At 42.9% G+C, this 113661-nt stretch carries 124 protein-coding genes, 10 tRNA genes, 3 rRNA genes and 1 riboswitch (2 of these 138 running past the window's edge); of the genes, 109 read left to right on the forward strand and 28 right to left on the reverse strand.

Annotation, left to right across the window (positions count from 1 at the left end; genetic code table 11):
- The 26 genes from pbp2x to PW220_RS02110 all read left to right on the forward strand — a co-directional run.
- A protein-coding gene (gene pbp2x, locus PW220_RS01985) for a penicillin-binding protein PBP2X (RefSeq protein ID WP_248055917.1) crosses the window boundary here: on the forward strand, positions 1-760 show its 3' portion. The gene continues 1490 nt to the left of window position 1, outside the view; 760 of the gene's 2250 nt are visible here — the last part of the coding sequence; the start codon falls outside the window, past its left edge; it ends in the stop codon at positions 758-760.
- A gap of 1 nt (position 761) precedes the next feature.
- The gene (gene mraY / locus PW220_RS01990; protein WP_202105401.1) at positions 762-1760 is read left to right on the forward strand and encodes a phospho-N-acetylmuramoyl-pentapeptide-transferase; all 999 of its coding nucleotides are present in this window, start codon (positions 762-764) and stop codon (positions 1758-1760) included.
- Positions 1761-1875: 115 nt separating this feature from the next.
- On the forward strand, positions 1876-3219 hold the full coding sequence (locus tag PW220_RS01995) for a DEAD/DEAH box helicase (protein WP_024406634.1): 1344 nt from the start codon (positions 1876-1878) through the stop codon (positions 3217-3219).
- A 17-nt stretch (positions 3220-3236) separates the two neighbouring features.
- Positions 3237-3461, forward strand: a complete 225-nt coding sequence (locus PW220_RS02000; protein ID WP_105114041.1) for a DUF4059 family protein — start codon at positions 3237-3239, stop codon at positions 3459-3461.
- An 11-nt stretch (positions 3462-3472) separates the two neighbouring features.
- A complete protein-coding gene (gene trxB, locus PW220_RS02005) occupies positions 3473-4390 on the forward strand; it encodes a thioredoxin-disulfide reductase (protein ID WP_248055916.1) in 918 nt (305 codons plus the stop codon).
- A gap of 9 nt (positions 4391-4399) precedes the next feature.
- A complete protein-coding gene (locus PW220_RS02010) occupies positions 4400-4939 on the forward strand; it encodes a YceD family protein (RefSeq protein ID WP_248055915.1) in 540 nt (179 codons plus the stop codon).
- An 87-nt stretch (positions 4940-5026) separates the two neighbouring features.
- A complete protein-coding gene (gene gndA / locus PW220_RS02015) occupies positions 5027-6454 on the forward strand; it encodes an NADP-dependent phosphogluconate dehydrogenase (RefSeq protein WP_105114044.1) in 1428 nt (475 codons plus the stop codon).
- 79 nt (positions 6455-6533) lie between these two features.
- Positions 6534-7223, forward strand: a complete 690-nt coding sequence (locus tag PW220_RS02020; protein ID WP_248055914.1) for a response regulator transcription factor — start codon at positions 6534-6536, stop codon at positions 7221-7223.
- Between the two features lie 73 nt (positions 7224-7296).
- Entirely contained in the window at positions 7297-8421 is a 1125-nt protein-coding gene (locus PW220_RS02025; protein WP_248055913.1) for an AI-2E family transporter, read from the forward strand.
- A gap of 97 nt (positions 8422-8518) precedes the next feature.
- Positions 8519-9010 (forward strand): transcriptional regulator NrdR, encoded by a 492-nt coding sequence (nrdR, locus tag PW220_RS02030; protein WP_248055912.1) that lies wholly within the window; start codon positions 8519-8521, stop codon positions 9008-9010.
- On the forward strand, positions 8997-10148 hold the full coding sequence (locus PW220_RS02035) for a replication initiation and membrane attachment family protein (RefSeq protein WP_248055911.1): 1152 nt from the start codon (positions 8997-8999) through the stop codon (positions 10146-10148). Before nrdR ends, PW220_RS02035 begins: the two co-directional genes overlap by 14 nt.
- Entirely contained in the window at positions 10148-11047 is a 900-nt protein-coding gene (gene dnaI / locus PW220_RS02040) for a primosomal protein DnaI (RefSeq protein WP_248055910.1), read from the forward strand. The genes PW220_RS02035 and dnaI overlap by 1 nt, the downstream gene beginning before the upstream one ends.
- Entirely contained in the window at positions 11044-11697 is a 654-nt protein-coding gene (locus PW220_RS02045; RefSeq protein WP_248055909.1) for an NADPH-dependent oxidoreductase, read from the forward strand. The genes dnaI and PW220_RS02045 overlap by 4 nt, the downstream gene beginning before the upstream one ends.
- A gap of 242 nt (positions 11698-11939) precedes the next feature.
- Positions 11940-13250 (forward strand): ribosome biogenesis GTPase Der, encoded by a 1311-nt coding sequence (gene der, locus PW220_RS02050; protein WP_248055908.1) that lies wholly within the window; start codon positions 11940-11942, stop codon positions 13248-13250.
- 74 nt (positions 13251-13324) lie between these two features.
- Complete coding sequence (locus PW220_RS02055) at positions 13325-13663, forward strand: MFS transporter (RefSeq protein ID WP_248043891.1); 339 nt, start codon at positions 13325-13327, stop codon at positions 13661-13663.
- 1 nt (position 13664) lies between these two features.
- Positions 13665-13988: a hypothetical protein gene (locus PW220_RS02060; RefSeq protein ID WP_248055907.1), complete on the forward strand. Its 324-nt coding sequence runs from the start codon at positions 13665-13667 to the stop codon at positions 13986-13988.
- Between the two features lie 102 nt (positions 13989-14090).
- Complete coding sequence (locus PW220_RS02065) at positions 14091-17183, forward strand: pilus expression-regulating Snf2 family helicase (RefSeq protein ID WP_248055906.1); 3093 nt, start codon at positions 14091-14093, stop codon at positions 17181-17183.
- A gap of 192 nt (positions 17184-17375) precedes the next feature.
- Positions 17376-18311, forward strand: a complete 936-nt coding sequence (gene fmt, locus PW220_RS02070; RefSeq protein ID WP_248055905.1) for a methionyl-tRNA formyltransferase — start codon at positions 17376-17378, stop codon at positions 18309-18311.
- Complete coding sequence (rsmB, locus tag PW220_RS02075) at positions 18301-19614, forward strand: 16S rRNA (cytosine(967)-C(5))-methyltransferase RsmB (protein WP_248055904.1); 1314 nt, start codon at positions 18301-18303, stop codon at positions 19612-19614. The genes fmt and rsmB overlap by 11 nt, the downstream gene beginning before the upstream one ends.
- Positions 19615-19652: 38 nt before the next feature.
- Positions 19653-20390, forward strand: a complete 738-nt coding sequence (locus PW220_RS02080; RefSeq protein WP_105117725.1) for a Stp1/IreP family PP2C-type Ser/Thr phosphatase — start codon at positions 19653-19655, stop codon at positions 20388-20390.
- Positions 20390-22378: a Stk1 family PASTA domain-containing Ser/Thr kinase gene (pknB, locus tag PW220_RS02085; protein ID WP_105117726.1), complete on the forward strand. Its 1989-nt coding sequence runs from the start codon at positions 20390-20392 to the stop codon at positions 22376-22378. The genes PW220_RS02080 and pknB overlap by 1 nt, the downstream gene beginning before the upstream one ends.
- A 96-nt stretch (positions 22379-22474) precedes the next feature.
- Positions 22475-23170, forward strand: a complete 696-nt coding sequence (gene liaF, locus PW220_RS02090; protein ID WP_248055903.1) for a cell wall-active antibiotics response protein LiaF — start codon at positions 22475-22477, stop codon at positions 23168-23170.
- A complete protein-coding gene (locus tag PW220_RS02095) occupies positions 23167-24183 on the forward strand; it encodes an envelope stress sensor histidine kinase LiaS (protein ID WP_105124383.1) in 1017 nt (338 codons plus the stop codon). The genes liaF and PW220_RS02095 overlap by 4 nt, the downstream gene beginning before the upstream one ends.
- Positions 24155-24796, forward strand: coding sequence for a response regulator transcription factor (locus PW220_RS02100; RefSeq protein WP_105124382.1), 642 nt, complete (start codon positions 24155-24157; stop codon positions 24794-24796). The genes PW220_RS02095 and PW220_RS02100 overlap by 29 nt, the downstream gene beginning before the upstream one ends.
- Positions 24797-24841: 45 nt before the next feature.
- Positions 24842-26242 carry a bifunctional Cof-type HAD-IIB family hydrolase/peptidylprolyl isomerase gene (locus PW220_RS02105; RefSeq protein WP_248055902.1) on the forward strand — a complete coding sequence of 467 codons (1401 nt, stop codon included), beginning with the start codon at positions 24842-24844 and terminating at the stop codon, positions 26240-26242.
- 1 nt (position 26243) lies between these two features.
- The gene (locus tag PW220_RS02110) at positions 26244-26615 is read left to right on the forward strand and encodes a S1 RNA-binding domain-containing protein (RefSeq protein ID WP_105117730.1); all 372 of its coding nucleotides are present in this window, start codon (positions 26244-26246) and stop codon (positions 26613-26615) included.
- Positions 26616-26796: 181 nt separating this feature from the next.
- On the opposite strand, the gene cysK is transcribed toward PW220_RS02110, so the two are convergent.
- Positions 26797-27729, reverse strand: coding sequence for a cysteine synthase A (gene cysK, locus PW220_RS02115; RefSeq protein WP_248055901.1), 933 nt, complete (start codon positions 27727-27729; stop codon positions 26797-26799).
- Between the two features lie 228 nt (positions 27730-27957).
- A complete protein-coding gene (locus PW220_RS02120) occupies positions 27958-28629 on the reverse strand; it encodes a site-specific integrase (RefSeq protein WP_248055900.1) in 672 nt (223 codons plus the stop codon).
- Between the two features lie 88 nt (positions 28630-28717).
- Here PW220_RS02120 and PW220_RS02125 point away from each other — a divergent pair, with 88 nt between their 5' ends.
- From PW220_RS02125 to PW220_RS02260, 28 genes are all read left to right on the forward strand, one after another.
- Positions 28718-29221, forward strand: coding sequence for an ATP-binding protein (locus PW220_RS02125; protein WP_248055899.1), 504 nt, complete (start codon positions 28718-28720; stop codon positions 29219-29221).
- An 8-nt stretch (positions 29222-29229) separates the two neighbouring features.
- On the forward strand, positions 29230-29391 hold the full coding sequence (locus PW220_RS02130; RefSeq protein ID WP_153308479.1) for a hypothetical protein: 162 nt from the start codon (positions 29230-29232) through the stop codon (positions 29389-29391).
- Between the two features lie 191 nt (positions 29392-29582).
- The gene (locus PW220_RS02135; protein WP_248055898.1) at positions 29583-30590 is read left to right on the forward strand and encodes a recombinase RecT; all 1008 of its coding nucleotides are present in this window, start codon (positions 29583-29585) and stop codon (positions 30588-30590) included.
- The gene (locus PW220_RS02140) at positions 30479-31735 is read left to right on the forward strand and encodes a minor capsid protein (RefSeq protein ID WP_248055897.1); all 1257 of its coding nucleotides are present in this window, start codon (positions 30479-30481) and stop codon (positions 31733-31735) included. Before PW220_RS02135 ends, PW220_RS02140 begins: the two co-directional genes overlap by 112 nt.
- Positions 31726-31905 (forward strand): hypothetical protein, encoded by a 180-nt coding sequence (locus tag PW220_RS02145; RefSeq protein WP_024398001.1) that lies wholly within the window; start codon positions 31726-31728, stop codon positions 31903-31905. The genes PW220_RS02140 and PW220_RS02145 overlap by 10 nt, the downstream gene beginning before the upstream one ends.
- Before the next feature lie 64 nt (positions 31906-31969).
- Entirely contained in the window at positions 31970-32212 is a 243-nt protein-coding gene (locus PW220_RS02150) for a hypothetical protein (protein WP_172050229.1), read from the forward strand.
- 156 nt (positions 32213-32368) lie between these two features.
- Positions 32369-32950 carry a DUF4355 domain-containing protein gene (locus PW220_RS02155; RefSeq protein ID WP_248055896.1) on the forward strand — a complete coding sequence of 194 codons (582 nt, stop codon included), beginning with the start codon at positions 32369-32371 and terminating at the stop codon, positions 32948-32950.
- 6 nt (positions 32951-32956) lie between these two features.
- Entirely contained in the window at positions 32957-33805 is an 849-nt protein-coding gene (locus PW220_RS02160; RefSeq protein ID WP_004195070.1) for a N4-gp56 family major capsid protein, read from the forward strand.
- The gene (locus PW220_RS02165; RefSeq protein WP_079269425.1) at positions 33805-33963 is read left to right on the forward strand and encodes a Rho termination factor N-terminal domain-containing protein; all 159 of its coding nucleotides are present in this window, start codon (positions 33805-33807) and stop codon (positions 33961-33963) included. The genes PW220_RS02160 and PW220_RS02165 overlap by 1 nt, the downstream gene beginning before the upstream one ends.
- The gene (locus PW220_RS02170; protein WP_024390560.1) at positions 33953-34141 is read left to right on the forward strand and encodes a hypothetical protein; all 189 of its coding nucleotides are present in this window, start codon (positions 33953-33955) and stop codon (positions 34139-34141) included. Before PW220_RS02165 ends, PW220_RS02170 begins: the two co-directional genes overlap by 11 nt.
- Positions 34142-34150: 9 nt before the next feature.
- Positions 34151-34480 (forward strand): phage head-tail connector protein, encoded by a 330-nt coding sequence (locus PW220_RS02175; protein WP_248055894.1) that lies wholly within the window; start codon positions 34151-34153, stop codon positions 34478-34480.
- Positions 34481-34747: 267 nt separating this feature from the next.
- A complete protein-coding gene (locus PW220_RS02180) occupies positions 34748-35260 on the forward strand; it encodes an HK97-gp10 family putative phage morphogenesis protein (protein WP_248055892.1) in 513 nt (170 codons plus the stop codon).
- Positions 35257-35625, forward strand: a complete 369-nt coding sequence (locus PW220_RS02185) for a hypothetical protein (protein ID WP_002936856.1) — start codon at positions 35257-35259, stop codon at positions 35623-35625. The genes PW220_RS02180 and PW220_RS02185 overlap by 4 nt, the downstream gene beginning before the upstream one ends.
- Positions 35626-35628: 3 nt before the next feature.
- Positions 35629-36045: a phage tail tube protein gene (locus PW220_RS02190; protein ID WP_222366095.1), complete on the forward strand. Its 417-nt coding sequence runs from the start codon at positions 35629-35631 to the stop codon at positions 36043-36045.
- A 10-nt stretch (positions 36046-36055) separates the two neighbouring features.
- Positions 36056-36430, forward strand: coding sequence for a DUF6096 family protein (locus PW220_RS02195; RefSeq protein ID WP_248055891.1), 375 nt, complete (start codon positions 36056-36058; stop codon positions 36428-36430).
- 98 nt (positions 36431-36528) lie between these two features.
- Complete coding sequence (locus PW220_RS02200) at positions 36529-36816, forward strand: hypothetical protein (protein WP_225624613.1); 288 nt, start codon at positions 36529-36531, stop codon at positions 36814-36816.
- A gap of 18 nt (positions 36817-36834) precedes the next feature.
- A complete protein-coding gene (locus PW220_RS02205; RefSeq protein WP_248055890.1) occupies positions 36835-39993 on the forward strand; it encodes a hypothetical protein in 3159 nt (1052 codons plus the stop codon).
- A gap of 9 nt (positions 39994-40002) precedes the next feature.
- On the forward strand, positions 40003-40353 hold the full coding sequence (locus PW220_RS02210; protein WP_248043860.1) for a DUF6711 family protein: 351 nt from the start codon (positions 40003-40005) through the stop codon (positions 40351-40353).
- Positions 40354-40384: 31 nt separating this feature from the next.
- Positions 40385-44620: a gp58-like family protein gene (locus PW220_RS02215; protein WP_412766258.1), complete on the forward strand. Its 4236-nt coding sequence runs from the start codon at positions 40385-40387 to the stop codon at positions 44618-44620.
- A 9-nt stretch (positions 44621-44629) separates the two neighbouring features.
- Positions 44630-44839 carry a hypothetical protein gene (locus tag PW220_RS02220; protein ID WP_248055888.1) on the forward strand — a complete coding sequence of 70 codons (210 nt, stop codon included), beginning with the start codon at positions 44630-44632 and terminating at the stop codon, positions 44837-44839.
- Between the two features lie 2 nt (positions 44840-44841).
- Positions 44842-45090: a hypothetical protein gene (locus tag PW220_RS02225; RefSeq protein WP_248055887.1), complete on the forward strand. Its 249-nt coding sequence runs from the start codon at positions 44842-44844 to the stop codon at positions 45088-45090.
- Positions 45087-45503 carry a hypothetical protein gene (locus PW220_RS02230; protein ID WP_248055886.1) on the forward strand — a complete coding sequence of 139 codons (417 nt, stop codon included), beginning with the start codon at positions 45087-45089 and terminating at the stop codon, positions 45501-45503. The genes PW220_RS02225 and PW220_RS02230 overlap by 4 nt, the downstream gene beginning before the upstream one ends.
- Before the next feature lie 4 nt (positions 45504-45507).
- Positions 45508-45762: a phage holin gene (locus PW220_RS02235; protein WP_248043855.1), complete on the forward strand. Its 255-nt coding sequence runs from the start codon at positions 45508-45510 to the stop codon at positions 45760-45762.
- Positions 45763-45848: 86 nt separating this feature from the next.
- Positions 45849-46535, forward strand: a complete 687-nt coding sequence (locus PW220_RS02240; protein WP_248055885.1) for a CHAP domain-containing protein — start codon at positions 45849-45851, stop codon at positions 46533-46535.
- Positions 46536-46553: 18 nt separating this feature from the next.
- Complete coding sequence (locus tag PW220_RS02245) at positions 46554-46979, forward strand: hypothetical protein (RefSeq protein ID WP_248055884.1); 426 nt, start codon at positions 46554-46556, stop codon at positions 46977-46979.
- 8 nt (positions 46980-46987) lie between these two features.
- The gene (locus PW220_RS02250) at positions 46988-47308 is read left to right on the forward strand and encodes a hypothetical protein (RefSeq protein WP_248044537.1); all 321 of its coding nucleotides are present in this window, start codon (positions 46988-46990) and stop codon (positions 47306-47308) included.
- 9 nt (positions 47309-47317) lie between these two features.
- Positions 47318-47980 carry a hypothetical protein gene (locus tag PW220_RS02255; protein WP_248055883.1) on the forward strand — a complete coding sequence of 221 codons (663 nt, stop codon included), beginning with the start codon at positions 47318-47320 and terminating at the stop codon, positions 47978-47980.
- 317 nt (positions 47981-48297) lie between these two features.
- Positions 48298-48801: a PBECR4 domain-containing protein gene (locus PW220_RS02260; RefSeq protein ID WP_248055882.1), complete on the forward strand. Its 504-nt coding sequence runs from the start codon at positions 48298-48300 to the stop codon at positions 48799-48801.
- A gap of 336 nt (positions 48802-49137) precedes the next feature.
- Here the strand turns inward: PW220_RS02260 and PW220_RS02265 are convergent, their stop codons facing one another.
- Positions 49138-49770: a YigZ family protein gene (locus PW220_RS02265; protein ID WP_172082949.1), complete on the reverse strand. Its 633-nt coding sequence runs from the start codon at positions 49768-49770 to the stop codon at positions 49138-49140.
- 56 nt (positions 49771-49826) lie between these two features.
- Between PW220_RS02265 and PW220_RS02270 the strand changes: the two genes are divergently transcribed.
- The 23 genes from PW220_RS02270 to PW220_RS02380 all read left to right on the forward strand — a co-directional run bounded on the left by PW220_RS02270 (position 49827) and on the right by PW220_RS02380 (position 64470).
- Positions 49827-51119: an ATP-dependent helicase ComFA gene (locus PW220_RS02270; protein WP_248055881.1), complete on the forward strand. Its 1293-nt coding sequence runs from the start codon at positions 49827-49829 to the stop codon at positions 51117-51119.
- Positions 51112-51777, forward strand: a complete 666-nt coding sequence (locus PW220_RS02275) for a ComF family protein (RefSeq protein ID WP_248055880.1) — start codon at positions 51112-51114, stop codon at positions 51775-51777. The genes PW220_RS02270 and PW220_RS02275 overlap by 8 nt, the downstream gene beginning before the upstream one ends.
- Positions 51778-51853: 76 nt before the next feature.
- Positions 51854-52396 (forward strand): ribosome hibernation-promoting factor, HPF/YfiA family, encoded by a 543-nt coding sequence (gene hpf / locus PW220_RS02280; protein WP_105117239.1) that lies wholly within the window; start codon positions 51854-51856, stop codon positions 52394-52396.
- Between the two features lie 423 nt (positions 52397-52819).
- A 16S ribosomal RNA gene (locus PW220_RS02285) occupies positions 52820-54376 on the forward strand.
- Between the two features lie 52 nt (positions 54377-54428).
- Positions 54429-54501, forward strand: a tRNA-Ala gene (locus PW220_RS02290).
- Positions 54502-54667: 166 nt separating this feature from the next.
- Positions 54668-57570, forward strand: a 23S ribosomal RNA gene (locus PW220_RS02295).
- 92 nt (positions 57571-57662) lie between these two features.
- Positions 57663-57778 (forward strand): 5S ribosomal RNA (rrf, locus tag PW220_RS02300).
- Together the 16S, 23S and 5S rRNA genes with 10 tRNA genes alongside form the textbook arrangement of a ribosomal RNA operon.
- A 5-nt stretch (positions 57779-57783) precedes the next feature.
- Positions 57784-57856, forward strand: a tRNA-Val gene (locus tag PW220_RS02305).
- A 2-nt stretch (positions 57857-57858) separates the two neighbouring features.
- Positions 57859-57931, forward strand: a tRNA-Asp gene (locus tag PW220_RS02310).
- Positions 57932-57996: 65 nt separating this feature from the next.
- Positions 57997-58069: transfer RNA gene (locus tag PW220_RS02315), tRNA-Lys, on the forward strand.
- A 3-nt stretch (positions 58070-58072) separates the two neighbouring features.
- A tRNA-Leu gene (locus PW220_RS02320) sits at positions 58073-58154 on the forward strand.
- A 17-nt stretch (positions 58155-58171) separates the two neighbouring features.
- Positions 58172-58244 (forward strand) — tRNA-Thr (locus PW220_RS02325).
- A gap of 12 nt (positions 58245-58256) precedes the next feature.
- Positions 58257-58328, forward strand: a tRNA-Gly gene (locus PW220_RS02330).
- Between the two features lie 7 nt (positions 58329-58335).
- Positions 58336-58419: transfer RNA gene (locus PW220_RS02335), tRNA-Leu, on the forward strand.
- A gap of 14 nt (positions 58420-58433) precedes the next feature.
- A tRNA-Arg gene (locus PW220_RS02340) sits at positions 58434-58507 on the forward strand.
- A gap of 47 nt (positions 58508-58554) precedes the next feature.
- Positions 58555-58628 (forward strand) — tRNA-Pro (locus PW220_RS02345).
- A 152-nt stretch (positions 58629-58780) separates the two neighbouring features.
- Positions 58781-59623: a hypothetical protein gene (locus PW220_RS02350; RefSeq protein WP_248055994.1), complete on the forward strand. Its 843-nt coding sequence runs from the start codon at positions 58781-58783 to the stop codon at positions 59621-59623.
- A 228-nt stretch (positions 59624-59851) separates the two neighbouring features.
- Positions 59852-60001 (forward strand): hypothetical protein, encoded by a 150-nt coding sequence (locus PW220_RS02355; RefSeq protein ID WP_248049362.1) that lies wholly within the window; start codon positions 59852-59854, stop codon positions 59999-60001.
- Positions 60001-60660, forward strand: coding sequence for a hypothetical protein (locus PW220_RS02360; RefSeq protein WP_248055993.1), 660 nt, complete (start codon positions 60001-60003; stop codon positions 60658-60660). The genes PW220_RS02355 and PW220_RS02360 overlap by 1 nt, the downstream gene beginning before the upstream one ends.
- A 358-nt stretch (positions 60661-61018) precedes the next feature.
- Positions 61019-61807: a hypothetical protein gene (locus tag PW220_RS02365; protein ID WP_248055992.1), complete on the forward strand. Its 789-nt coding sequence runs from the start codon at positions 61019-61021 to the stop codon at positions 61805-61807.
- 433 nt (positions 61808-62240) lie between these two features.
- Positions 62241-62783 carry a tRNA (cytidine(34)-2'-O)-methyltransferase gene (locus PW220_RS02370; RefSeq protein WP_172050705.1) on the forward strand — a complete coding sequence of 181 codons (543 nt, stop codon included), beginning with the start codon at positions 62241-62243 and terminating at the stop codon, positions 62781-62783.
- A 452-nt stretch (positions 62784-63235) separates the two neighbouring features.
- A complete protein-coding gene (locus PW220_RS02375) occupies positions 63236-63793 on the forward strand; it encodes an ECF transporter S component (protein WP_248055991.1) in 558 nt (185 codons plus the stop codon).
- 23 nt (positions 63794-63816) lie between these two features.
- Entirely contained in the window at positions 63817-64470 is a 654-nt protein-coding gene (locus PW220_RS02380) for a phosphatase PAP2 family protein (protein ID WP_248055990.1), read from the forward strand.
- A gap of 193 nt (positions 64471-64663) precedes the next feature.
- Here PW220_RS02380 and PW220_RS02385 read toward each other — a convergent pair whose 3' ends face one another.
- The 3 genes from PW220_RS02385 to PW220_RS02395 form a co-directional block, all read right to left on the reverse strand.
- On the reverse strand, positions 64664-66463 hold the full coding sequence (locus PW220_RS02385) for an acyltransferase family protein (RefSeq protein WP_248055989.1): 1800 nt from the start codon (positions 66461-66463) through the stop codon (positions 64664-64666).
- Positions 66453-66875, reverse strand: a complete 423-nt coding sequence (locus PW220_RS02390) for an MORN repeat-containing protein (RefSeq protein WP_248055988.1) — start codon at positions 66873-66875, stop codon at positions 66453-66455. The genes PW220_RS02385 and PW220_RS02390 overlap by 11 nt, the downstream gene beginning before the upstream one ends.
- Positions 66876-67007: 132 nt before the next feature.
- The gene (locus PW220_RS02395) at positions 67008-67424 is read right to left on the reverse strand and encodes a low molecular weight protein-tyrosine-phosphatase (protein WP_248055987.1); all 417 of its coding nucleotides are present in this window, start codon (positions 67422-67424) and stop codon (positions 67008-67010) included.
- Positions 67425-67580: 156 nt separating this feature from the next.
- On the opposite strand from PW220_RS02395, the gene PW220_RS02400 reads away from it, so the two are divergent.
- Positions 67581-68096 carry a Dps family protein gene (locus PW220_RS02400; protein ID WP_248032587.1) on the forward strand — a complete coding sequence of 172 codons (516 nt, stop codon included), beginning with the start codon at positions 67581-67583 and terminating at the stop codon, positions 68094-68096.
- 275 nt (positions 68097-68371) lie between these two features.
- On the opposite strand, the gene PW220_RS02405 is transcribed toward PW220_RS02400, so the two are convergent.
- Positions 68372-68578 carry a CsbD family protein gene (locus PW220_RS02405; RefSeq protein ID WP_158456683.1) on the reverse strand — a complete coding sequence of 69 codons (207 nt, stop codon included), beginning with the start codon at positions 68576-68578 and terminating at the stop codon, positions 68372-68374.
- Positions 68579-69030: 452 nt separating this feature from the next.
- Here PW220_RS02405 and PW220_RS02410 point away from each other — a divergent pair, with 452 nt between their 5' ends.
- The 12 genes from PW220_RS02410 (at position 69031) to PW220_RS02465 (ending at position 77667) form a co-directional block, all read left to right on the forward strand.
- Positions 69031-69909, forward strand: coding sequence for an ABC transporter ATP-binding protein (locus PW220_RS02410; protein ID WP_248055986.1), 879 nt, complete (start codon positions 69031-69033; stop codon positions 69907-69909).
- Positions 69906-70637 (forward strand): ABC transporter permease, encoded by a 732-nt coding sequence (locus PW220_RS02415; protein WP_248055985.1) that lies wholly within the window; start codon positions 69906-69908, stop codon positions 70635-70637. Before PW220_RS02410 ends, PW220_RS02415 begins: the two co-directional genes overlap by 4 nt.
- 8 nt (positions 70638-70645) lie before the next feature.
- A complete protein-coding gene (locus tag PW220_RS02420; RefSeq protein WP_248055984.1) occupies positions 70646-71740 on the forward strand; it encodes a sensor histidine kinase in 1095 nt (364 codons plus the stop codon).
- A complete protein-coding gene (locus tag PW220_RS02425; protein WP_248055983.1) occupies positions 71737-72339 on the forward strand; it encodes a response regulator transcription factor in 603 nt (200 codons plus the stop codon). Before PW220_RS02420 ends, PW220_RS02425 begins: the two co-directional genes overlap by 4 nt.
- Positions 72340-72444: 105 nt before the next feature.
- Positions 72445-72663: a YqgQ family protein gene (locus PW220_RS02430; protein WP_105118437.1), complete on the forward strand. Its 219-nt coding sequence runs from the start codon at positions 72445-72447 to the stop codon at positions 72661-72663.
- Positions 72663-73049 carry a rhodanese-like domain-containing protein gene (locus PW220_RS02435; protein WP_248055982.1) on the forward strand — a complete coding sequence of 129 codons (387 nt, stop codon included), beginning with the start codon at positions 72663-72665 and terminating at the stop codon, positions 73047-73049. The genes PW220_RS02430 and PW220_RS02435 overlap by 1 nt, the downstream gene beginning before the upstream one ends.
- Before the next feature lie 135 nt (positions 73050-73184).
- Positions 73185-73724, forward strand: coding sequence for a 16S rRNA (guanine(966)-N(2))-methyltransferase RsmD (gene rsmD / locus PW220_RS02440; protein ID WP_248055981.1), 540 nt, complete (start codon positions 73185-73187; stop codon positions 73722-73724).
- The gene (gene coaD / locus PW220_RS02445) at positions 73714-74202 is read left to right on the forward strand and encodes a pantetheine-phosphate adenylyltransferase (protein WP_248055980.1); all 489 of its coding nucleotides are present in this window, start codon (positions 73714-73716) and stop codon (positions 74200-74202) included. Before rsmD ends, coaD begins: the two co-directional genes overlap by 11 nt.
- The gene (locus PW220_RS02450) at positions 74189-75238 is read left to right on the forward strand and encodes a SepM family pheromone-processing serine protease (protein ID WP_248032602.1); all 1050 of its coding nucleotides are present in this window, start codon (positions 74189-74191) and stop codon (positions 75236-75238) included. The genes coaD and PW220_RS02450 overlap by 14 nt, the downstream gene beginning before the upstream one ends.
- A gap of 142 nt (positions 75239-75380) precedes the next feature.
- The gene (locus PW220_RS02455) at positions 75381-76022 is read left to right on the forward strand and encodes a YutD family protein (protein WP_248055979.1); all 642 of its coding nucleotides are present in this window, start codon (positions 75381-75383) and stop codon (positions 76020-76022) included.
- Positions 76023-76030: 8 nt separating this feature from the next.
- Positions 76031-77143, forward strand: a complete 1113-nt coding sequence (gene rlmN, locus PW220_RS02460; RefSeq protein WP_105118431.1) for a dual-specificity RNA methyltransferase RlmN — start codon at positions 76031-76033, stop codon at positions 77141-77143.
- Complete coding sequence (locus tag PW220_RS02465) at positions 77140-77667, forward strand: VanZ family protein (RefSeq protein ID WP_105118430.1); 528 nt, start codon at positions 77140-77142, stop codon at positions 77665-77667. The genes rlmN and PW220_RS02465 overlap by 4 nt, the downstream gene beginning before the upstream one ends.
- 324 nt (positions 77668-77991) lie before the next feature.
- On the opposite strand, the gene nadE is transcribed toward PW220_RS02465, so the two are convergent.
- From nadE to PW220_RS02485, 4 genes are read right to left on the reverse strand one after another with little or no spacing between them, the layout of a single operon-like run.
- Positions 77992-78816 carry an NAD(+) synthase gene (gene nadE / locus PW220_RS02470; RefSeq protein ID WP_248055978.1) on the reverse strand — a complete coding sequence of 275 codons (825 nt, stop codon included), beginning with the start codon at positions 78814-78816 and terminating at the stop codon, positions 77992-77994.
- A gap of 12 nt (positions 78817-78828) precedes the next feature.
- Positions 78829-80289, reverse strand: a complete 1461-nt coding sequence (locus PW220_RS02475) for a nicotinate phosphoribosyltransferase (RefSeq protein WP_248055977.1) — start codon at positions 80287-80289, stop codon at positions 78829-78831.
- A gap of 53 nt (positions 80290-80342) precedes the next feature.
- A complete protein-coding gene (locus tag PW220_RS02480; protein ID WP_105133755.1) occupies positions 80343-80987 on the reverse strand; it encodes a prepilin peptidase in 645 nt (214 codons plus the stop codon).
- Between the two features lie 53 nt (positions 80988-81040).
- The gene (locus PW220_RS02485; protein WP_105113376.1) at positions 81041-81859 is read right to left on the reverse strand and encodes a cation diffusion facilitator family transporter; all 819 of its coding nucleotides are present in this window, start codon (positions 81857-81859) and stop codon (positions 81041-81043) included.
- A 121-nt stretch (positions 81860-81980) separates the two neighbouring features.
- On the opposite strand from PW220_RS02485, the gene PW220_RS02490 reads away from it, so the two are divergent.
- Entirely contained in the window at positions 81981-82499 is a 519-nt protein-coding gene (locus tag PW220_RS02490) for a TetR/AcrR family transcriptional regulator (RefSeq protein WP_024409521.1), read from the forward strand.
- Between the two features lie 9 nt (positions 82500-82508).
- Entirely contained in the window at positions 82509-83063 is a 555-nt protein-coding gene (mnmM, locus tag PW220_RS02495) for a tRNA 5-(aminomethyl)-2-thiouridylate-methyltransferase MnmM (protein WP_029177606.1), read from the forward strand.
- Between the two features lie 48 nt (positions 83064-83111).
- Here the strand turns inward: mnmM and PW220_RS02500 are convergent, their stop codons facing one another.
- A complete protein-coding gene (locus PW220_RS02500; RefSeq protein WP_192873108.1) occupies positions 83112-84368 on the reverse strand; it encodes an ISL3 family transposase in 1257 nt (418 codons plus the stop codon).
- Positions 84369-84501: 133 nt separating this feature from the next.
- Positions 84502-85281, reverse strand: a complete 780-nt coding sequence (locus tag PW220_RS02505; RefSeq protein ID WP_248054787.1) for an ABC transporter ATP-binding protein — start codon at positions 85279-85281, stop codon at positions 84502-84504.
- A 143-nt stretch (positions 85282-85424) separates the two neighbouring features.
- Between PW220_RS02505 and PW220_RS02510 the strand changes: the two genes are divergently transcribed.
- The 3 genes from PW220_RS02510 (at position 85425) to PW220_RS02520 (ending at position 88844) form a co-directional block, all read left to right on the forward strand.
- Entirely contained in the window at positions 85425-86759 is a 1335-nt protein-coding gene (locus tag PW220_RS02510; protein WP_248032181.1) for a hemolysin family protein, read from the forward strand.
- Between the two features lie 133 nt (positions 86760-86892).
- A complete protein-coding gene (gene pflA, locus PW220_RS02515; RefSeq protein WP_105118686.1) occupies positions 86893-87684 on the forward strand; it encodes a pyruvate formate-lyase-activating protein in 792 nt (263 codons plus the stop codon).
- Positions 87685-87824: 140 nt separating this feature from the next.
- On the forward strand, positions 87825-88844 hold the full coding sequence (locus PW220_RS02520; protein ID WP_316716462.1) for a glycoside hydrolase family 3 protein: 1020 nt from the start codon (positions 87825-87827) through the stop codon (positions 88842-88844).
- A 37-nt stretch (positions 88845-88881) separates the two neighbouring features.
- Here PW220_RS02520 and PW220_RS02525 read toward each other — a convergent pair whose 3' ends face one another.
- The 4 genes from PW220_RS02525 to PW220_RS02540 form a co-directional block, all read right to left on the reverse strand.
- Positions 88882-89724 (reverse strand): VOC family protein, encoded by an 843-nt coding sequence (locus tag PW220_RS02525; protein WP_248054783.1) that lies wholly within the window; start codon positions 89722-89724, stop codon positions 88882-88884.
- A gap of 101 nt (positions 89725-89825) precedes the next feature.
- Positions 89826-90227 (reverse strand): nuclear transport factor 2 family protein, encoded by a 402-nt coding sequence (locus tag PW220_RS02530; RefSeq protein ID WP_248054781.1) that lies wholly within the window; start codon positions 90225-90227, stop codon positions 89826-89828.
- Positions 90228-90241: 14 nt separating this feature from the next.
- Positions 90242-90862 carry a thioredoxin domain-containing protein gene (locus PW220_RS02535; RefSeq protein WP_248054779.1) on the reverse strand — a complete coding sequence of 207 codons (621 nt, stop codon included), beginning with the start codon at positions 90860-90862 and terminating at the stop codon, positions 90242-90244.
- Between the two features lie 167 nt (positions 90863-91029).
- Positions 91030-91569: an NADPH-dependent FMN reductase gene (locus tag PW220_RS02540; RefSeq protein ID WP_014638467.1), complete on the reverse strand. Its 540-nt coding sequence runs from the start codon at positions 91567-91569 to the stop codon at positions 91030-91032.
- A 155-nt stretch (positions 91570-91724) separates the two neighbouring features.
- Here PW220_RS02540 and PW220_RS02545 point away from each other — a divergent pair, with 155 nt between their 5' ends.
- A complete protein-coding gene (locus tag PW220_RS02545; RefSeq protein ID WP_248054778.1) occupies positions 91725-92072 on the forward strand; it encodes a winged helix-turn-helix transcriptional regulator in 348 nt (115 codons plus the stop codon).
- 29 nt (positions 92073-92101) lie between these two features.
- On the opposite strand, the gene PW220_RS02550 is transcribed toward PW220_RS02545, so the two are convergent.
- Positions 92102-93799: a M3 family oligoendopeptidase gene (locus PW220_RS02550; RefSeq protein ID WP_248054776.1), complete on the reverse strand. Its 1698-nt coding sequence runs from the start codon at positions 93797-93799 to the stop codon at positions 92102-92104.
- A gap of 138 nt (positions 93800-93937) precedes the next feature.
- On the opposite strand from PW220_RS02550, the gene PW220_RS02555 reads away from it, so the two are divergent.
- Both PW220_RS02555 and PW220_RS02560 read left to right on the forward strand, forming a co-directional pair.
- A complete protein-coding gene (locus PW220_RS02555) occupies positions 93938-94873 on the forward strand; it encodes a manganese-dependent inorganic pyrophosphatase (RefSeq protein WP_024387158.1) in 936 nt (311 codons plus the stop codon).
- A gap of 43 nt (positions 94874-94916) precedes the next feature.
- Positions 94917-95381 (forward strand): DUF8821 family protein, encoded by a 465-nt coding sequence (locus PW220_RS02560; RefSeq protein ID WP_172028206.1) that lies wholly within the window; start codon positions 94917-94919, stop codon positions 95379-95381.
- Between the two features lie 53 nt (positions 95382-95434).
- On the opposite strand, the gene PW220_RS02565 is transcribed toward PW220_RS02560, so the two are convergent.
- On the reverse strand, positions 95435-95737 hold the full coding sequence (locus PW220_RS02565; protein WP_172091044.1) for a DUF3270 domain-containing protein: 303 nt from the start codon (positions 95735-95737) through the stop codon (positions 95435-95437).
- A 157-nt stretch (positions 95738-95894) separates the two neighbouring features.
- Between PW220_RS02565 and PW220_RS02570 the strand changes: the two genes are divergently transcribed.
- Complete coding sequence (locus PW220_RS02570; protein ID WP_105118695.1) at positions 95895-96824, forward strand: peptidase U32 family protein; 930 nt, start codon at positions 95895-95897, stop codon at positions 96822-96824.
- A 175-nt stretch (positions 96825-96999) separates the two neighbouring features.
- Positions 97000-98286, forward strand: coding sequence for a peptidase U32 family protein (locus PW220_RS02575; protein WP_105113556.1), 1287 nt, complete (start codon positions 97000-97002; stop codon positions 98284-98286).
- 16 nt (positions 98287-98302) lie between these two features.
- Here the strand turns inward: PW220_RS02575 and PW220_RS02580 are convergent, their stop codons facing one another.
- On the reverse strand, positions 98303-98626 hold the full coding sequence (locus PW220_RS02580; RefSeq protein ID WP_105113557.1) for a hypothetical protein: 324 nt from the start codon (positions 98624-98626) through the stop codon (positions 98303-98305).
- Between the two features lie 92 nt (positions 98627-98718).
- Between PW220_RS02580 and PW220_RS02585 the strand changes: the two genes are divergently transcribed.
- On the forward strand, positions 98719-98934 hold the full coding sequence (locus PW220_RS02585; protein WP_004194749.1) for a YdbC family protein: 216 nt from the start codon (positions 98719-98721) through the stop codon (positions 98932-98934).
- A gap of 7 nt (positions 98935-98941) precedes the next feature.
- Here PW220_RS02585 and PW220_RS02590 read toward each other — a convergent pair whose 3' ends face one another.
- The gene (locus PW220_RS02590; protein WP_248054774.1) at positions 98942-99481 is read right to left on the reverse strand and encodes a biotin transporter BioY; all 540 of its coding nucleotides are present in this window, start codon (positions 99479-99481) and stop codon (positions 98942-98944) included.
- Positions 99482-99667: 186 nt separating this feature from the next.
- Here PW220_RS02590 and PW220_RS02595 point away from each other — a divergent pair, with 186 nt between their 5' ends.
- Complete coding sequence (locus PW220_RS02595; protein ID WP_248054772.1) at positions 99668-100405, forward strand: cyclase family protein; 738 nt, start codon at positions 99668-99670, stop codon at positions 100403-100405.
- A gap of 155 nt (positions 100406-100560) precedes the next feature.
- Here PW220_RS02595 and gorA read toward each other — a convergent pair whose 3' ends face one another.
- Positions 100561-101910, reverse strand: coding sequence for a glutathione-disulfide reductase (gene gorA / locus PW220_RS02600; protein ID WP_248054770.1), 1350 nt, complete (start codon positions 101908-101910; stop codon positions 100561-100563).
- A gap of 213 nt (positions 101911-102123) precedes the next feature.
- Between gorA and PW220_RS02605 the strand changes: the two genes are divergently transcribed.
- The 4 genes from PW220_RS02605 (at position 102124) to PW220_RS02620 (ending at position 106406) form a co-directional block, all read left to right on the forward strand.
- Positions 102124-103287, forward strand: a complete 1164-nt coding sequence (locus PW220_RS02605; protein ID WP_248054768.1) for an efflux RND transporter periplasmic adaptor subunit — start codon at positions 102124-102126, stop codon at positions 103285-103287.
- Entirely contained in the window at positions 103268-103963 is a 696-nt protein-coding gene (locus tag PW220_RS02610; RefSeq protein ID WP_172049648.1) for an ABC transporter ATP-binding protein, read from the forward strand. The genes PW220_RS02605 and PW220_RS02610 overlap by 20 nt, the downstream gene beginning before the upstream one ends.
- A complete protein-coding gene (locus PW220_RS02615; RefSeq protein WP_248054765.1) occupies positions 103964-105214 on the forward strand; it encodes an ABC transporter permease in 1251 nt (416 codons plus the stop codon).
- A 127-nt stretch (positions 105215-105341) separates the two neighbouring features.
- Entirely contained in the window at positions 105342-106406 is a 1065-nt protein-coding gene (locus PW220_RS02620; RefSeq protein WP_248054763.1) for an LLM class flavin-dependent oxidoreductase, read from the forward strand.
- 415 nt (positions 106407-106821) lie between these two features.
- Here the strand turns inward: PW220_RS02620 and lysS are convergent, their stop codons facing one another.
- From lysS to PW220_RS02650, 6 genes are all read right to left on the reverse strand, one after another.
- Entirely contained in the window at positions 106822-108312 is a 1491-nt protein-coding gene (lysS, locus tag PW220_RS02625) for a lysine--tRNA ligase (protein ID WP_248054761.1), read from the reverse strand.
- Between the two features lie 88 nt (positions 108313-108400).
- The gene (locus tag PW220_RS02630; protein WP_248054759.1) at positions 108401-109024 is read right to left on the reverse strand and encodes a histidine phosphatase family protein; all 624 of its coding nucleotides are present in this window, start codon (positions 109022-109024) and stop codon (positions 108401-108403) included.
- Positions 109025-109026: 2 nt separating this feature from the next.
- The gene (locus PW220_RS02635) at positions 109027-109509 is read right to left on the reverse strand and encodes a YbaK/EbsC family protein (protein WP_248054755.1); all 483 of its coding nucleotides are present in this window, start codon (positions 109507-109509) and stop codon (positions 109027-109029) included.
- Positions 109509-110351, reverse strand: coding sequence for a DUF368 domain-containing protein (locus tag PW220_RS02640; RefSeq protein WP_248054754.1), 843 nt, complete (start codon positions 110349-110351; stop codon positions 109509-109511). Before PW220_RS02640 ends, PW220_RS02635 begins: the two co-directional genes overlap by 1 nt.
- A 102-nt stretch (positions 110352-110453) precedes the next feature.
- Positions 110454-111002, reverse strand: coding sequence for an energy-coupled thiamine transporter ThiT (gene thiT, locus PW220_RS02645; RefSeq protein ID WP_248054753.1), 549 nt, complete (start codon positions 111000-111002; stop codon positions 110454-110456).
- Positions 111003-111057: 55 nt separating this feature from the next.
- A riboswitch (TPP riboswitch) is annotated at positions 111058-111153 on the reverse strand.
- Positions 111154-111179: 26 nt separating this feature from the next.
- Positions 111180-112025: a glycoside hydrolase family 25 protein gene (locus tag PW220_RS02650; RefSeq protein WP_105124675.1), complete on the reverse strand. Its 846-nt coding sequence runs from the start codon at positions 112023-112025 to the stop codon at positions 111180-111182.
- Between the two features lie 132 nt (positions 112026-112157).
- On the opposite strand from PW220_RS02650, the gene PW220_RS02655 reads away from it, so the two are divergent.
- The 3 genes from PW220_RS02655 to ftsW form a co-directional block, all read left to right on the forward strand.
- On the forward strand, positions 112158-112640 hold the full coding sequence (locus PW220_RS02655; protein ID WP_316716463.1) for a hypothetical protein: 483 nt from the start codon (positions 112158-112160) through the stop codon (positions 112638-112640).
- Entirely contained in the window at positions 112637-113002 is a 366-nt protein-coding gene (locus PW220_RS02660; RefSeq protein ID WP_172024324.1) for a DUF4430 domain-containing protein, read from the forward strand. Before PW220_RS02655 ends, PW220_RS02660 begins: the two co-directional genes overlap by 4 nt.
- A 139-nt stretch (positions 113003-113141) precedes the next feature.
- Positions 113142-113661, forward strand: partial view of a cell division peptidoglycan polymerase FtsW gene (gene ftsW / locus PW220_RS02665; RefSeq protein ID WP_248054746.1) — the beginning only. The gene runs 695 nt beyond the window's last position; 520 of the gene's 1215 nt are visible here — the first part of the coding sequence; its start codon is at positions 113142-113144; its stop codon lies off the right edge, out of view.

Below are 113661 nucleotides of genomic sequence, written 5' to 3' on the forward strand. Positions count from 1 at the left end.
AGAAGAGGTGGGCAATCCTGTTTCAGAAAAAGCGGCAGATGATACCCTTCGCTACATGATCAATGTCGGAGCAGATCCCATTTTCGGAACTCTCTATTCTCATGATATACAAGGCCCAGCCATCCAGGTGGAAGGGTATGATATTGCCATGAAATCAGGGTCTGCCGAAATTGCCAGTGAAGATGGCCAGGGTTATATTAAAGGAGCCTATATCAACTCGGTAGTGGCCATGATTCCTGCTGAGGACCCGGAATTTATTATGTATGTGACCATTCGTCAGCCAGAAGTGCTAAATGTTCTGTCTTGGGATAGTATTATTAGTCCGACCTTAAAAGAAGCGATGTTATTGAAGGATAGCTTGAACATAGATGCTCCAGCTCCGTCCCTAGCTTCTGTTGGAAAAGAAACGGACTACACATTGCCAGATCTAATTGGTAAGGCACCTGGTGAGTCGGCTGAGGAGCTTCGTCGCTATCTGGTTCAACCAGTTATTTTAGGCAAAGGTGCTGAGATTAAGAAGGTTTCTTTGGAAAAAGGTAGCTTAGTAGCCCCTAATCAACAGGTTCTCTTATTGACGAATAAATTGGAAGAAATGCCAGACTTGTATGCGGTGACCAAGGAGAATATGGATCTACTAGCTGAATGGACAGGTATTGAAGTGACCTATGAGGGGTCTGGTTCCAAGGTTGTGAAGCAGAGCGTAGAAGTGGGGACCAAGTTGAATAAAACCAAGAAATTAACAGTTACGTTAGGAGAATAATATGCAGTTTGCACTTATGTCGGGATTGGTTGCATTTTTAGCAACGGTAATCCTGATACCACGATTTATTACCTTTTATCAAGCCAAGCGCATCGAAGGGCAACAGATGCACGAAGATGTCAAGCAACACCAGTTCAAGGCCGGAACTCCTACCATGGGGGGTACAGTCTTCCTAGTTGTTGCTGTCCTTGTTAGTTTTATTTTTGCAGCTAGCCTGAAAATGCTGACAGGTGGTGTCTTGGCTATTCTTTTCATTTTGGCTCTCTATGGCTTGGTCGGATTTTTGGATGATTTCTTGAAAATCTTCCGCAAAATCAATGAAGGACTTAATCCTAAGCAAAAGCTAGCCCTACAAATCCTGGGTGGTCTTGTTTTCTATTTTGTCCATGTCAAAGGTGCTGGTGGTGGTGAGCTCAATGTCTTTGGCCACATTATCAATCTTGGGGTACTCTATTTACCATTTGTTCTATTCTGGTTGGTTGGTTTTTCAAACGCGGTCAATCTGACAGATGGGATTGATGGATTGGCTTCTATTTCTGTGACAATCAGTTTGCTGGCCTATTCTGTTATTGCTTACCAGGAGCAGAAGTTTGATATTCTCTTGGTCTGTGTGACCATGATCGGTGGCTTGCTTGGTTTCTTTGTCTACAACCGTAAACCAGCCAAGATCTTCATGGGAGATGTGGGAAGTCTGGCACTCGGTGGGATGTTGGCAACCATTTCCATTGCGCTTCGTCAAGAATGGACCCTCCTCCTAATCGGTTTGGTCTATGTTATCGAAACATCATCCGTTATGTTACAAGTTTCATATTTCAAATACACTAAAAAACGTTTTGGAGAAGGTCGTCGTATCTTCCGTATGACACCTTTCCATCATCATTTGGAATTAGGTGGTTTGACAGGTAAGTCTGAAAAATGGAGCGAGTGGCAGGTTGACTTCTTCCTTTGGTCAGTTGGTCTTGTCATGAGCCTGATTACCTTGGTCATTCTTTATCTATAGAATTTCAGAAACAGCAGGAATGCTGTTTTTGTGCTATAATAGAAGGCAGTATAATGAAGAACCTGTATTCGCAGTCGTTGATTTGCTTGTGCACCCAGGTTCCAAAGAGGAAACTATGAAATTTACAGATATGAAACTAAAGCCTTATATTCAAGAGGCTTTGAAAGAAATTAACTTTGTCCAGCCGACAGAGGTTCAGGAGAAATTGATTCCTGTTGTCTTGTCTGGTCGTGATTTGATTGGGGAATCAAAAACGGGCTCAGGGAAGACCCATACCTTTTTAATTCCCATTTTCCAGAAACTCAATGAGGAATTGGATCAGGTTCAGGCTGTCATTACAGCCCCATCTCGTGAACTGGCAACCCAGATTTACCAGGCGGCTCGTCAGTTGGCCAGTCATTCGGACATCGAAGTTCGTGTGACCAATTATGTTGGTGGTACGGATAAGAACCGTCAGATTGACAAGCTCCAAGCTGGTCAGCCCCACATTGTTGTTGGGACACCGGGTCGTATCTATGATTTGGTCAAATCAGGGGACTTGGCTATCCATAAGGCTAAGACATTTGTAGTGGATGAGGCCGATATGACCTTGGACATGGGCTTCTTGGAAACAGTAGATAAGATTGCTGGTAGCCTGCCAAAAGATTTGCAATTTATGGTCTTTTCAGCCACCATTCCGCAGAAACTGCAGCCGTTTTTGAAAAAGTATTTGTCTAATCCGGTCATGGAACAAATCAAGACCCATACGGTCATTTCAGATACCATTGAAAACTGGCTGATTTCAACCAAGGGCCGTGACCGCAATGCGCAGATCTTGGAAGTGACCAAGCTCATGCAGCCTTACTTGGCCATGATTTTCGTCAATACCAAGACTCGTGCAGATGAATTACACAGCTATTTGACGGCAAATGGTCTACGCGTTGCAAAGATTCATGGGGATATTCCACCACGTGAGCGCAAGCGGATCATGAACCAGGTGAAGAACTTGGACTATCAATACATAGTAGCAACAGACCTGGCAGCGCGTGGGATTGATATTGAAGGTGTCAGCCATGTTATCAATGATGCTATTCCGCAGGATCTCTCCTTCTTTGTTCACCGTGTGGGTCGGACGGGTCGGAATGGACTGTCAGGTATTGCCATTACCCTTTATCAGCCGAGCGATGATGCGGACATCCGCGAGTTAGAAAAGCTCAATATCAAGTTCTTGCCAAAAGAAATGAAAAATGGTGAGTTTGTCGATACCTACGATCGTGACCGCCGTGCCAACCGTGAAAAATCGCGTGAAAAACTGGACTTGGAAATGATTGGCTTGGTCAAGAAGAAAAAGAAAAAAGTCAAGCCAGGTTACAAGAAGAAAATTCAGTGGGCAGTTGATGAGAAACGCCGCAAGACCAAGCGTGTAGAAGCACGTGCCAAGGGTCGTGCAGAGCGTAAGGCCAAACGCCAAACCTTCTAAGAGGATTGGGGAAAACCATGTTACAAAATATTCTCAGTTTTTACTTGCAGGGGCTCCTAGTCGCTGCCTTGTTGGTTATCTTATCCAGTCTCATTTACTTTGTCTCAAGAGCGGGTAGAAGAGTGGATCAAACGCCGCAAGAGCGCCAGGATTTCTTATTTGATTTACTAATGATCAATGTCATGATTATCCCTATTCTTGCCTTTGGGGTCATGGGGATTTTGTTAATGTTTAAAGCATAGAAGGAAAAGATATGTACGATACAGTTGTAATTGGTGCAGGTCCTGCTGGGATGACTGCAGCCCTGTATGCAGGGCGAAGCAATCTAAAAGTGGCGCTTCTGGAGCGTGGCATTTACGGTGGTCAGATGAATAACACCGCTGAAATTGAAAACTATCCAGGCTATGACCATATTTCTGGTCCAGCCTTGGCAGAGAAAATGTTTGAACCCCTTGAAAAATTTGGAGTGGACCATATTTTTGGGACCTTGGTACGCATCGAAGAAGATGGTCCAATTAAGAAAATCATTACTGAAGATGACGTCTTGGAAACCAAGACAGTCATTCTGGCCATGGGAGCCAAACACCGCTTGCTTGGTGTGCCAGGTGAGGATACGTACAATAGCCGTGGTGTTTCCTACTGTGCGGTCTGTGATGGTGCCTTCTTCCGTGGGCAAAAACTCTTGGTTGTCGGAGGTGGTGATTCTGCAGTCGAAGAAGCCCTCTTCTTGACGCAATTTGCGGAATCTGTGACCATTGTTCACCGACGTGACCAACTACGCGCTCAAAAAGTCATCCAAGATCGCGCCTTTGCCAATGAAAAAATTAACTTCATCTGGGACAGTGTGGTAGAAGAAATCAAGGGAGATGACTTACGGGTTCAGAGCGTTCGTATTAAAAACGTGAAAACAGAGGAAGTCAGTGAATTGGACTTCGGTGGTGTCTTTGTTTACGTTGGTTTGGATCCGATGACGGATTCCGTTGCGGATTTGGGCATTACAGATGAAGCTGGTTGGATTATCACCAATGAAAAGATGGAAACCAGCAAATCTGGTATTTATGCCATTGGCGACATCCGCCAAAATCAACTCCGTCAGATTGCGACTGCTGTTGGAAATGGAGCAGTTGCTGGTCAGGAAGTCTACAACTACATCACAGAACTAGCTGAATAGGGGAAAATCATGTTTCATATTTACGATATTCAGAAAAATCCAGATGGAATTTCCTTTGAGAAGACCTTGGATTTACAGGAAGACTTGCAGGCTCGAAATAGTGACGTTTTAGGCTTGTCGCCTGTCCAAGTAAGTGGAAATGTCCGTTTTGAATCCGGTTTCTTTTTCTTGGACTACCAGATGACCTACGATATTACCTTGGCTTCCAGCCGTTCCTTGCAACCAGTCCTTCTGCATGAGGTTCAAGAAGTCAATGAACTTTTTGTAGCCAATGAAGCAGTTCTTAAGGAGCAGGACTTGATTGACGAGTATATGGTTTTGGTAGTAGAAGACGACTACATTGTCCTAGAGGAAAGCGTGGCGGATAATATTCTTTTAGCCATTCCGATTAAGGTCTTGACACCTGAAGAAGAAGCTGGCACTGACCTGCCTTCTGGTCAAGCTTGGGCTTTGATGACCGAGGAAGATTTCCAACAAAAAGCGCAAGAGAAAAAAGAAGCTAATAGTCCTTTTGCACAATTGCAAGGCTTGTTTGACAGTGAAGAATAGTTTGGATGGTTAAATTATCTGAAAATTCTTGTCAATTTCAGCCTTTCGGTGTATAATAAAAGAGATAGAAATTAGAGGAGTAAACAAATGACAAAAGCAAATTTTGGTGTTGTAGGGATGGCCGTAATGGGTCGCAACTTGGCACTTAACGTAGAATCACGTGGTTATTCAGTAGCCATTTACAACCGTTCTGCTGATAAGACAGAAGATGTTGTAGCAAGCAACCCAGGTAAAAACTTGGTCCCAAGCTACGATGTAGAAAGCTTTGTAGCTTCTATTGAAAAACCACGCCGCATCATGCTCATGGTGCAGGCTGGACCTGGTACAGATGCAACCATTCAAGCCCTCTTGCCACACTTGGATGAAGGGGACATCTTGATCGATGGTGGTAATACCTTCTATGAAGACACGATCCGTCGTTCCAAAGAATTGGCTAACTCAGGTATCAACTTCATCGGTACAGGTGTATCTGGTGGTGAAAAAGGTGCCCTTGAAGGTCCATCTATCATGCCTGGTGGTCAAAAAGAAGCTTATGAATTGGTGGCAGATGTCTTAGAAGAAATTTCAGCAAAAGCTCCAGAAGATGGCGCTCCATGTGTGACCTACATCGGTCCAGACGGTGCTGGTCACTATGTAAAAATGGTCCACAACGGTATCGAGTATGGCGATATGCAGTTGATTGCGGAGTCTTATGACCTCATGCAACACTTGCTTGGCTTGTCAGTTGATGAAATGGCTGACATCTTTACTGAGTGGAACCAAGGCGAATTGGATAGCTACTTGATTGAAATTACAGCTGACATTTTGAAACGCAAGGATGACCAAGCTCAAGATGGTCCAATCGTTGACTATATCATGGATGCTGCTGGTAACAAGGGTACAGGTAAATGGACAAGCCAATCATCACTTGACTTGGGTGTGCCTTTGTCATTGATTACAGAGTCTGTTTTTGCTCGTTACATCTCAACTTACAAGGATGAGCGCGTGGCAGCCAGCAAAGTTCTTCCAAAACCAGCTCCGTTTGCATACGAAGGTGACAAGGCTGAATTGGTAGAAAAGATCCGTCAAGCCCTTTACTTCTCAAAAATTATGTCTTATGCACAAGGGTTTGCCCAACTGCGTGTAGCTTCTAAAGAAAACAACTGGAACTTGCCATTTGGTGAAATTGCTAAAATCTGGCGTGCAGGTTGTATCATCCGTGCTCGTTTCTTGCAAAAAATTACAGATGCTTATGGACGTGATGAAGACTTGGCTAACTTGCTCTTGGATGAATACTTCCTTGATGTGACCGCTAAGTACCAACAGGCTGTTCGCGATGTTGTTGCCTTGGCAGTTCAGGCAGGTGTACCTGTTCCAACCTTCTCAGCAGCGATTACCTACTTTGATAGCTACCGTGCTGAAAACTTGCCAGCTAACCTAATCCAAGCACAACGTGACTACTTCGGTGCCCACACATACAATCGTAAAGACAAAGAAGGTGTCTTCCACTACGATTGGTATAGCGAAACAAAATAAAAGAATGGGCGTGTGAGCGCCCTTCTTTCTAATTTGTCGCTAGCTAATTTGATTGATAGAGAGAACAATGAAAGAGATAATGGCTAAGAAAATTTTGATTGCCGGAAGAGAGCGCAATCTTTCGCACTTTGTTTCCATGGAGCTGCAGAAGAAGGAGTATTTGGTAGATTATGCCTCAACAGGGAAAGAAGCCCTCTCCTTAGCTCATGAAACGGATTTTGATTTGATTTTGATGAGCTTTCAGCTTTCTGATATGTCTAGTAAGGAATTGTCAAGGGAATTGTTGGCCATCAAGCCTGCTAGTGTCTTGATTGTGGCCATTGATTCAGCTGATGTTGCCAAATATGGAGAAGAAGTGCTTTCATACGCAGTTTCTTATGTCGTCAAGCCCTTTGTCATCAGTGATTTGGTTGAGCAAATTGCAGCCATCTTCCGTGGGCGAGATTTTATTGATAAGAATTGTAAGCACGTTCCTTTGCAAGCAGCCTATCGTGACCTAAAGGTCGATTTTCAAAATCGAACCGTTACTCGTGGGGATGAGTTGATTAACCTGACCAGACGCGAATATGATTTGCTTGCAACTCTGATGAACAGCCCCGAACCTGTCAGCCGAGAACAATTGCTAGAGCGAGTTTGGAAATATGAAACGACATCGGAAACTAATGTAGTAGATGTATATATTCGTTATTTACGTGGAAAATTAGATGTTACCGGTAAACCATCTTACATCAAGACAGTTCGTGGCGTTGGTTATGCCATGCGAGATTAAGAAAGGGGAAACTCTTTCTTTTTTTTGCTTCCTATGATAAACTGAATGCTAATCATACAAAATTGGAGATATTATGAATTCGTCGTTTAAAGAAAAAGCTTTATTGATTTTGTTGGCTGGAGCTACCCTCTTAGCTGTATTGAATTGGGATACGATATACAAGGCAGTTCAGATTTTGTTGGGAAGCATGAATTCTCTCTTTATAGGGAGTATCATTGCCTTTATTTTAAATGTGCCTATGAAAAAAATAGAGGATCAGATAGAGAAGGTTTCTTTTTTGAATAAATCCAAACGTTCCTTGGCTATTGTTGGAGTGTTGATTGGTTTTGCTTTAATTGTTACTGGGTTGGTGTTGATTGTTCTTCCTACCTTGATGTCAACGGTGTCGCAATTAGTGACGGTGAGTAGCACAGCAATTCCTAAATCGGTCAATGCCCTTACAAGCTTCCTGGAAAAAAATGGACTTTTGGCTGGTCAGTTGGGTGAGCAAATTGCAGGTATGCTGGACCAATTGAAAAATCTAACCTTTATTTCCAATTTGGTAACGCCAGTCTTATCAGGTTTAGTATCAAATGTCACTGGTATTTTTTCCAATACCATGACGCTTGTGATGGCCTTCTTCTTTACCTTGGCAATACTTGGAAGCAAGGAACATCTGCAAGCTATGACAGGTAAATTCCTACAAGCGATACTGCCGACAAAAACTGTTCGAGTGATTAGTTATATTGGAGAAGTCATTGTTGATACTTATGATAAATTCCTAATGAGCCAAATCGTAGAAGCCTGTATTATCGGTACTCTCGTATTTGTGAGTTATTCTCTCTCAGGAATTCCTTATGCCAGCATGGCAGGAATTTTGGCAGGTGTTTTATCCTTTGTGCCTTACATTGGTCCCTTTACCGCCTGTCTGATTAGTGCCTTATTTGTGGCGGTGCAAAATCCCCTCTTGGCACTTTGGTCTATTGCTCTCTTCCAGATTATCCAGTTGATTGAGGGGAATGTTATCTATCCGCGTGTGGTTGGACAATCGGTAGGACTTCCGACTCTCTTTACCCTTGCTGCAGCCTTGATTGGTGGAAATTTGTTTGGCTTGCTTGGTATGGTCTTCTTTACACCTATCTTTGCGGTTATTTACCGTCTGGTTCGTGAATGGGTTGCCAGTCGCTTGAAGAAGCAAGGGGATATGAAACTCGGTTAACAATGGTTAAAAATAGAAAGTGGGTTTTCTCGCTTTCTTTTATTTTTGCTGTTTTTATGCTATACTGAAGTGATAAAGAAGTTGTAGGAGTGAGAGTATGCGTTGTCCAAAATGTCAAAGTTTGAAATCAAGTGTTATTGATAGTCGTCAGGCTGAAGATGGCAACACCATCCGTCGCCGTCGTTCTTGCGATCAATGTGGTCAACGTTTTACCACCTATGAACGTGTTGAAGAAAAAACCCTCGTCGTTGTGAAGAAGGACGGGACTAGGGAGCAATTTTCCCGTGAAAAGATTTTCAATGGTATCATTCGTTCAGCACAAAAACGTCCAGTTTCAACTAGTGATATAGACGAAGTTGTCAACCGGATTGAGCAGAAGGTTCGTTCTCAGAGTGATGGCGAGGTTGAAAGTGATGTCATTGGTAATTTTGTCATGGACGAATTGGTGGAGTTGGATGAAATCACCTATGTGCGTTTTGCCTCTGTCTATCGTTCCTTTAAGGATGTGGAAGAGTTGGAAAATCTGCTCAAGCAGATGATTTCTAAGGGTAGTAAAGTAAAGTCAGGTGCTGCTCATGAAGCCAAATGATTTATTTACCTACATAAAGACCAGTCCTTTTACACCAGACATTATCAGTTTAAGCCAGTGCTATCAACCCATCATCAGTTTTGATGCCCTAGCCCTTTACTACTACCTCTATAGTTTCTCGGATCAGGGGCAGGGGCGTTACAAGTGGGCGACAATCCTCAATCATATGGATTTCGGTATGAAGCGCTTGGAGCAGGCCTTGGATCTCTTATCTGCCATGGAATTGCTACAAGTCTATCGGGCAGATGAGTTGACAGGCTTGGTCTTGTTGCCACCACTGACGGTCAAACAATTTTTGGACAAGCCCCTATACAAACAGCTATTGGCACAACGAATAGGTGAAGCCAGTGTAGAAGGCTTACAGGGTTCCAGACCTCCTCAAGAAAAGAATGTATCCAAGACCTTCTCTCAGGTCTTTACGCTTACTGGTCAGATTGAGGGGAGGTTTGAACCCAAACATGATTTTGACTGGTCTGCCTTCAAGGCCTTGATGGCAAAAGACAAGCTTCTTTTTCAAGATGAAGCAGAGGACATTATTGCTCTTAGTCACATAGCAGAGCAGGCAGGGTGGACTTGGTTGGAAACCTATCGTCAGGCAAAGGCAACGGCGATTGGTTTTACCCTATCTACCAAGCGCTTGCAGCAGTCACGTCAGGCTAAACAGGTGCCTGCAGGTCATTTAAGTCCTCAGGAACAGGCCATTGTTCGAGAGGCAAAAGCTAAGTCAAGTTCGGCTTTGCTCGCTTTTATCAAGGAGCAACGTAAGGCGGTCCCGACTGATACAGAGAGAAAGTGCTTGAAAGATCTGGCAAACTTGGGCTTGCTTGACGAAGTTATCAATGTCTTGGTCCTCTATACTTTTAACAAGGTGGACTCGGCCAATCTAAATGAAAAATATGCCATGAAGCTGGGTAATGATTTTTCCTACAAGGGAATTGCTAGTGCTGAGGCCGCTATTCTTTATCTAAGAGAGTTGAAGACAGGTCAAGCACAGAGTAAACCCAAGCCAGAAACCAAAACCAATGTGCCTGACTGGAGTAAGGAAGAGGTTCAGCAAGAACAAACGCAAGAAGGTCAAGCCAAGCTGGCTGCCCTTTATCGTGAATTAGAAGAAATGGAAAACAAAGGAGGTAGCTGATGAAATCAGTACAAGACAGGCTGTCGCAGGCAACCAATCCAAGTCCAAAATCATATCAGCAACTCTATCAGGAGATTGTGAGTGATCCTGAAGTCGCTGCTTTTATCAAAAAAGAAGGCTTGACCCAGCAGGAAATTACTCTGTCCATTTCAAAGTTTTTGGAATATATCAGCCAGCGCGACCTCTTTGTCAAGCAAGACCAAGCCTATATTGCTAAGGGGTATCAACCAGTTTTGGTCATGAATGAGGGCTATGCGGATGTTTCCTATCTTGAGACAGAGGAATTGGTCGAATACCGTCGTTTGGAAGCTATCAAGAACCGCATCCAGCTCATCAATATGCCAGCAAGTTTGAAAAATGTAACCGTGGCGGATATTGATAAGAGCGATGAAAATCGTGTGGAAGTCATGCTAGCTATTGCGGATTTTGTCAAACGCTTTGAGGAAAAGCCAAAAGGTCTTTACATATATGGTAATTTCGGTATTGGAAAAAGTTATTTGATGGCTTATTTAGCCAATTTGTTATCCAAAACTCATCTTCAGTCAACCACCATGCTCCATTATCCAACCTTTGTGGTAGACATAAAAAATGCCATCAAAGATGGCTCTGTTAAGGAGCGGATTGATGAAATCAAGATAGCTCAGGTCTTGGTGCTAGATGACATCGGAGCGGAGCAACATAGTCCGTGGGTGCGTGACGATGTGCTGCAGGTCATTCTGCAATACCGCATGCAGGAAAATCTGCCGACCTTCTTTACCTCCAATTTCTCCTTTGATGATTTGGAGCGTCATTTCGCATCTGGTAAGTCTGGTGATGAAACCTGGCAGGCCAAACGGGTTATGGAGCGGATTCGCTATCTGGCTCGTGATTTACACTTGAAAGGAAAGAACCGCCGATGAATGAAACCATTGATTTGATGTTGAGTCACACTTCCGTCCGCCGTTTTACGGAAGAGCCCATTGAGGCGGAACATTTGCAAGCTATTATATCAGCTGGGCGAGCTGCGTCTAGCTGGAAGAATTTCCAGTCCTATTCCATTATTGTGGTGCAGTCGGAGGAGAAAAAACAGGCTCTCTATGATTTGGTGCCCCAGCCAGCTATTTTACAGGCTCAGGCCATTCTGGTTTTTGTGGGCGATCATAATCGTGCCAGCAAGGCAGCTCAACTCCACGGTTCAGACTTTGATGCCAAGGGACCTGAGAATCTCCTGATTTCTTCTGTTGATGCGAGCCTAGCAGGGCAAAATGCCCTTTTAGCAGCGGAAAGCTTGGGCTATGGTGGTGTCTTCATCGGTATGATTCGCCATAAGGCCTTGGCAATAGCAGAGCTGTTCAACTTGTCGGACTATACCTATCCGATTTTCTGCATAGCCCTAGGTCGACCAGCCCAAAACCATCCTGTTAAACCACGTTTGGCAAGAGAAGCCATAGTCTTCCAGGAAGAATATGTGGAGCAAGGCCTGGAAGTCATCCAAGCCTATGACCAAGTTCAGACAGACTATGCAGGTGCCCGTCAGACAGAAACCTGGTCGGAGCGTATGGTTGCCTAGTTTGGTCAGCCAGAGCAGCCTGAAACGAGGGCTGTATTAGAAAAACATAAATTATTGTAAGTTATAGTCTTTTTGTTTGCTTTTAGTACTAGGCAACGAGCTGCAGACAGTACTGGAGTACGGCAAAGCGAGTTCAAATAATGATGACATTATTTGAAGTTGGAAATAGGGAAACGAAGTTTCCTCATGCGTCGACGTAATAAAAGATAAACGAAAACGACTATATTAGAAGAGGAGGAGCAATGGCTCTACCAACTATCGCCATCGTTGGCCGTCCCAACGTTGGAAAATCAACACTATTTAACCGTATCGCTGGTGAACGTATTTCTATCGTAGAAGACGTGGAAGGTGTGACCCGCGACCGTATTTATGCTACTGGTGAGTGGCTCAATCGCAAGTTTTCCCTGATTGATACAGGTGGTATCGATGATGTGGATGCTCCTTTCATGGACCAAATCAAGCACCAGGCTGAGATTGCCATGGATGAAGCGGATGTTATCGTCTTTGTTGTATCAGGTAAGGAAGGTGTGACAGATGCTGACGAGTATGTATCACGCATCCTTTATAAGACCAACAAACCAGTTATTTTGGTTGTCAACAAGGTCGATAACCCTGAAATGCGGAATGACATCTACGATTTCTATTCGCTCGGTCTAGGGGATCCATACCCAGTATCATCTGTGCATGGTATCGGTACAGGGGATGTCTTGGACGCTATCATTGAAAATCTGCCAGTCCAAGAAGTAGAAGAAAATCCAGATATTATCAAGTTCAGCTTGATTGGTCGTCCAAACGTTGGTAAATCAAGTTTGATTAACGCTATTTTGGGGGAAGAGCGCGTGATTGCGTCGCCTGTTGCTGGAACGACTCGAGATGCCATTGATACGCACTTTACAGACTCAGAAGGTCAAGAATTTACCATGATTGACACCGCAGGGATGCGCAAGTCTGGTAAGGTCTATGAAAATACGGAGAAATACTCCGTTATGCGTGCCATGCGTGCCATTGAGCGTTCAGATGTTATACTCATGGTCATCAATGCAGAAGAAGGCATCCGCGAGTACGACAAACGCATCGCAGGCTTTGCCCATGAAGCTGGTAAGGGAATGATTATCGTGGTCAACAAGTGGGACACGCTTGAAAAAGATAACCACACCATGAAGAAATGGGAAGATGATATCCGTGACCAATTCCAGTATTTGTCTTACGCACCGATTATCTTCGTGTCAGCCTTGACCAAGCAACGCTTGCACAAGTTGCCTGAGATGATTAAGGCCATCAGTGAGAGCCAGAATACCCGTATTCCGTCGGCTGTCCTCAACGATGTTATCATGGATGCTATTGCTATCAACCCGACGCCGACCGACAAGGGTAAACGCTTGAAAATTTTCTACGCGACCCAGGTTGCGACCAAGCCACCGACATTTGTGGTCTTTGTCAACGAAGAAGAGCTCATGCACTTCTCCTATATGCGTTTCTTGGAAAATCAAATCCGCAAGGCCTTTGTCTTCGAAGGAACACCGATTCATCTGATTGCACGAAAACGGAAATAAGAAAGAGAGGTCAAACCTCTTTTTTCTTTGCAATTATTCGTAAATATGCTAGAATGGGACTAGGAGGTGTTGGTATGGTAGCGATTCCGATTTGGCGTTCTTTTTTGATATTGCTTTCTTTTTCATCATTTTTTCTTGTATTTTATGAAGACAGTCAGTATAAGCCTTTCGGCTTTCGGTATTGGCTGGGGCTGGTGGCTTGCATCTGGCTCAATTTGGTGACTTTGGCATCCTATTTTATCGCTTTTACAGGTGGTTCAACCATGGTCTATCATCGATTTGAACAGCCTACGGTTTTGCTTTTCATCTTCTTTTTGTTATGTGCTATAGCACTCAGCCTCCTATCCCTACATGCGATGAAAACCCTCATTCGACGAACCAAGTATTACCGACAGGTCAGAAAGGAAGTCTAGTATGGAATTTTTAGGTGAACTAGTATTTGAATTTTTGGCGGGTTTGGCAGATTTCGATGAAAGAAAGTATGCTCCTTTTGGACTTCGCTACTGGCTGGGCTGGTTGGGGCTTCTAATCAATTTCTTGATGCTTGGTCTGCTTACTTTTGTACCAATAGTATTTCTCCTAATGTTTCTGGATGGAAAGGGCTGGGTTAACCTCATTTTAGCAATCCTTTTCATACCAATTCTCCTATTTTGGCTCTTAAAGACACTTGGTTTTGTGAAGAAAATGTGGCAAGTGACAACATATTATAAAATGATTTCTAGGAACATCAGTGACTGACTGGTGTTTTTTTGATGCCTAGGCAAGGAATTATCTCTTGAAATATGCTATAATGAAAAGATAATATTTTAGAGATTGTGCTAGGTCAAAAGAGGTATTGCTATGGGTCGCATGATGCCGGGGCGGGTTCGCCAAGAAGGAATTGATTTGTATGAGGCTGGGAAACTGACTGTTCTTCAGAGCGAGAATGGGAAGTTGGAGCTGGATATTGCTGGGGAACGTTTTGTTTACAGTGATGAGGATAGTGATTTGCAGTGTAGTTGTCACTTGTTTCAAAGCAAGGGCTACTGTCAGCATTTGGCAGCCACGGAGTATTATTTAAAAAATGATGGGGCTGGTAAAAATCTGGAGCAGGAGCGGAAAGAAGAGGGAAATCAACACAAGGAAACGGTTCGTCGGACCTATTTTGGTGGCCTCTTTTTAGATGAGATTTTGCATCCCAAACCAGAAATGGGCATCAAGTATCGCCTCTCTGTTGAGGGGAGCTTGTTGCCTTATGATCGGCAGATAGACTGGACCTTGAAAATTAGCCGTTTACCAGACACGCGCGCCTATATTGTAAGGGACATTGGTGCTTTTTTGCGCTTACTCAAGACCAATGGGCATTATCAAATCGGGAAAAATTACTATGAGCAGCTAGCCTATGAAAACTTTGATGAAGCCAGTCAGGCTCTATTGGATTTTCTTTGGACCTTGATTCCAGAGAAGGTAGGATTAGATTCGGATATTCTCATCCATTTTGGGAGGCATTTCCGTTTGCCCCAAGCCTATTTTGAAGAAGGGCTTGATTTGTTGAACCAGCTGGATGAGTTTGTCTTTACCTATGAACAGCGTTCCTATTCGTCCTTGATGGTACTTCCTTTGACAGAGGAAACTGGACTTTATCACTTTGATGTGACAGTCCATACGCATATGATTGAGATGGTTATTCATGAAAAAGCTGTTCGTCCTCTATTTCAAGGTCGTTATCTCTTGCTTGATGGGGTCATTTATAGTGTCAATCGGATGCAGGAGCAACTGATTGGTCAGATTTCTAATCTAGTGCCTACTGAGTCTGGTGTGAGAAAGGTTCAGGTCGATTTTCAGGATCAGGATCGTTTGGCTTTGAGTTTGCTGGATTTGCAGACCATTGGAAGGGTCAAGGCACCCAAACGCTTTAAAATTCACGATTTCATCCCTCATTTCCATATGGAGATGGAGGAAAATGGAAGTCTGTCCTTGCAATTAGTTTTAGATTTTGATGGTCGCTTGGTCAGAAGTGAGGAAGAATTGAGCCTCCTTCCATTTGCCAGTCATTTTCAGCACCTAGAAGCTGTCTTTCAGGCAATCAGTTTGGCTGGTTTTCGGGGCAAATACCTGGCTCAAAGACCTGCCCTCAGTCAACAGGAAGTTTATTCCTTCTTCCGTCAACAGCTGCCCTTGCTAGAAAAAATGGGACCAGTTCATCTAACAGAAAATCTTCGGTCCCTCTTGGTTGAAGTCAAACCACAGCTGGAGATTGTTCGAAATGGCTCGCTTTTGGATATTTCATTCGATTTATCTGGAATTGATCAGTCTGAAATAGATCAGGCACTTGAAGCCTTGCTCAATCAAGAGGACCATTACACCAGCCCGACCGGGAAAGTCCTTGTTTTTGATGAGGAAACCCGAAAAATCAGTCAGACCCTTATTCAGCTCCGAGCAAAACATGGAAAGGGTGGACAGGTGCAGGTTCATGCTTTGGCAGGTTTTCAATTAGCCCAATCGCTTTCTAGCTATGATCAAGTTCGTTTTTCTAAGGATTTTCAAGAAATGGCTGGTTATCTTGCCAAGCCTGATAGCTTTCCCTTACCTGTTTTGGATGTGAAAATTGAATTGAGAGATTACCAACAGACTGGTATTAAATGGCTGTCGATGTTGGACCATTATGGTTTTGGTGGTATTTTGGCGGATGATATGGGACTTGGAAAGACCCTGCAAACCATCGCCTTTCTATCCAGTCGGATGACCGAGGATAGCCGGGTTTTGATTTTGGCTCCCTCAAGTTTGATTTATAACTGGTTAGATGAATGTCAGCGCTTTGCTCCGGATTTAGAAGTAGGGGTTGTTCACGGAAGTAAGGAGCAGCGAGTAGACTTGATTGCCCAGGGGCATCAAATTTTGGTGACTTCCTACCCATCTTTTAGGCAGGATAGTGATCTCTACAAACAAGAAAAGTTTGACTACCTGATTTTAGATGAGGCTCAGGTCATGAAAAATGCCCAGTCCAAAATCGCTCAGCTACTGAGAGAATTTGAGGTTGGGAATTGTTTCGCTCTTTCAGGTACACCGATTGAAAATCATTTGACGGAATTGTGGTCTATCTTCCAAATTGTACTTCCAGGTTTATTGCCCAGTAAGCAGGCCTTTAGCAAGTTAAGTGCCAAAGAGATTGCTCGAACCATCCAGCCCTTTGTTCTCAGACGGCATAAGGAAGATGTTCTGCAGGAGTTGCCTGATTTGACAGAGGTCAATGTACTCAATGAATTGACTGATGAGCAGAAAACCATCTATCTGGCCCAGCTCCAACAAATGCAGTCTAAAATTGCCGGCGCTGATGATGCCCAAATCAACCGAAGCAAGATTGAAATTCTGTCTGGGATTACGCGATTGCGCCAAATATGTGACACACCTAGTTTGTTCATGGATGATTTCAGGGGAGAGAGTGGCAAGCTCAATAGCCTGAAAGAACTGCTCCTGCAACTCAAAGAAGGAGAGCATAGGGTCCTGATTTTCTCCCAATTCAGACAGATGCTGGAGCAGATTGAAGAACAATTAAAAGAAATTGGTTTAACTTCTTATACCCTGACAGGCTCCACCCCTGCCAATCAACGCCAGGAAATGACCCAGGCCTTCAATGCGGGTAGTCGGGATGCCTTTCTCATTTCCTTGAAAGCAGGAGGGGTTGGTCTGAATTTGACAGGTGCAGACACGGTTATTCTGGTTGACCTCTGGTGGAATCCAGCTGTGGAAGCCCAGGCCATTAGTCGTGCCCATCGTATGGGGCAGACTGAAAAAGTAGAATGCTACCGCCTGATTACCAGAGGAACCATTGAAGAAAAAATCCAAGCCCTGCAAGAAAATAAGAAAAATCTAGTCAAAACGGTTCTTGACGGTAGTGAAAGCCGTGCAAACTTGACGGTTGAAGATATTCGTGCTATTTTGGGGATAGAATGAGACCAATTTGATACTAGTTACTTGAGTCTTATGGCCTGTTAGCAACGGCTAGGTGGTTAGAAGTTTCCAAAGTCCAAACATTGCAGTGTTAAAAGAACCTTTAGTTAAGGAAAAAATAAGCAAAAATGGTATAATGAAGGGATAATAGAATTAGTAGCAATGATTAAAGGAAAAGGAGATGAGAAAGCAAACATGACAAAGTTGATTTTTATGGGTACACCAGCATTTTCAGCGACAGTCTTAAAAGGTCTTTTGGCGGATGACCAGTATGAAATTTTGGCTGTTGTTACCCAGCCTGACCGAGCTGTTGGTCGTAAAAAAGTCATCCAAATGACACCTGTTAAGGAAGTGGCTTTGGAACACCATTTACCAGTCTATCAACCGGAAAAGTTATCAGGAAGTCAAGAAATGGCTGACCTGATGGCCTTGGGTGCAGACGGGATTGTGACAGCTGCATTTGGACAATTCCTACCGACTAAATTGTTGAACTCTGTTGACTTTGCGGTCAATGTCCATGCCTCTCTTCTTCCTAAATACCGGGGTGGGGCACCTATCCACTATGCTCTAATCAACGGTGATGAGCGAGCGGGTGTGACCATCATGGAAATGGTCAAGGAAATGGATGCAGGTGATATGATTTCCAGTGATAGCATTGCCATTGAAGAAACGGATAATGTTGGAACCTTGTTTGAAAAGTTGGCTGTTGTTGGACGGGATTTGCTATTGCAAACCTTGCCAGCCTATATTGCTGGGGATGTGAAACCAGTAGCTCAAGATCCAGAACAAGTGACTTTCTCGCCAAATATTCAGCCAGAAGAAGAAGTACTTGATTGGAACAAGTCAGCTCGTCAACTCTTCAATCAGATTCGCGGTATGTATCCATGGCCAGTTGCCCACACCTATTGGCAAGGGGAACGGTTTAAAATTCAAGAAGCTGTTGAAGTAGAAGGTTCAGGTCCAGTTGGTCAAGTCATTGCTCGAAGCAAGAAAGAATTGGTCATTGCGACAGGACAGGGAGCCCTTTCACTGAAAACAGTCCAGCCAGCTGGTAAGCCCAAAATGACCATTGCGGACTTTTTGAATGGAGCAGGTCGAGATATTGCAGTAGGAGAACAGTTTGGTGGTTAATAAACATGAAACAGCCAGAAGTCTAGCCTTATCTGTACTGGAAGATGTCTTTGAACAAGGTGCTTATTCCAACATTGCACTCAATAAAGCTTTGGGAGCTTCTGCCTTGTCGATGCAGGACAGGGGATTGGCGACGGAGCTGGTCTATGGGACTGTTTCTCGTAAAATCACGCTTGAGTGGTACTTGGCACATTTTATCGAAGATAGAGAAAAGTTGGACACTTGGGTCTACTATCTTCTTATGTTGAGCCTCTACCAGATGCTTTATTTGGATAAACTTCCAACTCATGCAGTTGTCAATGAGGCTGTTACTCTTGCCAAAAGAGGTCGTGGAGCAGACAAGTTTGTCAACGCCATTTTGCGAAAAATCAGTCAAACGAACTTGCCCAATCCTGCGGACATCAAACGAAAGAATAAACGCTTATCGGTCCAATATTCCGTACCTGTTTGGTTGGTCCAAACCTTGATTGCAGAATATGGGGATGAACGTGCTGAGAAAATTTTTCAAAGCTTACATATTCGGAACAAGGCCAGTATCCGTGTGACAAATAGTCAGCAAATAGATAGACTGGCAGAGGAACTAGATGCTCACCATTCTCCGTTATCACCCGTCGGTTTGGTTAAGCCCCATGGACATTTTGCGGCTACGGATTACTTTAAGCAAGGGTTGATTACCATTCAAGATGAAACCAGTCAATTGGTGGCACCGACATTAAAGATACAGGGTGAAGAACAAATCTTAGATGCCTGTGCGGCCCCTGGTGGCAAAACATGCCACATGGCTAGCTATCTGACAAGTGGTAAAATCATGGCCCTTGATTTGTATGAGCATAAACTGTCCTTGATTGAAGAAAATGCCAAACGATTAGGGCTAGCAGATAAGATTGAAACCAAACGTCTGGATGCCAGTCGTGTTCATGAGGAATTTGGTCCAGATACCTTTGATAAAATCCTAGTGGATGCCCCTTGTTCAGGTATTGGGCTCATTCGACGTAAGCCTGATATTCGTTACAACAAGGCGGCTATGGATTTTGAGAATTTAAAAACCATCCAATTGCAGATTTTGGACAGCGTTTGCCAAAGCCTGAAAATCGGTGGTATAATTACCTATAGCACCTGTACGATTATTGCTAAGGAAAATCAAGAGGTTATTGACGAGTTTTTACAAACCCATCCCAATTTTGAGCAGGTTCTGTTAGAACATCCGCGAGCAGATATTATGGTGGATGGCTGCCTGTTGATTACCCCTGAACAATACCAGACGGATGGATTTTTCATTGGTCAATTTAGAAGAAAATCCTAGAATAAGAGGAGGAAGTTGCTTAGCAACGAGAGAAAATTATGGAAATTGCATTACTTACTGATGTTGGACAAAAACGTTCGAACAACCAAGATTATATCAACTGTTATAAGAACCGTGCAGGTATCGACTTGGTGGTCTTGGCAGATGGCATGGGCGGTCACCGTGCAGGTCATATTGCCAGTGAGATGGCTGCAACTGATTTGGGCGCTGCTTGGGTCGATACACAATTGGTAACCTTGAATGATGTCCGTGAATGGTTGATAGCTATTATCGATGCAGAAAATCAAAAAATCCATGAACTTGGGCAAACGGAAGAATACCGTGGAATGGGAACGACGCTAGAAGCAGTTGTGGTGATTGACAATCAGATGATTTATGCCCACGTTGGCGATTCCCGAATTGGTCTAGTTCGTGATGGAGAATATACTCGATTAACCAATGATCATTCATTGGTAGGCGCCTTGGTTCGTGCAGGTCAATTGACAGAAGAAGAAGCCCTTCGTCATCCGCAGAAAAATATTGTGACCCAGTCCATTGGACAGGCAGAACCAATTGAGCCAGATATTGCCTTGAAAACTCTGGAAGTTGGGGATTACGTTCTGATTAACAGTGATGGACTGACCAATATGGTATCTGCAGAAGATATCCGCGATATTATAGTGAGCGGTGTATCACTGGAAAGTAAGGCAGAGACCTTGGTACGTTTCGCTAATAATGCAGGAGGTTTGGATAATATTACAGTAGGCTTGCTTCATATTACGGAGGAGGCTAGGTAATGATTCAAATCGGTAAGATTTTTGCTGGACGCTATCGGATTGTCCGGCAAATTGGTCGAGGCGGTATGGCGGATGTTTATCTGGCTAGGGATTTGATATTGGATGGGGAAGAAGTGGCTGTTAAGGTCCTCCGCACCAACTATCAGACTGACCAGATTGCCATCCAGCGTTTCCAACGGGAAGCGCGCGCTATGGCGGACCTGGATCACCCAAATATTGTTCGTATTTCGGACATTGGTGAGGAAGATGGTCAACAGTATCTAGCCATGGAATACATCAACGGCCTTGACTTGAAACGCTATATCAAGGAGAATGCTCCTCTTTCAAATGATGTGGCAGTTCGTATCATGGGACAAATTCTCCTAGCTATGCGAATGGCCCATACTCGTGGTATTGTCCATAGGGACTTGAAACCTCAGAATGTTATCTTGACATCTAGTGGTGTCGCTAAGGTAACGGACTTTGGTATTGCAGTTGCCTTTGCGGAAACCAGTTTGACCCAAACCAACTCCATGCTGGGCTCTGTCCACTATCTTTCTCCGGAGCAGGCGCGTGGTTCTAAAGCGACTATTCAAAGCGATATCTATGCAATGGGGATTATTCTCTTTGAGATGTTGACAGGACGGATTCCTTATGATGGTGATAGTGCGGTGACCATTGCTCTCCAGCATTTCCAAAAACCACTGCCGTCTGTCAGAGAAGAAAACGCAAATGTCCCTCAAGCACTTGAAAATGTAGTGTTGAAGGCGACTGCTAAAAAATTAAATGATCGCTATAAATCTGTAGCAGAAATGTACACAGATTTGGCTTCAGCTTTATCTTTCGATCGTAGAAATGAAGGAAAGGTATCATTAGAGGGCAATAAGGTTGATACAAAAACTTTACCAAAACTCTCTCAGGCAAATGTTGAAGCTAAGCCACTAGCCAGTACAGGAGCACCCAAAACAAATGTAGAAAATCGTCCAGCTGGAAAGGCTATGACACAAAAGGTGGCTGGAAAATCTGCAGCTAAACCGAGGAAAGGTATTAGGACTCGATTTAAAGTCTTGTTTGGAGCCCTTCTTTTGACCCTTATGGCGGTCGGTCTTATGTTTTTCAATTCACCAAAAACAGTAATTGTGCCTGATGTGACTGGTCAAACGATTGAAAAAGCACAGGAGATGATAGAAGTTGCTGGATTAGAAGTAGGGAATGTCACAAAAGAGGCAACCAATGAAGTTGAAGAAGGCTTAGTGATTCGTACTTCGCCAGGAGCTAAGACTTCAAAACGTCAAGGAAGTAAGGTAGATCTGGTAATTGCTACAGTTGCTATGGTTGTTATCCCAGAAGTGAGTGGTAAAGATGTTGAAACTGCTCGGAAAGAACTAGAAACACTGGGACTCCAAGTGACGATTACAGAGGAGTACAATACTACGGTTGCAAAAGGGATGGTTATCAAGACCAGTCCAGAGGTAAATGCTTCTGCAGAAAAAGGTAGCAGCATCACTCTCTATGTTTCTAAAGGTATTGTTGTACCTAATGTTATTGGTAAAACCCAGGAAGCGGCTAGTCAAATTTTACAAGATGCAGGTTTCTATATAGGAACTGTTACTCAGGTTTATAGTTCAACTGTTGAAGCAGGTCAGGTGATTAGTACTGATCCAATTGCTGATACAGAGCTTGAGAAAGGCTCGGTTATCAATATTGAAGTATCGAAAGGTAAGGAGCTTATTATGCCTGACTTGACTTCTGGTCATCTCACTTATTCTCAGGCAAGTAGTCAGTTGCAAGATTTAGGAGTCACTGTTGCAAATATTGAAAAACAAGAGGATAGGAGCTATTATTCAACGACAAGCGATATTGTCATAGGCCAATATCCAGCAGCAGGTGCCACGATTGAGGGTACTGTAACCCTCTATGTATCAGTAGCATCGGGTACTAGTACTGCAAATTCGACAAGCTCTTCTAGTACAAGTACTACCACTTCAACTTCTACTAGTGGACAATAATAGAAACTAGGGCAGGTTTATCCTACCCTTTTTTCCTACCCTGGTCGGAGTTCTTTTATCTAAAATTTGTTACAATAGTAAAGAAAGGATACGATTATGAGAAAAGTTCAATTTTTCCTGCTGATAGAAAGTATGCTTTTTACTATGGCAGCTTTTGATGTCGTTGCCAACGAGGCTAGTCGGACCTTGTTGCTCTTCTCAGCCTTGCTCTTACTGGCCTGGTATTTTCTAGGACGGCGTTTAAATAGTGTCTTATTAGTCAGCTCGCTGTCATTGTTATTTCTGGTCTTTGTCTTAAATCCCTATTTCATCATAGGGGTTATGCTCCTGGTTGTTTATATGTTTGTCAATTTCTTCTCACGTTATGAGAAACGCAACCAGTACACTCAGATAGTATTTACTGACTATGCCTTACAAGTGCAAAAAGAAAAAAATAGGTGGTTTGGCAATCATGACCATTCACAAGACCGTTTTGGTTTTGAAGATATCAATATTGTCCGTTTGTTTGGCAATGATGTAGTCGATTTGGATAAGACAGTCTTGGTGGGGCGAGATAATATTGTCGTCATTCGAAAAACTTTTGGCAGGACAAAAATTATCGTTCCAATCGATGTGGAGGTTTCTTTGACAGCCACCACTGTTTATGGAAAAGTAACCTTCCTTGAACATTCGACTTGGGATTTACGAAATGAGAGTATCGCTATCAATAGCCCCGACTATCAAGAATCTCATAAACGCGTTAAGGTTGTGACAAATAATATTTTCGGAGATGTGGAGGTAGTTCGCGTATGAGAAAACGTACCTATTTCCTCCTGGCTTGGTTTGCCAGTCTGATTGTATTTGTGGTCATTTCTTCTACCCTCCCCCTCCTCAACCATTCGCTCTTAGATGTTAATCTATGGACGTCTACAGAACAACTTGTTTTTACTCTTATTCTTTTAGTTATCGTACTGACTCTCTTTTTAGCGGTCATGGTTCAAACGGTTAGTCTGGCTTCGACTCAGGTTATGCGAGCAAAGTTACAGGCTATTTTGAAAAATAAAAGTATCCGAACAGATAGTGAAAATGATCAACTCTTACTTCAATTGTCGGACAAGGTGAGGACGTTGACCCGTCAAGTCCAGTTGGTAGATAATCAAGATTTAGTTAAGCGAGAGGAAATTGTTGAGGGCGAACGAAAACGGATTGCCAGAGATTTGCATGATACGGTCAGCCAAGAATTGTTTGCGACCAGTATGATTTTGTCTGGTCTGTCCTCTAGTTTACCTAATCTGCCCCAGGAAACCTTGCAGGAGCAGTTGGTTTTGGTCAAGGATATGATTGAGTCTGCCCAGAGGGATTTGCGGATTTTACTACTTCATCTCCGACCAAGTGAGCTAGAGAGCAAGACCTTGGTAGAAGGCTTCGAACTCATTTTACGAGAGGTCAGTGACAAGAGTAATATCATCGTCCATTTTCAACATGAAGTAGACGAGCTACCAAAGCTGATCGAGGAACACCTCTTTCGAATTGCTCAGGAAATTATCAGCAATACCCTGCGTCATGCCAAGGCCAAGCATCTGGATGTTTATCTTATCCAAAAAGAAACTGAGTTACAGCTAAAAATGACGGATGACGGAGTTGGTTTTCAGCAAGAGGAGGGCGGCGACCTTAGTTATGGTTTGCAAAATATTCGGGAACGGGTGGAAGATATGGCAGGAAGCATTCAGATCCGTTCAGCCTTGAATAAGGGTGTTGCCATTGATATCCGTATCCCATTATTGAAAGGAAAAGAAGATGAATACGATTCGAGTGATGCTAGTTGACGATCATGAAATGGTTCGTCTAGGTTTAAAAAGTTATTTAAATTTACAGGCAGATGTGGAAGTTGTAGCAGAAGCTAGCGATGGTGAAGAGGGTCTGAGAAAAGCCCTGGAAGTCAAGCCAGATGTGGTGGTCATGGACTTGGTTATGCCAAAGATGACAGGTGTAGAAGCTACCTTAGCTCTTCTTAAGGAATGGCCTCAAGCACAGATTGTCATTTTGACTTCCTACCTTGACAATGAGAAAATTTATCCAGTTCTAGAAGCAGGTGCTAAAGGATATATGTTAAAAACCTCTAGTGCTGATGAGATTTTAACAGCCATTCGCAAGGTGGCGCGTGGGGAATTTGCCATTGAAACCGAAGTGGAGAAAAAAGTAGAACACCATAAACGCCACCCAGACTTGCATGATGATTTGACAGCCCGTGAACGTGAAATATTAACCCTATTAGCCAAGGGATATGACAACCAACGAATTGCGGATGAGTCCTTTATTTCCTTAAAAACAGTTAAAACCCACGTTTCAAATATCCTATCTAAACTGGCTGTCAGCGATAGGACCCAAGCGGTTGTCTACGCTTTTCAACATGGCCTGGTAGCACAAGAGGAAGAATAATGGTATAATGGGAACAAGTTCGTTTCTAGAAAGGGTGTCGATATAGTGGATGCAAAATTAAAATACAAAGCAAAGAAAGTAAAGATTGTCTTTTTCGATATTGATGATACCTTGCGTGTCAAAAATACGGGTTATATTCCTGATTCTATTCAACAAGTTTTTAAATCCTTGAAAGAAAAGGGGATTTTAACCGGAATAGCATCTGGTCGGACACCCTATGGTTTGGTGCCAGAAATTAAGTCCCTCCAGCCAGATTTCTTTGCTATGATTAACGGTTCCTATGTTGAAGATGCCAAAGGAAAGCTTGTTCATCACCAACCGCTTCCTCAGGACCTAGTAGAAAAAGTGATTGCCTGGACCAAGGAAGTTGGTATTGAATATGGTTTACTGGGTAGCCAAAAAGGCACCTTGTCTGCTCGTACAGAACGAATTAGTCAGGTGATTGATTTAATTTACGAAGGCCTGGAAACAGACCCAGAATTTTATAAGGACAATGCCATTTATCAGATGTTGACCTTTGAGAAGGATGGACAGGAAGTTGAATTACCAGAAGACTTGCAGGCAGACTTACGTACGGTTCGTTGGGATGCTATCTCATCGGATATTGTCCTAAAAGACTCCTCCAAGGCTGCTGGTGTGGCTAAAGTAGTTGAAAAACTTGGTTTGAAACCTGAAAATGTCCTTGTTTTTGGTGATGGACTAAATGACATTGAATTATTTGACTATGCAGGTATTAGCATTGCTATGGGGCATTCCCATCCAGAACTGCAAAAGCGTGCAGATTATATTACAAAAAAAGTAGAAGAAGATGGCATTTTTGATGCCTTGGAGAAATTAGGTTTGGTAGAAAAAGAAAAATACTTCCCGCAACTAGATCTGGAGAAATTTGAAGGACCGGTAGCTCGTATTAAGACCAATCATGGTGAGTTAACCCTAAAACTCTTCCCAGAAATTGCTCCGAAGACAGTCGCTAACTTTATCGCTCTGTCTAAGGATGGTTATTATGACGGCATTATTTTCCACCGTATTATCAAGGATTTCATGATTCAAGGTGGTGACCCAACTGGTACAGGTATGGGTGGTGAGTCCATTTATGGCGCTTCATTTGAAGATGAGTTTTCAATGGAAGCCTTCAATCTTCGTGGCGCCTTGTCTATGGCCAATGCAGGACCGAACACCAATGGAAGCCAGTTCTTTATCGTTCAAAATCAAAACTTCCCCTACAATGCCAAAGAATTAGAGCGTGGAGGCTGGCCAAAAGAAATTGCAGCTGCCTATGTTGAAAATGGGGGGACTCCACATTTAGACCAACGTCATACCGTATTCGGTCATTTGGTAGATGAGGCATCATTTGCAGTACTTGATGCAATAGCTGAGGTTGATACAGATTCAGCAGACCGCCCACTTGAAGATGTGGTGATTGAAACCATCGAAATTGAGGATTAAGATGAGGATTGGTGATAAGATCAAAGGAACGGTATCGGGAATTCAACCCTACGGAGCCTTTGTAGATTTAGAAAATGGCACGACAGGTTTGATCCATATTTCCGAAATCAAGACAGGTTTTGTGGATAACATCTACGACCATGTCAAGATTGGTCAAGAGGTCTTGGTACAGGTGGTTGATTTTGATGAATACACAGAAAAAGCCAGCCTATCTATCCGAACGCTTGAAGAAGAACAGCAAAAAATTCCTCGACACCACAGATTTACCAATGAACGAAATAAAATCGGCTTTAGTCCGTTGGCTAAAAGTCTTCCGAGATGGATCCAGGAAGCTAAAGAATACCTCAAAGAACAAAAAGAAAAGAAGGTTTAGGGAAGAACTCCCAACCTTCTTTTTTCTAGTTATAGCCATTTAGTTTATCTTTGATTACTTCGTTAACTCGCTTTGCCGTACTCTGTAGGGGTGACTTGCTCCGCAAGTGCTATTTCCAACCTTATACAGCCATTAGACTGTATAAGCAACCTGCAGCTCGTTGCCTTGTACTAAAAGCAAACTAAACGACTATATCAAATTCGTAGAGGGCAGTAGACAAGTAACGTTCCCCGTTATCTGCCAAGATAGCCAATACTTTTTTACCAGCACCCAATTCTTTCGCAATTTCGATAGCTGCGTGGATAGCTGCACCAGATGAAATCCCAACTAGGAAACCTTCCTGTCCACCAATTGCACGGCCAGTAGCCAAAGCATCATCAGATTTGACACGGATAATACCGTCGTAGGCTGCCGTATCGAGTGTATCAGGGATGAAACCAGCTGAAATTCCTTGGATTTTGTGAGGTCCAGGAGCTTCACCAGACAGCACAGCGGACTCGTCAGCTTCTACGGCATAGATGGCAATGTTTGGGTTAGCCGCTTTCAATACATGTGAAACACCTGATACGGTACCACCTGTACCGACACCTGATACAAAGGCATCCAGACCAGTTGCACCAAAGTCTTCCAAAATTTCCTGTCCTGTTGTATCTTCATGAACTTTTGGATTGGATGGATTGGCAAACTGGAATGGAACCCAGCCATTTTTCTCTTCGGCAATTTCTTTTGCCTTGGCAATGGCACCTTTCATACCTTCACTACCAGGTGTCAAGACAAGCTCAGCACCATAAGCCTGAATGATTTTACGACGCTCAATACTCATGGTTTCAGGCATAACGATAATCACCTTGTAGCCCTTAGCTGCACCGACCCAAGCAAGTCCGATACCAGTATTCCCACTTGTCGGCTCAACGATAGTGTCGCCAGGTTTAATCGTACCAGCCTTTTCAGCATCTTCAATCATCGCCAAGGCGATACGGTCTTTGACAGAAGAACCAGGGTTAAAGGCTTCTAACTTAACATAGACATCCGCTGCTCCCTCAGGAACAATATGATTGAGCTTGATAATTGGCGTTTTTCCAACTAATTGCGTAATATTTTGATAAATAGCCATAAGGCACCTCCAAATCATGTTATCACTAGTATATAGTAGAATAGCTAAAAAGTATAATATAAAAAAACTATCTTAGCGTTAAGAAAAAGCTATATCCAGCCAATCATGGTATTTATGCAACAACTTGAAAATGTTGATACTACTAGCTTTTCGAAAAAATGTTTATTGTTGATATTGTCGTAACTCGGTGTAGTTGTCGGGGAATTGTCGGGAAGAAGTCGGGGAAAATTATAGAACTTTCTTGTCAAATAGATCGGTAACATTATGTGCTCGCTCTTCTTTGATGTGAGTATATTGTTTGGTTGTTTGAAGGCTTGCGTGTCCCAAGAAGTGCATGACATCTTCTGGTCTAGCTCCAGCAATGAGGGATTGAGTGGTAAAGAAGTGACGCATAATGTGTGGAGTGATATAGATGCCACATTCCTCACTTACTCGTTTAAAAATTTTGTTTAAAAAAGCAGGTCTTTCCAAATAGTATTTGTTATTCTTTATTCGGATGCTCAGGTAATCCTTTTCCTGCTCAACAATGACGTCTGCTTTCTTTTTGACTTGTTTTGCTGTTTCCATGATCCGTAACAACAGCTCACTGCCTCTGTCATTTAAAACGACGTAACGCACAGAACTTTCTGTTTTTGTTCTTCCAGCACCATCTTTTGTCCTGTTGGAACGAGAGTCTCTTATATTTAAGACTGCTCGATTATTCGAATCGAAAGTAACGTCCATGAACCTGATACCACAGACTTCCCCGCGTCTAAGTCCAAAAATAGTCAGGTAGACAAATGCAAAATGTGTGGTCGATAGTAATTCTTCTGCGGTTTTTATCCACGTTTGAAAATCATCGATTTTTAACTCTTTATTAAGAGGTTCTAACTCTGATTCCCCAAGATAAATACCAGACAATTTACCGAAAGAACTGAAAGATGCATCTTACAAGACCTATACGATTACAAACCGAATCGAGGGAGAAGCGAAACAGTTTGCTTTAAGGTTGAATGAGTTTTACTTTAAGCACCAAGGCAAAGGGAACGCTATTATCCAAGGTAAGCCTGGTATCGGCAAGAGCCATCTGTCTATCAGCATCGCCAGAAAACTGAATATGGATTGGCGGTCAATCTCTGAACCGAAGAGCGTGTTGTTCATCTCAGTGCCAAAAATGTTTCAACGTATCCAAGAGGGGTTTGGCTACAAAGACGGGACTAGTGCCCAACAGATGATTGACATGCTTACAAAAGCTGACTATCTCTTTTTGGACGATTTAGGAAAGGAATCGACATTTGGCAGACAAGCCAAGGAAGCGAACGACTGGAAGCAAAATATCCTCTATCAGATTTTAGACGAGCGTGACACAACCATCATCAACACCAATTTGACAGGGGAACAGATGCAGAAGGTGTATGACCGCTCACTCGTTAGCCGAATTATGAAAGGTGCGATGAACAATATCTTTAAGTATCCAGATAATGCGCAAAGCAGACGAGAATTACCGTTTTAGGAGGGACAATGCAAGAGAAATTAAAAATGATTGCTGACCACGAAGAAAAATACGGTCAGATAGGCGATGAGGTCAGAGGACTGTTATTGCAGCAGAAACACCACATTATCCAGAAGAAATTGGATGAGTGGGCCGGTTGGTCCGAGATTGGCGGAAAGGTGGAGTTTTGATGTTTGATTACGATACATGGTTAAGCACACCACCAGACCCACCAGTTAGCATCTGGGAGGTAGACGAAGACGAAGATAGCGCCTATGACGAATGGATAGATAATTTGTTGATGGGCTATAAGCAGTGAAAGAAAGACAAAAAATGATTGAATTAGTCAAACATTACGCTGACATCAACACGGAGGAATAATATGACAACAAATCAAGTAGTAACACACAAAAACTTTTTTAATGCCCCAAACGTTCAAAAATCATTTGATGACGTTTGGAAAGGTGCAGGGGTGCAATTCGCAACAAGTATCTTGTCTGTTATCCAAGGCAATTCATCGCTAAAATCTGCATCAAACGAATCGATCATGACATCAGCTATGAAAGCAGCGGTATTAAATTTGCCGATTGAACCAAGTTTAGGTCGTGCATACCTAGTTCCGTATAAAGGGCAGGTGCAATTCCAATTGGGTTATAAAGGTTTGATTGAATTGGCGCAACGCAGTGGCAAATACAAGAGTATCAATGCAGGACCGGTATACAAGAGCCAACTTGTATCTTATGACCCATTGTTTGAAGAGCTGACTCTTGACTTTACTCAACCACAAGATGAGGTTATCGGGTATTTTGCGAGCTTCAGCTTACTAAATGGTTTTAGAAAGTTGACTTATTGGACGAAAGCAGAAGTCGAGGCGCATGGCAAGAAGTTTTCTAAAACTTTCGGCAACGGACCTTGGAAAACAGATTTTGACGCCATGGCTCGCAAGACGGTGTTGAAACACATCTTGAGCATCTATGGTCCCTTGTCGGTGGAGATGCAAACAGGAATGCAGAGTGATGAAAGTGAGAATGACAATGCGCCACGAGACATCAAGACTGCTGAACCGGTCAATACAGACCAACAGTTGCTTGATGATTTGATGAATGTAGATATTGAAACAGGTGAAATCTTGGATGAACCAAGCGAGCTGAAAGATAATGGAGAGCTGGACTTGAAGTATGAAGACCCTAACGCAATGAGGCTTCTAGAACCTTCTATGATGAGTTCATTCCAGATGCTTACTACCATTCGATTTTTGATTTGCAGCAGCAGTCTGGTGTGGCGTTCGCATTTAACAGGATTGACCCAGAGGAAATCAGAGCTATCCAGCAAACTCCATGGCTGGGGGCGAACTACTCTGAAAGGATTTGGGGCAATACTCAAGCCTTAGCGAATGAACTACAAAAGCAATTAGCAGTCAGTCTGCTAACAGGTCGGTCAGCCCATGAGACGGCCGAGGTCATCAACGCCCAATTCGGAAAAGGTAGTTACAACTCACGCAGGTTGGTGCGGACAGAGGCCAGTCATTTCCATGCTGAGATGGAAGCTCTGGCGTATGAAGAAGCGGAAGTTGAGCGTTATAGACTTGTGGCTGTGTTGGACTTAAGGACATCTAGCGTCTGCAGGGAGCATGATGGAGAAGTCTACTTGGTCAGCGAAAGAGTTAAAGGGAAGAACTACCCGCCTTTACATCCTTGGTGTAGGACGGTCACTATAGCGCTAGATGATGATGAATGGTTAGCTAAAGCGACCAGAAGCGCCAGAGACCCAGTGACAGGCAAGACTATTCAAGTACCTGCCAATATGACGTATAAAGACTGGTATGAGAAATATGTGGATAAAACTACCGATTTGGTTGAAGACGGTTCGCAAAAGTTGTATAATCAGGATATGTTTACATTGGACTTGATGGCTAAGCAACGTTCTTTCACGGTAGGGGACGACATTAGAGTAAAAACAAAGAAATTGAATGGTACTGATTTTGATTTCTGGGCACAAGACAACACAAAGAAAATCAGGGATACTGTTTTCAATGTTCAGTCCAATCTTCAGGAGTTAAAGGATTATACGATACCAACCGTTGTTTTTCTTAAAAAGTCAAGGTTACCCGGTTTTGCAGGCTATGATTACAAGCAAGATATTTTGTTTGTGAGCGATACACTTCATTCGGAAAAGGAATTTGCTAAAGTCTTATCTGATAATTATTTTGCCGCTCAAAACATTAAAGGCACGATGATTCATGAGTTGACACACAAAAAGCACTGGGACTCTGCTAAAGCATTTTACAAAGCGCACAAAAAGCGTTATAATAGTGTTGAACGAGCAATGTCTGAATTAAATTCCCCTTTGGTGTCGTATGTCAAAGAACAATTGAAGCATGACTACAATTATCTTTATAACATCAGCGATAATGCAGCTATTGCATTTTACAACGATAACATCAATGAGTTGGTTGCTGAAGTTGGGGTATTGGGGGATAAAGTTGCAGACCCAAATCTGTTAAATAAAGTTAAGGAGGTACTATCATGGAAGTAATGGCTATGCCTAGCAAAGAAGTTTTGATTTTTACAAAACAAATCCGTCACTGGATCGTTGGCGATAAAACTATTTCAGGAAAGAAGCAGTTTATCTTCCGTGAAGATACTCCTCCTGAAATCTTAAAACTTTACCAAGATATAAAATCAAAACTAAACTTTGCTTACTAAACAATCAAGCGCCTAGAGAAATCTAAGTGCTTTTTTGTTGCAGAAAAACAGAAAGGAGGTCGCTATGAGCAAACGTATCAAGAAGAAACGCTGGTTCGAAATTAAGTTAGCTGAGTGTTTAGCTCGTGAGCATGTGCTTATGTCAGCTGTGACTGAGCAGAATGACAAGATTGTTGAGCAGGCAAAAGAAATCACTGAACTACGTTCCATTATCGAACGTAACGCCCAGGCTACTAATTCAAGGTTTGACAAAATCGAGAAGCAAGTGGCCAATAGTAATATTAAGAAACCGTTTTGGAAGCGGTAAGGAGGTGGCCACTCATCTTGACAGCAGGAAAGACTGCACTAATCACATAACTTAACCGTGTCGAATTCGATGCGGTTTTCTTTTGGTCCAAGCATTGAAGACGGTAAAAGCTATGGAAAAACAGTCGGGGACGACTTTAAAAATAGGAGGTTCGCAATGAACAAAGAAACACAAACAGTCGAAGCGGTCGAAGATGACAAACAGGTAGCAGCTGAACCTGAACAAGTCACAACAGACCCAAAAGACGAAAAGAAGTACACTGATGCCGATGTTGATGCTATCATCGACAAGAAATTCGCTAAATGGAAGGCAGAACAGGAAAAAGCTGAATCAGAAGCTAAGAAATTAGCCAAGATGAACGCCGAAGACAAGCAGAAGTACCAGCTTGATAAGCGTGAACAGGACCTTGCTGACCGTGAAGCAGAAATCACACGCCGAGAGCTAACCGCTGAAGCTAAGACGATTTTAAGCGAACGTGGCTTACCAATCGAGCTAGTAGACGTGGTTAATCTCGCAGACGCTGACAGTGTACGCGATTCCATCGATGCTATTCAAAAGACTTGGGAAGCAGCGGTCTTGAAAGGTGTTGCTGACAAGACCAAAGGAAGTGCACCGATGAAAAAAGCACCAGTGGAATCTGGCGAAATCACCAAAGAACAATTCAATCGCATGGGAGTACGGAGTCGAAATGAACTTTTTGAACGTGACCCAGAACTATATAGAAAGTTACGAGGATAATAAAATATGGCAACAGGAATGACAACAACCACACAGATGATTAACCCCGAAGTTATGGCAGATATGGTATCTTATAAGCTGCCTAAACTTATTAAATTTACACCACTTGCATATGTAGAAACAGCATTGGTGGGTGTTCCAGGGGATACTTTGACAGTACCTAAATGGACGTATTCTGGCGATGCTACCGAAATCACAGAGGGTCAGGCTATTCCAATCGACCAACTTGGCACAGATAAGACCACAATGACCATCAAGCAAGCCGGTAAAGCTATTGAAATTACAGATAAGGCAGCATTGGTAGGCCATGGCGATGTGTATAGCGAAGGTGCAAACCAAATCGCTCTTGCAATCGCAAACAAGGTAGATAACGACTTGGTTGCAGTCGCCAAAACAGCAACACAATACATTGCAGAAGCACCTACAACAGTAGACGCTATCGATAAAGCATTGACAATTTTTTCAGACGAAGAGGATTGTCGCTATGTTGCTCTTGTCAACCCTAAAGATGCAATCAAGTTGCGTGCAGATGCAGGCAAGACATGGTTAAAAGGTTCTGAGATTGGTGCAGATGTCGTTGTGTCTGGCACATTTGGCGAAGTTTCAGGAGTACAAATTGTCCGCACTAATAAGGTTGAAGAAGGGAAAGGCTTCCTTGTTAAAGTATCTCCGCTCCAAACGGATATGGACGATGATGCAAAATATGGAGCTTTTGTAATCAACCTTAAGCGAAACGTGCAAATCGAAAGTGACCGCGACATCTTGAAGAAAACAACAGTATATTCAGGAGATGAGTACTACGGTGTTTATCTGTACGACGACACTAAAGTCGTGAAATTCGGAGGGAATTCGTAATGGGGATGTTATTGCGCCGTCATTCGGAGGATAAACAAAACACAAATTTAGCCGACTTGACAACCAAAGAGCTGAAAGCCTTGGCTAAAGAGAAACACGTTGAAGGTTATTCCACAATGACCAAAGATGAATTGATGGAGGCCCTAAATGCGCTTTAAGGTATTAAAAGAGTTTACAGATGATGAGCTTGGTTTTGTTCATCGTGTTAACGATATCATCGAACTAACCAAGGAACGTCATGAGCAGATGAAGAAAAACGCTAAATTGCAAGATGTGAATTTGGCTGATTACATTGAAGAAATCAAGACCAAAGGAGCAGAAGCTCCTGCAAAATAGGGGGCGGATATGCTAGAAGATTTGAAAATATTGACAGGCGAGAGTGATTATAAAATCCTCTCGTCTTTGCTTTTGAGGGCGAAAAATATCATTTTGACTGAGACGAATCGAAGTCAGCTTACGCCAGCGCTTGAAGGAATGCAATTGGAAGTTGCGCTTGAGTTGTACAACCGTCAAGGTAGCGAGGGCGAAACATCACGAAGTGAAGGGGGCGTGTCTGTGTCTTATAAAGACGGGCTGTCAGATACTATTTTGAATGGTATTCGGAGCCATAGACTCGCAAGGGTGGCAGGTCGTGCGTTTGAAGCGAAACCGACTGAAACCATATATGATCCGTAAAGCTGTCATAGTGACGAGTGATGAGGGTATCAAGAAAGCTACTTATAGCGATGTTGCTACTGAGATACGGGCTGAGATATGGCCTGCTAGTGGTCGTTTACAAGCTGAGATATACGGTCAGAGATTGGCCTATATTTTGAATTGCTTGGTAGACCGTGAGACTCTTATTGATGAAGGCGATGGTTTTTGCATCGATAGCGATAAAGTAACCCATAAAGTCATATCTATAAAACGATATACAAACCATCAAGTCTTGGAGTTAGAACAATGTCGCGATTGATAGGTGCTGACAAGCTAATTGCAAAATTTAGACGATTATCAGGACAGCAGCAGACCGAAATCATGGCGAAAGCTGTACACAACACTGCCAAGAATGTTGTCCAAGCGGATGCAATTTTGCGGGCCCCTGCAAACAATGGTGATTTGCGAATAGGTATTGAAGTTCGGATGTCTAAGTCTGGGAATCCGAGAGCTGAAGTGGTCAGCACATCAGACCATGGCGGATTTGTTGAATTTGGTACAGGTCCCAAAGGTGCTGCAAACCACGCAGGTATTTCGCCAAATGTCAGCGTATCTTATCGCAGTACGCCTTGGTACGTCCATGAGTCTCAGATTGATGTTGGCCCTTATCGTTTTCAAAAGATTGGTGAGTTTTACAAGATGTTTGGTCAAGTTGCCCAACCTTATCTCTATCCAGCTCTCAAGGATAATGAAGAGCGAGTCACGAAGAACATCAATAGATTTGTCAAACGTAAGTTAATTGAAGAGGTCAGCAAATGATAAATATTAAGCCTATTATTTACAAGAAATTAAAAGAAGTTGCGGATAATGTGACAGATACTTACCCGCAAGATTGGGAGAATTTCCCGGTTATCATCTACTTGGAAGAGGAAAACAAGCCTTACGAGATTACAGATGATACAGAACAGATGTCCTATTTGCGGTATAAGGTCGATATTTTCCACAATGATAGTACCTCGGAATTAGCCGTAGCGATTGATGCGATTTTTGCATCTCTCGGGCTAAAACGTACATCCAGCGTGGATACACCCGACCCAACGCACTTACGACACAAAGTTATGCGATTTGAAGGGATTTTAGACTTAAATTCCCGAATCGTTTACCAATACAGAATGGAAGGATAAAACATGTTAGCAAACGGAATTAAATTGAAAATGAGCGAGACCAAGGGGTCTGGCTATACAGTTCTTGAAGGATTGAAAGAAGTACCAGAACTTGGTATTGACCCTGAAAAAGTCGAGAATACCACCCTTGCAGATACCATTAAGCAGTACGAATTTGGTATCGGTGACGCTGGTGAGTTGGAATACAAATTCAAGTATGAAAACTCCAAAACAACTTCTAGCTACCGCACTTTGCGCAAGTTGTCTGATTCAAAAGCTATCCGTCACTTTGAACAAGAGTACCCAGACGGGACTACTGTTCGTTTCTCAGCTCAGATTGCGGTCAAACTAGGTGGCGGCGGTGTCAACTCTGCCATTGAATTTACACTGAAATTGGCTCTGCAGTCAGATTTGGAATTCACTGACCCAGTAGCACTTTAAGGAGGTATAAATGTCAACACGTAAACCATATATCACTTGGACCGTCAAGGGAACAGACTATAAATTGCGTCTTAGCACTCGCCAAGCCTGTGAGGTTGAAGAAAAATTGGGTGTTAATTTGCTCAAGATTTTCATGCCCAAACCAGGCGAACAGTTCAATCTACCACCTTTGAAGGTCATGTTGTTGGTTGTTCAAGGTGCTTTGCAGAAGTTCCATCATGGCATCAAATTGGATGATGTCTATGACTTGTTCGATGATTACATTGACGAAGGCTATGGACAAACTGAATTGATGACCGATATCATCGTACCATTGTTTGAAGTATCGGGTTTTATTCCTCGGAACAAGGAGAAGGAAGAGCCGACGTTGACAGTAGTCGAGTAGGTTCTGGTCCTTGTTCGGTCGCAGAATTGATTAGCGGGTTTTATCCAACGGCATTAGATGCAGGGATAGACCCGTTTTCTTTTTGGGAATACACTCTTTTGGAATTGAAAGAGTTGGTTGAGAGTTACAACAGGCAACAATTCCAGAAGCAGAAGGAAATAGCTTCTCATCACTTTATTCAATCGCAGATGATAGCTCGCTTTGTTTCTCTGATGTTTCAGGAAAAAGGTGAGGCGCCAGACATTTGGGAGTTCTATCCTACTTTATTTGAAGAGGATAGGGCGCAGATTGAACAAGCTCGCATTGAGCGTGATTTGAAAATCCATCAGGAGCAGATGAGAGCTTACGCAGAGAGAATGAAAGGAAGGTTTACAACTTCCGAATAAGAAGGGAAGGAGGGAACTATGGCTGTTACATTAGAAGAGTTGAGAGTTATTGTTGAAGGTGAGATAGCACCGTTTCAGAAGAAGATGAAGCAGTTAGAATCTCAAATGAAACAGACTCAAAACAAAATTGAGAACAGCACAAAGGGGCTGAGAGCAGGCGTTACTAAGCAGGCGAACGGTATCGCTTCGGCTTTAGCTGGTCTAGGGAAAATCGCTGCTTTGGCTTATCTAGGACAAAAAATGGTCCAGCTAGGCATGTATTCTACCCAGATGGCTCTTGAAGTCAGTGCTTCAGTCAATCAAATCAAACGACAGATGGGCGAAAGTTCCCAAGCATTTTTAAAATGGATTGATAACAACGCCAACGCTATGAACATGAGCGTCGGTGAAGCTACTAAGTATGGAGCGGTCTATTCCAACCTGTTTTCCAACTTTATCAAGGATTCTAACAAGCTGAGCGCTTATACAGGTAAGATGTTACAGACATCCGCTGTGATTGCGCAAGGTAGCGGACGGACCATGACCGATGTTATGGAGCGTATTCGTTCGGGTTTGTTGGGGAATACAGAAGCGATTGAAGACCTCGGAATAAATGTAGGTGTTGCTATGATTGAGTCCACAAACGCATTCAAACGTTTTGCGAATGGACAGTCTTGGCAACAATTAGACTACAACACCCAGCAACAAATCCGCTTGATGGCGATTTTGGAGCAAGCGACAGCCAAGTACGGCGATACTCTTCAGCAGACTGTGAATGGGCGTATTAGCTTGTTTAAATCGTTATTGAGTGATGCAGCATTAAACATCGGTAATGCTATGTTGCCGATTATCAACGCTATGATGCCTGTACTTAATTCCTTTGCCATGGTTCTGAAAAACGTCACTGCCAAGCTCGCTGAGTTTATTGGTTTGATGTTCAACAAAAAGGCTAAGGTGAAAAACGGCAGTGCTTTGGGCAATGTCGCCCAAGGAGCGCAAAAAGCCAACGACGCCGTTGGTGATTTGGGTGACGCAATGGGTGGTGTCGATGATGCTTCCGGAGGCACCGCAGGCAATCTAGACGATACTGCCAAATCAGCTAAGAAGGCAGCAAAAGAGCTGATGGGCTTAGCTGGTTTTGATGAAATTACTACTCTGAATCTAAACAAAGACGATGGTTCGGATGGTTCTGGTTCTGGCTCTGGAAGCCCTGGTGGCGGCGGAGGCGGAGGAAGAGGCGGAAAAGGTGGTAAAGGTGGCGGAGGTCCTGCTGATATCTTGCCTGAAATCGCTCTTGAAGACATGGACACCCAATTCAAAAGTATTTTTGATGGGTGGGACAAAGTGTTAAAACCTCTTTTTGATTATTTGTCTAAATTATCCAATCTCTTTAAAGACGGCTTTAACATGTCGTTCAGAGCTGATAGTCTTGACCGCTTCAAAAATGCTTTGATCGGTATCTGGCAATCTCTAAAAGATATTTTTGCAGACGGAACCGTTTTACAAGCAGCCGCAAGATTCGGTGAGAAATTGGCATTTGCTTTAGGTCAAACAGCGGGCGCTGTGGCTAATATCATTATGGGCATTGCTGTTTTTATTGCAGAGAGTTTAAATAAATCACTAAACGACACCAAACTGGATATAAAAGGTTGGCTGATACGTCAGTTCGATATAGCAGGCGATGCAGTCGCAAGCATTGGAAATATCGCTCAAATGCTCGGTCAAACGTTTTATGACGTATTTACAAGTGCAGCTGCGACAAATATCGGTGCAGATATTCTTTCAGCGATAACCTATGGGACAATGGGGATTGTTGAACTTGGTTTGAAATTAGGGCGCGATATACTAAGCGGTATAGAACAAGCGCTAGTTGATAACCAAGATAAAATAACTACCGCTTTAAATGGATTGCTTTCTGCCTTTGAGCCTACTTTCGAATCTATCAAAAACCTATTCAAAAATACGTTTGAAGAATTAAACCAGACCTACGATGAGCATGTAAAACCGTTCTTTGATTCATTCAATGAAGGCTTTAACACTCTATTCGGAACCTTACTAGATAGCTGGAACAATGATGTTCAACCGGTGGTAGATGGTATCGGAGAGAAGTTTGCTGGATTATTTGACAATCATATCCAACCATTTGTTGATAACTTTTTATATGCATTCGGTCAGATTGTGGATGTTCTAAAACTGGTATGGGAAGCTATCTTAGTACCGCTATTCGATTGGATAGCTGCGAACATTTTGCCTGTCCTTGTCCCGACATTCCAGACATTAGCTGACTGGTTTGTCCAAGCCTGGACTGTGGTTTTCGATGTTTTGGGAGCTGTTTTGAAAATCCTTGGCGGAATCATCGAGTTCCTGGTCGGTGTATTCACTGGTGATTGGGAAAAAGCTTGGAATGGAATTGTTCAGATTGCTAAAGGAATCTGGGAAATGTTGTCTTCTATTTTCATGTTTGTTTGGGATGCAATAGTTTCCTTTTTGAAAGGTGTTTGGGATACCATTGTTGCCATTTTACAGGCTGGATGGGATGCTATTGTACGTATCTTCCAAGGTATAGGCCAATGGTTTACAGCAAGATGGAAAGAGGTGGAAAACATCTTCTCCAACGTCGGTAACTGGTTTGGCCAAAAGTTTTCCGAGGCTTGGAACGGCATTACAAATGCATTTAGCAATGTGGTAGGTTTCTTCCGTGGCATCTACGATAATATTGTAAGTTGGTTCAGCAACATCGGTGGTGCGGTAGCTACTGCTGTTTCGGGAGCCTTCCGCTATGCTATGAATGGTGTTTTCGCAACTATCGAGAATGCTGTCAATGGTTTTATAGGGATGATAAATGGCGTCATCGGCTTGATCAACAAAGTCCCTGGTGTTAGACTTGGCAGAATCGGAACGGTTTCTCTTCCTCGTCTTGCCCGTGGTGGCATCGTGGATAGCCCAACGGTTGCCATGATTGGTGAAGCAGGTAAAGAGGTGGTTATGCCATTGGAAAATACAGGCTTCTTACAAACCATGGGCCGTGTTGTCGGGGGTGCAGTCGTTAACGCTTTAGGCGGAGGTCTACCGCAATCATCCAGTTTGCCTGGCGGGGATATCGTCATCAATATCGGCAGCCGAGAATTCGGACGTTTTGCGATTGATGAGATAAATAAAGCGCAAGCACAAGCTGGCGAATTGCTGTTAAACATTTAGGAGGTAAACATGAGTCAATTGATTATCAATGGAGTTACAGTTGTACCTCCTAAAACTTTTCAAGTTTCTGTCAATGATGTAGACGGAGAAACCGGGCGAAACGCTAATGGCGACATGGTCAGGGACAGAATTACAACCAAGCGCAAATTGGAATGTGACTGGGGGATGTTGACACAGGCTGAGATGGCACAGATTCAAAACGCTGTTCAGCCTGTATTTTTTGAAGTGTCTTACCCAGACCCTATACTTGGGCAGACGTCCAAAACATTTTATGTTGGTGATAGGACTGCGCCTGCGTATTCATTTACTGAAAAATTCAAACCCTGGAGCGGTTTAAAATTTAGTTTAATAGAGAGGTAAGGTGGTTGGTACGGTAACATTTAATCAAGCCATGTTAGCTAAAGATAGGGTGTTTGCTATTCGTGCAGGCGCCTATACATCTAGCGACATCAAAGAAGCGAGTTTCAATTATGGCTATATCAGTGGTGACACGTTTAAGCCAGGTGGAACCGTTGCTGGCTCAGCGAAGTTGATATTTACATCTATCATTACTACTTTTAACAAGTTGGATAAGATTTATCCAGAAATTGGGCTCTTGGTAGGCGATAGTTATGAATGGGTCGCCATGGGTGAGTATTTTGTCAATGACATCAGCATTGACCGCAACAGGAATACCACGGAATTGGACTTGATGGACGGCATGTTCAAGCTGAATCAGCCCTATATTTCTGATTTGACTTATCCTGCGCAGATTCGGGATGTTATTCGTGAGATTTGTGTAAAGACAGGAATAGAGCTAGAGACGGATAATCTAGGTCTTAAAGCTATCCAGAGACACATCGAAGCGAAAGCAGATAAAAAAGACATTACTTTTCGAGAAGTGTTAAGCCAAGCGATTCAGTTACTTGGCTTTTCTGCTTTTTTCAACCGCAAAGGGAAGCTTGAAGTCCGTGGCCTGACAGAATCAAGAATCACTGTTACTGCTGATAATTACTTTTTGCATGGATTGACCAAGAGTGAAATCCAATATCAGATTGCTGGTATTACTTGTAAGAAAGACAAGGAAACGCTGACAGTAGGTTTACGAACTGGACGTTCATTGGAGCTTGAAAATAGCTTCATGAACCAGAATCTACTGGATGAATTGTATTATGAGCTGAAAGACATCAAGTATTACCCGTTTTCGCTTGATTGGCAAGGGCATTTGAAGCTAGATGTCGGTCAATGGGTAACGCTCAAGACAAACAAAAACGAGACCTACAAAGTCCTTGTTCTGAGTCAATCTTTCAGTTTCAAGGGCGGTCTTAAGTCTAAGATTAGCGCAGACAGTAAGGCTGGGAATGACACTCAGTATAGCTACAAAGGTTTTTTGACCAAGCAAATTGAGCAGATGTCTACCCAAATCGATGCTGAAATACAGCAACAGTTGGAGTATGCCAATGCGGAATTTGACCGAAAAACGGAAGAATACAAAAAGGAACTTGACGACGGCATTGAAAAATCAAAAGCAGAAGCGGAAGCCTATGCGGATACTATCAAGCAAGAAATTGCTGGCCGTGTAGAGGAGTTGGATAGGCAATTCCAGGCCAACCAACAAGAGCAGGATAGGCAAATCGAGGAGAGTTTGCGTAAAGCTGGCGCTTCAACGGATTTAGCTAATGCGGCAAAAACAATTGCAGAAAGCGCACAAGCGAATATTGAGCAAACCAGGGCTGCACTGACAAATTTGGTCAATCAGTCAACTACAAAAGTCAATCAGATGGAGCAGTCTGTAGACACACTTCGGACGGATGTTGCGTCGCAAGCTAGGACATTATTGGCACAGGCGCAGGCTCAGACGGATTTGAGCAATCGTGTGACCACAGTTGAAAATATGGCAGATGGGACGAGGTCAACAGTCTCAGAGCTGTCGCGCACCATGAATGAGGCTACTCAAAACATTGCTAGCGTGACCAATAGGACGCGGACGGTTGAAGATAGCCTAAGTCAAACGAGAACCCAATATGAGAACCTGACTCAGACCGTAAATAGTCAGATAGGGCAGATTGATAGTATCAGTCGTAAGACTGCTGACTTGCAAAGCGGTATAGATGGTGTGACAGAGCGGTTCGAGAGTTTGCAGGTTGGGGGACGAAACTATTTTAGAGGATATGAATTTAACGAGGAAATAGCATTGCCTGCTTACCAGAGTGTCGGTAGTTTTATTCAATTCTACAATAAGTTGACCTATCCTCTGCCAGAAGCTAATGAGAAAACATTTACAATCTCATTCGAAGCTATTTCTCCAAACGGTGACACTATTTTACAGGTTTACAATACAAATGGAAATCCTCAGTATTTTTATTTCAACGCATACACTATTGGAACGGCTACGAATGCTTGGAAGAAATTCAAAGTTACCGTTAACCCCACCACTCGAACTACGTATATCTCCTCAACTAACTCAAATAAGTTAGAAATTTATGCTCCATCTAAAACTGGAGTTAAGCTTAGAAATATCAAAGTTGAATTAGGCACAGTTGCTACTGACTGGACTGCTGCTGAAGAAGACCTCCGCTCCGAAATCGCAACATATAAGCGCACTGCCGAGGAATCCAGTGCGGAACTATCCCGGCAAATCCAACTGGTCGATGGCAAGGCAGTCGAAGCTAAGACCTACGCTCAGCAGACGGCTGATACAATCAAGACAAGGCTGGAGAGCCTGGAAACCTACAAAAATGAAGAAGGTACACGAGCTAGTCAATATCTGACGGCTAGTCGTACCGAAACTGCCAAGCAGATAACTGCTGAACGCACCACAATATCAGAAAATTATGTGGCTAAGTCCACCTTCGAGGAAAATGCCAGAGGTGTGACCCAGCGGTTCGATAGCCTACAATCTTACGCAGATACCAAAATCGCTGAATACAAGAACACAGTTGATGGTCAGTTCGTGAACCTACAAACTCAAGTAAATGGTAAGGCGAACCAGAGCGATTTCCAACGTGTTCAGACGACTTCGCAGCTCTATGAGCGTATTATCGGGTCTACTGAGGATATGGTCAAAGAAAAAGTGGCACGCATGGTTATGGCTGACAGCTTGTTTCAGACAGAAGTTGGTAAAGTGAATTCAAATGCCGAATTACTATCAAGAGTTGTAGATGGTTTAAGCATTACGACAAATCCTACATTTGATTCAGATACAAATGGAATCATTGTGTACAACAATGCCGGGAATGGTGCTGTTGTAGTAACTAAGCAATCAAATGTAGGGTCAAGTCAGCCGAACGGGAAACCGCATAGGCTCATGATTACACATACTGGCGCTGCTAGCCCTGACTTAGGCGGATTCTATAGCGTATCATGGTCGTACAGGGCCAACACCGAGTACGCGGTTGACTTTGTTGCTATGTTACCTGTTGGTTACAGGCTGGACCTTGCTAGCAACTATCTAGGGATTGGCGGTGAGAAGAAGTGGTTAACTCCAAACATTGGTACTGGAAAATGGGAAAGGTATGTAGGTTACTATAAACTTGGTCCTAATTTCGGCGCATCTCCGTTAGCGTTTATCTTTGTCAGCGGTCCACAACCAAGTGCAACAAGACCATTAACATGGTACGTTCAATCATTTGATATTTTAGATATATCAAACTCTGGGTCGCAAGCTCTCGCTACAAGAATGACTCAACTAGCTGGTTCCTGGGCTGTACAAAATCTAACCAGTGCAGGTACAATGCTCAACCAGTTCAATCTGCTTGCTGATGGTACCAACAGGATCGATGGACGATTGACTCATATCACTGGCCAGACATTGATTGATGACGCCGCAATTACAGATGCCAAAATCGCAAGCCTAGACGCTGGCAAGATTACTAGCGGCTATATTAGTGCAGAACGATTGGACGCAAAGAGTATTACCGCCGCAAAATTAAAAGTCGACCAAGCATTTTTTGATGCATTAGCAGCGAACAGGCTTCTTGTGAAAGATTTCTTTGCAAAAGATGCTGTTGTAAAAAGTATCCAAGCTGTAACCTTATCTGCTACGCAGATAGAGAGTGGTATTTTAAAAGCGTTTAACGAACGCACTACATTAGATTTGCTTACGGGTAAATTAACGTTTAATGATGGCAGTCCATCCATCGAATTCAATAGTGATGCATCCGCCATTCGTCGTGTGACAAACGGTCAGTCACAATTTATCAAATTTAAATCGTACTTATTAGGAACTCAAACAACGATAGGCGCAAACCGTAAGGCAAATGACGAGTCCATCGGTACTGCTGATTTTACAGGTATCCAAATTCAATCGCGGGCTGGCGGTGTGCTCAGCCTTATTGACAAAGTATATGTTTGTGCCGATGAATTTGTAGTGGATGGCGGTGGTACTCAATTTGATGGGTTTGAATTTAAAAACCGAGAGGCTATCTTCCCACAATCATCCGGCATGCTTAACCTTGGTCGATTAGGTAACAGATGGAAAAATGTCTATGCATTTGATTATTATGTTGGCCAGAACGCTGTCAGCTTAAAAGAATTTTTAGATGCTGTCCGAGCATGTTTCCAACAAATTGCATATGGTGGTATGACTCAGACAACGTACACACTTATACAGAGTAAACTTTCGAGCACATTCAACAAAATTCAATAGGAGAAGTATATGCAACAAGAATATATTGAAACTGCCTTGCGCATGTCTTTAGAAGACACTTCCAAACGTTTATCAGAGGAGATGACGGTGAAAAATATTTTATCTCTACAGCTTGCGACGGCTAGAGAATATATCACTGAATTGGAAACAAAAAACAAGGAACTAACCCAGCAACTGGACGAAGCTACTAAACCAGAAGAAATCATTGAAGGAGAATAACCATGACACTTGAAGTTAAAAAAATGACAACATTGGTCGGTAATTTAAAAATCGGTGAAGAAATCGCTAAAACATACAATGTGAACATTGATGAAAATGGCGTTTCTACCGTTTCTGAATGGGTACAAAACCCAACGCTCTATAGTGCAAATCGTCTAGAAATGCGCAAGCAGGAAGCAGCGTTTAGGGAAAAGCGCTACGAGCTCGAGGATGCCATTCTTGCTGAATTGGCAGAAACGGAAGTCAAATGACAGCACACGAACCAAATATCATCATCCAAATCATTACCGCTATCACGCCGATTGCTGGCCCATTTCTGACCACGGTCGGCGGTATTGTGATAGCCAAGATAGGGTCTAATGCAAAAAATGAATTGACCACCATCAATGCCCGCTTGACAACCTTGCAGAAGACGGCAGATGATAATCAGACAGATTTAAAAGATGTCAAAAATGAGATGGACAGTCTTAAAAGCAGCAGTCGTAGCAGTCGGCGCTATACGCTCTACAAGGATTTGTACACAGCCATTGAACGTGGTTGGACCACACTTGAGGAGCGTAGAGAGATTGCTAAGCTCTTTGAGTGTTACAAGATTTTGGGTGGTAATGGAGAGATTGAGGCCATGTACGGCATTTATTGCGAATTACCGCTAGAAAAGGAGTAGATACATGAATAAAATCAATTGGGGTGTACGATTGCGCAATGGGACATTTTGGTGGACCTTGGTGCCGTTGATGGTACTATTGGCGCAACAATTAGGTTTTAATTGGGTTCCAGAAAATTGGGAAGCTGTTTTTGGCACTGTCATGTCCATTCTAACAGTTGTTGGTATCATCAATGACCCGACAACTGACGGGATTGCGGATAGTGAGCAAGCCATGCATTACTATGAGCCTAAGGTGGACAGACATGGAAAAGCTTAAATTAGTCATCTGTGTATTTGCTTTGGTAGTGCTAGCGCCCATTGCTTTTGTACTCAGTCCATTTTTAGATAGAAAGGATGTAGAAAATGACAACAGCGAATGAAGCCGTCAAGTTTGTTACCGACCTGGCCAATCGTGGTGCAGGCGTGAACTTTGACGGAGCATATGGCATGCAATGTGTAGACTTGCCAAATTGGATTTGCGGAAAATTCTTTGGCAAACCCTTATGGGGCAATGCCATTGATTTGTTGGATTCGGCTGAACAAGTTGGCTTCGAGGTTCATCGGTTGCCGACGTCAGCCCGTCCACGACCTGGCGCGGTCTTTGTCAAAGATTATGTAGCAGGGGATGGGGTTAATTATGGTCATACTGGTGTTATTATCGGCGTGGATGGTGATATTGCCCAGACCGTAGAACAAAACTTAGCAGGCAATCTCTATGTTGGTAGTCCAGCCCAGTATGCTAGCCAACGAATTAGCCAATTGGTGGGTTGGTTTTATCCACCGTATGAAGCAGAAGTAGAACAACCAGAAGAAAAGAAAGTAGAGGAACAAGATATGTTTACAATTTCAGCACCAGGACGCGGAATCGCATTAGTAGCAGGCGGTACGTTTTACGCTTTGCTTGACGCAAAAGACCCTGTCGCATTTTGGGACAAGGGTGTGCCGCATATGCAAATCTCACAAGCGACGTTTGACAATTTCCAACACAAATCAAATCTAGACCGCTTAGACGATGAGACGGTAAATAAATTGATTAAAGGCTTGAAATAAGGCCTTTTTGGAGGTCCTATGGCTAATAAAACAACATTATCATGGGTCAATGGCTCAATTATCAAGCAAGGCGATACCTCGTCTGTCTTTAAGCTTAAGCTTAGGACGGATGATAAAAAGCGCCTGAATGGGCCTGCAAAGGTCCAACTCATCCACAGTTCTAAGGGCATGACTGAGTTTGAAGCAGAAGTGGTGGACAACATTGTTAGTTTCCGACTTGAAAAAGCTTTGCCTGTTGGGAGTTATGTGGTAGAGATTGAACATGCCGGCTATGTGTTTCCGTCTACTGATTCGGTCATTCTGACAGTCAATGAGAATCTGGGTGAGTATGCGTCGGGTGAAGCGATTGAGCTTTATGGCTTGAAAAATATTGTCAAAGAGTATGTAGAGCAGGAGCAGGATATTCCTGACCTGCTCATGTTTTATAATTTAGGAAAGATTTGAGGTAAGAAATGAGTACAAGTAAATTAACGGCATTTGCCCAAGCGGTCGGAACGGACATCAAAGAGCTCAAGCAGGCTTTGGGTGATAAAGTAACAAATGAGGTCTTGACACAAGCGATTGAACAAGCCAAAACGGCGCTAAAATCGGATATCTTGGGTGAGGGTGTGCCTGAGCAACTGGACACGCTCAAGGAGATTGCCCAAGCTATTTCTGCCATGAATGGCGAGGCTGAGCAGGCCGTTGTCCAGAAGATTGCCGAGCTTGGTCAGAAGGTGGATGCGATCGCCAATCTGGATTTGGTTGCCGTCTACACTGCTGCTAAAGCCTAGGAGTAGCTTATGGACAATTTTACTCAATTTGCCCAAGCAGTCGGGTCAGACATGAAGGTAATCAAGGCAGAGCTGAGAAAACCTACTGCCCGCTTTCTGGTTGGCCCTGGTCGTCCGGATAAGCCAGAAACGACGTCAGGGGTTATCACCGGTAGCGAAACAAGTGGCACGGTCTATATGTCCACGGATGGAGCTGATGTCGGTGCTTGGGAGTGGGTTAAGCGTGGCACGGTTTGGGTCGTTACTAATGCGGATACTGGTTGGCGTAAGATTACCACTCCTGGCTTGACAGCAGGCTATTTGACATTCCGGCGGATTAACAATCAGTGTATGGTCAATGCGACTGGCGGCCGCTGGGGGACTGTGACTTTGCTTCGTCCAGAAAACAATACAGACGGCTATCGATTTGCGAATGGTTCTTTGCGACTACTGAAAGTTGGAGAAGTGCCGGTAGGTTTCCGGAGTTCTGTATCACTCTTCCTGCCCATCGCCCATGATGGGAAGGTCCTAGACGGTACAATATACTTGGCAGGCACAGGCGACAACAACTGGCTTGGAATACACAATTATAAGGACATTATGCAGTCAGCTGGTGCAGCCATGCGCTTGCCAATGCTGACCTATATCAGTGATGAGCCTTGGCCAGAGGTTTTGCCAGGTGTTAAGATGTAAGAAGCCCCCAGCGTTTGCTGGGCTTTTTTGTTTGCGAAGATTTTTCTTGACAAAATATAGGGATGTGTGGAATAATTAAGGTGGTTAAAAGACAGATGAATTTCCATCTACCTCCTTTCTAACCGTCTCGGCTTTATCTGTGGTGACACAGACATATAGCGAAGCGCTCTATATGGCTTGGCAGAGCTTTAAAACTGTTCCCTGGTGATAAGCCTAAGAAGCACTAAGGGGAGTTAGTGATTTGCCACCACTAATCGGTAACCTGAGCAAGGGTTGAAACTTGCTCAGCGCTTTTTTATTTTATAATGGAGTCTTGTGTGGAATTAAAAGAGCTTGTAGAAGATTATCGTAAAAATTTTGTCGGAAAATCATGTCAAGTTTCCACTAATTATAGTGACTTAACAAACCTCATTGTACATTTTCAAGCGACAGATTTATACCATCTTTTCGGTTTGCACAAAATAACAAGCGACTATGCTAGTCAGACTTTGGCGCAAATTGAAAGTGGAAAATTTAATTTGTCCGATTTTAAGGGTTTGCCAAGTTATAGAGAAGTGACTCGCAGAATTGCCTTATACTCGTTTATTGCTGATATCTTTGTGAAGCAGGCAACGGAATTTTGCGTCATTAGAAAAGATTTGTCAAGGAATAGCATGAATCTTGACTTGGTTTTCTTTGAGGGAGATAATCGTAATGTAAAGGTTTTAGGTTTAAGAAGAGATAAGAGCGGAATTTATAGATTGGTTACACTCCATGAATCTTCAGCTAGAAAATATGCTAGAGTTAGAAAAACAAAAATAACAGGTATAGTTTGGTTGTAGCCCCTCAGCGATTGCTGGAGGCTTTTTTTCGCGCTTGAGATAATCTCAAGATAGTCTCAAGATAGCTCAAGATACAGTAGGAAACAGTAGGATACAGTAGATTTGCGGTAGATTTTCAACCGAATTTACTTGGAAAATAACTTCGGTGTATTATTGACAAAATCACAAATTGGCAATAATGGTTGCGAGATTTGATTTCTATTTTGACAAAACGGGCAAAATGACGTTTTTGCGGACATAAAAAAGACCTTGTCCAGAGGTCGGGGAATAGTCGGGGAGTTGTAACTATAAACACCTATATAATAAGTAAAAAAACTATCTTAGCGATAGTCTTTTTTAATAGACAGGCACCTCAACGATACGGCTGTCAGTCTTCTCCGCCTGAACTTTTCCATGGTAAAACTCCGTCAGGCTAGCCAAAGTTTCTTCCAAATGTTCCTTATCCACAAAAATCATGGTTGAAACTTCTGTTGTGAACTGGGTGTCAAACTCTTCTAGACCTCGATCCGCACGCCAATTGGCAAATTCTTGGTACTGGGCATAGGACATGGTGATGGAAATTCCTTCCTGTTCCTTGACTTCTACAACCCCAATTTCTTTGACAGCACTAGCAACTGCACCAGCGTAGGCGCGAATTAGACCGCCAGCACCTAACTTGATACCACCAAAATAGCGAGTAACCACCGTTGCGACATTGGTCAGTTGGTGATTTTCTAAAACAGTTAGCATGGGTACTCCAGCAGTTCCTGATGGTTCTCCGTCATCTGAGGAACGCTTGATTTCCATATTTTCTCCGAGGACAAAGGCAGAGCAGTTATGGGTGGCCTTGTAATGTTCTTTTTTGATCTTGTTGATAAAGTCGCGAGCCTCTTCCTCACTAGTCACTCGTTTCATAAAACAGATAAAACGAGATTTCTTAATTTCTTCTTCAACAATACCGTCTTCTTTAATCGTCTTAAATTCTTTCATAAGCAAATTGTACTAATTTTTTTCAAAACTGACAAGAAATTCCGAATAAATAAGTGATGAAAGAATTAGAACATTACTATGGAAGACTATTTACCAAATACCAATTGACCCCAGCAGAGCGAGAAAAAGCAGAGAAGCTATTCAGTGTCACAGACAAGAATGCCTGCTTTCGTTGTGGTACAACTTTCGAAGAAGAAAACAAACTGCCCAATGATGCAAACTACTGTCGAGCCTGTTTGCTCCTTGGCAGGGTGCGGTCAGATGAAGAACTCTATCATTTTCCTCAGAAAGACTTCCCTGTAAACTCTTGCTTAACATGGAAGGGGAAATTAACGGATTGGCAGCAAATGATTTCAGATGGATTGGTTGAGAATGTAGGGAAAAGACAGGCTACACTGGTTCATGCTGTAACAGGAGCAGGAAAAACAGAGATGATATATCATACGGTTGCTTCTGTGATTGATAAAGGAGGGGCAGTCTGTCTAGCCAGTCCTCGAATAGACGTCTGTATAGAACTCTATAAGCGCCTGCAAAATGATTTCTCCCTTCCGATTAGTTTGCTACACGGTGAGTCAGAACCCTATTTCCGAACGCCGCTTGTTGTAGCAACCACTCATCAGTTATTAAAATTCTATCAGGCCTTTGATTTGGTCTTGATTGACGAAGTTGATGCCTTTCCCTACGCTGATAATCCCATGCTCTACCGTGCTGCTGACAATGCGGTCAAGGAAGACGGTGTCCAAGTATTTTTGACGGCAACGTCAACAGATGAACTGGACAGAAAAGTCAAAACAGGTAAATTAAAACGACTCAGCCTACCCAGACGATTTCATGGCAATCCACTGGTTGTTCCGCAAAAGGTTTGGTTTTCCAAATTTGATGCCAATCTAAAGAAACAGAAACTAGCCCCCAAACTAGCTAAGGTAATCAAAGATCAGAGAAAAACTGGTTATCCTTTGCTCATATTCGTACCAGAAATTTCCAAGGGTCAGGAGTTTGCCAAGATTATGGAAAAAACATTTCCAGAAGAAACTATTGGCTTTGTATCCAGTCAAACTGAAAATCGACTTAAGATAGTAGAAGGTTTTCGCAATCAAGATATTGCCATCCTCATTTCCACTACCATCTTAGAGCGAGGTGTAACCTTCCCAAAAGTAGATGTTATAGTGGTCCAAGCCAATCATTACCTCTACACATCGTCTAGTCTTGTACAGATTGCTGGTCGTGTAGGTCGAAGTATAGACCGTCCGACAGGCTTGCTCCAATTTTTCCATGAGGGGTCCACCCGCTCTATTGAGAAAGCTATTGTAGAAATCAAACAAATGAACAAGGAGGCTGGCTATGTCTAACTGCTTACTCTGTAATCAAACCATGAAAACCAGACAAACATTTTCTGAGCTTATTTTCTTTGGTAAGTCCCAGCCAGGAGTTTGTAATGACTGTATGGCTACTTTTGAAGAAATAGCAGAGCAACACTGTTCGCATTGTTCTAAAAGTGGAGATGAAGAGATCTGCAAGGATTGTCGCTACTGGTTAAGCCAAGGGAAATCAGTGTCTCACACAGCTATTTTTCAGTATAATGAAGCAATGGCTGATTACTTTAGTCGCTACAAATTTCAAGGTGATTACATTCTCAGGAAAATCTTTACAGAACAAGTCCAAAAAGTTCTAGAACCGTATTCCGAATATACAATCGTTCCCATTCCACTCAGTCAAGAACGTCTAGAAGAACGGGGATTTAATCAAGTGACTGGTATATTGGATGCGGCTAGGATTCCCTATAAAGAATTATTGGGCAAACGAGATGTCAAAAAACAATCATCAAAAAATCGAGAAGAGAGGATAGGAACAGAACAACCCTTTTATCTGGTGGATGAAAAAAGTCTACCAGATAAAATTCTATTAGTCGATGATATTTACACAACAGGGGCTACAATCCAGCTTGCCACAAGGCTTTTCATGAAAACAAGTCAGAAAGAAATCAAAACATTTTCACTCGCACGCTAAGAAAACGGTTGCATTTTTTTAGAAATGTGATATAATAATAGTGAAGAAAGGCGAAAGCCAAGAAAGAGGTACTAATATGATTAAATTCAGTATTCGTGGAGAAAACCTTGAAGTTACAGATGCTCTTCGTACTTATGTAGAAGAGAAAGTAGCAAAGATTGAGAAATACTTCAATGAAAATCAAGAGTTGAATGCTAAGGTCAATCTAAAAGTTTACCGTGATAAGCGTGCTAAAGTTGAAGTGACTATCCCAGTAGGAACTGTCACTCTGCGTGCAGAAGACATTTCACAAGAAATGTACGGCTCCATCGACCTTGTCGTAGATAAAATTGAACGCCAAATTCGTCGCAATAAAACTAAGATTGAAAGAAAACATCGTCAAAAAGTTGCAACAGGTCAAGTCTTTACAGATGAACTTGTAGAGCAAGCAGAAGAAGAAGTAAAAGTTGTTCGCACCAAACAAGTTGACTTGAAGCCCATGGATATGGAAGAAGCTATTCTTCAATTAGAATTGCTAGGACACGACTTCTTCATCTATACTGATGCTAACGACGGTACAACTAACGTCCTTTACAAACGCGAGGACGGAGATTTGGGCCTTCTTGAAGTTCGCCAATAAATGATTTGAACAGCTACACCTGTAGCTGTTTTTCGTTATCAAAAAATATTAAAAAAGAGTTGACAAGAGGAAATGAAGATGATAGAATGATTGAGTTGTCTTTTAGAGAACCTGTTAACCGTTTGAAAAAAAGTTTCAAAAAGTAGTTGACAAGGTCAAATGAAGATGATACAATAATTGAGTTGTCAAATCTGAAGCGACACAACACGAAAAAGAAATAAAAAAAGTTCAAAAAAGTGTTGACAAGCAGTTAAAGAAATGATAAACTAAGATAGTTGTCGCGAGAGCGCGGCGACGAACAAGACCTTTGAAAATTAAAGAAGACGAACCAAACGTGCAGGGTGATTTATCTAAGGATAGATCGTCAATGAACAAAAACAATAAAACGGAAAGCTAGTGATAGCTTGAGTTTGAATCAAAACTTTTTATGAGAGTTTGATCCTGGCTCAGGACGAACGCTGGCGGCGTGCCTAATACATGCAAGTGGAACGCACTTATTTCACCGGAGCTTGCTCCACCGAGATAAGTGAGTCGCGAACGGGTGAGTAACGCGTAGGTAACCTGCCTCATAGCGGGGGATAACTATTGGAAACGATAGCTAATACCGCATAACAGCATTTATCGCATGGTAGATGTTTGAAAGGAGCAACTGCTTCACTATGAGATGGACCTGCGTTGTATTAGCTAGTTGGTGGGGTAACGGCTCACCAAGGCTTCGATACATAGCCGACCTGAGAGGGTGATCGGCCACACTGGGACTGAGACACGGCCCAGACTCCTACGGGAGGCAGCAGTAGGGAATCTTCGGCAATGGGGGCAACCCTGACCGAGCAACGCCGCGTGAGTGAAGAAGGTTTTCGGATCGTAAAGCTCTGTTGTAAGAGAAGAACTGTGAGAAGAGTGGAAAGTTTCTCACTTGACGGTATCTTACCAGAAAGGGACGGCTAACTACGTGCCAGCAGCCGCGGTAATACGTAGGTCCCGAGCGTTGTCCGGATTTATTGGGCGTAAAGCGAGCGCAGGCGGTTTGATAAGTCTGAAGTAAAAGGCTGTGGCTTAACCATAGTACGCTTTGGAAACTGTCAAACTTGAGTGCAGAAGGGGAGAGTGGAATTCCATGTGTAGCGGTGAAATGCGTAGATATATGGAGGAACACCGGTGGCGAAAGCGGCTCTCTGGTCTGTAACTGACGCTGAGGCTCGAAAGCGTGGGGAGCGAACAGGATTAGATACCCTGGTAGTCCACGCCGTAAACGATGAGTGCTAGGTGTTGGGTCCTTTCCGGGACTCAGTGCCGCAGCTAACGCATTAAGCACTCCGCCTGGGGAGTACGACCGCAAGGTTGAAACTCAAAGGAATTGACGGGGGCCCGCACAAGCGGTGGAGCATGTGGTTTAATTCGAAGCAACGCGAAGAACCTTACCAGGTCTTGACATCCCAGTGACCGCCCTAGAGATAGGGTTTCTCTTCGGAGCACTGGTGACAGGTGGTGCATGGTTGTCGTCAGCTCGTGTCGTGAGATGTTGGGTTAAGTCCCGCAACGAGCGCAACCCCTATTGTTAGTTGCCATCATTCAGTTGGGCACTCTAGCGAGACTGCCGGTAATAAACCGGAGGAAGGTGGGGATGACGTCAAATCATCATGCCCCTTATGACCTGGGCTACACACGTGCTACAATGGCTGGTACAACGAGTCGCAAGTCGGTGACGACAAGCTAATCTCTTAAAGCCAGTCTCAGTTCGGATTGTAGGCTGCAACTCGCCTACATGAAGTCGGAATCGCTAGTAATCGCGGATCAGCACGCCGCGGTGAATACGTTCCCGGGCCTTGTACACACCGCCCGTCACACCACGAGAGTTTGTAACACCCGAAGTCGGTGAGGTAACCTTTTAGGAGCCAGCCGCCTAAGGTGGGATAGATGATTGGGGTGAAGTCGTAACAAGGTAGCCGTATCGGAAGGTGCGGCTGGATCACCTCCTTTCTAAGGAAACGGAACCTGTACGTTAATCTTCTTTAATTTTGAGAGGTCTTGTGGGGCCTTAGCTCAGCTGGGAGAGCGCCTGCTTTGCACGCAGGAGGTCAGCGGTTCGATCCCGCTAGGCTCCATTAACAACGGAAGTTGTTAAGGAATTGTCCATTGAAAATTGAATATCTATCAAACATTCCTGATGTATCTGCAAGGATACATTAAGAAATAGTAACAAGAAAATAAACCGAAAACGCTGTGAATATTTAATGAGTTTTCTAATTTTTGAAAAAATTAGGTTAATAAGGTTAAGTTAATAAGGGCGCACGGTGGATGCCTTGGCACTAGAAGCCGATGAAGGACGTGACTAACGACGAAATGCCTTGGGGAGCTGTAAGTAAGCAATGATCCAGGGGTGTCCGAATGGGGGAACCCGGCAGGTAATGCCTGTCACTCACTACTGTTAAGGTAGTGTAGAGGAAGACGCAGTGAACTGAAACATCTAAGTAGCTGCAGGAAGAGAAAGCAAAAGCGATTGCCTTAGTAGCGGCGAGCGAAACGGCAGGAGGGCAAACCGAAGAGTTTACTCTTCGGGGTTGTAGGACTGCAATGTGGACTTAAAGAGTATAGAAGAACTACCTGGGAAGGTAGGCCAAAGAGAGTAATAGCCTCGTATTTGAAATAGTCTTTATACCTAGCAGTATCCTGAGTACGGCGAGACACGCGAAATCTCGTCGGAATCCGGGAGGACCATCTCCCAACCCTAAATACTCTCTAGTGACCGATAGTGAACCAGTACCGTGAGGGAAAGGTGAAAAGTACCCCGGAAGGGGAGTGAAATAGAACCTGAAACCGTGTGCCTACAACAAGTTCGAGCCCGTTAATGGGTGAGAGCGTGCCTTTTGTAGAATGAACCGGCGAGTTACGTTATGATGCGAGGTTAAGTTGAAGAGACGGAGCCGTAGGGAAACCGAGTCTGAATAGGGCGCATTAGTATCATGACGTAGACCCGAAACCATGTGACCTACCCATGAGCAGGTTGAAGGTGCGGTAAGACGCACTGGAGGACCGAACCAGGGCACGTTGAAAAGTGCTTGGATGACTTGTGGGTAGCGGAGAAATTCCAAACGAACTTGGAGATAGCTGGTTCTCTCCGAAATAGCTTTAGGGCTAGCGTCGACATTAAGAATCTTGGAGGTAGAGCACTGTTTGGATGAGGGGGCCATCTCGGTTTACTGATTTCAGATAAACTCCGAATGCCAAAGATTTATGGTCGGCAGTCAGACTGCGAGTGCTAAGATCCGTAGTCGAAAGGGAAACAGCCCAGACCACCAGCTAAGGTCCCAAAATAATTGTTAAGTGGAAAAGGATGTGGGGTTGCACAGACAACTAGGATGTTAGCTTAGAAGCAGCTATTCATTCAAAGAGTGCGTAATAGCTCACTAGTCGAGTGACCCTGCGCCGAAAATGTACCGGGGCTAAAACAATTTACCGAAGCTGTGGATAACACTTAGGTGTTATGGTAGGAGAGCGTTCTATGTGTGAAGAAGGTATACCGTGAGGAGTGCTGGAACGCATAGAAGTGAGAATGCCGGTATGAGTAGCGAAAGATGGGTGAGAATCCCATCCACCGTAAGACTAAGGTTTCCAGGGGAAGGCTCGTCCGCCCTGGGTTAGTCGGGACCTAAGGAGAGACCGAAAGGTGTATCCGATGGACAACAGGTTGATATTCCTGTACTAGAGTATGAAGTGATGGAGGGACGCAGTAGGCTAACTAAAGCGGGCGATTGGAAGTGCCCGTCTAAGCAGTGAGGTGTGATATGAGTCAAATGCTTGTATCTGTAACATTGAGCTGTGATGGGGAGCGAAGTTTAGTAGCGAAGTTAGTGACGTCACACTGCCGAGAAAATCTTCTAGCGATGTATCATACTCTACCCGTACCGCAAACCGACACAGGTAGTCGAGGCGAGTAGCCTCAGGTGAGCGAGAGAACTCTCGTTAAGGAACTCGGCAAAATGACCCCGTAACTTCGGGAGAAGGGGTGCTGACTTTAAGTCAGCCGCAGTGAATAGGCCCAAGCAACTGTTTATCAAAAACACAGCTCTCTGCTAAATCGTAAGATGATGTATAGGGGGTGACGCCTGCCCGGTGCTGGAAGGTTAAGAGGAGGGTTTAGCGCAAGCGAAGATCTGAATTGAAGCCCCAGTAAACGGCGGCCGTAACTATAACGGTCCTAAGGTAGCGAAATTCCTTGTCGGGTAAGTTCCGACCCGCACGAAAGGCGTAATGATTTGGGCACTGTCTCAACGAGAGACTCGGTGAAATTTTAGTACCTGTGAAGATGCAGGTTACCCGCGACAGGACGGAAAGACCCCATGGAGCTTTACTGCAGTTTGATATTGAGTATCTGTACCACATGTACAGGATAGGTAGGAGCCTAAGAAGTCGGGACGCCAGTTTCGACAGAGGCGCTGTTGGGATACTACCCTTGTGTTATGGCTACTCTAACCCGGTAGGTTTATCATCTACGGAGACAGTGTCTGACGGGCAGTTTGACTGGGGCGGTCGCCTCCTAAAAGGTAACGGAGGCGCCCAAAGGTTCCCTCAGAATGGTTGGAAATCATTCGCAGAGTGTAAAGGTATAAGGGAGCTTGACTGCGAGAGCTACAACTCGAGCAGGGACGAAAGTCGGGCTTAGTGATCCGGTGGTTCCGTATGGAAGGGCCATCGCTCAACGGATAAAAGCTACCCTGGGGATAACAGGCTTATCTCCCCCAAGAGTTCACATCGACGGGGAGGTTTGGCACCTCGATGTCGGCTCGTCGCATCCTGGGGCTGTAGTCGGTCCCAAGGGTTGGGCTGTTCGCCCATTAAAGCGGCACGCGAGCTGGGTTCAGAACGTCGTGAGACAGTTCGGTCCCTATCCGTCGCGGGCGTAGGAAATTTGAGAGGATCTGCTCCTAGTACGAGAGGACCAGAGTGGACTTACCGCTGGTGTACCAGTTGTCTTGCCAAAGGCATCGCTGGGTAGCTATGTAGGGACGGGATAAACGCTGAAAGCATCTAAGTGTGAAACCCACCTCAAGATGAGATTTCCCATAACTTTATGTTAGTAAGAGCCCTGAGAGATGATCAGGTAGATAGGTTGGAAGTGGAAGTGTGGCGACACATGTAGCGGACCAATACTAATCGCTCGAGGACTTATCCTAGATAAGCAAAATTCAACGAAGTCAATATTGACAAGCGTTCGGTTTCTTGTTAGAATATAGATATTCAATTTTGAGTTGACAAGACTCAGTAGTTAAGTGACGATAGCCTAGGAGATACACCTGTACCCATGCCGAACACAGCAGTTAAGCCCTAGAACGCCTGAAGTAGTTGGGGGTTGCCCCCTGTGAGATACGGTAGTCGCTTAGCGAATAGGGAGTTTAGCTCAGCTGGGAGAGCATCTGCCTTACAAGCAGAGGGTCAGCGGTTCGATCCCGTTAACTCCCATAGGTCCCGTAGTGTAGCGGTTATCACGTCGCCCTGTCACGGCGAAGATCGCGGGTTCGATTCCCGTCGGGACCGTTCAAATAGTCTGGGAGACTATTTGAAGTTGGAAATAGAGCAAACAGAGTTTGCGTCATATTTACGACTCGTTAGCTCAGTTGGTAGAGCAATTGACTTTTAATCAATGGGTCGCTGGTTCGAGCCCAGCACGAGTCATATGCGGGTTTGGCGGAATTGGCAGACGCACCAGATTTAGGATCTGGCGCTTTCGGGCGTGGGGGTTCAAGTCCCTTAACCCGCATAAGGAAATACTAATAAGCCGGCTTAGCTCAGTTGGTAGAGCATCTGATTTGTAATCAGAGGGTCGCGTGTTCAAGTCATGTAGCCGGCATTTGAAGAGATTGCGAACGTAGTTCAGTGGTAGAACACCACCTTGCCAAGGTGGGGGTCGCGGGTTCGAATCCCGTCGTTCGCTTTGAGAGGCCGGGGTGGCGGAACTGGCAGACGCACAGGACTTAAAATCCTGCGATGGCAACATCGTACCGGTTCGATTCCGGTCCTCGGCATGGACTTTATAGAAGCACCCTTAGCTCAACTGGATAGAGTACCTGACTACGAATCAGGCGGTTAGAGGTTCGAATCCTCTAGGGTGCATGACTCGCTTAATGATGTCATTAGGGGAGCTTTATTTTTAATAACAGCGGGAAGTAGCTCAGCTTGGTAGAGTACTTGGTTTGGGACCAAGGTGTCGCAGGTTCGAATCCTGTCTTCCCGATTGAAAGAGGTTAAGAGGATAATTGTTTTCCTCTTTTTTTGAGCACGCTAACTAGTGTCTTACAGGGCCAATATTTTTTTCAGGCTAAGGCCAGTTTCTTTGATTTATTAACATAACAGACAATTATGATAATCTGATAAGGATGAGAAAACATGAAAAAATCAATATGGAACGCCTCTTTAGAAAAGAGCATGGGGTTGGTAACGGATCATTACATTCAGACTTCAATGGAGGACATAGAGAAAAATGGTTATGGAAAGAAAATCTTGGGATTTTTGACTGTTAATCTCTTCATGTATTTAATAACATTTATAGGTAGATATGTTGATTCACAAATCATATTAACTCTATTTAAAAGTACGGAGGTATTAGTAAGTATTCCCTTCTTTCTAGGGGTACTTGTTACACTTTTGTATTTCATTTCCTTGAAAAAAATCCATCAAAAACGAGTCTTGTCTTACTATTATTTTAATAAGTATATGTTTTTGCTTACATTTCTATTCTATTGCCAAATAGAAATATTACTAGTTATTTTTTCTACAATGATACTTGGTGAGTTCTTGTCAATATTCATCTATTCGGTGGTTTTCATGATTGCCCTTCTTGAGAGATATCAATGGTTTAGTAAGACTTCGTACAATAGTTTGTATGGTAATGTAGATTTCAGTAACCCACTAGAAAGATATGTGGAGCTTTTTGTTGCTCATTCTAGAAAATTTGGTTGGCTCGTTCTTACTCCAGTTTTTCTGTATAGGATATTTTTTTCCGGCGGAGAAAATTTGTATAGAAATGATTTAATAAGAACGGTTAGCATCCTTTCGTTTCCTATTATTGGATTGGTTGGTTTATATTTTGTTATCGCACTTGGTGCAAGTCAGATAAAAGGCTATTATATCAGTAAATATATGGAAGACTATCGTATTCTCTCAGGATATAGCATTGAAGACTGGTATGGTAAAAAGTCTAAGCGATATAAGGAAAGTTTGGGAAAGTAGGTTTTGTTTAGATCGTCTTAATTTACTTTGGGTTTATGGCTAAGCAATGTATTTCAAAATCCCAAGTTGCATAATTTTTTTGATGCTTAAGTTATTAACTTGTAAACCCAGACAAGATCACCTTGTCTGGATTTTTGGTATAATAGAAAAGTATGATGAACTGATAAGATGGGTAAACATTAAAAAACAGTATGGAACGCCTCTTTTGAAGAGAGCAAGGGAATGGTAATGGCAATCGTTGCTCAAAGACTATATGATCAAAGTATTGTACAACATAAAATGACAAGTCGTGAGGAGACTTTGAAAGTAGATGAAGTGTATCTATATCATGACCAAGACTATCAAAAAGTAAAAATTAGTAAGCAGGTGGCGGAGTAATGAATCGAATAAAAAAACTAATGATGTGCATTTTAGGAGTTGTTACGATAATGGGATTGACAGGTTGTAGTAAAGAAGTAAAGATTAGAACAGAGTTGGCACCGATGTATGAGGTGTTGGACCAGCAATCTATAGAGAATTTTGATATTCTTTCGATTGAAGACAGTTTGACTATATATGGTATGGAGAGTGTCAAGGCATTTAAGACTGACTTGGCTATTAGCTCAGATGGACAATTTGAAGGAATGAGTTATGATTTGTCAGTTTCTGAAACGGAGGGCTATCCAACGTCTTATATAGGGGGAGAATTGAAAATAAATACGACTAGTGAAGTGTTATCCGATAGAAAACTGATGTTTGAAGAATTTCATTTTTCAGAAGACTATTTTAATAATCTAGAGCTAGTGAAGGTACTGGACCATCCCAATACTTATATGAAGGATATGAGTTACCAAGAGAAGACTCCTTCGGAATACACAAAGAAACTAATAGAAACTTATGGATTAACTGATCCAACAGTTGCTAAAATCGAAGTAAGCAAAAGAAGGCATGATGAAAAAACATTTTCCTATATATTATTCTATTCATTGTATGATAGGTCTGATGTCAAGATAAATTGTTTCTTCTCCTTTGTTATGGAGGATAAAGCAGATGAGTAAGGTTGATATTAATCGTCGGGTGGAGGTCTCTGCGGAAATTGCAGATAGTGTTTAAAAATTTGAAGAGGCTGGGTAAAAAGGCTAGCACCGCTTCTCAAAGTTAGTGTCAACATCTCAGCGCAGTGGTTGATTGGCAGATTTGTTCGTGCTTTACACTCCAAATCTGACCTAATCAACTGTGCGGGGGTGGGAAGACGAACTCTTCTAGGAATGGTCGAGTTCTTTCCCACTCCCTCATTGGCTAATTAGGAAAATCTGTAAGTATGAACATAGAATCAATTAAATCAGTAGGAGATAGTATTTCTAACTTCTTTGAGGGAGGAACCAAGACAGTTTCGTCTTGGTTTGGGTGAGAATGATGGAAGACAAATATAAAAATATTATTGAAGATGCTCAAGAGTTAAGTAGGAAATGGAATGTTTTAGTTTTAATTTTTGGTTTTCCAGCTCTTATCGGTTTTCTTCTATTTGGTGGCTTCTTTGTATCAACTTTTGGTAAATCTGTTAGTCTGAGCGGAGAGCTCAACTCAGTATCAGTCACTGGTCTAGAGTATCTTATAGGTCTTCCTAACGTGTTCTGGGGTTGGCTTTTCGTGTTTTCTTGGTTTTTGTATAGTATTGCTTATAGAATGATGCATAGAAATATCATTAAAGCTTACTTACTAAATCAAATCATTTTACTGATGATGGTTATTCCCATTTATTATTCTATATTTTATGGAATCCAATTTTTTGTCCCGTTCTTATTGGTTAGAGTGCTAAATTGGTTGATGTTTGTAGCTTCGTTAGTCTATGTTTTCTGGCATTATGTTTCAAAAACCGTTCAAAGCCTACCTATTTCTTCTCGCATTACATCAAAGCAATTATCAACTGTTCTTTTAGTATTATGGGGAATTAGTGCGTTATCCAGTCTTATACATGATGGCTTTCAAAATATACTGGCTAGCGTTTTGCTTGCAGCAATGCCGATTTTTCCACCTCTCATTGTTATTGTATTTACGCTTACCTTTAGAGGGATATTGTCCACTTTGCTTGCCTTGAATGTACTTAATGCAGATCAAGAAAAGTATCGAAAAGAATTTGGTTATTCAGTAGAAGACTGGTATGGTAAAAAGTCCCAGCGTTATAAGGAAAGTTTGGGGAAGTAATGAATACAGGTATGGAAACAATGAAATTGGAAAAATTGAACGTAAGTTCTGATTGGACAGATTGTTTAATTGCATAGTAAAATATACCTACTAATTATTATTGACGATATTGACTGATTCAGCTGGTACCGATGATAACCAAAAAGGAAATATAGAATAGTATATCGTTTTGCTCAGCTTTGCAACTCAAAAATGAGCGTTACTGCTCTTTATCTCATTTAAATATCATTTTATGAAAAAATTAGGCAAAAATACTTGATTTTCAGCCTTTTTTAAGCTACAATAGAAACACGATTTCATTGATTTAACTCAAACCTGTTGTGAGTTAAGTGAATGAATCATCATTCACCATGCTGTTTGCTGAGCTTGACTCCGGGCAGTGTGGCTATTTTTTTGTCCGAATAGTTGAATATCTAGTTTGAGGAAATGATAAATGAATATTGAAGATTTGCATTATACAGAAGAAACTGCCAAAAACCACATTGTCTTGTTTGAACCACAAATTCCCCAGAATACAGGGAATATAGCTCGAACTTGTGCCGCGACCAATAGCCCCCTCCATATCATCAAACCCATGGGCTTTCCCATTGATGACCGCAAGATGAAGCGTGCGGGCTTGGACTACTGGGATAAGTTAGATGTTCGTTTCTATGAAAGTCTGACAGAATTTATGGACTATGCAAGTCAGCATGGAAAAGTTCATTTGGTGTCAAAATTTGCGGATAAAATTTATTCGGAAGAAAGTTATCAGGACGGTATCCACTTTTTCCTCTTTGGTCGTGAAGATAAGGGATTACCGGAAGAATTTATGCGAATTCATCCTGAAAAAGCCATTCGCATTCCCATGAATGATGAGCATGTCCGTAGTCTTAATGTATCCAATACAGTTTGCATGATTGTCTATGAAGCTCTTCGCCAGCAGGATTTTGCAGGCTTGGATTTGGTACATACCTATGAAGAGGATAAGCTAAAATAAAGAATATCACTAACTGGAACTAAGCTCTTGCACTTGCAGGGCTTTTTTGGTATCATGAAATAGTCTTCAGGGCAGGGTGTAATTCCCGACCGGCAGTGATTTTTTGATTCTTGCTTTTCTTTTTCTCTCATTCGTCGTTGACCAGGCTTGCCTAGCTCCAGTTATGCCTTCGCCTTGTCGCCTAGACTGATAGAAAAATCTTAAGCAACACTCAAAAAAAGTGTTTTTGTTTCATTTTAGGGCTAGGCAAGGAGATGCAGACTATACTAAGGTATGTCAAGCAGACTTAACGAAGCCATAAAATAGAAAGAAAGACACGTACAGTCTGCGAGCGAAAGCTGATGTGGTGCAATTCCACAACCGACAGTATAGTCTGGATGGGAGAAGACGAAGTGTAGTTCTTTTGACCTGCCTTCCAAGCTTCTTCAATTTTCAAAATTGGAGGAACCTTTATGACAAACACACGAAAAACGACGATTATCGCCATTCTTTCAGCACTTTCATTTCTACTCATGTATTTGAAATTTCCTTTAATTCCAACGGCAAATTTCTTAGAAGTGGATTTTTCATTGGTACCAATCTTATTTGGTCTTCTACTACTAGATATCCAGTCTAGTTTTGCCATTTTGTTTATCAGGACCTTGCTAAAGTTGCTTTTAAACAACCAAGGAGTATCAACAGTTATTGGCTTACCAATGAATATTGCGGCTATGTCAATTTTTATCTTGGCAGTGGCTTATTTCTGGAAAAATGATCAGACTGTGAAAAATTACCTAAAAACAGCAGTCGTAGCAACACTTGGTTCAACCCTTGCCATGCTTGTCTTGAACTATGTCTATGCAGTGCCACTGTACGCGGCCTTTGCAAATTTTGATATCAAGGAAATCTTAGGATTGACCAATTACCTACTCTTTATGGTCTTGCCATTTAATCTCTTGCAAGGAGTGGTCCTTTCCATTATTTTCTATATTTGCTACAAGGCAGCTCAACCTATTTTAAAGAAAGTTTAACTTTTTTAAAGTAAACTATATCTATGAAAAATAAACAAATCCATTTACGAAACGCGTCTTTCTTTGCTCTGGCCTTTGTATTTTTAGGCTATGTAGCCAAGTTTTACCCAAGTAGCTTAACTGGTTTTGACTCAGCTATCCAATCCGCCATTCGCGGAAATCTTCCTAGTGGAGCGACCCAGTTTTGGACTTCTATTACTGTCATAGGGAATACCGTTATTATTTTAGCGATTACCCTTATCTTGTCTGCTATCTTCTATTATTACAAAAGGTGGAAGATAGAATCCTTTTTCCTACTTGCTAGTTTTGCGGCTATGGGGGTAGCATCTACAGCCCTGAAATATGTCTACCAACGTCCGCGGCCTAGCATTGAATGGTTAATTGATACCATTGGCTATTCATTCCCAAGCTGGCATACTGCCTCAACCATGATGATTGCAGTAGCAGTAGTGATCGTTATCCAGCAACGGATGAAGCAGGGCTTGGCCAAGCATGTCCTACAAGCTGGCTTAATCGTTCTAGCCATGTTAGTTGCCATCTCTCGTATCTATATAGGTGTCCATTATCCGACGGATATTATTGGAGGTTGGCTTTTAGCTCTTACTCTCTTGCAGGTTATGTATCCTTTTTATGACCAGAAACGCTTTGAATGGCGTTTTCAGAGTAAACAGAAATAGTTGTATTTTGTGTCCCCTATCCGATGGATGGGGGATTTTTGCTCTATTGGCCTTTATTCTGTGAAGTGGTGTAGGAAAAGTCTAGCATGGTTTGTATAGTGCCTTAAAGTCAAAGATATTGATTAGAGTATTAGATTATCTCGACCAATAAAAAATTCTCCTGTAATCTAAAGTTACAGAAGAATTTTTTATTTTAGTTTTTAATGGGTCCATTTTCTACAGCTTTGATAGCTTGACTGACAGTTTGGGCAAAAATTTCTGCACCGTTATTATCGATGTTGAAATGAACCAAGTCGGAGTTATACCAAATGGGTGGATTGTCCAGAGAGGCCTGGTACCAATCTGCAATTGAAATGTAGTCGTATTTCTCAGCCAACTCTTTTTCGTACTGTCCAGTTTGGTAGGCAATTGAATTACTTGGACTAAAGTTACCATCGTAGGGTGTTACGAAAATGAGACGACGTCCTTTAGGAAAGTCCTTGACTAATTTGTCCAAAATCTCTTGGTATTGATCACTAGTATTGGTACCGAGAGCAACGATAACTGTTTCTTTCAAGCTGTTATTTTGTTGGTAGAGCTTAATCAAACTTTCAATTTCTGAGAGGTTTCGACTGACAGTTCCATCAATTTGGATACCTGGAATGGCTTCTTGAAGTGCTGTACTTGCTCGGACTGTAACAGAATCTCCAAACATGGTCACGCCTTTTTGAATATCAAAGCTAGATACTTTGGAATTTTCAGCTGCTGATCGAGTAGTTGAAAGCTGAGTCTGTGCCTGATAGAGGCTGCTAATCATATTTTCTTGGTCAAAAGTTCCTAGCTTGGGAGCCAAGATGCAGATTGCTAAGCCTAATACTGTAAGGAAACCAAAACTTCCGACTACCCATTTTTTGTAGGGTTGCAGGTCAATTGATAGTCCAAACAGATTTCCAACCTTTCCTGCAATGAATGGTTCTAGAATATAGGTCGAAATGGTTGACAGGATGATAGAGAAAATAAAGGACAGGATAGCAGCAGTTGTCATGTTACTTAGCTGATTAAAGACAATCAATAGCGGCCAGTGAAAGAGGTAAATACCATAGGAAATAACTGCCAAGAATTGAATAAAGCTAGGTTCTTTTATATTCTCAGTTTTTTCATGTAGGACTCTCGCTGCAAAAATCATTGTGACAGTTGCTAGGCTAGACAAGAGGAAACCAATAAGATAGGTCCAAATGGAACTAAATTGGAGAGTGAATAGCAGGATAAGTTCAACTGCCAATCCTCCTGCAAATAATCCGACTACCTTAATCAAACTAAGTGATTGAATGGTTTTCTGGAATGCTGCAGTAGTATTTCCAATACCAGAAATAGTAGCTAATATGCCTCCTAGGAAGAAGGGGAAGGTGTGGGTAAAGGTTGAATAATAGATAGAAGAGAAGTTATCCACGAAGAAACTGGAGACAAACATTCCAAGGAAGGTCAGGACAAAGAGGACAAGGGATGTCAAGAAAATAGAGCCTCGGAGTTGTCCAACACTTTTTGAAATTCGAGCTAATAACCAGACTAGACCTGCCCAGATAATGTAATATTGGACCTCAATCGCTAGTGTCCAAGTATGGACAAATAGATGGGGCGAGAATTGATTTTCATAGCTACCGCCGGATAATATTTCAAAGAAATTGGTCATAAAACCAAGGGCAGCTGTAACTTGACTTCCAATATTAGCCAGGAAATCATTCCGAATGAAGAGGGCTAGGGGAAGAACTAGCAGAATGGTTAAAACCAAAGGTGGTAGAATCCGATAGAGTCTTCTTCGGAAAAAGGAGATGAGATCAATTTTTTTATGTTTTGAAAACTCATCAATCAAAAGTGCTGTCGTCAGGTAGCCAGATAGGGTGAAGAAAAGGTCCACTCCAACAAATCCACCAGGAAAAATCTTGATGAAGAAATGGTAGAGGAGAACAAAGACCAAGCCGATGACACGAATTGTAGATAACCATTTAATTTTCATTTTGATAAATCCCCTGTTTAAATCTTCCTTCGTAGATGGCCTGTCCTTCCGTTGTTAGTTTGCCTTTGCCATCGGCGTAACCATTTTTAAATTCTCCAGTATAAACCCAGCCACTAGCTGATGTATAGGTTCCTTGACCGTGAAAAATGCCATTTTTAAACTGGCCTTGGTAGCTGTCACCATTTTCAAAGGTCAGTTTGCCCTGTCCATTCATCTTAGAAGCGACCACATAGCCATTGTATTGCAATTTTCCATTGTCTAAGGTCAAGGTCTGCTTGTTCCCTATCCTCCCTGTAAAGACAGACAAGGCACAAATCAAAATAATCAAAAGTGATAAAGCTTCTAACTTTCTGCGTGTGACGAAATGAGAAACGTCTTCTATTGAGAAACGTTTGTTTCTTAACTCTTTCATAGATAAACCCTTTCAGTAAGATGCGTCGAATTGTTTACGCCTCATTCTAGCATAGAACAAAAGCGTATCAATCTAGTCAGAAATAGTTTACCATTTTTTTACAAATATTACAAAAATATTACACAAAGAATGTTATAATTTCTCCAACCACTCCTGGCAACCCTGTTTGACCATGCGATAGGTTTCTTGGAAATCCCCTGTGTACCAAGGGTCTGGGACTGACTTGTCTGCGAATTGGAAAATCTTATCTTGAGCATGGGCAGGTGCCATTTTCCGTAAATCACGGACGTTGTTGCTGTCCATTCCGATGATGACATCAAATTCCTCAAAGTCTGTTTGAGAGATTTGTTGAGAGGTTTTGGTTTGGTCATAAGGAATGCCATACTCCTGAAAAATTTGCTGGGTTCCTGGGTAAATCGGATTGCCATGTTCCCAGCTGGACGTTGCCCGACTTTCAATGTGCAGGCTATCAGTTAAATCTTTCATGACAAATTCAGCCATGGGGCTACGGCAGATATTACCCAAGCAAACAAAAACGATTTTTTTCATATAGAACTCCTTTTTTCTTTTATTATATCATTTATGTGGTGTAACTCTCTTAGATATGTTACAAAATTAGAACTTTTCTAATATAAGGTATATTTCTTGATTTTTATGATGTTTTTATTTATAATAGTTATAAATAAAAACAAAAAGGTGAACACTATGAAACAAAAGTATTTCCAAACACCAGCAGAAATTGCTTCCTTCAGCCCACGTCAATCATTGGCTGATTCTAAGGCTGTTTTGAATCAAGCAGTAGCAGATTTATCAGTGGCCCATTCTATCCTCCATCAAGTTCATTGGTATATGCGTGGTCGTGGCTTTATGATTTGGCATCCAAAGATGGATGAATATATGGAAGAAATTGATGGCTATTTGGATGAGATGAGTGAACGTTTAATCACCTTAGGTGGGGCACCATTTTCTACCCTAAAAGAGTTTAGTGAAAATAGTCAGCTTAAGGAAGTACCTGGTGACTACAATAAAACGATGGAAGAGCAATTGGCGCGTGTGGTAGAGGTGTTCCGCTATCTGGCTGCTCTTTTCCAAAAGGGATTTGATGTCAGTGATGAAGAAGGCGACAGCGTAACCAACGACATTTTCAATGTGGCTAAGGCTAGTATTGAAAAACATATTTGGATGTTGCAGGCAGAACTAGGACAAGCTCCGAAATTATAAATAGATGAAGGGTCCAGTAGGACTCTTTTTTTGCTGCATAGACGATAGTCGAATGAATTTGCAATTAGACAGGGTGGAAAACCCATGTAAAGCAAGATACTAATGAAGAGTGTAGCAAGTTGAAAGTGATCATGCCTCGAAGCGAATATATCATGATTAAATAGTGAGCGAAATAGATTTAGACTGAACAAAAATAACACCCCAGAAGTTAGATTTTTCTATCTACCTTTTGGGGTGTGGTTCAGTGACGCAAGGTTTTTTCCATAGCCTTGTGCTTATTCCTTATCGAAGGCCTTTTTGATACCGTCAACTGCACCTTCGATGCTGTCTTTTGCATCTTCAACCAATTCTTTTGCCTTGCCTAGACCTTTTTCTACAAGCCCTTCGACTTCAAGACCTTTATCGCCTGTTAATTTGCCCAAACCTTCTTTAACAGAACCTGTCAATTGGTCGAGTTTTGCATTCAATTTATCTTCTGACATCAGAAACCTCTTTCTATATTTCAAGGGTGGTTGCTCTCCACCGAGTTATCCTAACTGGTAGAACATGTTGATATATCTATACTAAGTCATTATGTCCCAAAAAGCAAGCGATTTGTTTGGAATTGAAGAATATCAAACATGACATTTGTCACATAAGTCAATGACAAAGGCTTCTAGTGGGGGTTTCATTTTCGATATATACTATGTATGTATCGTCATTTAGTTTTTCTTTTATTACTTCGACGAGCGAGGAAACGTTGTTTCCTTATTTCCAATTTCAAACACTCCACTGGAGTGTTTGAACTCGCCTTGCCTGATTGAAACAGTCTGGGGGACTGTTTCAAGTCAATGCCTAGAAACAAGAAAGCATTGAGTTATGCCTGCGGCTCGTTGCCTAGTACTAAAAGTAAACTAAAAGACTATAAGATGTTCAAGAAGTAGGAGGTAGAAAGATGATAGAAGTACGAGCGCTAGAAAAAATCATCAAAGGACGGACAATTTTGTCCAATATTTCCTTTGAAATCAAGTCTGGGGAATGTGTGGCTTTGATTGGTCCAAACGGGGCTGGAAAGACGACCCTCATGTCTTGTTTGTTGGGGGATAGGAGGGCGACGAAAGGCCAGGTTTTGTTGGACGGACTGCCTCCACAGGCTCAGTCTAATAAGGAAAAGGTGGCAGTCTTACCTCAAGAAAATGCTATCCCGACAGACCTGAAGGTCAAGGAATTGCTCCGCTTTTTCCAAGCCATCTACAAGGATAGTCTGACAGATGTGGAAATCGACAGCCTGCTCTGCTTTTCCCCAGAGCAAAAAAATCAACTGGCAGGTAAGCTATCGGGTGGTCAGAAGCGGCTCTTGGCCTTCGTCATATGCCTGATTGGCAAGCCCAAGTTGCTCTTCTTGGACGAGCCGACGGCGGGCATGGATACTTCGACCCGTCAGCGTTTTTGGGAGATTGTCCATGAACTCAAGGATCATGGTGTGACTATTTTTTATACCAGCCACTATATCGAGGAAGTGGAGCATACGGCGGAGCGGATTTTGGTTTTGCACCAGGGGCGGCTACTAAGAGATACCACGCCATTTGCCATGCGGAGTGAGGAGCAGGAGAAGGAAGTAACCCTGCCGATTGCCTTTGCGGCGGTGGTGGAGAGCTTGGCTGAAATCAATGAAATCAGCTATAAACAAGACACGGTCAGCTTCAAGACTCGAGCCATTGAGCAGGTTTGGGCTAGTTTGCAGGACGCAGGTTGTCGGATTTCAGACCTGGAAGTGCAGAATAAAACTCTGCTCAACAGCCTATTTGACAAGACGAGGGAGGAAGAATCATGAAAGCATTAGTTCAAGTAGAGGCGGTAAAATTATCCAGAAGTTTGGGAGTATTTCTCCTATCTATCGGTATGCCCGTCATCTTTTTCCTGATTTTCTCATCAACGATCCAGTTTGATGATGCGACCATGCAAAAGGCCTTTATCCAGTCCTATATGCTGACCATGACAGGTTTTTCCATGTCGGGCTTTGCCCTTTTCACCTTTCCCACGATGCTGGCAGAGGACAGAAAAAATAGCTGGTTGACCTTTATCCAGCATTCGCCCCTGCCAATCTGGCACTATTACCTGTCCAAACTGGTACGGGTCTTTCTCTGCTTTGTGTCTTCCATCGCCATTGTCTTTGCGGTCGGAGGCTTGGTCAAGGGTGTAGAGATGACAGCTCAAGAATGGTTGAATTCGGCTCTCTTGCTTTTAGTAACCTCTATCGTATTTCTAGCCATTGGCTTGCTTTTGGTGCAAATCCAGTCGGAACAAACCATGTCGGTAGTGGCCAACTTGCTCTACTTTGTTTTGGCTATCATGGGTGGATCTTGGATGCCTGTTTCCCTCTTTCCTGACTGGGTACAGCGAATTTGCAAACTTATGCCCAGCTACCATGTCAATCAGCTGGTGACCACCTATGCCCAAGAGGGAGATTTTCTCTGGAAATCCTTGCTAATTGTCCTAGGCTATGCGATAATTTTCTTAGGAATTGCTCTGGTGATGAATAGAAAAACGGAGCAACAGTGAGGTGACCCATGATTTTTGAAAAAAGAAAGATACCAGCCATGTATTTCGTGGGCATGGTCTTTCTCTATTTTCCACTTTATTACGCCCAGTATAGTCCAAATCCGACGGCTGTGGTTCTAGCCACCATTCTATTTGCCCTGGTCTATTGTTCTCTCTTTTACACCGACCACAAGCTCTATTCCATGCTGGGCTGGTTTTACCTGATTGGCTACGTCGCCGTCATGAGTTTTTGGGGTAATCTGCAATTTTCCCTCTTTATCTTCAACCTGTCCAATATGCTGGGCTGGTATTATAAGGAAACTCGGCCGACCTATCGGACAGTGTCCTATGGGATCTTATTGCTGGTCATTATCCTCTGGGCTCTTTTTGGGCCTGTTCCTTTCGAGATGCGGGCCTTTGCACTCATCATTCACTTTTTTGGCCTGGCTTTGTTGATTTTTAGCTGGATTGAAACCAAGCGGGAAGCCCTTCAGCAACGCCTACAGGAGCAGAATGCGTCTATCAATCTCCTGCTGGCTGAGAATGAACGCAACCGTATCGGTCAGGACTTGCACGACACACTGGGTCATGTCTTTGCCATGCTGTCTGTCAAGGCCGAGCTGGTCCAGACACTTTTAGACCATGATCAGATCGACCAGGCCAAGAAGGAGGTAGCAGTTCTTCAGACCTTGGCCAAGGACTCCATGCAGGAGGTCCGCCAGATTGTCCAGTCCCTCAAGCAGCACACCGTGGCAGAGGAACTCCAGATTTTGCAGCAGATGTTGGACTTGGCAGGAGTGGATTTGGTCGTCTTGGGCGGGGAAATAGCAGAGCAGCTCAGCTTGCCTGTCCAGAACAAGCTAGCTATGGTGCTGAGAGAGTTGGCCAACAACCTGCTCAAGCACAGCCAGGCTAGCAAATGCCGTTTGGTTTTCGAAAAAGACCAGCAAGAATTGGTTTTGCACTACGAAGACAATGGAGTGGGCTTTGCCCAATTGACTGGTCAGGAATTGCATACCATAAAGGACAGATTGGTAACGGTGAAAGGAAGTTTGGAATTTCTTTCTCTGGCAAAGCCCACCCGCCTGTCCATCCGAATTCCGTTTGAGGAGGTGGTAGAATGAGAATCTTAGTCGCAGAAGACCAAGCCATGCTGCGGGACGCCCTCTGTCAGCTCTTGGGTTTTCAAGATACGGTTGAGGCTGTTTTACAGGCAGAAAACGGCAGTCAGGCCATTGCTCTTTTGGAAAAAGAGCCCGTAGATGTGGTGCTCTTAGATATAGAAATGCCTGAAAAGACGGGCCTAGATGTCTTGGAATGGGTGCGGGGGCAAGCCTTGCCTGTCAAGGTTGTCATCATGACCACCTTCAAGCGACCGGGCTATTTCGAGCGGGCGGTCAAGGCAGATGTGGATGCCTATGTGCTCAAGGAACGCTCCATCGCAGACCTCATGCGGACCATTGAAACGGTCTTGGCGGGGCGGAAGGAATATTCGCCAGAATTGATGGACATTCTCCTGACCCAACGCAGTCCTTTGACTAACCTAGAAAGTCAATTACTCAAGCTGGTGGCAGAGGGGCTGTCCAATAAGGAAATCGCCAGCCATCTCCACCTGTCTGACGGGACAGTCCGCAACTACATGACCTCTATCCTGTCCAAGCTGGGTGCTGAAAACCGCACCGCTGCTGTTAAGATTGCACAGGAAAAGGGCTGGATAGCATAACGAATGAGATTGGGCTAGAACCCAATCTTTTTTGGCTTAAAAAATGACAAGACCGATTGCGTTTATGTATTGAAAATCTTCGGATATTCTGCTAAAATTTTATATATGAAACGACTATACGATGTGCAACAGTTGCTAAAACGTTTTGGTATAATCATCTATATGGGCAATCGTTTGTATGACATTGAGATGATGCAGATAGAGCTAAATCGTGTCTATCAGGCAGGTCTTCTGGATAGGTTGGACTACATGGAGGCTGAGTTGGTTTTACGACGGGAACATCGTTTGGAATTAGAGTATCAGCAGTTGAAGGAGAGTAAGTAGTGGAAACCTTGTGGGTATTTATTGTTTTTGTCGTCATTTTAGGTTCGTGGATGGGCTTTAATTATTGGAGATTGCGTCAAGCAGCGACAGTCATTGACAATGCTGCCTTTGCAGAGAAAATTCATGGAGGTCAGCTGATTGACCTACGAGATCCAAGTGAGTTCGGTCGCAAGCATATTCTGGGTGCCAGAAATATTCCCTACCAGCAATTACGCCAATCAACAGCAGCTTTACGTAAGGACAAGCCTGTTTTGATGTATGAAAACGATCGTGGTCAGTTGGTTACGCCAGCAGCTCTTTACTTAAAGAAACAAGGTTTTAAGGAGATCTATATTTTAAGCTACGGTTTAAATGGCTGGAATGGGAAAGTAAAATCTAGTAAATAACAATGACTCAGATCCTCTTAGGATAGGGAAGTCTAGTATTGATAACTTGAAACCTCAGAAAACAAATAGTTTTGGAGGTTTTCTTTTTTCGTTTTGAATAAGCCGTCCAGTCGTTTTTTTGTTATAATATTCTTTATGAGAATTGTATCAGGAATTTATGGCGGACGACCGCTAAAAACTTTAGAGGGTAAGACAACTAGGCCCACATCGGACAAGGTCCGTGGAGCCATGTTCAATATGATTGGTCCATATTTTGAGGGTGGTCGTGTTTTGGATCTCTATGCAGGAAGTGGCGGTTTGTCTATCGAGGCTGTTTCTCGCGGCATGGAGGCTGCAGTTCTGGTCGAGCGTGATCGGAGAGCGCAAGCTATTATCCGCGACAATATCCGCATGACCAAGGAGGACAGCAAGTTTCAGCTTTTGGCCATGGAAGCCAAGCAGGCTCTGGCTCACTTGAGCGGATCCTTCGACCTGGTCTTTCTGGACCCTCCCTATGCAGCCGAGGACATCGTAGCAGATATTACTGAGCTGTGTCAGCGCCAGCTTTTGTCCCAAGATGTCATGGTGGTCTGTGAAACGGATAAGGCAGTTTCTCTTCCGGAGGAAATAGCAGAGCTGGGCATCTGGAAGGAAAAAATCTATGGAATTAGTAAGGTAACCGTTTATGTCAGATAAGATTGGAATGTTCACAGGATCCTTTGACCCCATTACCAATGGGCATCTGGATATCATCGAGCGAGCATGTGGCCTGTTTGATAAGCTTTATGTGGGTATTTTTTTCAATCCTAATAAAATTGGTTTGTTTACAGGTCAGGAGCGACTAGCCCTTCTACAAAAAGTTTTTGAGGGAAATGAGAAGATTGAGGTCTTTTTAGCTGGTCAGGAATTGGTGGTTGATGTGGCCCGTGAGCGACGGGTTAGTCATATCGTTCGAGGTCTGCGTAATGGAATTGACCTTGAATATGAAGCTAATTTGGACTATTTTAATCGCCAACTAGCTCCGGAACTTGAAACGGTTTATCTCATGTCTAAACCAGAGTATCGGAATATATCTTCTAGTCAAATCAGAGAATTGATTCATTATCAGCAAGATATTAGTCCCTATGTTCCCCCAGTTGTCAGTGAGGAGATAAAAAAGAATGAAGAAAAATAAGAAATTACTACTGATTAGCTCCATTGTCTTAGGTACTTTATTGATTTGGTTTACGGTCTTTGTCCCCCTGCCATACTATCTGGAAAAGCCGGGAGGGGCTTCGGATATTCGTCAGGTTTTGACGGTCAATGACCAAGAAGACAAGGAAACTGGTTCTTACAATTTTACCTACGTTTCAGTCCAGCAGGCAACGGCCTTGCAACTCTTGGCAGCCCAGTTTGACCCTTACACAAGTGTTAGTTCAGCAGAGGAGATGACAGGTGGAGCAGATAGCGAGGAATACTTCCGCATTGCCCAGTTCTACATGGAAACTTCGCAAAATATGGCCAAGTACCAAGGTTTGACCCTGGCTGGTAAAGAGGTCAGCATGGATTTCTTCGGAGTTTACGTTCTAGCTTTGGCCGAAGATTCAACTTTTAAGGAAATTCTCAATATTGCCGACACGGTTGTTAGTATCAATGGAAAAACCTTTGAATCCTCACCAGACCTGATTAAATATGTCAGCAGTTTGGAATTGGGCAGTGATGTGACCGTTGGTTATGTAAGCGGTGGTCAGGAAAAATCAGCTGATGGTCACATTATCAAGCTTTCAAATGGCAAAAATGGAATCGGGATTACTCTTGTTGACCATACGGAAGTGGAAAGTTCAGTGCCGATTGAATTCCAAACTGGCAATATTGGTGGTCCAAGTGCTGGTCTTATGTTTACCCTTGCTATCTATACGCAACTAGCTGATCCAACCTTGCGTGATGGGCGCGTGATTGCAGGAACTGGAACCATTGAGCAAGATGGTAGCGTTGGTGATATTGGTGGAGCAGATAAGAAGGTCTTGTCTGCAGCCAAGGCTGGAGCAAGTATCTTCTTTGTTCCCAATAATCCAGTTGATGAAGAAATCTTGAAAGAGGATCCAACGGCTAAAACCAACTATGAAGAGGCTAAAGAAGCTGCTGAAAAGGCAGGTTTGGACATTGAAGTTGTACCTGTCAAGACAGCTCAGGACGCCATTGACTATTTGAAGCAAACCAAGGGCGAGTAATTCGTCCTTTTTGCTATTTCATTAAAATTGTCTGAAATTTCTCCTAAATACTAAACCAGAAGAATTTCAGGTCAAATCGTGGTATAATAGTAGGGTTAGATAGAAATATACTGTATGAAGAAATTACAAGATTGGAGGATTCATGAAAAAAGATATTTCACCAGAAATGTATAACTACAACAAGTATCCTGGACCAAGTTTTGCTCGTGTGGGGGATAAGGTTGTATCTGAAAATATTGAACTAGACCTTGTGGAAGACTATAAAGAGGCTTTTGACCAGACTATTTTCGGTCAGCGTTTTTCACAGTTGATGCTCAAGTTTGACTATATTGTCGGCGATTGGGGCAATGAGCAATTGCGTTTGAAGGGCTTTTATAAGGATGATAAGACTGTTAAGTCTGACTCTAAAATCAGTCGTTTGGATGATTATTTGACAGAATTCTGTAATTTTGGCTGTGCTTATTTCGTCTTAGCCAATCCAAATCCGCAGGACTTGCCTGTTGAGGAGGAGGACAGACCCCGTCGCAAGCGGAGTCGTTCCCGCAATCGCAACAGAAATCAGCAGAGGACGGAGCCTATTGCACCAAAAGACAACAAGAATAATCGCAATGACCGTCAGAAAAAAGGGAAGCAGCAAAACAAGCAGTCGGAACAGCGTCATTTTTCTATGAAAAATGCTGGGGTTAAGGCTATTCAGACGGAGCGTAGTCAAAAACGTGACCGTAAGCAGAATAATCGGGAGATGAATGAGGCTAAGCGTAGCTTTGTTATCCGTCAGAAGTAGGGAGAAAGATGAAACCATCAATTTATGCCTTTAGTCAAGCCAATCTAGTGGATTGGATTTTAGAAAATGGGGAAAAGAAATTCCGTGCGACACAGATTTGGGAATGGCTCTATCGTTCCCGTGTCCAGTCCTTTGCGGAAATGACCAACTTGCCCAAGTCATTGATTGAAAAATTGGAAGAAAACTTTGTGGTCAACCCACTCAAGCAACGGATTGTACAGGAGTCTAAGGACGGGACGATCAAATACCTGTTTGAATTGCCAGATGGCATGCTGATTGAAACAGTTCTCATGCACCAGCATTATGGTCTGTCAGTCTGTGTAACAACTCAGGTAGGTTGCAATATTGGTTGTACCTTCTGTGCTTCTGGTTTGATTCCTAAGCAACGTGATTTGACCAGTGGTGAGATTGTGGCTCAGATTATGTTGGTGCAGAAATACCTGGATGAGCGTAATCAGAATGAGCGTGTCAGCCATATCGTAGTTATGGGTATCGGTGAGCCGCTTGACAACTATGACAATGTTATGACCTTCTTGCGTGTGGTCAATGATGACAAGGGCTTGGCAATCGGTGCCCGTCACATCACGGTTTCGACTTCTGGCTTGGCACCAAAAATCCGTGATTTTGCCCGTGAAGGTGTTCAGGTCAACTTGGCAGTTTCTCTCCACGCGCCAAATAACGACCTTCGTTCCAGCATCATGCGGATCAACCGTCGTTATCCAATCGAAGTATTGTTCGAGGCAATCGAGGACTATATCAAGGTAACCAACCGCCGTGTGACCTTTGAGTACATCATGCTCAATGAAGTTAACGACGGAGTTGAACAGGCGCAGGAATTGGCTGATTTGACCAAGAATATCCGTAAATTGTCTTATATCAACCTCATTCCATATAACCCGGTTAGTGAGCATGACCAGTACAGCCGTTCAACTAGAGAGCGGACCCTGGCTTTCTTTGATGTTTTGAAGAAAAATGGGGTCAACTGTGTTGTTCGTCAGGAACACGGTACAGATATTGATGCGGCTTGTGGTCAGTTGCGTTCCAATACGCTCAAGAAAGACCGCGAAAAGGCGCGTGCTCGTATTGCAGCCGCAAAAGCAAAGGCAGGTATTGGAGCATGAGAAGATTCTTCCAAGCAGATGGGAATCTGACCAAGCTAGGAAGACAAATTTGTAAAAGCTTAGCTGGGGCCTATGCTCTGGCTATTGTTTTACTCTGTTTCCTACCGCAGTCTTGGTACCCCCAGTACAAAGACTTTTCCACACCAGGCATCATTCAGATTGGGCGGCTCTATCTACTCCCCACTCCCTTTAATAGTATTGTCAATGGTGATAAGGTAGATAGCCTAGCAGATTTGGGCTGGATATTCTTGCAGAATTTTACCAACATTTTTCTACTCTTTCCTCTGGTTTTTCTTCTCCTTTTCCTTTTGGAAAAATGGCGGAGCCTTGGAGCAGTCATTCGTTATACCTTTTGCATGAGCCTGTTTATTGAGTGCACTCAGCTATTGCTAGACATACTCATTGATGCGGGGCGAGTGTTTGAAGTGGATGACCTCTGGACAAATACACTTGGAGGTGTTTTGGCTTATGGCCTCTATCGTTGTTTTATTCATACTATTATGGATTGTAAACTAGATAAGTAATCGCCGGCGATTGTCCAGAGTATTCTGAAAATTTAGAAAAATAATTGACTTATTGTAAATAATAACGTATAATTGTAGGTAATTTAAGATAAATCTTATCGCTTTCAAGGAGTGAAGGATTTTATCTTAAATAAATCCTTTTAGAATACGGACCAATTTATCGTGCATCTCCGTATATCTGGAGATAGAGGTATGGCCTCCCCTAGTCAGTGTCCATTACCACCCAGTCCGTTTCGTATTTTCCTCTCCCTATCTTCCAGAGAGGAATTTTCTGTTTAGACTATACAAAAACCCCTGACGATTGAATATGGTCAGGGGTCAATTTTATTTCCAAAAGTCATCAAAAATTGTGATTGGCAGGTGGCGTTTGTGGGCTGTTTTATTCCACCATCCTTCGATAATGGTTTGGGCTTGAGGGTCGATGGTTTTGCCTCCTAGATAGTCGTCAATTTGGTTATAGGTAACACCAAGAGCGACTTCATCCGCCAAGCCTGGTTTGTCCTCTTCCAAGTCAGCGGTAGGGACTTTGAGGTAGAGTTTTTCATCTGCTCCCAAGGCTGCTAGAAGTTGCTTACCTTGACGCTTGTTAAGGCGGAAGAGGGGCAGGATATCTGCACCGCCATCACCGTGCTTGGTAAAGAAGCCAGTGATGTTTTCAGCTGCATGATCGGTTCCAATCACAGCTCCCTTGCGTTCACCAGCCACTGCATATTGGGCAATCATACGCATGCGGGCTTTAGCATTTCCCTTATTAAAATCAGACATAGAAAGCCCATTTGCATTGACTGCAGCCACCATGGCATCTGTTGATTCTTTGATGTTGATGGTTAGGCTGACATCTGGTTGAATAAAGGCTAGGGCTGCTTGGGCATCGGACTCGTCAGCCTGCACACCGTAAGGGAGGCGGATAGCGATAAATTGGTAGGAGTCGTCACCTGTTTCCGCCCGCATTTCTTCCATAGTCAACTGGGCCAAACGACCAGCCAAGGTTGAGTCTTGTCCACCTGAAATACCCAAAACATAGGTTTTCAAAAAGGGATGTTTTTTCAGATAGTCTTTGAGAAAGTCGATGGAGCGACGGATTTCTTCATTGGGGTCAATGCTTGGCTTGACACCTAGTTCCTTGATAATGGTTTCTTGTAGGGTCATTGGCTACCTTTCTTAGATGGATTTGGCTTGGCTTTGTTTGCGAATGCGATTGATGATGTTCATCTTGTTATCCCAGACATCTTGGGCCAGGTCAACTGGATAGAGCTGAGGGTTGAGTACGCGTTTGTATTCGTCCCAGAGCTTGTCAAATTCCTGGTTGGCATAGGCTTGAATTTCCGCTAGACTTGGTAATTCATAGACTTGCTTGCCCTCTTCAAAAATTGGGATTAGGAGAGGACGGGCGTCGAAGTTTTCAACGGTCTTGTTGATGTAGGTATAGGTTGGATGGAACATATAAATGCTGTCCATTTGGCTGACATCCGTATCCGCAAAGGTGATATAGTCGCCTTCTGACTTGCCTTTTTCTTTTGAGGTGATGCGCCAGACTTGTTTTTTGCCAGGTGTCGATACCTTTTCCACGTTTGAAGACAGTTTGATGGTATCTCGCATGCTTCCGTCTTCATCTTCGATGGATACAATCTTGTAGACAGCGCCTAAGGCTGGTTGGTCATAGGCTGTAATCAACTTGGTGCCCACTCCCCAGACATCAATTTTTGCCTTTTGCATTTTGAGGTTGAGGATGGTATTTTCATCCAAGTCGTTGGATGCGTAGATTTTTGCCTCAGTGAAACCAGCCTCATCCAACTGTTGACGGACCTTTTTGGAAATATAGGCCATATCACCAGAATCAATCCGCACCCCTTTGAAGTTAATCTGATCGCCCATTTCCTTGGCAACCTTGATGGCTGCTGGAACACCAATACGAAGGGTATCATAGGTATCTACCAAGAAAACACAGTCGTGATGGGTTTCAGCGTAGGCCTTGAAAGCCTTGTAATCATCGCCGTAGGTTTGGACTAGGGCATGGGCATGGGTACCAGCAACAGGAATGCCGAAGATTTTTCCTGCTCGGACATTGGAAGTGGCAGAAGCACCACCGATAAAGGCTGCGCGGGTGCCCCAAATGGCAGCATCCATTTCTTGGGCACGACGGGTACCAAATTCCATCAGCATCTCATCTTCAATGACTGCCTTGATACGACGAGCCTTGGTAGCAATCAGGGTTTGGTAGTTGACGATATTGAGAATAGCCGTTTCAATCAACTGGCACTGGGCAAGAGGACCTTCAATCTGCATAATAGGTTCGTTGGCATAGACCAGGTCACCTTCCTTGGCAGAACGAACGGTCAAGTTCATTTCTAGATTTGCCAAATAGTCAAGGAAATTCTTTGGATAGCCTAATTCAGTCAAATAGTCAATATCTGTCTGGCTGAAGCTGAGATTGTTGAGGTATTCTACTACACGCTCCAAACCAGCAAAGACGGCATAGCCATTTTTAAAGGGCTGAGAACGGAAATAGACTTCAAACACGGCATGTTTATTGTGGATCTTTTGATTAAAATAGACCTGCATCATATTAATCTGGTAAAGATCGGTATGCAGGGTTAAACTGTCATCTGTAAAAACTGTCATAGCTTTCTCCTTTATTCTTTCTATTATACCAAAAAAATCGAGCTAGGCTCGATTTAGAGAGTGATATTGATGATTAGGCTGGCAAGGAATAGAAAAGGTACATAGGGTAGGGATTTGGGTTTAAAGATGAAAAAGATGGCCAGCCCTAGGATGGAACTTAGTTGAATAATCCAGATAATTTCTGTAAAGCCGAAAAGGAGTGAGAGGCTGGCCAGATAGAGAAAATCGCCAGAACCGATATTGAGTTGCCATTTTTCAGTCAGATAGGCCAGGACCAAAAAGCCACAGAAGAGCCAGTTGAGCTGGGAGAGAATGAGGGCTACAAAGGTAAAGAGTAGCCAGACAGCGAAGGGATATTCCTGATGCTTGATGTCGTAAATGGTCAAGACCAGCCCGGCTAAGATAAGAATAGTTTCAGCTATGGATAGGATGTGAAAATGGCAGAGCAGGACCAATAGACCAGCTAAGAATTCCAGTCCCAGATACCAATAAGGAATTTTCGCCTTGCAGTAACGGCACTTAGATTTTGTGGAAAGCTGGGAAAGAATAGGAATTAGATCCCAAGCCTTGAGCCGTCGTTTGCAGGCATTGCAGTGACTAGATGGGGCGATAATGGATTGTTCAGGGAAACGGTCGATGACCAATCCCAAGAAGGAGCCGATAGAAGCTCCCAGGAAAAATAGGATAATTGTCTTCATACCTATTTATTCGCAAATGGGAGAGGAAAATGAGATATTTTTAAAAAATTTTTTTACAAAATTTCGATGGTGCTTTGGACAATGCCAAAGGTAATGAGAGAATTTCGTATGTTTGCTTTGGTCTTGTCTGCTACAGCAGGATTTGTTAGTTTGACCGTCACTGTCGCACAATGGTCATATCCATCCATGGTCCAGACATTCAGTTGAGTGATTTCGTGAACATTTTCAAGAGCAAGGAGAATTTCTTTCACTTCTTCAAGATTTACTCCTTGCGGACTTGTTTCAAGTAGAATCTTGACACTATTCCAGGCTTTTGGCAGGGCTTTGGAGAGGATGAAGATAGCAATACCGAGTGAGAGTAATGGGTCTAGAAAGTACCAATCAGTAAATTGAAGAATGATGGAAACAAGGATGACCGCCAGCCATCCCAAAATATCCTCTAAAAAGTGCAAGCTGAGAATGGATTCATTATGGCTATGGCCATTTTTTACAATACGAGAAGCAAGGAAATTGATGATGACAGCGATAATGCCGAGTACCAACATCCCATCTTGATTGACAGGGTTGGGATGGAAAAGATTGGGAATGTTTTCTACAAGGATCAAGCTGGAGCCGATAATCAGAATACTAGAAGTCAAGAGAGCGGCCAAAATATTCCATCTCTTGTAGCCAAAAGGATAGAACTTGTCAGCAGGTTTGTTGGCATAGGTTTGCATGATGGCAGAGCTTCCGATGGCGAGGGCGTCACCCAAATCATGAACAGCATCTGCTAAGATGGCGCTAGAACCAAAGAGCCAGCCAAAGATAAACTCGATAATAGAAAAGCTGAGATTGAGGAGAAAAGCGATAAATGTATTTTTAGAAGATGACATGAGATTCCCTTTCTGTGTTATACTGTTTATAGGTTTATTATGTACTGTAATGAGCCGAAAAACTAGAAACAAGAGAAACGGTTTGTCTTTTTCTGAACAAATTGTTTGAAATGTACGAAAAATGGATAGACGAATTGCAAAAACAAAAAGAGCTATTTTTCAGGCTTTTTTGACCTTATTAAATGATAAGGGCTATGACGAGATGCGCGTGCAGGATGTTATTGACCTGGCAGATGTGGGGCGTTCCACTTTCTATGCCCACTATGCCAGTAAGGAAGCTTTATTAGAAGAACTTTGTCATGACCTCTTTCACCACTTATTTACAGGTCGTGAAGATGCGGATGTGAAGACCTTGTTGGCCCATATTTTCAAACACTTTCGGACCAATCAAGACCGAGTTGCCAGCCTTTTATTGTCCCGCAATGCCTATTTTCTAAGAGAACTGGAAGCGGAGCTGAAACACGACATTTTTCCAAAAGTGGTTGAAGACTACATGCAGGACAAGGGGAATCTTCCAGAGGATTTGCTGGTACATTTTGTTGTGACCACTTTTGTGGAGACGGTCAGCTGGTGGTTGCAGCAACGCAAAAAGGTGGACGAAGCCACCTTGACCGAATATTATGTAAGATTATTAGCTTAAGGAGTGAAAATGCTTAGACCTTTACACATGGCTCATGCCTTTTTAGATGAAATTTTAACCGACCAGGACCTAGCGGTTGATGCGACGATGGGAAATGGCCATGACACGCTATTTTTAGCCCAGCGAGCAGGAAAAGTGGTGGCCTTTGATATTCAGGAACAAGCCCTGACCACAACGGCTGAAAAACTAGAAAAAGCTGGCTTGACCAATGCCCAATTGGTTTTGACAGGACACGAAAACCTCGACAAATATGTAGAGGAATGCAAGGCAGCCATTTTCAATCTGGGCTATCTTCCTTCGGCGGATAAGTCAGTTATTACCTTGCCTGCAACCACCCTTCAAGCTATCGAAAAAGTTCTTGACCGACTGGTGGTTGGTGGTCGCCTAGCCATCATGATTTACTATGGACATGAGGGTGGGGCGGTTGAGAAGGATGCTGTCTTAGACTTTGTCAGCCAGCTAGACCAGACCGTCTTTACAGCCATGCTCTACAAACCGCTTAACCAAGTCAATACCCCACCATTTTTGGTGATGGTGGAACGATTAAAATCCAGCTCAAACTAGGGCTGGATTTATTTGGCTCTTTGTCAACTGTAGTGGGTAGATGAAAAGCTAACACCTAGAGAGGACGAAATTCGTTCTCTCTTTCTTTATGTTCAAAGCAATCAAAATGCGTTTTCTAAAGTTTTCAAAGTTCCTAAAACCAAAGGCATTTCTCTTAATGACTTTGATGAGATTGTTGGTAGCTTCCAGTTTGGCATTGGAATAAGGCAATTCCATGGCGTTTAAAACCTTGTCTTTATCCTTTAGAAATGTCTTAAATACCGTCTGGAAAATAGGATTAACAGAGGCTATTTCCTGTTCGATGAGACTGAAGAAATGATCTGAATTTTTCTCTTGGAAATGGAACAAGAGAAATTGATAGAGTTCATAGTGCTGTCGGAGCTCATCTGAGTAGGATAGGAGTTTTTCTAGAATTTCCTTGTTGGTTAAATGCATCCGAAACATAGGGCGATAAAATCGTTTATCGCTGAGTTTACGACTATCCTGTTGTATCAATTTCCAGTAGCGTTTCAAGGCTCGGTATTCCTGCGATTTTCTATCAAGTTGGTTCATAATTTGAATACGGACACGGTTCATAGCACGACTAAGGTGTTGCACGATATGAAAGCGGTCGAGTACAATCTTGGCGTTTGGAAATAGTTGTCTAGCCAATTTGTAGTAGGGACTAAACATATCCATGGTAATGACTTTGACCCGATTTCTAACCTTTCTAGGATAGCGCAGAAAGTGGTTTCGAATGGTTGCTTGAGTTCTTCCGTCCAGAATGGTTATGACATTCAGGGAGTTGAAATCTTGTGCGATAAAGCTCATCTTCCCCTTCTTGAAGGCATACTCGTCCCAGGACATGACTTCTGGAAGCTTGTTCCAATCCGTTTCAAACTTGAACTCATTTAGTTTTCGAATAACTGATGATGTTGAGATGGATAGCCTGTGTGCGATATGTGTCATTGCTTGATTTTCGATGAGTAATTGAGCGATCTTCTGGTTAACTGCGACAGCGATTTGGTGGTTCTTCTTGACAAGAGGAGTTTCAGCGACCGCTATTTTCCCACATTCCTTGCACTTGAAACGACGCTTTCTAAGGCGGATAAGTAAGGGATAGCCAGCAGTTTCTAGGTAGGGAATTTTGGAGGCCTTCTGGAAGTCGTATTTTGCCATTTGTCCCTTGCATTTTGGGCATTTAGGGGCTGTGTAATCCAAGTGACCGTGGAGTTCTAAGTGAGTTCCCAGGTCATATTCATTAGAGATAGTAATATTTTTGTCTTTAATTCTGAGAAAATTTGTGATAAGATTTAGTTGTTCCATATGAACCCTTTCTAATGAGTTGTTTAGTCGCTTTTCATTATAGGTCATATGGGACTTTTTTCTACACTCCAAAAGGCTCCACAATCTCCATGGTGGTTTTACCCACTACAGAAATTATAGAGCCATTTATTTTTTATAATATGGGCTTAATGAATAATCTTCCCTCACCCAAGTCAATCAATTCCACCTGATTGCCGTAAAAATCACTTAGTAAATCAGGTGTAAGGATGTCTTCTTTGGGACCCTGAGCCAAGACCGTGCCATCTTTGAGCAGGAGGACATGGGTGAAATTATCAGTTATTTCTTCGGCGTGATGGGTGACGTAGATAATGGCGGGAGCCGTTGGGAGTTGGCAGATATGGTCGATGTGATGGAGCAGGCGTTCGCGAGCCAGAAGGTCCAAGCCAACAGTAGCCTCGTCCAAAATCAAAATCGCAGGATCTTCCATCAAACTGCGGGCAATCAGCAGGAGTTGGCGTTCCCCTTGTGACAAACTAGCATAGGTTCGACCAATCAAGTGCTCAGCCTTAATGGTTTTGAACATGTCTATAGCTTCATCCAATTCTGCTTGACCGTATTCACGGTAGAGGATGGAGGATTTGTATTTTCCAGTCAAGACAATCTGCTCAGCTGTCAAATCAATGGGAAATCGTTCTGCCAAAAAGGAGCCGACCACACCAATCTTAGTGCGCAGGCCGGGAATATCACCCTTACCAAATTCCACTCCCAGAACAGTCAACTCGCCAGATGTCTTCCAAAACTCTGCCATCAATATGCGCAGCAGTGTTGATTTTCCAGCACCGTTAAGGCCTAAAATAGCCCAACGCTCTCCTTTTTTAAATTCCCAGTTGATATCTTTTAATAGGTACTTCCCCTGTCTTTTGTAGGACAGTTCTTTCATGGATAAAATCATATGGACCTCGCTTTTCTTTTTGACTATTTTATCACAGAAGTGTAGATTTACAGATATTTTTGCCGAATGTCACCTCGATTATACCAAAATGAAAAGAATATGGTATAATGGGAATGTTATAGATTTTATTATAGGAGAATATCATGGAAGACCCTGGTAGTCAGACCATTCATTTACAATTATTATTACTTTTATTGTTGACCTTGCTCAATGCCTTCTTTTCAGCTTCAGAAATGGCCCTTGTTTCCCTCAATCGTTCACGGGTGGAGCAAAAGGCAGCTGAGGGTGAGAAGAAGTATATTCGCTTACTTCAAGTTTTAGAAAATCCCAATAATTTCCTTTCTACTATTCAGGTTGGAATTACCTTTATTTCTATCCTTTCGGGTGCCAGCTTAGCCAATGATTTAGGTGCTGTTTTTGCCAAGTGGATGGGTAATTCAACAACAGCTCAAACTGCTGGTTATTGGTTGGCTTTAGCGATGTTGACCTTTGTATCCATTGTGCTTGGAGAATTGTATCCTAAGCGAATTGCCATGAATATGAAGGAAAATCTGGCAGTGGTTACGGCGCCAGTGATTATTTTCCTAGGAAAGATTGTCAGTCCTTTCGTTTGGCTCTTATCAGCCGCGACCAATCTCATCAGTCGCATTACACCTATGAACTTTGACGATGCGGACGAGCAGATGACCCGGGATGAGATTGAATATATCTTGACCAAGAGCGAGCAGACTTTGGATGCGGAAGAAATCGAGATGTTGCAAGGTGTATTCTCCTTGGATGAGCTGATGGCGCGTGAAGTCATGGTTCCCCGTACGGATGCCTTCATGGTTGATATTGACGACGATACGGAAACCATTATGGCGGCCATTCTCAAGCAGAATTTTTCTCGCGTTCCCGTCTATGATGGGGATAAGGATAACATCATCGGCCTTATTCACACCAAGAAAATTTTATCTGCAGCTTTTAGCAATGGTTTCGACAATCTTAATATCCGACGTATTATGCAGGAACCTCTCTTTGTTCCAGAAACGATTTTTGTAGATGATTTGCTCAAATCCTTGCGGAATACCCAAAATCAGATGGCTATCTTGCTGGATGAGTATGGTGGAGTTGCTGGTTTGGTTACCTTAGAAGATTTGTTGGAAGAAATTGTCGGGGAAATCGATGATGAAACAGATAAGACAGAGATTTTTGTCCGTGAAATTGCAGAGAATACCTATATTGTCCAAGGGAATATGACTCTGAATGACTTCAATGAGCATTTTGATACGGAGCTAGAAAGTGATGATGTTGATACCATTGCAGGTTATTATTTGACCGGAGTCGGCACTATTCCAAGCCAGGAAGAAAAGGTGACCTTTGAAGTGGACAGTAAGGACCATCACTTAGTCTTTATCAATGATAAGGTAAAAAATGGTCGAGTGACCAAGCTTAAAATGATGATGACTACTCTGGAAGAGGAAGTTGAAAAAGAATAAGAGGAAACCAGTTGCTTTAAGGTAGCTGGTTTTTCATAGCAATTCAAATAGTTAGTTAAAAACAATCAAATACAAGTATAGAAGCGTTTTCATTTTTATGATATAATAACTATATTAAGAAAATGAGGATGAGATGATGGAAGAAGTAGATTACCGAAAAGTAACAGGGCTTGTTCATTCGACTGAGAGTTTTGGCTCTGTGGATGGACCAGGTGTACGGTTTGTGGTCTTTATGCAAGGTTGTCATATGCGTTGCCAGTATTGCCATAACCCTGATACTTGGGAACTGGTCAATCCTGCGGCCAAAGAACGAACTGCAGAGGATGTTCTCAATGAAGCCTTGCGTTTTCGTATGTTCTGGGGGAAAGAAGGTGGGATAACGGTATCTGGTGGTGAAGCTACTATTCAGATTGACTTTTTGATTGCCCTTTTTACCTTGGCAAAAGAAAAAGGCATCCACACGACCTTGGACACCTGTGCTCTGACCTTCCGTTCGACAGAGCGTTATCTGGAAAAATATAATCGCTTGATGGCGGTGACAGATCTGGTGCTCTTGGATATTAAGGAAATCAATCCAGACCAGCACCGCATTGTAACGGGGCATAGCAATAAGACTATTTTAGAGTGTGCCCGTTACCTATCGGATATCGGTAAGCCAGTTTGGATTCGTCACGTATTGGTCCCTGGTTTGACAGACCGTGATGATGACCTGATTGAGCTAGGAAAGTTTGTCAAGACCTTGAATAATGTTGAGCGTTTTGAAGTCTTGCCTTACCATAATCTTGGAGAATTTAAGTGGCGTGAGCTGGGCAGACCTTATCCACTCGAAGGGACCAAGCCACCAAGTAAGGAACGTGTTTTAAATGCTAAGACCTTGATGGAAACCGAATCCTATCAAGACTATATGAATCGAATAAAGGGATAGTAGTGCGTAGAGCTAGAGTAAATAAAAGTCTAGGTGTAGTCGGACCGCTTTTGGCATGTTTGTTGATTGCGGTCTGTGCATCCCTAGCATATTATGTGTTTAATAAAAGAGAAGGACAGTCCAGCAACAGTCCTTCTTTTGTGCCTGTTCAAGAGATTTCTGTCAAAGAGAAACTAATCTCTGATTACCTACAGCAAATGACCCTAGAAGAAAAAGTTGGTCAGATGATTTTTGCACGTATACCTGCTGAAAATCAGTTGGAAGACCTTATTTCCTATCAATTTGGTGGTTATATCTTATTTTCACGGGACTTTGAAGGAAGGACCTTAGAACAAGTCAAGGAAGAAGTTGCGGCTTATCAAGCTAATTCCAAACTACCACTTTTAATGGCTTCTGATGAAGAAGGTGGAACGGTAACGCGGGTTAGTCAGTTATTAGAAACTCCCTTTGCCTCCCCCTTGGAATTGTATCAGTCAGGGGGGCTGGAGGCTGTTTTAGAAGATACTAAGCATAAAACCAGTCTTTTGAAAGGGATAGGTATTCATGCCGGTTTCTTTCCAGTTGCGGACTTATCTACAGATCCATGGTCATTTATCTATGATCGGACTATTGGCCAAGATGCTGCTACAACATCCACTTATATCAGCCAAGAGGTCCAGCTCCTGAAACAAGAGCAATTTGCTTCGACTTTGAAACATTTCCCAGGCTATGGGAACAATGCTGATTCACATACAGATTTGGTCTATGACAATCGTAGTTTAGAAGAATTACGGGCCAATGATTTTCTTCCCTTTAAGGCTGGAATTGAAGCGGGCGCAGACTCCATCATGGTCAGTCATAATATCGTTCCTGCCATTGATGACGTCCCGTCTTCCATTTCACCTGAAATCAATAATATTCTTCGGAATGAACTTGGTTTTGATGGTGTCATTATGACCGATGACTTTGACATGCTGGGTCTATCGCAATTCGTTGATCAAAATTCGGGTGCCTTGCAGACTATTCAAGCTGGGACAGATATGATCTTATCTTCGAGCTATGCTAGTCAAATTCCTTATATTGTGGAACAAGTGAAGGCTGGAACTATTACAGAGGAGCGGCTTGACCAATCTGTCAAACGTATTTTGGGAATGAAATATGATCTTGGCTTAATCAAATAAACAAAGAAAAGGAAGTGCTAGATACTTCCTTTTCGTATTATTCTAAAACAAGCTTAGTTTTGATGCCGTCTATATCAACAAAGGCTACGCTATTGTCTAGTCTTTGAAGGTTTAGGTTTGCAGCTGTGGCGCGTTCCAAGGTTGCTTCAAAAGCTTCTGGATTGGAATAGATGACCGTATAGTAGGCCAGTCCTGGCATGCCTTCTGTTCGTGTTTGGAGATGTTTTCCTCCCCATTCGTTGACTGCTAGGTGGTGATGGTAGTCGCCTGAGGCTAGCCAGGCTGCAGATGGGACCGAGAATTTATCCTCGACAGCTAGGACCTCTTGGTAAAATCGGCTAGAAGCGGCGCTTTCTCGAACGGACAGGTGAATATGGCCCATGCGACTGCCAAGCGGCATCTGATAGACTGCGTCAGCTTTTTTCCCTAAAGCATAGATCGTTTCAGCATCCATAGGCTCAGTTACACCTACGATTTGACCGTCAGCTCGAACATCCCATGCATCTTGTGGCAGGTCACGGTAAACTTCGATGCCATTGCCTTCGGTGTCGGCTAGGTAAATGGCTTCGCTGTAACCGTGGTCGCTGGCACCTTGGAGGGAAATCTTATTGTCGATAAAGTGGCGGAAAATGGTCCCCAGATCCTCGCGGCTAGGAAGGACAATAGCCAAATGGTAGAGGCCGTAGCTTTGGCTGACCTCGCCTTCCTGCTCTGTTTGAATAAGTCGAATAAGGATGTTTTTTCCAACTCCTAGGTCAATCTGTTTAGAGTTTTCAGTCAGAACTTGGAGGCCCAATACCTGTTGGTAAAATAGGCTTTGAAGTTCCAGATTGCGGACGTTGAGGGCGACATGGCCCAGCTCAAATTTGGAATTGTACATGGAAATACCTGACTTTCTGATACAATTTATAGGAATTTTCGAGTTGCTTAGTATCTTTTGGTGAAGTAATGTGTGACGAATAGACTTTTGAAAATTGATTTTTATCTCATAGCTTTCTCAACAAGTGTGCTATCTACGATTTGGATAAAGTGTGTAATTTTATTTTCAGCATTAAAATCGTAAATATGGACAAAGTCTGCTTGAAAGGATTTCTCAGTAAGGTTGTAGGTCCCCTTGTAGTAGCCATAAACCATGACACGGTTTCCTGAAAAGGCGTAATCAACAGGTGTGGCACTATAATTGGTCCATTCAGAACCTAGTCTTGCATGGACGTTTTCAATCACTGCATCTGGACCGATATAGGTACCAGCATAGGGAAAGCCTGCAGCTTCTGTCCAAGAGATATCAGCAGCCAAATGGCTTTTGAAATCTTCTATTCGACCTTGAGCAGTAGCTAGATAAGTCTCTTCTAAAATATTTTTATATAATTGATTTTTTGACATAGGTATTTTCTTTTCTATTGCGTAATAGCTGCTTGGAAATTTTTTTCCAAATCGTCTACTGTGCGAACTTGGTTAATAAGATTAAAGAAGTTTCCGTCTTTTTCGAGTAACAAGGTTGGGAAAGAGGTTACCCCCATTTCATAAGCCGTGATAAAGTCTGGGTGTAGACTTTCTGGTTGTTTCAAGTTGCTTGATAGTTCTTCCATAGCCTTTGTAGGTAGCTGGTAGGTACCGATTAGGCTGGTGTAACTGTCTGCTTGACTGAGGTCTAATCCATTTTCAAAAAACAATGTTTGAATATCTAATGTCAGCTGAGCAAGCTGGTGTGGTTCAACGTAGTTTTTCAAAATGGAGTAAGCCCTAGCAGGACCAAGGGAGTCCATGGTAAAGTCCGTATCCTTAAACAATTGATTGTAGTTATCGCCAAAAGACATTTGGTAATAGCTTTCGATTTGTTTGTTAATGGTCTGTGCCTGCTGGAAATCAACCATTTTCTTTTTGTTATCTCCGACAAACAAGCCTCCGTTAATGACCTCTATTTCTATGTCAGAATGGTCTTGCATGAATTTTGTGAAAATGTGGTTAAAGCCGTAGGTCCAACCACAATAAGCATCGATGATGTAATATAGTTTCATTTTAATTTTCTTTCATCTTATTTTCTTGGTTTTTGATTAGAATTTAGCATTGCTATTGGAAGTTTTGGAATCTTCCTCGATTGGCACAACAAGATTCCAGAGTTCTGCAATTTTATCATCTTCAACTCGATAAAGGTCATAGAATGATGTCTATTGACCTGTAGAGTCTAAGCTTCTAACAAAGCTTGCGCTTGAGCTTGCAGACCAGCGATGGCTTCTTCTGACAATACCAACTGTCCAGTTCCCCATGCTTCTGGGTTGACGGTAGTCCCTGTAAACTCACCTACAACTTGCATACGAACAAATGGTAGGAGTGCATGGTAGCTAGCGAACATTGGCTCGTGTCCAGCATTTGCTACAGATGACACGGTTACAATCTTATCTTGGAGAGCAGATGGGCCACGTGTTTCTGACAAGTCTAGGGCACGGCTGAGCCAGTCAATCAAGTTTTTCACCGTGCCTGGGATTGCAAAGTTGTAAACTGGTGAGAAAATCCAGATAGCATCTGCAGCCATAATCGCATCGCGTGCAGCTTGGACAGCTGGCAAGACTGGTGTTTCAAGATCTTGGTTCATAAGTGGAATATCCTTGTAGTCAAGGTAAGTAACAGTTGCTTGACCTTCTAAGATGCTTTCAGCCTGTTTAGCCATTTGGTGATTAAATGAACCTTCACGTAGTGAACCGACGATAAATAGAATGTTTTTCATGATCTTATACCTCTAAAAATTTTTTCTTCCCTGCTCTCGCAGTTTATGGTATTATTGTAACAGGTACTAAAAATATTACAAGTACGATTTTTTTGAATAGTCACTATCTTTTTGTGAAGTAATGTGTCGTATCAAGGGAAAATAAAGGAGAAATTATGGCAACTTTCATACACCATACAGTTCCGGAGTGTCCTTATGTGACCACTCAGTGTGTCTTATCTGGGAAATGGAGTATGTTATTACTACATCATATCGAAGAAGGTCCCATTCGGTTTAATGAATTGCACCGTCGATTGACAGGGATTTCCCAAGCAACCTTGACCAAGCAGTTGCGTCAGCTAGAAGATGATGGTTTAATCACTCGGAAGGTTTATGCACAAGTTCCGCCAAAAGTGGAATATGAACTGAGCGAGATTGGTCAGGAATTCAAGTTGGTTCTTCAACAAATTGAAGTCTTCGGCGATAAATACATCAACTTTGTTAAATCAAAAAAATCTGAATGAGTTCGTATCTCATTCAGATTTTTGTTTTTTTATAGTTCGTCATCCTTAACAGCGTCTAGCCAGCTAGCAGCAGCCTTGGCTGTGCTTTCAAGGGCACCTTCTTTGAACGGTGATTGGAGGTTTGCAGCTTCAACCACTTGCAAGAAGGACTTGGTACCACCCAAATCACAGATGCGGATGTAGTCTTCCCAAGCATTTTCATCGTGATCTACCTGCGTACGTTTCCAGAATTGAAGGGCACAGACTTGAGCCAAGGTATAGTCGATGTAGTAGAATGGGCTGGCAAATATATGCCCTTGACGGTACCAGAAGATACCGCGGTTGAGGGCTTCTGACTCAGAATAATCACGGTCTGGCAAGTAGAGGTCTTGGAGTTTTTTCCAAGTCGCCTTACGTTCGGCTGGTGTCATCTCTGGGCGTTCATAGACTTCGTGCTGGAAGTGATCCACCAAGACACCGTAAGGCAAGAAGAGAAGGGCACTTGCCAAGTGGGTAAACTTGTACTTATCCACCTGTTCCTTGAAGAAACGGTCCATCCATGGCCAGGTCATAAATTCCATAGACATGGAGTGGATTTCACAGGTTTCATAGGTTGGCCAGACAACTTCTGGACTTTGGATCCAACGGGAACGATAGACTTGGAAGGCGTGACCTGCTTCGTGGGTCAAGACATCAATATCACCGCTGGTACCGTTGAAGTTGGAGAAGATGAATGGGCTCTTGAAGTCAGGGATATAGGTACAGTAGCCACCGCTGTTTTTGCCTGGTTTTGCGACCAAGTCCAAAAGCTCATGCTCAATCATGAAATCGAAGAATTCGCCTGTTTCTGCGGACAATTCACGGTACATGTCTTGGGCCTGATTGACGATAAAATCTGGGTCACCTTGTGGCACCGCATTGCCGTCTAAGAACTCAAGATTGAGGTCGTAGTGTTTGAGGCTTGGTACCTGCAAGCGTTTTGCTTGGCGTTGACGAAGATTTTGTACAATCGGTACGATATGCTTGAGGATTTCCTCACGATAAACCTTGACCATGTCACGATTGTAATCAAAACGGTTCATCTTGAGATAGCCGTATTCTACGTAGTCCTTGAAGCCAAGTTTGTGGGCGATTTCCGTGCGGACCTTGACCAACTCATCGTAAACACGGTCAAAATCAGCTTCCTTGCTTTCAAAGAAGGCAGTTGTAGCAGCAGAAGCAGCCTTGCGGACCTCGCGGTCAGTTGATTGACCGAATGGTCCCATTTGTGCCAGGTTGTAGGTCTGACCTTGGAAATCAATCTCTGCACCAGCAATCAGTTTGCTGTATTCATCAGATAATTCATTTTCTTTTTGCAGTAATGGAATGACGTCTGATGAGAAGGTTTTGAGCTTGTTTTCTGCCTGCATGAAGAAGGTTTGAGGCAAGATATCTGACAACTCTTCCTTGTAAGGCGTCTGGACAATGACACGGTAGTAGTTGGTGGTCAATTCTTCAAAAAGTGGCGAATATTCATTCCAAAACTTTGTTTCTTCATTGTAAAACTCATCGTTCATGTCGATAGTATGACGGATCATCCAGAGGTTGTACTGGGTATCAACCAAGTTGAGTAATTTGGTAACGTCTGTCACAAGTGTACGAGTTGTTTCCAAGTCATTTGCCTGAGTTAACTGGTCTGTCAGGTCAGAAAATTGAGCCTTGATGGCTTCATAATCGGGACGGACATAGGTATAGTCTGAAAATTTCATATGATTCTCCTTTTGTATTGCTACCTTCTATCTTACTCTTTTTGAAAACGTTTGGCAAATCCTGACTCGTCCATGTTCACAAGTCTTTCTATTTATGGTAAAATGTAGGAGATTATTAGAAAAAATGAGGTTGTAGACATGTCTAAATTTTTAGTTTTTGGTCACCAAAATCCTGATACAGATGCCATTGCATCATCATACGGTTGGGCTCACTTGGAGCGTGAAGTGTTTGGTCGTGATGCGGAAGCAGTTGCTCTTGGAACGCCAAATGAAGAAACAGCTTTTGCACTTGACTATTTTGGTGTTACTGCACCGCGCGTGGTTGAGTCTGCAAAAGCAGAAGGCGTTAGCCAAGTTATCTTGACTGACCACAATGAATTCCAACAATCAATCGCAGACATCAAGGATGTGGAAGTGGCAGCTGTTATTGACCACCACCGTGTCGCAAACTTTGAAACTGCAAACCCATTGTACATGCGCTTAGAGCCAGTAGGTTCAGCATCATCAATCGTTTATCGTGCCTTCAAAGAAAATGGTGTGACGCCACCAAAAGAAGTAGCTGGACTTCTTCTATCAGGTTTGATTTCAGATACCCTCTTGCTTAAATCGCCAACCACTCATGCAACAGATCCACAAGTAGCAGCTGAATTGGCTGAAATTGCTGGCGTGAACTTGGAAGAATATGGCTTGGCACTCTTGAAAGCAGGAACCAACCTTGCCAGCAAGTCAGCAGAAGAATTGATTGACATCGATGCAAAAACCTTTGGTTTGAATGGAAATGACGTGCGTGTAGCCCAAGTCAACACAGTGGACATTGCAGAAGTCTTGGAACGCCAAGCAGAAATCGAAGCAGCAATGACAGCAGCATCAGCAGCAAATGGCTACTCTGACTTTGTTTTGATGATTACAGACATCGTTAACTCAAACTCTGAAATCCTTGCGCTTGGTAGCAACATGGACAAGGTGGAAGCGGCCTTTAACTTCAAGTTGGAAAACAACCACGCTTTCCTTGCAGGAGCCGTTTCCCGTAAGAAACAAGTGGTACCACAATTGACAGAAGCGTTTAACGCATAAATACCTAGCACCTTCGGGTGCTTTCTTTATTGAAAGGACAATTATGGCTTACACAGTAAATTTTAAAGAAGTTGAAACGACAGGCTTGGAAGCAAGTCCTGTCGCAGCTGTCTTGGCAGGTCTACGTGCCAACGAAGCTCGCTATTTCTGGAACAAATACAAGCAGGAGTTCGTGGTCTATAGCCCAGAGGAGAAGCCTGAAATCTTGCCCTTCATCGAGAAGGTCTTGGCAGAGCGGGACATGAACTTTCCATATACCCCGCTTAACGTAGCCCAGCTTGAAGTAGATGGCATTCTCTGGTCATTTGTCTTTTATGACAATGGCCTGGCTGTCAATGTCCTTTATACGCTTGAAGAAGGAGGCAAACGAGCGGTCGGTTTCAAATTGTCAGACGGGATTGACATTCCTAAAGAATTTGAAGGAAAATTCAAGTTTGCCCGCCAACGCTCCAAACTGGCAGGCGAAATCCGTGGAACCTTCTTTGTGGTCAAGGGTAACTATCTATAAGGTGGTCATAGAAAGTTTAGGAAAATAAAAAAGGCTGAGAATGACTTCTCTGCCTATTTTTTTACTTTGTACAATATTCTTTTTTTAAGTCCAACTTGAACCAAACGAAAACCGATGAGGCCTGTAGCACTTGCTAATGCGAGGGCAGGAAAAACAGGGATATCTAAAGCTAGATAGATATAGCTAGCAATAACTGTAATTAGGCTAAATAGAACAATATTCACAAAGAACAAGAGTTCATTGATGCGTTCTTTTTTTGCATTTTTTACCTGATAGGCTTGAACAGTTGTGTTTTTCTCTTTCGGGATATACTCTTCGTACTGGTATTCTTGGGACTGATAGTGTCTTAATGCCATATCGTCTCCTTTTCTGCCTTTTAAGAATAACATAACATTTATGAAATTTTATGTCAGCAATATTACAATATGGTTACAAGAAAATGAGAAAAGTCTGAACATTAAATTTACGGGCAGGTTATGTTTTCCAAAAATACTTTGTGATATAATTAACTTTATGGGAAAAATTATCATTACAGCAACAGCTGAAAGTATTGAACAGGTCAAGGAACTGCTTGCAGCAGGGGTTGACCGCATTTATGTTGGCGAAGCTGACCATGCTCTTCGTATTCCGACAAACTTTACTTATGATGAGTTACGGGAAATAGCAGTGCTGGTCCATGGTGCAGGCAAGGAACTGACCGTTGCCGCAAACGCCCTTATGCACCAAGACATGATGGATAACATCAAGCCCTTTATGGATTTGATGAGAGAAATCAAGGTGGACTATCTAGTTGTCGGTGATACAGGTATTTTTTATGTCAACAAGCGAGATGGTTACAATTTTAAGCTGATTTACGATACCTCTGTCTTTGTGACTTCAAGTCGCCAAATTAACTTCTGGAAAGACCATGGGGCTGTCGAAGCCGTATTGGCACGGGAAATTCCGTCGGAAGAACTATTTGACATTGCCAAAAATTTGGAAATTCCAGCGGAAATCTTGGTTTACGGTGCTTCGGTTATTCACCATTCCAAGCGAACCCTGTTACGGAATTACTATAATTTTACCAAGGCTGATGAAACTGACTTGTCACGTGGACGTGGTCTTTTCTTGGCAGAACCAAGCGACCCAGACAGTCACTATTCAATTTTTGAGGACAAGCATGGCACACATATCTTTATTAACAATGACATTGATATGATGACCAAATTGGCAGAATTAGATGAGCATGGCTATCGTAACTGGAAGTTGGATGGGATCTACTGTCCTGGTCAGAACTTTGTAGCAATTGCCAAGCTCTTTGTTCAAGCTAGAGATTTGATTGAAAAAGAGGAGTTCACCTATGATCAGGCCTTTTTGCTAGATGAGCAAGTGCGTAAGCTCCATCCAGTACAACGTGGCTTGGATACAGGTTTCTACGAATTTGACCGCAATACAGTCAAATAACTATATTTTTAGCACAATTTATTTACTTTAACCTGGCAGAGTTAGCTCTGTCACTTACTATGTAAGGTCAGAGCACGGGAACGCCTTTGGGCGATTTTCTAATCTCTGCCCTAGGTTTCCGAGTGAAACAACATCGTTTACAGTATTCTATCCTGCAAATAGAAAGAAGTTTATTATGTCAAAAACATTAAAGCGTCCCGAGGTCTTGTCACCTGCAGGGACTTTGGAAAAATTAAAGGTTGCCATTGACTATGGTGCTGATGCTGTCTTTGTCGGCGGTCAGGCCTATGGTTTACGAAGCCGTGCTGGTAATTTTACCATGGACGAGATGCGGGAAGGGATTGAATACGCCCACGCCCGTGGTGCTAAGGTCTATGTAGCGGCCAATATGGTCACCCACGAGGGTAATGAAGAAGGGGCAGGAGCCTGGTTCCGCGAATTGCGTGACATGGGCTTGGATGCCGTTATCGTATCTGACCCAGCCCTCATCGTTATTTGTGCGACAGAGGCGCCGGGACTTGAAATTCACCTGTCCACCCAGGCTTCATCGACCAACTATGAAACCTTTGAGTTTTGGAAGGAATTGGGCCTGACCCGTGTCGTCTTGGCCCGTGAAGTGACCATGGAAGAAGTAGCTGAAATCCGCAAACGGACAGACGTTGAAATCGAAGCCTTTGTCCACGGTGCCATGTGTATCTCCTACTCAGGCCGCTGCGTTCTCTCTAACCACATGAGCAAACGCGATGCCAACCGCGGTGGCTGCTCCCAGTCTTGCCGTTGGAAGTACAATCTCTACGACCTCCCATTTGGTGAGGAACGACGTTCCATTAAGGGGGAAATACCAGAGGAGTTCTCCATGTCTGCAGTGGATATGTGTATGATCGACCATATCCCAGATATGATTGAAAATGGTGTTGATAGCTTGAAGATTGAAGGCCGTATGAAATCTGTCCACTACGTGTCAACCGTAACCAACTGCTATAAGGCTGCGGTCGATGCCTATCTAGAAAGTCCAGAAAAGTTTGAAGCCATCAAGCAAGACCTGATTGACGAAATGTGGAAGGTTGCTCAACGGGAATTGGCGACAGGTTTCTACTACAGCCCACCGAGCGAAAACGAACAGCTTTTCGGTGCCCGCCGTAAGATTCCAGAATACAAATTCATCGCCGAAGTAGTGGCTTTTGACAAGGATGCTATGACTGCAACCATTCGCCAACGCAATGTCATCAACGAAGGTGACCAAGTAGAGTTTTACGGACCAGGTTTCCGCCATTTTGAAACCACTATTCAGGACTTGCATGATTCAAATGGAGAAAAGATTGACCGCGCCAACAAGCCCATGGAACTCTTAACTATTAAGCTGGACCGTGAAATCTATCCTGGTGACATGATTCGTGCCTGCAAGTCAGGTCTTATCAACCTTTACCAAGAAGATGGTCAATCATTGACTATTAGAGCATAAAATAAAAGGCTGAAGTTCAGCCTTTTGTTTGTTTTTGGGAGGTTTTTACACTTTCTGGAACCAGGGTGATTTTCTTAATATCTTGGATATTGATAATGCTGGTTACCCGACGTTTGAAATTTTTCATGATAATCCGTTGGCGTTCCTTATCGTATTTGACAATATCGCCTGTAAAACTGCGGTCGTTGTAGATAACATGAATAGCCGCTTTCTTGTAGAGGGCTAGTTCTAAATTGTTCTTAATCTCTTCCTTGCTGTCAGGCTCAATAGTCTTAGGAGCTTTGCTATTGCCCAAAAAGATATTGACCTGCTCTAAAATAACTTCCAAAAATCTCTTCATGGCATTATCCTTTCAAACTTGCTATAATTATAGTATCCAATTTTCGCAAAAATGACAAGTTTTTTCGAACAAATAAGTGAAGGAGGTAACAAATGGCAGAATTTACATTTGAAATCGAAGAAAAACTCTTGGTCCTATCTGAAAATGATAAGGGCTGGACCAAGGAACTCAATCGTGTATCATTTAATGGCGCACCAGCCAAGTATGATATCCGTACCTGGAGCCCTGACCACACTAAGATGGGCAAGGGGATCACGCTTAGCAATGAAGAATTCCAAGTTCTCTTGGATGCATTTGCTAATAAATAAAAGAAGCCTAAGCGAAAAAGGCTTCTTTTTTTGTGATAGGTTGGAGGAGACGGTGGCAGACAGTAACTAAGGTAATTTTTGCCAAATCTGGCAGGATAAAGGGTAGAACCGTCCATGCCAATGTATCTGACCAGCTAGCACCTGAAACAAACTTAAAGACCAAACAGCCTAAAAGGAAGCAACTTGCTGTTCCGAGAAGGCAAGCTGAGAAAACAGTCACAGGTGAGGAAGTTGACTTGGTGAGGGCAGAAGTGATTGCAGCATAGACTAGGAAGCCCCATAAAAAGCCTGCTGTTGGTCCCACGAGAGCAGCAAATCCACCTGAAAATCCAGCAAAGACGGGAAGGCCGATAGCGCCTAGAGTTAGATAAAGGGCTAAACTTGCAATGGCTTCTTTCGGCTTGTATAAACAAGCTACTAAGCCGATAGCTAAGGTTTGTAGGGTAAAGGGAACAGGTCCGATAGACAGGCTGACTTGTGACAGGGCAGCAATGATAGCTGTTCCGATAGCGATGTAAACAAGAGATTTCGTAGAATGGTTTGTCATTTTGTTATCCTTTTTATTTTTTTAGGTTAACAAAATTATAGACATTCTAGCCGTGAAAGTCAATGCTTCTGCCATCGGCTGTCACAGTGTTATAGTTTTTATTTATGGGAGTAGATAGAAAATATATATTAGTAGAGTTACTTGTTTCATGTTAGAATAATAAAAAAAAAGAAAGCGAGAATTGCCATGTCAGAACTACTTGAAATTTACCAGACCCTTAAATCTAAAACCTGGGTGGACTTGACCCATCAAATCAATGAGAATAGCCCGCATTTTCCAGCTCTTCCAGCCTTGGAGAAAAAGGCCTTGTTTACTCACAAAGATGGATTCTTTGTTGAACAATTTACGGTTGTCGGCCAATACGGTACCCATATCGATCCGCCTATTCACTTTGTAGAAGGGGCTCGCTATCTAGATGAAATTGACTTGAAAGACTTGCTCTTACCTCTCTATGTGATTGATAAGTCGGAGGCAGTTGCAGCCAATAATGACTACGAGATTACCAAGCAAGATATTCTGGATTTTGAGGTTGAGCATGGTCCAATTGCACCTGAATCTTTTGTTGCTTTTCGTTCAGATTGGTCAAAACGTTGGCCAAGTCAGGATGCTGTGCGAAACTTGGATGACCAAGGGGTACAACATACACCAGGTTGGAGCCACGAGGCCTTGCAATACTTGATTGAAGAGCGTAAGGTAAAAGCGGTTGGACATGAAACTCTGGATACGGATTCTGGTCTATCGGCTGCCAAGCATGGTGGCAGCTTGCCAGAAGAATACTATCTCTTGTCCAAAGACATCTATCAACTAGAAGTATTGAATAATTTGGACCAAGTACCAGCAACAGGAGCCTTGATTTCTATTGCCTTTCCACATTGGGAAAAAGCTTCGGGTTCGCCAGTGCGTGCCGTTGCTATTTTACCTTAGAGAAAAAGCCGGACAGTGTACTTACCTACACTTGTCTGGCCTTTTTTTCTTAATACTCAATGAAAATCAAAAGCAGACTAGGCGACGCAGATGCAGATAGAACTGAAGTTCATCAAATCAAGTCAACAACGTTTACTTTTGATTTTCGAAGAGTATTAACGCATAGTAACGAATTCTTCTGAGCCAGTTGGGTGGATGGCTACAACGGCATCAAATTCTTCCTTGCTTGCTCCCATCTTGATGGCAACTGAGAAACCTTGAATCATTTCATCGACACCATAGCCAATTCCGTGTAAACCGACGACCTGTTCATTCTCGCCAACTGTGACCAACTTAAACTTAGCCATTTGGCGATTGTTTGCTAGAGCTGTGTACATGGAAGTAAAGGCTGAAGTATAGACTTTTACCTCTTCTTGACCGTATTGGGCGATGGCTTCTTCTTCGGTTAAGCCAACTGTTCCGATAGCAGGATGAGAAAAAACAACAGTAGGAATGTTTGTATAATCCATTTTTGCATTCGGTTTATTGTTGAAGAGGCGTTCTGCCAATAAGCGACCAGCCTTGATGGCTACGGGTGTCAACTCTTTTTCACCTGTCACATCACCAAGAGCATAGATGCCAGGGACACCAGTTTCTTGGTATTCATCCACAGCGATATGCCCAGACGGTGTTAGTTGCACACCAGCTGCTTCAAGATTGAGCTGCTTCACATTTGGTTTACGACCAATTGCCCAGAGAACCTCTTGGGCAGTATGGCTACTTCCATCTTCAAAGTTAATTTGAATAAGACCGTCCTCTGTTTTTTCAAGGCTGACCGGTGTTTTTCCTGTATGGAGAGGAAGATTGGTCCGCTCCATTTCTTCCATAAGAGCTTGGATGATATAGCTATCGAAGTTGCGAAGAGGTCGATTGCCACGAACAAAGAGGTCAGTTTGGACACCTAATCCGTGGAGAAGTCCAGCCATTTCCACAGCGATATAGCCGGCTCCAATAACTGCCACAGAAGTAGGTAATTCTTCCCAGGCAAAGACGTCATCAGATACAATACCAAGTTCATTTCCTGGAATGTTTGGCACAGCAGGCTGGGCTCCGGTTGCAATGACGATGTGTTTGGCACGAATGAGCTCACCATTGACTTCCACCGTTTGAGCATCGACAAACTTGGCAAAACCTTTGATTACTTGTACACCATTATTGTTAAAAGTATTGCCATAAGAAGTACGAGAACGTTCGATATAGGCTTCACGGTTTTTTCGCAAGGTAGCAAAATCAAATGTTACATCCTGGCTGGTAAAACCATACTCTGGTCCATAGTGATGAATAGTTTCAGCCACTTGAGAACCGTACCACATGATTTTTTTAGGAACACAGCCAAGGTTGACACAGGTTCCGCCAAGATGGCTCCCTTCAATCACAGCAGCCTTAGCCCCATAGATAGCAGCACGGTTCATAGTAGCAATACCGCCGCTGCCTCCACCAATGGCAATAATATCAAATTCTTTCATGAGTTCTTCTCCTCTAAATGATCATTATCTTCATTCTATCGTTTTTTTAGTTATCAATCAAAAATCTACTACGTTCTCTTACAAAATTGTAAGTAGGAAAAATACCGAACTTTTTGTAAAATGATTAAGAAAACACTTGCAAAAAAACGTGTATTTGTGTATTATAAAGACAATACAAAATAAATATGTTTTGAATTAGAAAAGGAGTATCATATGTTAAAGACAAAGAAGGCTAAAATTGCTTTGTTCAGTGGTCTCAGTGTTGCGGCTGTTGCCTTAATTGGTGGTGCCTTGGTATTTGGAGGCGTGCTAGGTGGCTCATCTCCTAGCGTGGAACAGACAGCGACCAGTTTGACTTATCGGATTGCTCAAGAGGGCTCAATTGCTTCATCTACCCTCTTGACAGGAACCATCTCAGCTGCGGAAGAACAGTATGTTTACTATGATGCGTCCAAGGGTGATTTGAGTGAGGTCTTGGTTGAGCCAGGCACTCAAGTAGAAGTCGGAACTCCTTTGGTTAGTTATGATGCGACAGAATTACAAGCAGCCCTAGATACAGCTGTGCGTGGTCGGGATAAGATTGGGCGTCAGATTTATGATTTAAAAAATAATGGTCAAACTGTTCAAGCAACAGGTGATGCGGCGGCAGATGAAGCAGCTACTGCAGCAGCGCAACGCTCCGTAGATTCTCAATTAGCAGATTTGAATGATTCCTATGCTGATGCCCAAGCAGCTGTGGACAAGGCCTATACAGCATTGACAGAAGCAACTATTTACAGCACTGTCGCAGGTACAGTGGTTGAGGTCAATAAATCGGTTGCCAAAAGCTCGACAACTAGCCAGACCGTTGTTCATATCGTTAACCAAGGTAGCCTACAAGTTACAGGTAATTTAACAGAATATGATTTGGCTAACATTGCAGTTGACCAAGAAGTAAAATTGACCAGTAAGGTTTATCCAGATAAGACATGGACTGGTAAGATTACCTACATTTCTAACTATCCATCGACAGAACAAGCTACAAGTGCAGTAGCAGGTGCAGGTGGTGGTTCAGGTGCCAAGTATCCTTTCAAGGCTGCCTTAACCAGTGAATTGGGTGAATTGAAGCAAGGTTTTACTGTTAATATTGAAGTTGTTAATACTACCAACCATATTTTAATTCCTGTAACAGCAGTTGTTCCAGAAGGAGATAAAAACTTTGTATGGATAATTGTGGAAGGGAAGGCTAAAAAAGTAGAGGTTACTCTTGGAAATGCGGATGCTCTTAATCAAGAGGTGACAGCAGGTATTGCAGTAGGAGATCAGGTCATCACCATTCCAACTCCAGACCTTGAAGAAGGAAAAGAGGTTGAAGCCTATGAAGAACCAGCTAATTAGATTAACCAATATAAATAAATCCTATAAAAACGGTGACCAAGAACTTCGTGTCCTCAAAGATATCGATTTAGAGGTGGAAGAAGGTGAGTTTCTTGCTATAATGGGACCATCTGGTTCAGGGAAATCCACCCTGATGAATATTATCGGGCTTTTGGACCGGTCTACAACCGGTAACTATTGGTTGGAAGGAGAAGAAGTTAGTCAACTGTCTGAGAAGAAATTAGCTTCCGTTCGTAATGACCAAATTGGTTTCGTCTTCCAACAATTCTTCTTACTTTCTAAACTCAATGCTCTTCAAAATGTCGAGTTACCTTTGATTTATGCAGGGGTTCCAGCCAATCAACGGAAAAAATTAGCCAAACGTTATTTGGAAAAAGTGGAGTTGGCTGAGCGGATGACTCACCTGCCATCTGAGTTATCAGGTGGACAGAAACAAAGGGTGGCTATTGCGCGTGCCCTGGTCAATACACCAGCTATTATCTTGGCGGATGAGCCAACAGGTGCCTTGGATTCCAAGACAGGCCAACAAATTATGGAACTCTTAACAGAGTTGAATAATGAAGGCAAGACTATTATCATGGTCACCCATGAACCTGAAATTGCTGCCTATGCCAAACGTAAAATCGTTTTGCGTGACGGTATCATTACCGAAGATAGTCGAAGGGAGGATGTGTAGATGGAAAATTGGAAATTTGCCCTAAAATCTATCCTAGCCCACAAAATGCGTTCTCTCTTGACCATGTTAGGTATTATCATCGGTGTGGCTTCAGTTGTTATCATTGTAGCTTTAGGGACTGGGGTGTCTAAGAGATTCGAAAAGGCCTTGGCAGGCGATCAGAATAATGTTCAGGTCTATTTTACGCCTTTTGTTGGAACAGAAGAACGAACCCAAGGTGCATTTACCTACACAGTTCCTGGCGAGGCTTCTGAAGAACAGGAGCCAGATGTAACCGACACAATGTTAAAGGGACTTTTGGAAATCGATGGGCTCAGTGGCTACTACATTAGTGCTTCAAGTACCTCTACTGTAGCAGCGGGCAATGCGCAAGCTGATAATGTCTTTATTACTGGTGTTAGTCAATCCTATTTTGGTATTAAAGAGTTGGAGATTTTGGGTGGCCGTCGCTTCACGGCTAACGATTACAGCCGCTTTTCCCGCATTATCATGTTGGATGTAGCTCTGGCAGAGAAACTCTTCGGTTCACAAGAATCGGCACTCAACCAAGTAGTGAGTGTCAATGCCAATTCTTACCTTGTAGTTGGTGTTTACAAAGATCCCAAAGCAGGTACTTCCCTCTATGGATTCAACTCTGGAGGAAATGCCATTATGACCAATACACAGCTGGCTGCTGAAATGGGGACTAAAGAAAATAGTGGTCTGTATGTTCATGTGGAAGATCTGAGCAGAGCTGCTGAGGTTGGTCAGGCTGCCGCAGCATACCTGACTAACATAACAGGTCTGAAGGAAGCTCGCTATGACATCTATGACATGTCCGCTATGTTGGATACCTATAGGACTGAAATGGCAGGGGTTACCATGTTTATCGGTTCCGTTGCAGGAATTTCACTTCTTGTAGGTGGTATCGGTGTTATGAACATTATGCTGGTATCTGTTACTGAGCGGACCCGTGAAATCGGTCTTCGTAAAGCTCTAGGAGCAACTCGTGGGAATATCCTTATGCAGTTCTTGATTGAAGCCATGGTATTGACTACCTTGGGTGGTGCTATTGGATTGATGATTGCTCAAACAATTGTATTTATTCTCAATACCACCAAAGCCATGGGACCAAATATGACGGCTGAAATTTCCCTTCCGGCTGTTCTAGGAAGTTTAGCCTTCTCAGCAGTAATTGGTATTGTCTTTGGTGTTCTACCAGCCAGCAAGGCTTCTAAGTTGGATCCGATTGAGGCCTTACGTTACGAATAATTTGATGAAACGATTAGGTTCTCCTAGTCGTTTTATTTTTTTTGAGCAAAGGTCTTGACTTTATCACTAATTAGAGATAAAATAAACTCATCAATTAAGAAATAGTGATTTCAAAGGAGAACACATCATGGTAGAATTAGGTATTTCAACATTTGGCGAAACAACCCCTCTTGAAAAGACAGGTGAAACTTACAGCCACGACGAGCGGATTCGTCAACTGGTTAAAGAGATTGAGCTAGCTGATGCGGTGGGTCTGGATGTCTATGGGATTGGGGAGCATCACCGCGAAGATTTTGCAGTTTCTGCACCTGAGATTGTGCTGGCAGCTGGTGCTGTCAATACCAAGCATATTAAGTTAACATCAGCAGTTTCTATCCTTTCCTCCATGGACCCTGTAAGGCTCTATCAGCAGTATACCACCATTGATGCTTTGTCAAATGGCAGAGCTGAAATCATGGCGGGTCGTGGTTCCTTTACTGAGTCCTTCCCCTTGTTTGGTTATGATCTCCATGACTATGAAGAACTCTTCGATGAAAAGTTGGACATGCTTTTGGAAATCGACAAGGAAACCAATCTCAAGTGGGATGGGCATTTTACCCAGTCAGTCGATAATAAGCCAGTCTATCCACGTCCTGTACAGGAAGATTTTCCAATCTGGGTCGCAACTGGCGGCAATGTAGAATCCACCATCAAGATTGCCAAGAAAGGCCTACCAATCGTTTATGCTGTCATTGGTGCAGGTGCCCATCGCTTTAAACCACTGGCAGATGCCTATCGTAAGGTAGCTCGCAACTCAGTTCACGATCCGAAGAAAACAAAGGTTGCAGCCCATTCTTGGGGTTGGATTGCAGACGATCATAACAAGGCTGTGGAAGAATATTATCATCCGACCAAGGTGATTACAGATAATATTGCTAAAGACCGTCCACATTGGAGCGAGATGACCAAGGCGCAATATCTCTACTCCCTAACAGACGAAGGGGCAACCATCGTCGGAGATCCAAAACGAGTCGCTGAAAAAATTATTAAGACCATTGAAACGCTTGACTTGGACCGTTTCTTCCTCCACTTGCCACTTGGATCTATGCCACATGAAGATGTCCTCCGTGCCATCGAACTCTACGGAAAAGAAGTTGCACCAATTGTCCGAGAATATTTTGCGAAGAAAGAAGAAAATCAGTCCCAAGACTGATGAGATAAAAAGGAGGGGACTTGATAACAGCTTCACTTCACTAAAGTGGAGGTAACATCTCAGCGCAGTGGTTGATTGGAAGATTTGTTCGTGTTTTACACTCCACATCTTCCTAATCAACTGTGCGGGGGTGGGAAGACGAACTCACTATGATTATTTGAGGTCTGTCCCACCCCCAATCCTAAATATTTTTCATAATCTCCTGAAAATCCTGACCCTGTGGTTGGGATTTTTTGCATGCAAAAACACTCTTGGAAGTTCCAAGAGTGTTTTAAGTAATGGTGTTAAACAGTTTGTAATTTTTATTTCATCTTCGGGAGTGACAAGGTCTAGCAGACCTTTTCAGCCAATCGCCAAGAAACTTGAAAGCGATTGGAACATCCTAGTGAAAACAATCCTAGCAAGCTACTGTTTCTTATTTCATCGTCGGAAATAGGAGCACATCTCGAATAGTAGTGGTATCTGTCAGTAGCATGCAGAGGCGGTCAATACCGATTCCAAGTCCACCTGTTGGTGGCATACCGTATTCGAGGGCTTCGATGTAGTCGTAGTCAACGCCTGTCGCTTCGTCGTCACCGAGTTCTTTAGCCTTGGCTTGGGCTTCGAAGCGTTCTAATTGGTCGATTGGGTCATTCAATTCTGTAAAGGCATTTCCGTATTCCTTGGTCATGATGAAGAGCTCAAAGCGGTCTGTGAAGCGTGGGTCTTCATCGTTTTTCTTAGCCAGTGGAGATACGGCTACTGGGTGACCATAGACAAATGTTGGTTGGATAAGAGTTGCTTCAACGTATTCTTCAAAGAAGCTGTTGATGATTTGACCAACTTCTGTATGGTGTTTTTCCACAGGGACCTTGTGCTCAGCTGCTAGGGCTTTTGCTTCCTCGAAGCTCATATCTTGCCAGAAGTCCACGCCAGTTTGTTCCTTAATGGCATCAACCATGTGGATACGTTTGAACGGTTCGTGGATATTGATGACAGTATCCTGGTAAGTCACAGGGCCATCGCCGACAACCGCCTTGGCAGTGTGTTGGATAATGCCTTCTGTCAAGTCCATAATGTCCAAGTAATCCGCATAAGCTTGGTAGACCTCGATTGACGTGAACTCAGGGTTGTGAGTCGCATCCATGCCTTCGTTACGGAAGATACGTCCGATTTCATAAACGCGTTCCATACCGCCGACAATCAAGCGTTTGAGGTGGAGTTCGGTCGCGATACGAAGCACCATGTCAATGTTTTGGGCATTGTGGTGGGTGATGAATGGACGGGCTGCCGCACCACCAGCTTCGTTGTGAAGGACAGGTGTTTCCACCTCCAAGAAACCAAGTCCGTCAAGGTAACGGCGGATTTCTGAGATGATTTTTGAGCGGGTCACAAAGCGGTCAAAGCTTTCACGGTTGGTAATCAAGTCCAAATAACGTTTGCGGTAGCGGGTTTCGATGTCTGTCAATCCGTGGAATTTTTCTGGCAATGGGCGGAGCGCTTTAGACAGGTGAGTTAACTTGCGAGCATGGATAGACAACTCACCAACATTTGTCTTGAAGACATCCCCCTCGACACCGATAAAGTCACCAAGGTCTGCTTTTTTGAAGATTTCATAGTTTTCTTCTCCAACATCATCCTTACGAACGTAGATCTGAATTTGGCCTTCGCGGTCTTGAATGTGGGCAAAGCCAGCCTTACCCTTACCTCGCTTGGTCATGATACGGCCTGCGATGATCGCTGTTTGTCCCAATTCTTCCAAGTCTTCTTTTGATTTGTCTTCGTATTGGGCCTTCAATTCAGCTGAGTTGGCAGAACGCTCAAAGCGTTTCCCAAATGGGTCAATTCCCTGTTCAGCAAGGGCCGTCATTTTTTCACGACGGACAATCTGTTGGTCATTTAATTCTTCAAAATGTTCAGTTGACATAAAATTTTCATTCCTCCAAAGTCTGTTCTTTCTATTTTATCATAGAAAAGGGAAAAAATCAGCAAAAAGAAAGCAGGTAACTGCTTTCTTAGTGAGATTTGTAGCTGGTATCATTCCAAGCCAGTTCGGTAAAGTGTTCAAAGTCTCTCGTTTCCAAAATGCTTATGGAAGCATTATCCAAGCCACCGCGGTGACGGAGCTGGGCGGGTGTAAATCCGAGCAGTCGGTGGATGGAAGCGGTTAGAAAGGCACCGTGGCTGACGATGAGGACTGTTTCCATGTCTTGTTCTTTCAGCGATTGGACAAAGTCCACCATTCGTTGAGTTACCTGGAGAACGCTCTCAGCATCAAATAGGTCATTGTTAAAAAGAGCTAGATTATGTTTGAGAGCCTGTGCTTGCTTGGGATAGATGGCACGAAAAATTGACATCTTGCTTCCTTCCAATTTTCCAAAACTCCATTCCCGTAATTGAGGGCTAGTCTGGACGGTTTGACAATATCGATTGGCTTTGGCAATCTGTTCAGCAGTGATTGTTGCACGTTGTAAATCACTAGAATAAATAGCATCAAAAGGCAGGTCTGCCAAGTGTTTTCCTAGCAATTCCAGCTCTTCAAAAGCTTGTGGCAAGAGAGCAGAATCCCCAGAAGCGCCTTGGAAACGGCCTTCTAAATTCCATTCAGTCTTTCCATGACGGACAAAATAGATTTTCAAGCCTAGTCCCTCCCCTCAATCAAATCGGCAAAGTCAGCCTTTACAAAATCAGCTAAAACCTGGCTATCGATTTTTATCGAACGACCAATTTCACCTGCTGAGACAATCAAGTGACCGAGTTCAAGGGCAGATTGGTCAATGTAGATTGGGAAGTTGTGCTTCTGACGAATACCCACGGGATTGTTGGCACCGTGAACATAGCCAGTTGTCTTTTCCAAGTCTTTTTGTGGAATCATGCTGACTTTTTTATTGCCAGAGATCTTGGCTAATTTTTTCTCAGACAGGTGTTCTGTGATTGGGATAATGCCGATAATTGGTCCTGTCTTATCACCTGTTAATGCCAGCGTTTTGTATATATCTTTTTCTTCAATTCCTGGTGGTAGTTGGCCATCGAGGGCATTTAAAACAAGGCTATCATGATCGATCTTAGCCTTGTCTAAAATTTGGTCCACCAAGGTTTTCTTTATTTTAACCTTTTTAGCCATTATTTATATTTTTCCTCAAGTTTGCTCATCCAAAGTCCTAGCCATGTTCCCAAAATGAAGAGAACCACAGCGGAAATCCATGTACCAAATCCTGCGCCAGCATAGGAAATAGCTTCTTCATTGCCAGCTTGCGGAATTAAAATCAAGAGGGTAGATGATAAAACAATTCCGATGATGAAGTGGTAAACGCGTGAATGGTAAGCCTTTAAAGCATGATCCATAGCTTTTGAGAATAGGACCATTGCTAAGGCTCCCCCAATAGCAATTGGCAAGAAGGTCCCCAATAAATCAAGTGATTTGAACCCATTGAGCATTGGCGTGTAAATGCCCAAAATTAGCAAGAGGTTTGACGGGCTAAGTCCAGGAACAAGAATACCTAGCGCAATCAAGGCACCTGCCAAGACAAAACTTGCAAAGTTTGCAGGAAGAGTTCCTACAAGGCTATTTAAGTTATAGAGCAAGAGCCCAGAAACCACAAAGGTACCAATCAACCAAGCCCAATCAAGGCTATCTCGTTGACTTTTCAGTGTTGACTCCTTAACCAAGCTGGGAATGGTTCCGACGATTGCTCCTGCAAAGGCCCACAAAACAGGCACTTGAAAATGCTGCAACAAAAATTCAACAGGGAATGAAAAGAGAGCTATCCCCAAAATACCACCGATTCCGACAGGTACAAAGAAAAGAAAGTTTTCCTTAAAATCCTTGCGAATATTGGCCAAAAATCCAATTAAGCGTTCGTAAATTCCAAGGATAGCAGCCAGTACTCCCCCAGAAACACCAGGTAAGATAAAGCCAAGGGCGATAATCATACCTTTAATTATTCTTGCAATCCAAGAAGCCATAATGTCCTCCAAATGTATTTATAATGTCCCCATTATAGCACAAACCAAGTGAAAATATTCAAAAAGAGTGCCTGAAAGACAAAATCTCACAGGCACGATTTATTACATACGATAAAAACTTGGTCTAGCTTTATAGAGTAAAATGAGTAGGGCACAAGCAATGATGGTCGAAGGAAGAATATAGCTGATATTGTAAGTAAAAGAATAGAGCCAGACAGGTGTACCAGCAGGGGCATAGTCAGCATAGAAGATAATTCCAGAGAGGAAGGTGGCAAGCAGTCGAATGCTGCCTCCTAGAAGACTCGCCAGACTAATGACAAGAGTGGCTTGTTTTAGCTCTTTTTGTTTGGTGAGGAAGGGAGCCAAGAATCCTGCTAATCCAATTCCTGCATAGGAGAGGGCATAGTCAAGGAAGACTTGGAAGACATTCAGAAAATAACCGCCATAGAAGAGTTGAACAGTGCCTACAATCCCACCTGTAAGAATGCCGATACTCCATCCATGACGTAGGGAAAGAAAAAGAATAGGTAGCATAACGAGAGAAACAGAGCCACCTTGTGGCATGGTAAAGAGAGGGAATTTGTCAAAGACCAGGGCAATGGCAGAGAAAATAGCTACTTCAGCTAACACACGCATTTTGGATGGAAACATAAAAATACTCCTTTGTTTAGTGGACAAAGGAGTGTTTATAGTGGACAGAGTAACCGTCTATAAAGCACACAATCCCTACGCTAGTTCTAACTAGATCAGGTTCGAGGATTTCGCAAAAGCGATCTCAGCCGAAGCACTCCTTTGTGTATATGAAATTAGTAATAGTCTATCATTTTATTATGGGGTTGTAAATAGTTTTTGATATACTTCATTAGGATCTTTTAGGGTTGTGATAAGATTGAGGTCTAAATGATGGGCAAAGCCATTGACATAACCTCGAGATGTATATTGGTGTAAGTCGTAGTCGAGATCAGTATTTGGAGCAGCATTGTAGTAGCCAGAGTCGTCCCCGTAAGTTGGTATCCAGATGGCATCAAACTTGTCCACATTAATACTATGGTCCTCCATGAAATAGGTTCCGATATAGATACCGATATTCTTAGCACCTAGGGTTTCCAACTCCTTGCGGAAGGCTTCTACCCCAGCATTCATATCATTCATGGTGTATTCTTCTACGTCTAACCAATAAAAAGTAGGGTTGTATTGGTTGGCAGCCTTATAGAAACTACGAGCCTCTTCCTTCATATTTTCAATGCTGTTACCTGTTACATAGGCATAGACTGCAACTGGGATATTGCGAGCTTGAAACTCTTTGATATGGGTTGCAAAAGACTTATCTAGTCCATTCTTGTCAGTGGCTGTATTTTCACTCTTGGTATGTGAACCACTCTGAATACGGACGATGGCACCAGAAATATTCTGGCTTAGTGTGTCGTAATCAATCTCGGATGGTCTTTGCCAGGCTGAAACGTCAATGATTGGTTTCATTTCAAGGGCATTGGTGATATGATAGCTAGGCTTTGTTCCTGATTTTTTCGAGCTGGAGCTAGCAGTTGTACTTGATTGGGCTGTTACGGTTTCTTTCTTATTGGCAGTATTTCCCAGAACACCAGTTATGGAAATTAGAATAAAAAAAGATAGGAAAAAACCAATAACAACCATTGGATTTATTTTCTTTCTCATCCCTATTATTTTATCTTAAATAGCAAAAAAAATCAAAAAAATAATATTGAAAAGAGGATGTGAGGTAGATACTATTGACAAATGAGCTATAATAGGGTAGTCTAAAGTTATATGGGTAAAAATCATGATACAGTGAAACGCTTGAGTAGAATAGTACTATTAACTTCCTTAACCATCGTGTTACGGATTGTTTTTGGTGCTTTTCCAAATATTAAACCCTTGACAGCAATATTCCTTGTCAGTCTTTCTTTTATGGGATTGATGGATGCTTGGCTGGTTATGACCTTAACCATGGTTGGAAGTGGTCTTCTCTTTGGTTTTGGACCGGTAGTCCTGTGGCAAGTGCTTAGCTTCGGTCTAGTCCAACTGCTTTGGTGGTGCTTGGTGAGGCCTTTGGTGAACAAGGAGCGATTGTCTATCTGGCTACAGTCCTTGCTAGCTGCTCTATTGGTCTATGTTTATGGCCTGATTATTAGTATCTTGTCTGCTTGGCAATTTGGTCTGTCACCTCTTATCTTCTGGTTCAATGGTTTATTCTTTGATAGCCTTCATGCGATTTCGACTTTCTTGTTCTATCCCATTATTGACTACATTTTTAGGAGATTTTATAAATGAAACGAATACTTCTTATTGTTACATTTCTTATGACAATGGTTCTAGCTGCTTGTCAGGCAAATCCTGTAGAACAAGCTGAAACCAAGATAACAGTCACTTTGCAAATTACCAAAGACGGTAAAACAGCTAGTCAGGAAGTAGTGGCTGAGCAGGGCGATAGTGTCATGGATGTTTTAGAGGACTACCATCAAGTAGAAGAAGATAATGGCATGGTAACAGCTATTGATGGTGTTAGTCAAAATCCAAGTACTAATACCTACTGGATGTATAAAATCAATAATCAAATGGCAGACAAGGGGGCAGAAGAGCTGAAACTAGCTGCTGGCGATACGATTGAATTTTATCTTGAAACATTTGAATAATGGAAGGAGGGGAGGTCCCCTCTTTTTTGTGCTAAGGTAGATTTCCGAAAGATGTCTTTACTTTATAGACCCTACTGGGTAATTTATAGTAAAGTATGCTATAATAGAACCCAGTACTCGAAAGAAGGTTGGATTAGAAATGAAGATTGACAAACGGCAGTTATTGAACTATTCCATTCTCATTCCCTATCTAATTTTATCTGTGATAGGGTTGATAATCGTCTATTCAACAACCAGTGCCACGCAAATTATCAATGGAGGGAACCCTTTTAGAACAGTCATTAACCAGTCGCTTTTCTGGGGTGTCAGCCTCTTTGCAATTTACACGATTTACCGTATGAAATTAAGCTTTTTGAGAAGGAAGGCTGTCATTTACTCAGTTATTTTATTCGAGGTGTTTCTCTTAGCTATTTCTCGATTGTTTCCGCCTATCAATGGGGCCCACGGTTGGATTCCCTTGCCTGGAGCTGGTAATTTGCAGCCTGCCGAATACCTCAAGTTGATTATCATCTGGTATTTGGCCCACGAATTTGCCAAACAGCAGGCTGATATTCGGACCTATGACTACCAGGCTTTAATACAGGGGAGCTGGATTCCTAGAGAATTCACTGATTGGCGCGTGGTCAGCCTCCTCTTGTTAGCCATGGTAGCGACCTTGC

Origin of the sequence: Streptococcus sp. 29892 (genome assembly GCF_032594935.1) — a bacterium.
In the GTDB taxonomy this organism is placed as follows: Bacteria; Bacillota; Bacilli; order Lactobacillales; family Streptococcaceae; genus Streptococcus; species Streptococcus hyiners.

Coding starts and splice junctions, on each gene's coding strand:
- PW220_RS02650 (WP_105124675.1), bottom strand. CDS start 112,025: ATGAGAAAGAAAATAAATCCAATGGTTGTTATTGGTTTTTTCCTATCT.
- der (WP_248055908.1), top strand. CDS start 11,940: ATGGCTCTACCAACTATCGCCATCGTTGGCCGTCCCAACGTTGGAAAA.
- PW220_RS02165 (WP_079269425.1), top strand. CDS start 33,805: ATGGGGATGTTATTGCGCCGTCATTCGGAGGATAAACAAAACACAAAT.
- PW220_RS02250 (WP_248044537.1), top strand. CDS start 46,988: ATGAGTACAAGTAAATTAACGGCATTTGCCCAAGCGGTCGGAACGGAC.
- PW220_RS02145 (WP_024398001.1), top strand. CDS start 31,726: ATGGAAGTAATGGCTATGCCTAGCAAAGAAGTTTTGATTTTTACAAAA.
- PW220_RS02235 (WP_248043855.1), top strand. CDS start 45,508: ATGAATAAAATCAATTGGGGTGTACGATTGCGCAATGGGACATTTTGG.
- PW220_RS02230 (WP_248055886.1), top strand. CDS start 45,087: ATGACAGCACACGAACCAAATATCATCATCCAAATCATTACCGCTATC.
- PW220_RS02225 (WP_248055887.1), top strand. CDS start 44,842: ATGACACTTGAAGTTAAAAAAATGACAACATTGGTCGGTAATTTAAAA.
- PW220_RS02530 (WP_248054781.1), bottom strand. CDS start 90,227: ATGTCAAAAAATCAATTATATAAAAATATTTTAGAAGAGACTTATCTA.
- PW220_RS02375 (WP_248055991.1), top strand. CDS start 63,236: ATGACAAACACACGAAAAACGACGATTATCGCCATTCTTTCAGCACTT.
- PW220_RS02490 (WP_024409521.1), top strand. CDS start 81,981: ATGGATAGACGAATTGCAAAAACAAAAAGAGCTATTTTTCAGGCTTTT.
- PW220_RS02560 (WP_172028206.1), top strand. CDS start 94,917: ATGGCTTACACAGTAAATTTTAAAGAAGTTGAAACGACAGGCTTGGAA.
- PW220_RS02100 (WP_105124382.1), top strand. CDS start 24,155: ATGAATACGATTCGAGTGATGCTAGTTGACGATCATGAAATGGTTCGT.
- PW220_RS02615 (WP_248054765.1), top strand. CDS start 103,964: ATGGAAAATTGGAAATTTGCCCTAAAATCTATCCTAGCCCACAAAATG.
- PW220_RS02150 (WP_172050229.1), top strand. CDS start 31,970: ATGAGCAAACGTATCAAGAAGAAACGCTGGTTCGAAATTAAGTTAGCT.
- PW220_RS02210 (WP_248043860.1), top strand. CDS start 40,003: ATGAGTCAATTGATTATCAATGGAGTTACAGTTGTACCTCCTAAAACT.
- PW220_RS02080 (WP_105117725.1), top strand. CDS start 19,653: ATGGAAATTGCATTACTTACTGATGTTGGACAAAAACGTTCGAACAAC.
- PW220_RS02610 (WP_172049648.1), top strand. CDS start 103,268: ATGAAGAACCAGCTAATTAGATTAACCAATATAAATAAATCCTATAAA.
- PW220_RS02060 (WP_248055907.1), top strand. CDS start 13,665: ATGGAATTTTTAGGTGAACTAGTATTTGAATTTTTGGCGGGTTTGGCA.
- PW220_RS02350 (WP_248055994.1), top strand. CDS start 58,781: ATGAAAAAATCAATATGGAACGCCTCTTTAGAAAAGAGCATGGGGTTG.
- PW220_RS02380 (WP_248055990.1), top strand. CDS start 63,817: ATGAAAAATAAACAAATCCATTTACGAAACGCGTCTTTCTTTGCTCTG.
- PW220_RS02640 (WP_248054754.1), bottom strand. CDS start 110,351: ATGGCTTCTTGGATTGCAAGAATAATTAAAGGTATGATTATCGCCCTT.
- PW220_RS02270 (WP_248055881.1), top strand. CDS start 49,827: ATGAAAGAATTAGAACATTACTATGGAAGACTATTTACCAAATACCAA.
- nrdR (WP_248055912.1), top strand. CDS start 8,519: ATGCGTTGTCCAAAATGTCAAAGTTTGAAATCAAGTGTTATTGATAGT.
- PW220_RS02480 (WP_105133755.1), bottom strand. CDS start 80,987: ATGAAGACAATTATCCTATTTTTCCTGGGAGCTTCTATCGGCTCCTTC.
- PW220_RS02450 (WP_248032602.1), top strand. CDS start 74,189: ATGAAGAAAAATAAGAAATTACTACTGATTAGCTCCATTGTCTTAGGT.
- liaF (WP_248055903.1), top strand. CDS start 22,475: ATGAGAAAAGTTCAATTTTTCCTGCTGATAGAAAGTATGCTTTTTACT.
- PW220_RS02475 (WP_248055977.1), bottom strand. CDS start 80,289: ATGACAGTTTTTACAGATGACAGTTTAACCCTGCATACCGATCTTTAC.
- PW220_RS02025 (WP_248055913.1), top strand. CDS start 7,297: ATGAATTCGTCGTTTAAAGAAAAAGCTTTATTGATTTTGTTGGCTGGA.
- rsmD (WP_248055981.1), top strand. CDS start 73,185: ATGAGAATTGTATCAGGAATTTATGGCGGACGACCGCTAAAAACTTTA.
- PW220_RS02660 (WP_172024324.1), top strand. CDS start 112,637: ATGAAACGAATACTTCTTATTGTTACATTTCTTATGACAATGGTTCTA.
- PW220_RS02055 (WP_248043891.1), top strand. CDS start 13,325: ATGGTAGCGATTCCGATTTGGCGTTCTTTTTTGATATTGCTTTCTTTT.
- PW220_RS02430 (WP_105118437.1), top strand. CDS start 72,445: ATGAAACGACTATACGATGTGCAACAGTTGCTAAAACGTTTTGGTATA.
- PW220_RS02595 (WP_248054772.1), top strand. CDS start 99,668: ATGTCAGAACTACTTGAAATTTACCAGACCCTTAAATCTAAAACCTGG.
- gorA (WP_248054770.1), bottom strand. CDS start 101,910: ATGAAAGAATTTGATATTATTGCCATTGGTGGAGGCAGCGGCGGTATT.
- PW220_RS02545 (WP_248054778.1), top strand. CDS start 91,725: ATGGCAACTTTCATACACCATACAGTTCCGGAGTGTCCTTATGTGACC.
- PW220_RS02565 (WP_172091044.1), bottom strand. CDS start 95,737: ATGGCATTAAGACACTATCAGTCCCAAGAATACCAGTACGAAGAGTAT.
- PW220_RS02220 (WP_248055888.1), top strand. CDS start 44,630: ATGCAACAAGAATATATTGAAACTGCCTTGCGCATGTCTTTAGAAGAC.
- cysK (WP_248055901.1), bottom strand. CDS start 27,729: ATGGCTATTTATCAAAATATTACGCAATTAGTTGGAAAAACGCCAATT.
- PW220_RS02175 (WP_248055894.1), top strand. CDS start 34,151: ATGCTAGAAGATTTGAAAATATTGACAGGCGAGAGTGATTATAAAATC.
- PW220_RS02540 (WP_014638467.1), bottom strand. CDS start 91,569: ATGAAAAACATTCTATTTATCGTCGGTTCACTACGTGAAGGTTCATTT.
- PW220_RS02045 (WP_248055909.1), top strand. CDS start 11,044: ATGAATGAAACCATTGATTTGATGTTGAGTCACACTTCCGTCCGCCGT.
- PW220_RS02510 (WP_248032181.1), top strand. CDS start 85,425: ATGGAAGACCCTGGTAGTCAGACCATTCATTTACAATTATTATTACTT.
- fmt (WP_248055905.1), top strand. CDS start 17,376: ATGACAAAGTTGATTTTTATGGGTACACCAGCATTTTCAGCGACAGTC.
- PW220_RS02400 (WP_248032587.1), top strand. CDS start 67,581: ATGAAACAAAAGTATTTCCAAACACCAGCAGAAATTGCTTCCTTCAGC.
- coaD (WP_248055980.1), top strand. CDS start 73,714: ATGTCAGATAAGATTGGAATGTTCACAGGATCCTTTGACCCCATTACC.
- dnaI (WP_248055910.1), top strand. CDS start 10,148: ATGAAATCAGTACAAGACAGGCTGTCGCAGGCAACCAATCCAAGTCCA.
- PW220_RS02245 (WP_248055884.1), top strand. CDS start 46,554: ATGGCTAATAAAACAACATTATCATGGGTCAATGGCTCAATTATCAAG.
- PW220_RS02415 (WP_248055985.1), top strand. CDS start 69,906: ATGAAAGCATTAGTTCAAGTAGAGGCGGTAAAATTATCCAGAAGTTTG.
- PW220_RS02255 (WP_248055883.1), top strand. CDS start 47,318: ATGGACAATTTTACTCAATTTGCCCAAGCAGTCGGGTCAGACATGAAG.
- PW220_RS02010 (WP_248055915.1), top strand. CDS start 4,400: ATGTTTCATATTTACGATATTCAGAAAAATCCAGATGGAATTTCCTTT.
- PW220_RS02190 (WP_222366095.1), top strand. CDS start 35,629: ATGTTAGCAAACGGAATTAAATTGAAAATGAGCGAGACCAAGGGGTCT.
- PW220_RS02585 (WP_004194749.1), top strand. CDS start 98,719: ATGGCAGAATTTACATTTGAAATCGAAGAAAAACTCTTGGTCCTATCT.
- PW220_RS01995 (WP_024406634.1), top strand. CDS start 1,876: ATGAAATTTACAGATATGAAACTAAAGCCTTATATTCAAGAGGCTTTG.
- PW220_RS02425 (WP_248055983.1), top strand. CDS start 71,737: ATGAGAATCTTAGTCGCAGAAGACCAAGCCATGCTGCGGGACGCCCTC.
- PW220_RS02130 (WP_153308479.1), top strand. CDS start 29,230: ATGCAAGAGAAATTAAAAATGATTGCTGACCACGAAGAAAAATACGGT.
- PW220_RS02485 (WP_105113376.1), bottom strand. CDS start 81,859: ATGTCATCTTCTAAAAATACATTTATCGCTTTTCTCCTCAATCTCAGC.
- PW220_RS02620 (WP_248054763.1), top strand. CDS start 105,342: ATGGTAGAATTAGGTATTTCAACATTTGGCGAAACAACCCCTCTTGAA.
- PW220_RS02155 (WP_248055896.1), top strand. CDS start 32,369: ATGAACAAAGAAACACAAACAGTCGAAGCGGTCGAAGATGACAAACAG.
- PW220_RS02035 (WP_248055911.1), top strand. CDS start 8,997: ATGAAGCCAAATGATTTATTTACCTACATAAAGACCAGTCCTTTTACA.
- PW220_RS02465 (WP_105118430.1), top strand. CDS start 77,140: ATGAGAAGATTCTTCCAAGCAGATGGGAATCTGACCAAGCTAGGAAGA.
- PW220_RS02185 (WP_002936856.1), top strand. CDS start 35,257: ATGATAAATATTAAGCCTATTATTTACAAGAAATTAAAAGAAGTTGCG.
- PW220_RS02240 (WP_248055885.1), top strand. CDS start 45,849: ATGACAACAGCGAATGAAGCCGTCAAGTTTGTTACCGACCTGGCCAAT.
- PW220_RS02265 (WP_172082949.1), bottom strand. CDS start 49,770: ATGAAAGAATTTAAGACGATTAAAGAAGACGGTATTGTTGAAGAAGAA.
- PW220_RS02590 (WP_248054774.1), bottom strand. CDS start 99,481: ATGACAAACCATTCTACGAAATCTCTTGTTTACATCGCTATCGGAACA.
- PW220_RS02195 (WP_248055891.1), top strand. CDS start 36,056: ATGTCAACACGTAAACCATATATCACTTGGACCGTCAAGGGAACAGAC.
- PW220_RS02500 (WP_192873108.1), bottom strand. CDS start 84,368: ATGGAACAACTAAATCTTATCACAAATTTTCTCAGAATTAAAGACAAA.
- PW220_RS02170 (WP_024390560.1), top strand. CDS start 33,953: ATGCGCTTTAAGGTATTAAAAGAGTTTACAGATGATGAGCTTGGTTTT.
- PW220_RS02135 (WP_248055898.1), top strand. CDS start 29,583: ATGACAACAAATCAAGTAGTAACACACAAAAACTTTTTTAATGCCCCA.
- PW220_RS02455 (WP_248055979.1), top strand. CDS start 75,381: ATGAAAAAAGATATTTCACCAGAAATGTATAACTACAACAAGTATCCT.
- PW220_RS02605 (WP_248054768.1), top strand. CDS start 102,124: ATGTTAAAGACAAAGAAGGCTAAAATTGCTTTGTTCAGTGGTCTCAGT.
- PW220_RS02570 (WP_105118695.1), top strand. CDS start 95,895: ATGGGAAAAATTATCATTACAGCAACAGCTGAAAGTATTGAACAGGTC.
- PW220_RS02410 (WP_248055986.1), top strand. CDS start 69,031: ATGATAGAAGTACGAGCGCTAGAAAAAATCATCAAAGGACGGACAATT.
- PW220_RS02355 (WP_248049362.1), top strand. CDS start 59,852: ATGGCAATCGTTGCTCAAAGACTATATGATCAAAGTATTGTACAACAT.
- PW220_RS02020 (WP_248055914.1), top strand. CDS start 6,534: ATGGCTAAGAAAATTTTGATTGCCGGAAGAGAGCGCAATCTTTCGCAC.
- pknB (WP_105117726.1), top strand. CDS start 20,390: ATGATTCAAATCGGTAAGATTTTTGCTGGACGCTATCGGATTGTCCGG.
- gndA (WP_105114044.1), top strand. CDS start 5,027: ATGACAAAAGCAAATTTTGGTGTTGTAGGGATGGCCGTAATGGGTCGC.
- mraY (WP_202105401.1), top strand. CDS start 762: ATGCAGTTTGCACTTATGTCGGGATTGGTTGCATTTTTAGCAACGGTA.
- PW220_RS02395 (WP_248055987.1), bottom strand. CDS start 67,424: ATGAAAAAAATCGTTTTTGTTTGCTTGGGTAATATCTGCCGTAGCCCC.
- thiT (WP_248054753.1), bottom strand. CDS start 111,002: ATGTTTCCATCCAAAATGCGTGTGTTAGCTGAAGTAGCTATTTTCTCT.
- PW220_RS02160 (WP_004195070.1), top strand. CDS start 32,957: ATGGCAACAGGAATGACAACAACCACACAGATGATTAACCCCGAAGTT.
- trxB (WP_248055916.1), top strand. CDS start 3,473: ATGTACGATACAGTTGTAATTGGTGCAGGTCCTGCTGGGATGACTGCA.
- nadE (WP_248055978.1), bottom strand. CDS start 78,816: ATGACCCTACAAGAAACCATTATCAAGGAACTAGGTGTCAAGCCAAGC.
- rlmN (WP_105118431.1), top strand. CDS start 76,031: ATGAAACCATCAATTTATGCCTTTAGTCAAGCCAATCTAGTGGATTGG.
- hpf (WP_105117239.1), top strand. CDS start 51,854: ATGATTAAATTCAGTATTCGTGGAGAAAACCTTGAAGTTACAGATGCT.
- PW220_RS02420 (WP_248055984.1), top strand. CDS start 70,646: ATGATTTTTGAAAAAAGAAAGATACCAGCCATGTATTTCGTGGGCATG.
- PW220_RS02535 (WP_248054779.1), bottom strand. CDS start 90,862: ATGAAACTATATTACATCATCGATGCTTATTGTGGTTGGACCTACGGC.
- PW220_RS02215 (WP_412766258.1), top strand. CDS start 40,385: ATGTTAGCTAAAGATAGGGTGTTTGCTATTCGTGCAGGCGCCTATACA.
- PW220_RS02405 (WP_158456683.1), bottom strand. CDS start 68,578: ATGTCAGAAGATAAATTGAATGCAAAACTCGACCAATTGACAGGTTCT.
- pflA (WP_105118686.1), top strand. CDS start 86,893: ATGATGGAAGAAGTAGATTACCGAAAAGTAACAGGGCTTGTTCATTCG.
- PW220_RS02575 (WP_105113556.1), top strand. CDS start 97,000: ATGTCAAAAACATTAAAGCGTCCCGAGGTCTTGTCACCTGCAGGGACT.
- PW220_RS02390 (WP_248055988.1), bottom strand. CDS start 66,875: ATGAAAGAGTTAAGAAACAAACGTTTCTCAATAGAAGACGTTTCTCAT.
- PW220_RS02635 (WP_248054755.1), bottom strand. CDS start 109,509: ATGGCTAAAAAGGTTAAAATAAAGAAAACCTTGGTGGACCAAATTTTA.
- PW220_RS02550 (WP_248054776.1), bottom strand. CDS start 93,799: ATGAAATTTTCAGACTATACCTATGTCCGTCCCGATTATGAAGCCATC.
- PW220_RS02110 (WP_105117730.1), top strand. CDS start 26,244: ATGAGGATTGGTGATAAGATCAAAGGAACGGTATCGGGAATTCAACCC.
- PW220_RS02525 (WP_248054783.1), bottom strand. CDS start 89,724: ATGTACAATTCCAAATTTGAGCTGGGCCATGTCGCCCTCAACGTCCGC.
- PW220_RS02555 (WP_024387158.1), top strand. CDS start 93,938: ATGTCTAAATTTTTAGTTTTTGGTCACCAAAATCCTGATACAGATGCC.
- mnmM (WP_029177606.1), top strand. CDS start 82,509: ATGCTTAGACCTTTACACATGGCTCATGCCTTTTTAGATGAAATTTTA.
- PW220_RS02095 (WP_105124383.1), top strand. CDS start 23,167: ATGAGAAAACGTACCTATTTCCTCCTGGCTTGGTTTGCCAGTCTGATT.
- PW220_RS02370 (WP_172050705.1), top strand. CDS start 62,241: ATGAATATTGAAGATTTGCATTATACAGAAGAAACTGCCAAAAACCAC.
- PW220_RS02385 (WP_248055989.1), bottom strand. CDS start 66,463: ATGAAAATTAAATGGTTATCTACAATTCGTGTCATCGGCTTGGTCTTT.
- PW220_RS02365 (WP_248055992.1), top strand. CDS start 61,019: ATGGAAGACAAATATAAAAATATTATTGAAGATGCTCAAGAGTTAAGT.
- PW220_RS02180 (WP_248055892.1), top strand. CDS start 34,748: ATGTCGCGATTGATAGGTGCTGACAAGCTAATTGCAAAATTTAGACGA.
- PW220_RS02000 (WP_105114041.1), top strand. CDS start 3,237: ATGTTACAAAATATTCTCAGTTTTTACTTGCAGGGGCTCCTAGTCGCT.
- PW220_RS02505 (WP_248054787.1), bottom strand. CDS start 85,281: ATGATTTTATCCATGAAAGAACTGTCCTACAAAAGACAGGGGAAGTAC.
- PW220_RS02065 (WP_248055906.1), top strand. CDS start 14,091: ATGGGTCGCATGATGCCGGGGCGGGTTCGCCAAGAAGGAATTGATTTG.
- lysS (WP_248054761.1), bottom strand. CDS start 108,312: ATGTCAACTGAACATTTTGAAGAATTAAATGACCAACAGATTGTCCGT.
- PW220_RS02205 (WP_248055890.1), top strand. CDS start 36,835: ATGGCTGTTACATTAGAAGAGTTGAGAGTTATTGTTGAAGGTGAGATA.
- PW220_RS02580 (WP_105113557.1), bottom strand. CDS start 98,626: ATGAAGAGATTTTTGGAAGTTATTTTAGAGCAGGTCAATATCTTTTTG.
- PW220_RS02360 (WP_248055993.1), top strand. CDS start 60,001: ATGAATCGAATAAAAAAACTAATGATGTGCATTTTAGGAGTTGTTACG.
- PW220_RS02275 (WP_248055880.1), top strand. CDS start 51,112: ATGTCTAACTGCTTACTCTGTAATCAAACCATGAAAACCAGACAAACA.